The organism is Comamonas sp. JUb58 (genome assembly GCF_004364775.1).
Taxonomy (GTDB): Bacteria; Pseudomonadota; Gammaproteobacteria; order Burkholderiales; family Burkholderiaceae_C; genus Comamonas.
On record NZ_SOAL01000014.1, the window covers coordinates 56358 to 163741 of the forward strand.

118 protein-coding genes and 1 pseudogene (2 of these 119 cut by a window edge) are annotated in these 107384 nt (G+C 63.7%); 78 read left to right on the forward strand and 41 right to left on the reverse strand.

Going from position 1 to position 107384, the window contains the following annotated elements; genetic code table 11:
* The 4 genes in view from EDF71_RS15945 to rbsD are tightly spaced (at most 8 nt apart) and all read left to right on the forward strand, a layout consistent with a single transcriptional unit that may run on beyond the window.
* Positions 1–233, forward strand: the 3' portion of a protein-coding gene (locus tag EDF71_RS15945; protein ID WP_243854335.1) for an ABC transporter permease. It extends 706 nt beyond the left edge of the window; 233 of the gene's 939 nt are visible here — the last part of the coding sequence; its start codon lies beyond the left edge, outside the window; its stop codon occupies positions 231–233.
* Positions 234–241: 8 nt separating this feature from the next.
* Entirely contained in the window at positions 242–1291 is a 1050-nt protein-coding gene (locus EDF71_RS15950) for a LacI family DNA-binding transcriptional regulator (RefSeq protein WP_133857563.1), read from the forward strand.
* Positions 1288–2259 (forward strand): ribokinase, encoded by a 972-nt coding sequence (rbsK, locus tag EDF71_RS15955; protein WP_279586294.1) that lies wholly within the window; start codon positions 1288–1290, stop codon positions 2257–2259. Before EDF71_RS15950 ends, rbsK begins: the two co-directional genes overlap by 4 nt.
* Positions 2256–2657, forward strand: coding sequence for a D-ribose pyranase (rbsD, locus tag EDF71_RS15960; RefSeq protein ID WP_133857564.1), 402 nt, complete (start codon positions 2256–2258; stop codon positions 2655–2657). The genes rbsK and rbsD overlap by 4 nt, the downstream gene beginning before the upstream one ends.
* A 200-nt stretch (positions 2658–2857) precedes the next feature.
* Here the strand turns inward: rbsD and EDF71_RS15965 are convergent, their stop codons facing one another.
* The 3 genes from EDF71_RS15965 to EDF71_RS15975 form a co-directional block, all read right to left on the reverse strand.
* Positions 2858–4129 carry a HAMP domain-containing sensor histidine kinase gene (locus EDF71_RS15965; protein ID WP_133857565.1) on the reverse strand — a complete coding sequence of 424 codons (1272 nt, stop codon included), beginning with the start codon at positions 4127–4129 and terminating at the stop codon, positions 2858–2860.
* 28 nt (positions 4130–4157) lie between these two features.
* Positions 4158–4886 carry a response regulator transcription factor gene (locus EDF71_RS15970; protein WP_133857566.1) on the reverse strand — a complete coding sequence of 243 codons (729 nt, stop codon included), beginning with the start codon at positions 4884–4886 and terminating at the stop codon, positions 4158–4160.
* A 129-nt stretch (positions 4887–5015) separates the two neighbouring features.
* Positions 5016–6359: an MFS transporter gene (locus tag EDF71_RS15975; RefSeq protein ID WP_133857567.1), complete on the reverse strand. Its 1344-nt coding sequence runs from the start codon at positions 6357–6359 to the stop codon at positions 5016–5018.
* A gap of 162 nt (positions 6360–6521) precedes the next feature.
* On the opposite strand from EDF71_RS15975, the gene EDF71_RS15980 reads away from it, so the two are divergent.
* From EDF71_RS15980 to cysC, 5 genes and pseudogenes are all read left to right on the forward strand, one after another.
* Positions 6522–7217 carry an AraC family transcriptional regulator gene (locus tag EDF71_RS15980; RefSeq protein ID WP_133857568.1) on the forward strand — a complete coding sequence of 232 codons (696 nt, stop codon included), beginning with the start codon at positions 6522–6524 and terminating at the stop codon, positions 7215–7217.
* 99 nt (positions 7218–7316) lie between these two features.
* A complete protein-coding gene (locus EDF71_RS15985; RefSeq protein WP_133857569.1) occupies positions 7317–8240 on the forward strand; it encodes a DMT family transporter in 924 nt (307 codons plus the stop codon).
* 88 nt (positions 8241–8328) lie between these two features.
* Positions 8329–8682, forward strand: coding sequence for a hypothetical protein (locus EDF71_RS15990; RefSeq protein ID WP_133857570.1), 354 nt, complete (start codon positions 8329–8331; stop codon positions 8680–8682).
* Positions 8672–9190 carry a GNAT family N-acetyltransferase gene (locus EDF71_RS15995; RefSeq protein WP_166656562.1) on the forward strand — a complete coding sequence of 173 codons (519 nt, stop codon included), beginning with the start codon at positions 8672–8674 and terminating at the stop codon, positions 9188–9190. Before EDF71_RS15990 ends, EDF71_RS15995 begins: the two co-directional genes overlap by 11 nt.
* 35 nt (positions 9191–9225) lie before the next feature.
* A pseudogene (cysC, locus tag EDF71_RS16000) lies at positions 9226–9813 on the forward strand (adenylyl-sulfate kinase); the annotation flags it as partial.
* Between the two features lie 27 nt (positions 9814–9840).
* On the opposite strand, the gene EDF71_RS16005 reads toward cysC, so the two are convergent.
* From EDF71_RS16005 to EDF71_RS16030, 5 genes are all read right to left on the reverse strand, one after another.
* Positions 9841–10401: a tail fiber protein gene (locus tag EDF71_RS16005; RefSeq protein ID WP_133857573.1), complete on the reverse strand. Its 561-nt coding sequence runs from the start codon at positions 10399–10401 to the stop codon at positions 9841–9843.
* Positions 10402–10421: 20 nt separating this feature from the next.
* Positions 10422–11561, reverse strand: coding sequence for a hypothetical protein (locus EDF71_RS16010; protein ID WP_133857574.1), 1140 nt, complete (start codon positions 11559–11561; stop codon positions 10422–10424).
* Complete coding sequence (locus EDF71_RS16015) at positions 11558–12583, reverse strand: sulfotransferase family protein (protein ID WP_133857575.1); 1026 nt, start codon at positions 12581–12583, stop codon at positions 11558–11560. Before EDF71_RS16015 ends, EDF71_RS16010 begins: the two co-directional genes overlap by 4 nt.
* On the reverse strand, positions 12571–13425 hold the full coding sequence (locus EDF71_RS16020) for an aspartyl/asparaginyl beta-hydroxylase domain-containing protein (RefSeq protein ID WP_166656563.1): 855 nt from the start codon (positions 13423–13425) through the stop codon (positions 12571–12573). Before EDF71_RS16020 ends, EDF71_RS16015 begins: the two co-directional genes overlap by 13 nt.
* 955 nt (positions 13426–14380) lie before the next feature.
* Positions 14381–15019 (reverse strand): hypothetical protein, encoded by a 639-nt coding sequence (locus EDF71_RS16030; RefSeq protein ID WP_133857578.1) that lies wholly within the window; start codon positions 15017–15019, stop codon positions 14381–14383.
* 239 nt (positions 15020–15258) lie between these two features.
* Between EDF71_RS16030 and EDF71_RS16035 the strand changes: the two genes are divergently transcribed.
* A complete protein-coding gene (locus tag EDF71_RS16035; protein ID WP_133857579.1) occupies positions 15259–16116 on the forward strand; it encodes a M48 family metallopeptidase in 858 nt (285 codons plus the stop codon).
* A 6-nt stretch (positions 16117–16122) separates the two neighbouring features.
* On the opposite strand, the gene EDF71_RS16040 is transcribed toward EDF71_RS16035, so the two are convergent.
* Complete coding sequence (locus EDF71_RS16040; protein ID WP_133857580.1) at positions 16123–16422, reverse strand: DUF2218 domain-containing protein; 300 nt, start codon at positions 16420–16422, stop codon at positions 16123–16125.
* Between the two features lie 5 nt (positions 16423–16427).
* Positions 16428–17429, reverse strand: coding sequence for an alpha/beta hydrolase-fold protein (locus tag EDF71_RS16045; RefSeq protein ID WP_133857581.1), 1002 nt, complete (start codon positions 17427–17429; stop codon positions 16428–16430).
* 162 nt (positions 17430–17591) lie between these two features.
* Between EDF71_RS16045 and EDF71_RS16050 the strand changes: the two genes are divergently transcribed.
* Both EDF71_RS16050 and EDF71_RS16055 read left to right on the forward strand, forming a co-directional pair.
* Entirely contained in the window at positions 17592–18521 is a 930-nt protein-coding gene (locus tag EDF71_RS16050) for a helix-turn-helix transcriptional regulator (protein WP_133857582.1), read from the forward strand.
* Positions 18522–18684: 163 nt separating this feature from the next.
* Positions 18685–20994: a TonB-dependent siderophore receptor gene (locus tag EDF71_RS16055; RefSeq protein WP_133857583.1), complete on the forward strand. Its 2310-nt coding sequence runs from the start codon at positions 18685–18687 to the stop codon at positions 20992–20994.
* Between the two features lie 67 nt (positions 20995–21061).
* Here the strand turns inward: EDF71_RS16055 and EDF71_RS16060 are convergent, their stop codons facing one another.
* Positions 21062–21700, reverse strand: a complete 639-nt coding sequence (locus EDF71_RS16060) for an MBL fold metallo-hydrolase (RefSeq protein WP_133857584.1) — start codon at positions 21698–21700, stop codon at positions 21062–21064.
* A 188-nt stretch (positions 21701–21888) separates the two neighbouring features.
* Here EDF71_RS16060 and EDF71_RS16065 point away from each other — a divergent pair, with 188 nt between their 5' ends.
* From EDF71_RS16065 to EDF71_RS16075, 3 genes are all read left to right on the forward strand, one after another.
* Entirely contained in the window at positions 21889–22725 is an 837-nt protein-coding gene (locus EDF71_RS16065) for an AraC family transcriptional regulator (protein WP_133857585.1), read from the forward strand.
* 80 nt (positions 22726–22805) lie between these two features.
* Positions 22806–23231, forward strand: coding sequence for a cupin domain-containing protein (locus EDF71_RS16070; protein WP_133857586.1), 426 nt, complete (start codon positions 22806–22808; stop codon positions 23229–23231).
* A gap of 136 nt (positions 23232–23367) precedes the next feature.
* The gene (locus EDF71_RS16075; RefSeq protein WP_133857587.1) at positions 23368–23712 is read left to right on the forward strand and encodes a hypothetical protein; all 345 of its coding nucleotides are present in this window, start codon (positions 23368–23370) and stop codon (positions 23710–23712) included.
* Positions 23713–23756: 44 nt separating this feature from the next.
* Here EDF71_RS16075 and EDF71_RS16080 read toward each other — a convergent pair whose 3' ends face one another.
* Positions 23757–24065 (reverse strand): hypothetical protein, encoded by a 309-nt coding sequence (locus EDF71_RS16080; RefSeq protein WP_133857588.1) that lies wholly within the window; start codon positions 24063–24065, stop codon positions 23757–23759.
* Between the two features lie 218 nt (positions 24066–24283).
* Here EDF71_RS16080 and EDF71_RS16085 point away from each other — a divergent pair, with 218 nt between their 5' ends.
* Positions 24284–25954 carry a Re/Si-specific NAD(P)(+) transhydrogenase subunit alpha gene (locus EDF71_RS16085; RefSeq protein WP_133857589.1) on the forward strand — a complete coding sequence of 557 codons (1671 nt, stop codon included), beginning with the start codon at positions 24284–24286 and terminating at the stop codon, positions 25952–25954.
* 18 nt (positions 25955–25972) lie between these two features.
* Positions 25973–27388: a Re/Si-specific NAD(P)(+) transhydrogenase subunit beta gene (pntB, locus tag EDF71_RS16090; RefSeq protein WP_133857590.1), complete on the forward strand. Its 1416-nt coding sequence runs from the start codon at positions 25973–25975 to the stop codon at positions 27386–27388.
* Positions 27389–27400: 12 nt separating this feature from the next.
* On the opposite strand, the gene EDF71_RS16095 is transcribed toward pntB, so the two are convergent.
* Positions 27401–27994, reverse strand: a complete 594-nt coding sequence (locus EDF71_RS16095) for a hypothetical protein (protein WP_133857591.1) — start codon at positions 27992–27994, stop codon at positions 27401–27403.
* Between the two features lie 70 nt (positions 27995–28064).
* Positions 28065–28868 carry an exodeoxyribonuclease III gene (locus tag EDF71_RS16100; RefSeq protein WP_133857658.1) on the reverse strand — a complete coding sequence of 268 codons (804 nt, stop codon included), beginning with the start codon at positions 28866–28868 and terminating at the stop codon, positions 28065–28067.
* A gap of 10 nt (positions 28869–28878) precedes the next feature.
* Between EDF71_RS16100 and pyrE the strand changes: the two genes are divergently transcribed.
* Genes pyrE through EDF71_RS16115 form a run of 3 tightly spaced genes read left to right on the forward strand, consistent with a single transcriptional unit; the run spans position 28879 to position 30895 of the window.
* A complete protein-coding gene (gene pyrE, locus EDF71_RS16105) occupies positions 28879–29577 on the forward strand; it encodes an orotate phosphoribosyltransferase (protein ID WP_133857592.1) in 699 nt (232 codons plus the stop codon).
* A 40-nt stretch (positions 29578–29617) separates the two neighbouring features.
* Complete coding sequence (locus tag EDF71_RS16110) at positions 29618–30262, forward strand: DUF4124 domain-containing protein (protein WP_133857593.1); 645 nt, start codon at positions 29618–29620, stop codon at positions 30260–30262.
* A 15-nt stretch (positions 30263–30277) separates the two neighbouring features.
* The gene (locus EDF71_RS16115) at positions 30278–30895 is read left to right on the forward strand and encodes a DNA-3-methyladenine glycosylase I (RefSeq protein WP_133857594.1); all 618 of its coding nucleotides are present in this window, start codon (positions 30278–30280) and stop codon (positions 30893–30895) included.
* 9 nt (positions 30896–30904) lie between these two features.
* On the opposite strand, the gene EDF71_RS16120 is transcribed toward EDF71_RS16115, so the two are convergent.
* The 5 genes from EDF71_RS16120 to EDF71_RS16140 form a co-directional block, all read right to left on the reverse strand.
* Positions 30905–31438: a GNAT family protein gene (locus EDF71_RS16120; protein ID WP_133857595.1), complete on the reverse strand. Its 534-nt coding sequence runs from the start codon at positions 31436–31438 to the stop codon at positions 30905–30907.
* A 61-nt stretch (positions 31439–31499) separates the two neighbouring features.
* The gene (locus EDF71_RS16125; RefSeq protein WP_021026822.1) at positions 31500–31730 is read right to left on the reverse strand and encodes a hypothetical protein; all 231 of its coding nucleotides are present in this window, start codon (positions 31728–31730) and stop codon (positions 31500–31502) included.
* An 80-nt stretch (positions 31731–31810) separates the two neighbouring features.
* Positions 31811–32173 carry a hypothetical protein gene (locus EDF71_RS16130; RefSeq protein ID WP_133857596.1) on the reverse strand — a complete coding sequence of 121 codons (363 nt, stop codon included), beginning with the start codon at positions 32171–32173 and terminating at the stop codon, positions 31811–31813.
* Positions 32174–32185: 12 nt separating this feature from the next.
* Positions 32186–32761, reverse strand: coding sequence for a hypothetical protein (locus EDF71_RS16135; RefSeq protein WP_133857597.1), 576 nt, complete (start codon positions 32759–32761; stop codon positions 32186–32188).
* 67 nt (positions 32762–32828) lie between these two features.
* Positions 32829–33959, reverse strand: a complete 1131-nt coding sequence (locus EDF71_RS16140) for an alkene reductase (RefSeq protein WP_133857598.1) — start codon at positions 33957–33959, stop codon at positions 32829–32831.
* Positions 33960–34272: 313 nt separating this feature from the next.
* Here EDF71_RS16140 and serA point away from each other — a divergent pair, with 313 nt between their 5' ends.
* The 6 genes from serA (at position 34273) to ugpC (ending at position 41075) form a co-directional block, all read left to right on the forward strand.
* Entirely contained in the window at positions 34273–35502 is a 1230-nt protein-coding gene (gene serA / locus EDF71_RS16145; RefSeq protein WP_133857599.1) for a phosphoglycerate dehydrogenase, read from the forward strand.
* A 193-nt stretch (positions 35503–35695) separates the two neighbouring features.
* Positions 35696–36652: a TauD/TfdA family dioxygenase gene (locus EDF71_RS16150; RefSeq protein WP_133857600.1), complete on the forward strand. Its 957-nt coding sequence runs from the start codon at positions 35696–35698 to the stop codon at positions 36650–36652.
* A gap of 97 nt (positions 36653–36749) precedes the next feature.
* Positions 36750–38114, forward strand: a complete 1365-nt coding sequence (locus tag EDF71_RS16155) for an extracellular solute-binding protein (RefSeq protein ID WP_243854332.1) — start codon at positions 36750–36752, stop codon at positions 38112–38114.
* A 19-nt stretch (positions 38115–38133) separates the two neighbouring features.
* On the forward strand, positions 38134–39126 hold the full coding sequence (locus EDF71_RS16160) for a sugar ABC transporter permease (protein WP_133857601.1): 993 nt from the start codon (positions 38134–38136) through the stop codon (positions 39124–39126).
* The gene (locus EDF71_RS16165) at positions 39116–39982 is read left to right on the forward strand and encodes a carbohydrate ABC transporter permease (RefSeq protein ID WP_133857602.1); all 867 of its coding nucleotides are present in this window, start codon (positions 39116–39118) and stop codon (positions 39980–39982) included. Before EDF71_RS16160 ends, EDF71_RS16165 begins: the two co-directional genes overlap by 11 nt.
* A 1-nt stretch (position 39983) precedes the next feature.
* A complete protein-coding gene (gene ugpC / locus EDF71_RS16170; protein WP_133857603.1) occupies positions 39984–41075 on the forward strand; it encodes a sn-glycerol-3-phosphate ABC transporter ATP-binding protein UgpC in 1092 nt (363 codons plus the stop codon).
* Positions 41076–41136: 61 nt separating this feature from the next.
* Here ugpC and EDF71_RS16175 read toward each other — a convergent pair whose 3' ends face one another.
* The gene (locus EDF71_RS16175; protein ID WP_133857604.1) at positions 41137–41688 is read right to left on the reverse strand and encodes a nitroreductase family protein; all 552 of its coding nucleotides are present in this window, start codon (positions 41686–41688) and stop codon (positions 41137–41139) included.
* Positions 41689–41746: 58 nt separating this feature from the next.
* A complete protein-coding gene (locus EDF71_RS16180; RefSeq protein WP_133857605.1) occupies positions 41747–42205 on the reverse strand; it encodes a PaaI family thioesterase in 459 nt (152 codons plus the stop codon).
* Between the two features lie 159 nt (positions 42206–42364).
* On the opposite strand from EDF71_RS16180, the gene EDF71_RS16185 reads away from it, so the two are divergent.
* The 6 genes from EDF71_RS16185 (at position 42365) to EDF71_RS16205 (ending at position 46935) form a co-directional block, all read left to right on the forward strand.
* On the forward strand, positions 42365–43750 hold the full coding sequence (locus EDF71_RS16185) for a hypothetical protein (protein ID WP_133857606.1): 1386 nt from the start codon (positions 42365–42367) through the stop codon (positions 43748–43750).
* Positions 43747–44931 (forward strand): hypothetical protein, encoded by a 1185-nt coding sequence (locus EDF71_RS16190; RefSeq protein WP_133857607.1) that lies wholly within the window; start codon positions 43747–43749, stop codon positions 44929–44931. Before EDF71_RS16185 ends, EDF71_RS16190 begins: the two co-directional genes overlap by 4 nt.
* A gap of 260 nt (positions 44932–45191) precedes the next feature.
* The gene (locus EDF71_RS16195; protein ID WP_133857608.1) at positions 45192–45320 is read left to right on the forward strand and encodes a transcription initiation factor TFIID subunit D10; all 129 of its coding nucleotides are present in this window, start codon (positions 45192–45194) and stop codon (positions 45318–45320) included.
* 41 nt (positions 45321–45361) lie between these two features.
* Positions 45362–45520, forward strand: coding sequence for a hypothetical protein (locus EDF71_RS25075; RefSeq protein WP_165841215.1), 159 nt, complete (start codon positions 45362–45364; stop codon positions 45518–45520).
* 108 nt (positions 45521–45628) lie between these two features.
* Positions 45629–46417: a hypothetical protein gene (locus EDF71_RS16200; protein WP_133857609.1), complete on the forward strand. Its 789-nt coding sequence runs from the start codon at positions 45629–45631 to the stop codon at positions 46415–46417.
* Positions 46418–46782: 365 nt separating this feature from the next.
* Positions 46783–46935, forward strand: a complete 153-nt coding sequence (locus tag EDF71_RS16205) for a transcription initiation factor TFIID subunit D10 (RefSeq protein ID WP_133857610.1) — start codon at positions 46783–46785, stop codon at positions 46933–46935.
* Positions 46936–47060: 125 nt separating this feature from the next.
* Here the strand turns inward: EDF71_RS16205 and EDF71_RS16210 are convergent, their stop codons facing one another.
* The 4 genes from EDF71_RS16210 to gatC form a co-directional block, all read right to left on the reverse strand.
* Entirely contained in the window at positions 47061–48308 is a 1248-nt protein-coding gene (locus tag EDF71_RS16210) for a hypothetical protein (protein ID WP_133857611.1), read from the reverse strand.
* A gap of 260 nt (positions 48309–48568) precedes the next feature.
* Positions 48569–50023, reverse strand: a complete 1455-nt coding sequence (gatB, locus tag EDF71_RS16215; RefSeq protein ID WP_133857612.1) for an Asp-tRNA(Asn)/Glu-tRNA(Gln) amidotransferase subunit GatB — start codon at positions 50021–50023, stop codon at positions 48569–48571.
* A gap of 20 nt (positions 50024–50043) precedes the next feature.
* Positions 50044–51525: an Asp-tRNA(Asn)/Glu-tRNA(Gln) amidotransferase subunit GatA gene (gene gatA / locus EDF71_RS16220; protein ID WP_133857613.1), complete on the reverse strand. Its 1482-nt coding sequence runs from the start codon at positions 51523–51525 to the stop codon at positions 50044–50046.
* A 146-nt stretch (positions 51526–51671) separates the two neighbouring features.
* Positions 51672–51977 carry an Asp-tRNA(Asn)/Glu-tRNA(Gln) amidotransferase subunit GatC gene (gene gatC / locus EDF71_RS16225; RefSeq protein WP_133857614.1) on the reverse strand — a complete coding sequence of 102 codons (306 nt, stop codon included), beginning with the start codon at positions 51975–51977 and terminating at the stop codon, positions 51672–51674.
* Positions 51978–52189: 212 nt separating this feature from the next.
* Between gatC and EDF71_RS16230 the strand changes: the two genes are divergently transcribed.
* From EDF71_RS16230 to mrdA, 4 genes are all read left to right on the forward strand, one after another.
* On the forward strand, positions 52190–53236 hold the full coding sequence (locus EDF71_RS16230; protein WP_021026802.1) for a rod shape-determining protein: 1047 nt from the start codon (positions 52190–52192) through the stop codon (positions 53234–53236).
* Between the two features lie 275 nt (positions 53237–53511).
* Complete coding sequence (mreC, locus tag EDF71_RS16235) at positions 53512–54453, forward strand: rod shape-determining protein MreC (protein WP_133857615.1); 942 nt, start codon at positions 53512–53514, stop codon at positions 54451–54453.
* 37 nt (positions 54454–54490) lie between these two features.
* On the forward strand, positions 54491–55009 hold the full coding sequence (mreD, locus tag EDF71_RS16240) for a rod shape-determining protein MreD (RefSeq protein ID WP_133857616.1): 519 nt from the start codon (positions 54491–54493) through the stop codon (positions 55007–55009).
* Positions 55010–55030: 21 nt separating this feature from the next.
* Complete coding sequence (gene mrdA / locus EDF71_RS16245) at positions 55031–56983, forward strand: penicillin-binding protein 2 (RefSeq protein ID WP_133857617.1); 1953 nt, start codon at positions 55031–55033, stop codon at positions 56981–56983.
* Positions 56984–57094: 111 nt separating this feature from the next.
* Here the strand turns inward: mrdA and EDF71_RS16250 are convergent, their stop codons facing one another.
* Both EDF71_RS16250 and EDF71_RS16255 read right to left on the reverse strand, forming a co-directional pair.
* Positions 57095–57853, reverse strand: coding sequence for a TSUP family transporter (locus tag EDF71_RS16250; protein WP_133857618.1), 759 nt, complete (start codon positions 57851–57853; stop codon positions 57095–57097).
* Positions 57854–58379: 526 nt separating this feature from the next.
* Positions 58380–60062: a GMC family oxidoreductase N-terminal domain-containing protein gene (locus tag EDF71_RS16255; RefSeq protein ID WP_133857619.1), complete on the reverse strand. Its 1683-nt coding sequence runs from the start codon at positions 60060–60062 to the stop codon at positions 58380–58382.
* 293 nt (positions 60063–60355) lie between these two features.
* On the opposite strand from EDF71_RS16255, the gene EDF71_RS16260 reads away from it, so the two are divergent.
* The 5 genes from EDF71_RS16260 to EDF71_RS16280 are packed head-to-tail and all read left to right on the forward strand — an operon-like array spanning position 60356 to position 64610.
* On the forward strand, positions 60356–61480 hold the full coding sequence (locus EDF71_RS16260; RefSeq protein WP_133857620.1) for an ABC transporter permease: 1125 nt from the start codon (positions 60356–60358) through the stop codon (positions 61478–61480).
* A 2-nt stretch (positions 61481–61482) separates the two neighbouring features.
* Positions 61483–62310, forward strand: coding sequence for an ATP-binding cassette domain-containing protein (locus tag EDF71_RS16265; protein ID WP_133857621.1), 828 nt, complete (start codon positions 61483–61485; stop codon positions 62308–62310).
* A gap of 2 nt (positions 62311–62312) precedes the next feature.
* On the forward strand, positions 62313–63278 hold the full coding sequence (locus EDF71_RS16270; protein ID WP_133857622.1) for an MlaD family protein: 966 nt from the start codon (positions 62313–62315) through the stop codon (positions 63276–63278).
* Positions 63279–63288: 10 nt separating this feature from the next.
* A complete protein-coding gene (locus EDF71_RS16275) occupies positions 63289–63972 on the forward strand; it encodes an ABC-type transport auxiliary lipoprotein family protein (RefSeq protein WP_166656564.1) in 684 nt (227 codons plus the stop codon).
* Complete coding sequence (locus tag EDF71_RS16280; RefSeq protein ID WP_133857624.1) at positions 63972–64610, forward strand: hypothetical protein; 639 nt, start codon at positions 63972–63974, stop codon at positions 64608–64610. Before EDF71_RS16275 ends, EDF71_RS16280 begins: the two co-directional genes overlap by 1 nt.
* Positions 64611–64681: 71 nt before the next feature.
* Here the strand turns inward: EDF71_RS16280 and EDF71_RS16285 are convergent, their stop codons facing one another.
* The 6 genes from EDF71_RS16285 to EDF71_RS16310 all read right to left on the reverse strand — a co-directional run bounded on the left by EDF71_RS16285 (position 64682) and on the right by EDF71_RS16310 (position 70304).
* Entirely contained in the window at positions 64682–64879 is a 198-nt protein-coding gene (locus EDF71_RS16285) for a hypothetical protein (RefSeq protein WP_133857625.1), read from the reverse strand.
* Positions 64876–66291, reverse strand: a complete 1416-nt coding sequence (gene creD, locus EDF71_RS16290; protein WP_133857626.1) for a cell envelope integrity protein CreD — start codon at positions 66289–66291, stop codon at positions 64876–64878. Before creD ends, EDF71_RS16285 begins: the two co-directional genes overlap by 4 nt.
* A gap of 109 nt (positions 66292–66400) precedes the next feature.
* Positions 66401–67867, reverse strand: coding sequence for a two-component system sensor histidine kinase CreC (creC, locus tag EDF71_RS16295; RefSeq protein ID WP_133857627.1), 1467 nt, complete (start codon positions 67865–67867; stop codon positions 66401–66403).
* Between the two features lie 9 nt (positions 67868–67876).
* A complete protein-coding gene (gene creB, locus EDF71_RS16300; protein ID WP_133857628.1) occupies positions 67877–68593 on the reverse strand; it encodes a two-component system response regulator CreB in 717 nt (238 codons plus the stop codon).
* A gap of 24 nt (positions 68594–68617) precedes the next feature.
* The gene (locus tag EDF71_RS16305; RefSeq protein WP_133857629.1) at positions 68618–69364 is read right to left on the reverse strand and encodes an SDR family oxidoreductase; all 747 of its coding nucleotides are present in this window, start codon (positions 69362–69364) and stop codon (positions 68618–68620) included.
* 64 nt (positions 69365–69428) lie between these two features.
* On the reverse strand, positions 69429–70304 hold the full coding sequence (locus tag EDF71_RS16310; RefSeq protein WP_133857630.1) for a helix-turn-helix transcriptional regulator: 876 nt from the start codon (positions 70302–70304) through the stop codon (positions 69429–69431).
* A gap of 135 nt (positions 70305–70439) precedes the next feature.
* On the opposite strand from EDF71_RS16310, the gene EDF71_RS16315 reads away from it, so the two are divergent.
* The 3 genes from EDF71_RS16315 (at position 70440) to EDF71_RS16325 (ending at position 74603) form a co-directional block, all read left to right on the forward strand.
* A complete protein-coding gene (locus EDF71_RS16315) occupies positions 70440–71657 on the forward strand; it encodes an MFS transporter (protein WP_133857631.1) in 1218 nt (405 codons plus the stop codon).
* A gap of 56 nt (positions 71658–71713) precedes the next feature.
* Positions 71714–72406 carry a dienelactone hydrolase family protein gene (locus EDF71_RS16320; RefSeq protein ID WP_133857632.1) on the forward strand — a complete coding sequence of 231 codons (693 nt, stop codon included), beginning with the start codon at positions 71714–71716 and terminating at the stop codon, positions 72404–72406.
* 145 nt (positions 72407–72551) lie between these two features.
* Positions 72552–74603, forward strand: a complete 2052-nt coding sequence (locus EDF71_RS16325; RefSeq protein ID WP_133857633.1) for a bifunctional 2',3'-cyclic-nucleotide 2'-phosphodiesterase/3'-nucleotidase — start codon at positions 72552–72554, stop codon at positions 74601–74603.
* 48 nt (positions 74604–74651) lie between these two features.
* Here the strand turns inward: EDF71_RS16325 and EDF71_RS16330 are convergent, their stop codons facing one another.
* The gene (locus EDF71_RS16330; RefSeq protein WP_243854333.1) at positions 74652–75893 is read right to left on the reverse strand and encodes a magnesium transporter CorA family protein; all 1242 of its coding nucleotides are present in this window, start codon (positions 75891–75893) and stop codon (positions 74652–74654) included.
* A gap of 77 nt (positions 75894–75970) precedes the next feature.
* Positions 75971–76984, reverse strand: a complete 1014-nt coding sequence (gene hemB / locus EDF71_RS16335; protein ID WP_133857634.1) for a porphobilinogen synthase — start codon at positions 76982–76984, stop codon at positions 75971–75973.
* Positions 76985–77182: 198 nt separating this feature from the next.
* Between hemB and EDF71_RS16340 the strand changes: the two genes are divergently transcribed.
* From EDF71_RS16340 to EDF71_RS16440, 21 genes are all read left to right on the forward strand, one after another.
* Entirely contained in the window at positions 77183–77602 is a 420-nt protein-coding gene (locus EDF71_RS16340; RefSeq protein ID WP_133857635.1) for a CopD family protein, read from the forward strand.
* A 59-nt stretch (positions 77603–77661) separates the two neighbouring features.
* Positions 77662–78876: a VanZ family protein gene (locus EDF71_RS16345; RefSeq protein ID WP_133857636.1), complete on the forward strand. Its 1215-nt coding sequence runs from the start codon at positions 77662–77664 to the stop codon at positions 78874–78876.
* A 91-nt stretch (positions 78877–78967) separates the two neighbouring features.
* Positions 78968–79321, forward strand: a complete 354-nt coding sequence (locus tag EDF71_RS16350; RefSeq protein WP_021026531.1) for an NAD(P)H-dependent oxidoreductase subunit E — start codon at positions 78968–78970, stop codon at positions 79319–79321.
* 97 nt (positions 79322–79418) lie between these two features.
* A complete protein-coding gene (locus tag EDF71_RS16355) occupies positions 79419–80060 on the forward strand; it encodes an alpha/beta fold hydrolase (RefSeq protein WP_133857637.1) in 642 nt (213 codons plus the stop codon).
* Positions 80061–80160: 100 nt separating this feature from the next.
* A complete protein-coding gene (locus EDF71_RS16360) occupies positions 80161–81318 on the forward strand; it encodes a D-alanyl-D-alanine carboxypeptidase family protein (protein ID WP_243854337.1) in 1158 nt (385 codons plus the stop codon).
* A gap of 330 nt (positions 81319–81648) precedes the next feature.
* Positions 81649–82026, forward strand: a complete 378-nt coding sequence (rpsL, locus tag EDF71_RS16365) for a 30S ribosomal protein S12 (protein WP_012202325.1) — start codon at positions 81649–81651, stop codon at positions 82024–82026.
* A 169-nt stretch (positions 82027–82195) separates the two neighbouring features.
* A complete protein-coding gene (gene rpsG, locus EDF71_RS16370) occupies positions 82196–82669 on the forward strand; it encodes a 30S ribosomal protein S7 (RefSeq protein ID WP_021026534.1) in 474 nt (157 codons plus the stop codon).
* A gap of 158 nt (positions 82670–82827) precedes the next feature.
* Positions 82828–84939 carry an elongation factor G gene (gene fusA, locus EDF71_RS16375; protein WP_133857639.1) on the forward strand — a complete coding sequence of 704 codons (2112 nt, stop codon included), beginning with the start codon at positions 82828–82830 and terminating at the stop codon, positions 84937–84939.
* A gap of 146 nt (positions 84940–85085) precedes the next feature.
* Complete coding sequence (gene tuf / locus EDF71_RS16380; RefSeq protein WP_116926819.1) at positions 85086–86276, forward strand: elongation factor Tu; 1191 nt, start codon at positions 85086–85088, stop codon at positions 86274–86276.
* Between the two features lie 25 nt (positions 86277–86301).
* Positions 86302–86613, forward strand: coding sequence for a 30S ribosomal protein S10 (gene rpsJ, locus EDF71_RS16385; protein WP_021025591.1), 312 nt, complete (start codon positions 86302–86304; stop codon positions 86611–86613).
* A gap of 233 nt (positions 86614–86846) precedes the next feature.
* Entirely contained in the window at positions 86847–87518 is a 672-nt protein-coding gene (gene rplC / locus EDF71_RS16390) for a 50S ribosomal protein L3 (protein WP_021025592.1), read from the forward strand.
* Positions 87518–88138, forward strand: a complete 621-nt coding sequence (gene rplD, locus EDF71_RS16395; RefSeq protein ID WP_021025593.1) for a 50S ribosomal protein L4 — start codon at positions 87518–87520, stop codon at positions 88136–88138. The genes rplC and rplD overlap by 1 nt, the downstream gene beginning before the upstream one ends.
* The gene (gene rplW, locus EDF71_RS16400) at positions 88135–88470 is read left to right on the forward strand and encodes a 50S ribosomal protein L23 (protein WP_021025594.1); all 336 of its coding nucleotides are present in this window, start codon (positions 88135–88137) and stop codon (positions 88468–88470) included. Before rplD ends, rplW begins: the two co-directional genes overlap by 4 nt.
* Before the next feature lie 2 nt (positions 88471–88472).
* A complete protein-coding gene (rplB, locus tag EDF71_RS16405) occupies positions 88473–89297 on the forward strand; it encodes a 50S ribosomal protein L2 (RefSeq protein ID WP_021025595.1) in 825 nt (274 codons plus the stop codon).
* 10 nt (positions 89298–89307) lie between these two features.
* Positions 89308–89583: a 30S ribosomal protein S19 gene (gene rpsS / locus EDF71_RS16410; RefSeq protein ID WP_027010580.1), complete on the forward strand. Its 276-nt coding sequence runs from the start codon at positions 89308–89310 to the stop codon at positions 89581–89583.
* 10 nt (positions 89584–89593) lie between these two features.
* A complete protein-coding gene (rplV, locus tag EDF71_RS16415; protein WP_021025597.1) occupies positions 89594–89926 on the forward strand; it encodes a 50S ribosomal protein L22 in 333 nt (110 codons plus the stop codon).
* Between the two features lie 16 nt (positions 89927–89942).
* Positions 89943–90806: a 30S ribosomal protein S3 gene (rpsC, locus tag EDF71_RS16420; RefSeq protein WP_021025598.1), complete on the forward strand. Its 864-nt coding sequence runs from the start codon at positions 89943–89945 to the stop codon at positions 90804–90806.
* A gap of 2 nt (positions 90807–90808) precedes the next feature.
* Entirely contained in the window at positions 90809–91225 is a 417-nt protein-coding gene (rplP, locus tag EDF71_RS16425; protein ID WP_021025599.1) for a 50S ribosomal protein L16, read from the forward strand.
* A gap of 17 nt (positions 91226–91242) precedes the next feature.
* The gene (gene rpmC / locus EDF71_RS16430) at positions 91243–91440 is read left to right on the forward strand and encodes a 50S ribosomal protein L29 (RefSeq protein WP_021025600.1); all 198 of its coding nucleotides are present in this window, start codon (positions 91243–91245) and stop codon (positions 91438–91440) included.
* A gap of 11 nt (positions 91441–91451) precedes the next feature.
* Complete coding sequence (gene rpsQ / locus EDF71_RS16435) at positions 91452–91721, forward strand: 30S ribosomal protein S17 (RefSeq protein ID WP_021025601.1); 270 nt, start codon at positions 91452–91454, stop codon at positions 91719–91721.
* A 128-nt stretch (positions 91722–91849) separates the two neighbouring features.
* Positions 91850–92359, forward strand: coding sequence for a peroxiredoxin (locus EDF71_RS16440; protein WP_133857640.1), 510 nt, complete (start codon positions 91850–91852; stop codon positions 92357–92359).
* Between the two features lie 121 nt (positions 92360–92480).
* On the opposite strand, the gene EDF71_RS16445 is transcribed toward EDF71_RS16440, so the two are convergent.
* Together EDF71_RS16445 and EDF71_RS16450 are read right to left on the reverse strand one after the other, a co-directional pair.
* Positions 92481–92975 (reverse strand): GNAT family N-acetyltransferase, encoded by a 495-nt coding sequence (locus tag EDF71_RS16445; protein ID WP_133857661.1) that lies wholly within the window; start codon positions 92973–92975, stop codon positions 92481–92483.
* 109 nt (positions 92976–93084) lie between these two features.
* Complete coding sequence (locus EDF71_RS16450) at positions 93085–93597, reverse strand: TlpA disulfide reductase family protein (protein WP_133857641.1); 513 nt, start codon at positions 93595–93597, stop codon at positions 93085–93087.
* Positions 93598–93733: 136 nt separating this feature from the next.
* Between EDF71_RS16450 and EDF71_RS16455 the strand changes: the two genes are divergently transcribed.
* The 4 genes from EDF71_RS16455 (at position 93734) to ptsP (ending at position 97082) form a co-directional block, all read left to right on the forward strand.
* Complete coding sequence (locus EDF71_RS16455; RefSeq protein WP_133857642.1) at positions 93734–94279, forward strand: hypothetical protein; 546 nt, start codon at positions 93734–93736, stop codon at positions 94277–94279.
* 146 nt (positions 94280–94425) lie between these two features.
* Positions 94426–94875 carry a PTS fructose transporter subunit IIA gene (locus EDF71_RS16460; protein ID WP_133857662.1) on the forward strand — a complete coding sequence of 150 codons (450 nt, stop codon included), beginning with the start codon at positions 94426–94428 and terminating at the stop codon, positions 94873–94875.
* Positions 94844–95113, forward strand: a complete 270-nt coding sequence (locus EDF71_RS16465) for an HPr family phosphocarrier protein (protein WP_027010583.1) — start codon at positions 94844–94846, stop codon at positions 95111–95113. Before EDF71_RS16460 ends, EDF71_RS16465 begins: the two co-directional genes overlap by 32 nt.
* Before the next feature lie 208 nt (positions 95114–95321).
* Entirely contained in the window at positions 95322–97082 is a 1761-nt protein-coding gene (gene ptsP, locus EDF71_RS16470; protein ID WP_133857643.1) for a phosphoenolpyruvate--protein phosphotransferase, read from the forward strand.
* Positions 97083–97088: 6 nt separating this feature from the next.
* Here ptsP and EDF71_RS16475 read toward each other — a convergent pair whose 3' ends face one another.
* Positions 97089–98081, reverse strand: coding sequence for a helix-turn-helix domain-containing protein (locus tag EDF71_RS16475; protein ID WP_133857644.1), 993 nt, complete (start codon positions 98079–98081; stop codon positions 97089–97091).
* 134 nt (positions 98082–98215) lie between these two features.
* On the opposite strand from EDF71_RS16475, the gene EDF71_RS16480 reads away from it, so the two are divergent.
* Positions 98216–98806 (forward strand): cysteine hydrolase family protein, encoded by a 591-nt coding sequence (locus tag EDF71_RS16480; protein ID WP_133857645.1) that lies wholly within the window; start codon positions 98216–98218, stop codon positions 98804–98806.
* Between the two features lie 78 nt (positions 98807–98884).
* Here the strand turns inward: EDF71_RS16480 and lipA are convergent, their stop codons facing one another.
* The 3 genes from lipA to EDF71_RS16495 all read right to left on the reverse strand — a co-directional run bounded on the left by lipA (position 98885) and on the right by EDF71_RS16495 (position 101080).
* Complete coding sequence (lipA, locus tag EDF71_RS16485) at positions 98885–99865, reverse strand: lipoyl synthase (RefSeq protein ID WP_133857646.1); 981 nt, start codon at positions 99863–99865, stop codon at positions 98885–98887.
* Positions 99866–100006: 141 nt separating this feature from the next.
* Complete coding sequence (gene lipB, locus EDF71_RS16490; protein WP_133857647.1) at positions 100007–100711, reverse strand: lipoyl(octanoyl) transferase LipB; 705 nt, start codon at positions 100709–100711, stop codon at positions 100007–100009.
* 57 nt (positions 100712–100768) lie between these two features.
* Positions 100769–101080: a DUF493 family protein gene (locus tag EDF71_RS16495; protein WP_133857648.1), complete on the reverse strand. Its 312-nt coding sequence runs from the start codon at positions 101078–101080 to the stop codon at positions 100769–100771.
* 219 nt (positions 101081–101299) lie between these two features.
* On the opposite strand from EDF71_RS16495, the gene EDF71_RS16500 reads away from it, so the two are divergent.
* The 8 genes in view from EDF71_RS16500 to atpD are tightly spaced (at most 52 nt apart) and all read left to right on the forward strand, a layout consistent with a single transcriptional unit that may run on beyond the window.
* Positions 101300–101773 (forward strand): ATP synthase subunit I, encoded by a 474-nt coding sequence (locus tag EDF71_RS16500; protein WP_133857649.1) that lies wholly within the window; start codon positions 101300–101302, stop codon positions 101771–101773.
* Positions 101774–101793: 20 nt separating this feature from the next.
* Entirely contained in the window at positions 101794–102657 is an 864-nt protein-coding gene (atpB, locus tag EDF71_RS16505) for a F0F1 ATP synthase subunit A (protein WP_133857650.1), read from the forward strand.
* Positions 102658–102709: 52 nt separating this feature from the next.
* Positions 102710–102958: a F0F1 ATP synthase subunit C gene (atpE, locus tag EDF71_RS16510; RefSeq protein ID WP_021025615.1), complete on the forward strand. Its 249-nt coding sequence runs from the start codon at positions 102710–102712 to the stop codon at positions 102956–102958.
* 35 nt (positions 102959–102993) lie between these two features.
* Positions 102994–103464 (forward strand): F0F1 ATP synthase subunit B, encoded by a 471-nt coding sequence (locus EDF71_RS16515; protein ID WP_021025616.1) that lies wholly within the window; start codon positions 102994–102996, stop codon positions 103462–103464.
* Positions 103465–103476: 12 nt separating this feature from the next.
* Positions 103477–104025 (forward strand): F0F1 ATP synthase subunit delta, encoded by a 549-nt coding sequence (locus tag EDF71_RS16520; protein WP_133857651.1) that lies wholly within the window; start codon positions 103477–103479, stop codon positions 104023–104025.
* 42 nt (positions 104026–104067) lie between these two features.
* A complete protein-coding gene (gene atpA / locus EDF71_RS16525) occupies positions 104068–105627 on the forward strand; it encodes a F0F1 ATP synthase subunit alpha (protein WP_021025618.1) in 1560 nt (519 codons plus the stop codon).
* An 18-nt stretch (positions 105628–105645) separates the two neighbouring features.
* Positions 105646–106518, forward strand: coding sequence for a F0F1 ATP synthase subunit gamma (gene atpG, locus EDF71_RS16530; RefSeq protein ID WP_021025619.1), 873 nt, complete (start codon positions 105646–105648; stop codon positions 106516–106518).
* Between the two features lie 34 nt (positions 106519–106552).
* Positions 106553–107384 carry the 5' portion of a F0F1 ATP synthase subunit beta gene (gene atpD, locus EDF71_RS16535; RefSeq protein ID WP_021025620.1) on the forward strand. It continues 572 nt past the right edge of the window, so 832 of the gene's 1404 nt are visible here — the first part of the coding sequence; it begins with the start codon at positions 106553–106555; the stop codon falls past the right edge of the window.

Consider the following 107384-nt stretch of genomic DNA (forward strand, 5'->3'; position numbering starts at 1 on the left):
GCATGGAATTGCAGGTGATTGCTGCCGTCGTGATTGGCGGCACCAGCCTGATGGGCGGACGCGGCTCGGTGATCGCCACCTTCTTTGGCGTGCTGATCATCGCCGTGCTGGAAGCGGGCTTGGCCCAGATCGGCGCCAGCGAGCCTGCCAAGCGCATCATCACCGGCGCCGTGATCGTGGTGGCTGTGATCATCGACACGTTGCGCCAGCGCCGTGCCGCACGCCGGGCCTGACGGTGGTGATGAGCAGCATCAAGGACGTGGCGCGCCTGGCGGGCGTGTCCGTCACCACGGTCTCGCATGTGCTGAACAAGACACGTTCGGTGCTGCCGGCCACGCAAGAGCGTGTGCAGGAGGCCGTGCAGACCCTGGGCTATGTGCCCAGCGCGGTGGCGCGCAGCCTCAAGACCCAGGCCACGCACACCCTCGGCATGCTGGTGCCGGACAACTCCAACCCCTACTTTGCCGAGTTGGTGCGCGCGGTTGAAGACGCCTGCTTTGCCGCCGGCTATGCGCTGCTGCTCTGCAATACCGACAACGATGCCGGACGCCAGCAGGTCTACCTGGATGTGCTGTCGCAAAAGCGGGTCGATGGCCTGATCGTGGCCTCCACCAGCGATGATGCGCTGATGTCCCAACACCTGGCGCAAACCGCGCTGCCGATGGTGCTGATCGACCGGGCCATTGCCGGCCTGGAGCGCCCCTGCGTGCAGACCGACCATGTGCAAGGCGGCATGCTGGCCACCCAGCACCTGATGGCCATGGGCCGCAAGCGCATTGCCTGTGTCGGCGGCCCGCAGGATCTGCAATCCAGCGAGCAGCGCGTACAGGGCTGGCGCCAGGCGCTGCAGCTGGTGGGCCAGCCCTCTGATCTGCTGGTGCATGGCGATTTCACCGTCAACGGTGGCTATGTGGCCATGCAGCGCCTGCTGCGCGACCCCAGCGCCGACCGGCCCACGGCCGTGTTTGCCTGCAACGACCTGATGGCCATGGGCGCGCTGCGCGCCGTGCACGAGGCGGGCCTGCAGGTGCCACGCGATGTGGCCGTGGTGGGTTATGACGATATCGAGCTGGCCAGCTATACGCAGCCAGCGCTGACCACGGTGGCCCAGCCGACCCGGGCCATGGCCCAGCAGGCGCTGGCCTGGTTGCTGGAGCGCATCCAGGCCGGCCGCAGCGCCGAGCCGGCTGCCGCCAGCACCCAGATGCTGGTGCCGGCCCTGGTCACCCGGGAGAGCAGCCGGGCCCTGGCCCGCGCTGCCGTGCCGATTGTGAGTGGAGAAACAGTGTGAATGTGCCTATCTTGAGCCAGGCCCCGCGTATCGTGGTGCTGGGTAGTTTGAACATGGACCTGGTGCTGCGCGTGCCGCACATGCCGCGCGCGGGCGAGACCATGCTGGGCCAGTCGCTCAGCCAGGTGCCGGGCGGCAAGGGCGGCAACCAGGCCGTCAGCTGCGCGCGCCAGGGGGCCGCCGTCAGCCTGCTGTCCTGCGTGGGCGAGGACGCCTATGCCGACCAGCTGCTGGCCGGCCTGGTGGCCGACCATATCGATGTGCAGCATGTGCAGCGCAGCGCGCGCGATGCCACTGGCGTCGCCGTCATCAGCGTTGATGACAGTGCCCAGAACCAGATCGTCGTGGTGCCCGGCGCCAACCTGCGCTTGCAGGTGACCGAGCAGGTGCTGCGCCCGCTGCTGCAGGATGCCGCCTATGTGGTGCTGCAGTTCGAAACCCCTCTGGAAGAGGTTGACCAGGCCTTGCGCAGCGCGCGCGCCGAGCGCTGCAAGACCGTGCTCAACCCCTCGCCGGTGCAGCCACTGCCCGATGCCTGGTGGCCCCGCATTGATGTGCTGGTGGTGAACGAAACCGAAGCCGCGCAGCTGAGCGGCAGCCCGGTGGACAGCCCTGAGAGCGCAGCCCGTGCCGCCCGCTGGCTGCAGGCCAAGGGCGTGGGCCAGGTGGTGGTGACCTTGGGCAGCCAGGGTGCCGTCTGCTGCGACCAAGCCGCCGATGGCGCTGAAGCCGCCGCCCACTGGCACCGTGCCCCCCAGGTGCAGGCGGTGGACACCACGGCCGCCGGCGATACCTTCCTGGGTGCGCTGACCGTGCAGCTGGCCGCCGGCGCCAAGCTGGACGAGGCCACGCAGTGGGCCATCCGTGCGGCAGCCATCTGCGTGACCCGTGCTGGCGCACAGCCTTCCATTCCTTTCCATGCCGAGGTGGCCACCCGCACCGAAGCCAGCCCCTGGAGCCCCGTATGAAGCGTGCCGCGCTGTTGAATATCGAGTTGTCGCAAATCATCGCCGCGATGGGCCATGGCGATATGTTGGTGATTGGCGATGCCGGCCTGCCGGTGCCTCCTGGCGTGCGCCGGGTGGACCTGGCCGTGGCGCGCGGCGTGCCCAGCCTGGACCAGGTGCTGCAGGCCATCCTGAGTGAGCTGCAGGTGGAAGCGGCCATCGTCGCCAACGAATGCCTGGACGGACAGCAACTGCCGGCCTGGTACCAGCAGCGCCAGGCCGATGGCCTGCCAAGCGCGCCGCAATGCGTGTCGCATGAGGAGTTCAAGGCTATGAGCCGCCAGGCCGTGGCCGTGGTGCGCACCGGTGAATGCACTCCTTATGCCAATATTGCGCTGCGCTCCGGCGTCGCCTTTTAAGAGCCACTAACACGACCCTTGATACGTCGTTGCCAAGCCTTGTCGTACGTCTGTACTGCCTGCGGCTCGGCGCCTAGTCTCAACCGCAAACCTTCGGTTTGCTGGGCCGTGTTAGCGGCTCTACGCACTGACATCCAGCCTGCAATGAGCAAGGGCCTCTGCTGCAAAGCAAGAGGCCCTTTGTACAAGCGTTCGCGGCTTTAGGCGCTAGCCGGAGGCAGGGTTTGCGCAGGCGCGCTGCGTGCCAGCGGTGCCAGAGGCAGGCGCAGCACAAAGACTGCGCCGCCGCCTTCACGTTCCTCGCAGTGGACGCTGCCCTCATGGCGCTCGGCAATCGAGCGCACCAGGGCCAGGCCCAGGCCCACACCGCCGTGGCGCTCGCTGGCGCCGGGCATGCGGTAGAAGGATTCAAAAATGCGTTCCTGCTGGTCCGGTGGCACACCGGGGCCCCGGTCGGCCACGCGGATTTCGGCATAGGCGCCTTGCTTGTCCAGGAACAAGGTGATCGGGCCCTGGGAGTAGCGGCGGGCGTTTTCCAGCAGGTTGCGCACCGCGCGGCGCAGCAGCTTGGCAATGCCACGCACCTCGATGGCATCGCCATGCATGTCGGCCACTTCCAGGTCGGCCTCGACCCGCGCGCACTCTTCGGCGCAGAGACCGATGATGTCGATCATCTCGGAGGTGCCCACATCGGCCTCGCGCGCGCCCAGGCGGCTGGCCAGCAGGATCTCGTCGACCAGCTGGTCGAGCTCGGCGATGTTGCGCTGGATTTCCTGCTTGAAGGTGGGCGAGGGCTTTTCGCCCATCAGCTCCACACCCATGCGGATGCGGGTCAGCGGGCTGCGCAGCTCATGCGAGGAGTTGGCCAGCAGCGACTTGTGCGCTTGCACCAGTGCCTCGATGCGGGCGGCTGCAGCATTGAACTGCTCGGCCAGGTCGCTGACCTCGTCATTGCCGCGCACATCGACGCGCACCGACAGGTCGCCATCGCCAAACTGCTTGACGCCTTTGCGCAGCGCTTCGAGCCGGCCCATCAGGCGCCGGATGATGGGGAACACGCCCACAACGACGACGACGCCGATGAGGCCCAGCATCCAGAAAAAGCCAAACGGCGGCTTGACCCAGAACCACCAGGGCCCCAGATTGGGCGGCGGTGGGCGGTGGGTTTCGCCCCGGCCGCTGCGGCGCTGCAGCTCCATCTCATAGGTGCGGCCCTGGTCGTCTTCGATCAGGTAGAGCACCAATTCGCTCGGGTCGCCGGGCTGGCGCACCGCTTCGCCATGCAGCATCACCGAGCCATCGGCACCGCGGATCAGCAGCTCGCGCGCAGGCGGCTGCAGCGGCGTGGCGTTCTTCTCCGCCGCCGCCTGCCAGGCCCATCCAATCACCAGGATCAGCACGGCCACGCCGCCCACCACGGTGAGCCAGATACGCAGATAAAGCCGTTCGGCGAAGTATTTGTAGAGATGCATGCGTGCAAAGGAGCGCTAGCGCCGGGCCTCAGTCCTGCTGTTTGGCAAACACATAGCCCACGCCACGCACGGTCAGAATGCGGCGTGGGTTCTTGGCATCGGCCTCAATGGCGGCGCGGATGCGGCCCATGTGCACGTCGATGGAGCGGTCAAAGGCTTCGAGCTCGCGGCCGCGCACGGCTTCCATGATCTGGTCGCGGCTGAGCACGCGGCCGGCGCGCTCGGCCAGGGTGACCAGCAGGTCAAACTGGTAGCTGGTCAGGTCGGCGGGCTTGCCGCTGATGGTGACGGCACGGGCGTCGCGGTCGATCTCCAGGCTGCCAAAGCGCAGCACCTGGCTGGCGGGAGCTGCGGCGCTGCCACCATCCACCCGGCGGCGAAGAATGGCGCGGATGCGGGCGAGCAGCTCGCGCGGCTCAAAGGGCTTGGGCAGGTAGTCATCGGCGCCCACTTCGAGGCCGATGACGCGGTCCATCGGGTCGCCCTTGGCGGTGAGCATCAGGATAGGCACCTGGGCGGCCGGGCCGTTCAGGGTGCGGATGCGGCGGCAGACCTCCAGGCCGTCCAGATCGGGCAGCATCAGATCGAGGATGACCAGGTCGGGCGACTGGCCGCTGGCCGGATCCTGCAGGGCCGACAGGCCGCTGGCGCCATCGGCCATGTGGCTGACCTGCAGCCCCGACTGGGCCAGATACTCGCTCACCATATTGGCCAGACGCTCGTCATCTTCGATCATCAACAGTTGGTGGGTATGCATGGCAGTCATGGTTATGGGCGGGAGAACCCGCAGATTTTGCTATAGGTGGCCATCGTGGCACGCTGGGGTGGCGCCGGATTGTCCCTGCCGTAAAGTTTGGTAAACCGCACCTAGCTCCTGTCAACGTTCTCAGAACTCGCCGGTGACAGGCCTGATGCGCGACGCCAGCCAGACCAGCACCAGCACCGGCAGCCCCAAAAGCGCCGTCGATACAAAGAACTGCGCATAGCCAAAATGGTCCACGTACACGCCCGAGAAGCCGGCAATCCACTTGGGCAGCAGCATCATCATCGAGCTGAACAGCGCGTACTGGGTGGCCGAGTAGTTCACATTGGTGAGGCTCGACAGGTAGGCGATAAAGGCGGCAGAGGCAATGCCGCCGGCCAGGTTGTCGGCGGAGACCACCGCAATTAGGCCCACCAGGTCATGGCCACGGGTGGCCAGCCAAGCAAACAGCAGGTTGCTGCCGGCCGACAGCACGGCGCCCAGCATCAGCACCCGCATCACGCCGATGCGCATCGAGATCACGCCGCCAATGAAGGCGCCGACCAGGGTCATGATGACGCCGAAGATCTTGCTGACCGAAGCGACCTCGGCCTCGGTGTAGCCCATGTCGACATAAAAAGGGTTGGCCATGATGCCCATCACCACATCGGAGATGCGGTAGATCGCGATCAGCGCCAAGATCAGCACCGCATGCCAGCCGTAGCGGCCGATGAAGTCGGCAAAGGGGGCGACCAGTGCCTCCTGCAGCCATTGGGCGGCATTGCGGGCGGGGGTCATGGGCTTGGCTGCCGGCTCGGGCGACAGCAGCACGGTGACCACGCCCACCAGCATCGAGGCGGCCATCACCATATAGGCAAAGCCCCAGGCCTGGCGCTGGTAGTCGCCCGCACCTTCTTGCAGGCCCAGGGCCACCAGCCACAGCACGCCGGCGCCAGCCCAGATCATCGCGATGCGGTAACCCGTCTGGTAAGTGGCTGCCAGCGCCGCCTGGCGATCGGCATCGGCCGATTCGATGCGGTAGGCATCCAGCGCAATATCCTGCGTGGCCGAGCCAAAGGCCACCGCCAGCGCGCACCAGACCACGTGCTTGAGGTGCAGTTGCGGATCAACCCAGGCCATGCCCAGCAGGCCGGCAATCACCAGGCCCTGGGCCAGCAGCAGCCAGCTGCGCCGGCGCCCCAGCAGGCGCGTGAGGCCCGGCAGCGGCAGCCGGTCAACCAAGGGCGACCAGACCCATTTGAAGGCATAGGCCAGGCCCACCCAGCTGAGGTAGCCGATGGTGCTGCGGTCAATCCCCGCCTTGCGCAGCCAGAACGACAAGGTGCCCAGCACCAGCAGCAGCGGCAGGCCGGCAGAAAAGCCCAGCGCCAGCATGCGCAGGCTGGCCGGCTCGGTGTAGACGCGGAACGTGTCCGCCCAGGAGCGGCGGGCGGGGGAAGCAGTCACGGAGGATGAGGTGTCGGCCATGCAGACGGGCGGTGCAGTAAAACGAGGGAGGCCCAGGCCAGGCCCGGACAATGCGCCAATATACGCTGATCCGCACTGCCGGGCGGGGCAAGCGGCGCAACAGGGAGCAACGGCCAGCGCATCGCTACACTGTGCGCTATGCACTGATGCACCGCTGCTGCCATGGCCGACCACTCCCACCACCGCTTGCTGGCTCCTGACTACTCTGTTCGCCACTACGAAGGCGAGCAGCAGGCGCACAGCCATGACCATGTGCAGCTGCTGTATGCGCTGGCCGGCCGCATGGAGCTGGAGGTCGATGGCAAGGCCGCCTATGTCGACACCGCCAGCGGCGTGGTGATACCGGCCGGCTCCACCCACGCCTACCTGGCCCAGAAGGGCAGTGCGCTGGCCGTGGTGGATGTGCCCGACGGGGCCGACTGGGCGCAGATGCGCCGCTTTGCCGCGCCACCGCGCGACTGGCTGGCCACCCATGCCTCGGCCTTGACGGTGGCCCAGGCCCATGTGGCCTGGGTGCAGCAGTCGCCGGCGCTGCTGCTGCGCCGCGCGCTGGATGTGCAGGCCATCACCGCTGCAGTGCGAGCCGATTTGGCTGGCGACTGGCGCACCCCCCAACTGGCGGCCCTGGCGCACCTGAGCCCGCAGCGCTTTCATGTTCGCTGGCAAGAGCTGACCGGCAGCACCCCCCAGCAATGGCTGCGCGACCTGCGCCTGACCGAGGCCAGCCAGGCACTGGCCGCCGGCCAGCCGCTGGAGACCACGGCGCTGCGCTGCGGCTACAGCACGGCCAGCGCGCTGGCCTATGCCCTGCGGCGCGATCGTGGCGTGGGCAGCCGCAGCCTGCGCAAGGGCGCTTGATGCCCTGGGCACGTTGGCCAGCACAGGCACAAGCGTTTCTCGACATTTGCCCAGGCCCCGTCGCGGCACCATAGCGGCATGACACAGACTTCCAGCGGCATGGCTTCCTCTGCCCCTTCTTCGTTTTTCAGCGCCTCGGCGCAGGGCATTGCGCTGGTCGCCATTGCCGGCGTGCTTTGGGGCACCAGCGGCACGGCCCAGTACCTGGGGGCGGCGGGGCTGTCGCCGTTTTGGGTAGGCGCAGCGCAACTGGCGGTGGCGGCGGCCTTTCTGGGCCTGAGCCTGCTCTGGGCCCGGCGTGGCAACACCGGCAGCCTGGTGCTGCAGCCCAGCCAGGCGGGGCTGCGGCTGTCGTCGTTCTTCTGGGCATCGCTGGGCATTGGCGGCTACAGCGTGTTCTTTTATGCCGGCCTGCAGATGGCGGGTGTGGGCGTGGGCACGGCCGTCGCCATTGGCAGCAGCCCCATCTGGGCGGGCCTGCTGCAGGCAGTCGTGCTGCGCGCGCCGCTGTCGCCGCTGTGGTGGCTAGGCACCTTGGTCAGCGTGGCCGGTGGTGTGGCCATGGTGATGGGCGAGGGCGGCAGCAGCCAGGTCTCCTGGCCTGGGCTGGCGCTGTGCCTGCTCGCGGGGCTGTCCTATGCCGGCTATGCGCTGGTCAACAAGCGCCTGGTCAGCCATATGTCACCCAAGGTGGTGAACTTCTATGTGTTCAGCGGCGCGGCATTGCTGGCCCTGCCCGTCGCCGCGCTGTATGCGGGCATGCCGCAGTGGAGCCTGTCTGCCGTGCTGGTCGTCGTCTACCTGGGCTCCGTCGTCTCGGGCATTGCGCACTTGCTGTTCTCGATGGGCCTGCGCCATATCTCCGGGCCCACCGGCGTGGCGCTCAGCCTCATCGAGCCCGTGGCGGCCTTTGTGCTGGCGGTGTGGATTGTCGGCGAGCACCAGCCCTGGGTGGCTTGGGTGGGCTTGGCGGCGGTGCTGCTGGGACTGTGGGTGGTCGTGAAAGCCGAGATGCGCAGTTGACTGGCGGGTCGCGTATGGCCGGCGAGTTCTGCAGGCCCGGCGATAGAATAGCGCTCTTGCCACCACGGACTGCGTTTGCTGCCCCTGTATGACCTTGCCCGAAGCCACTTACCAACTGGATGACGCCGTATGGTCGCGGGTGCTGACGCAAGACATGGCGAGCCAGCTCCCGGGCCAGTCGCTGGTCTTTCTGGCGGGGGACACGGCAGGGCAGACGCACCAGATTCCACTGCTGGTCACGGCTTTTGAAGCGCAAAGCCGAACGGCTCCAGGCATGGCCGCTTTCCGTCTCAATTTTCAGGGCCCGCCGGCCCCGATGCTGCCCAGCCAGACCTACCGCGCACGCCATGCGGACTGGGGTGACTTTGCCATCATGGTGTCCGCCACTGGTGCCGATGCGCAGGGCGTCTATTACGAAGCCCAATTCAGCCATGCCCTCTGAGCTGCCTGCAGCCCTGCAGCTGGGCAGCTTGCAGCTGCGCCAGTCCTTGGCGTCGGATGCGGATTTTTTGCGTGCTCTTTACCGCGATGTGCGCAGCGACGAGCTGGCGGTGACCGGCTGGCCGCCTGAGGCCATCGATGCCTTCTGCCAGTCGCAGTTTGAGTTTCAGCGTCAGCACTACCGCAGCTACTACCCCGAGGCGCTGCATTACCTGGTCGAGCGGGATGGCCAATCGATTGGACGGCTGATCGTCGATGGCAGCGCTGATGCACTGCGGGTCGTCGATATCTCGCTGCTGGCTGCACAGCGCGGCCAAGGCCTGGGCAGTGTTCTGCTGCGGTGGTTGTGCGAATGTGCCGATGCCCAGCAGCAGCCCATGGCGCTGAGCGTGGAACCCCAAAACCGGGCGCGACATTTATATGTACGGCTAGGCTTTGTGCAACTGCCAGGCGATGGTCTGTATTTGACTATGCGTCGTGAGCCGAACAAGACGGAGCCTACCGAATGACCGGCCGCCCCAAGCCCGCTGCTTCCATCTTTCCACACGGCCAGGCGCTGCAAGCTGCGCAGCGCGCTGCGCTGATGGGCCATGCGCCCTGCTGCATCTGGTTTACCGGCTTGTCAGCCTCCGGCAAGACCAGCCTGGCCCATGCGTTAGAGCGGGCCTTGCACCAGCGCGGCTGCCATACCTGTGCGCTCGATGGTGACAACCTGCGCCAGGGGCTCAATGCCGATCTGGGTTTCAGCGCCGAGGCGCGGGCAGAAAATATCCGCCGCATGGCCCATGTGGCACGGCTGATGGCCGATGCCGGCCTGGTGGTCATTGTGGCTGCCATCTCGCCGTTTGCGGCAGACCGGGTACAGGCACGGGCCTTGTTTGCGCCCGGCGCCTTTGTCGAGGTGTTTGTCGATACGCCGCTGGCTGTGTGCGAGGCGCGCGATCCCAAGGGCTTGTATGCGCGCGCCCGGCGCGGCGAGCTGCGCGACTTTACCGGTATTGACAGCCCTTATGAGCGGCCGCTGCAGCCGGAGCTGCATTTGCGGGGCGAAGACCTGGCGCCTGAAGCTGCGCTGAGAGCTGTACTGGCGTATCTGGATGCGCTGGGCTTGGAACAGAAGCGGCCCGGCTGAGCGGGCCGCTTCTGCAATGCTCAATGCTCAGTTGCGCGATGGGTAGATGCCTTCCAGGGCGATGATGAAGTTCAGGCCCAGATAGGGTTGCGTGATGGAGAAAGGCTGCGATCCGCCCGCAATGCCCACGGTGACATTGGCTTGACTACCACCCAACAGAACCGTTGTACCAGCGTTTGCCGATTCAATGTACTGCGCATCACGCTGGTTAGATTGCGCGAGCAGAGAACCTGCCGTTGGCGCCTGCAAGGTTCCCGCAGAGGTGCTAGCTATGGTGCTGTTGCTCACTGTCGCAGCGTGGTTGTGCGCAGGCATATTCGTGATGAGCAAGGTATTGGTTAAGGTTCCGGCCATTTCCCCTTGGGTGACAGGAGGCAGTCCCGGCCCTTGACCCGTACCCGTAGGCACACGACCACGCAAGTCAGGAAGCGCAAAGGTTGTCTGGCCATTACCACCATAGGTGGTTCCCAATATGGAAAAAAGAGCGGTATTTTGGGCGATCGAGAGTATCTGTCCTTGGCAGAACGCCCAGCCTCTGGGGGCAAAATTGCCGCCGAACATAGTGATCAAGCCAATAAACGGTTCCATGGTCGGTTCCTTTGATGTTGTTAAGTTTGCAGATAGCCATTGAGCCATCCACTGATAAGCGGGATGGTGGGCAGCGTAGAGAATCTGGAGACAGCTGTGGGCATGTAGGGGTGGCTGCTGCGAGGACCTTGCAGAACGGCCGTTTGCCAGACTTGCTGCAAGGCAGACGCGGAGGGCAACTGAATGCTTTTCTCGATGGTATTCGCCATGCTGTACCCAGCCTCGGCGCCAAGCAAAGCAGCAGCCGTCCAAGGCAACCCGGCTTGCTCAAAGCGCTGTAGCCAGCCAGGCTCAGCTTGAGTAGTGCTAGGCCATGCACCGGCAATAAGGGGCTTACTGCTCGTAGGTACTTCAGCAAGCCAGGGAAAGCCAGCTAGCTCCACCGTGCTTTGCGACTGCGTTTCCCACCAGCGGGCAAAGCGAGCTAGCTGCGGGCCGGAATAAAAGGCCACCACCGCATCGGGCCGGTGGCTAATAAGGGTAGCGCGCAGGCCATCGAACTCTTCACTTTGCGGTACCTGCTGGCCCACATGGCGGGCCAGAACCCGTCCGCCTAGCGCCCGGTAGGCATGCTCAAACGTGTAGACAAAGTCGTAGCCGCTTTCCACATGGCCTACGGCCAGCACAGTGCTAGAGCCTAGCTGTTGGTAGACAGCCTGCGCCAGCTGCGCGGCGCTGCCGCACAGATCCAGGCTATGGCGCACGACAGCCTGGGCCTGACCCGGCTTGCCAGCGGCAGGCAGATCGGCACCGGTATCGCTGGCCCACAGCGGCAGGCCTCGCGGCTGCGCATGGGCGGCGACTTTGGCTTCGACGGCAGGTGGCATCCAGCCGATAACGCCGTGCAGTTGGGGCAACTTGTCCATCGCAGCGGTAATGCTGCGGGCGGCGCGGTTGGGAGTCGGCTGGGCTTCCACCCAGTGCAGCTGTACAGCGACCTCGGGCCGCTGGGCCAGGCCCAGTTCCAGGCCCCGGCGGTAGTCGCTGCCCAGATCAGCCACTTTGTGCGACTGGGGTGCCACGGCCAGCAGTTGCCAGGCCTTGGTGGTGTGCGGGGCGGTCGCTTCAGGCGCAAGCGCCTGCGCAGCGCCCCAGCCGCCGGTCGTACTGACGGCCACGCTGGTGGAGGCGAGAAAATGGCGTCTTGGGATCATGGTCATAGTGCGGCCTCGGTGAGAGTCTCTGCGCGGTCATGGGCCTCGCAGCGGGCCAGTAACTGCTGGTAATGGGGGGCCATCCATTGCTCGGCCAGTGCGCGCATCTCGGCGCTGGCCTTGGCATGTTTGTCGTCGCTGTCTTGGGCAAAGGGCTCATGCGGCCGTTTGCCGTGGCGTGACAGGCGCGCGCGCAGCGCGCACATCGCAGGAGCATCGGGTTGCCAGGACAGCCTTGGCAGCACCAAATGCTCGATGGCCTCGGGCAGCTGGCTGTGGTCCAGCACCAGCGCCTGGGCCGGATCGGCCACCCGGGCCATGTCCGCATAAATGCGGCCCAGCATGCGGGCGCAGTACTGTTCGGGCGGCATCGTGGCCTGCTCCAGCAAGCTCAGGCCCGGCAGGCCGAACGAGGGGCCAAAGGCACCAGGCACCAGGTAAAAAGCGCGCTCCTGCATCTGCGAAACCAGCACCGCCAGCGGCTCGCGGGTCAGGAACACCGGCAAGGCCTCGGGCCAGGCCTGCATCAATAGCGGGGCCTGGTCGGTGTTCCAGGCGTCAATCTTGAGGCTGGCCGATTGCAGTGCCGGGCTGGCCGCATCGCTGCGCTGGGCCCAGGCGCTCATCCAGGCGCGCAGCGCGGCAATGGCTTGTGCGGGGCTGAGCCAGCCGTTGACCAGGGCCTCGCGCAGCAAGAAATCGACCGGAGGCGGCTCGGACATCGCCAGGTGCTGGGCGCTTTCCGCCAGTGCCTGGGGAAACAAGGTGGAGCCGCAGCGCGAGACATGGAAGACCAGCAGGCAAGGTGCAATACCCGGCGACTGCGCATGCCAGGCCAGCAGTACTTCCAGCGGCGTCTGGCGGCGAAACGCCTGGTTGAAGGGCGTACCGAGCAGCGGCTTGAGGCTCTCTTGGTAAAAGGGGGCGCGCAGCGGTGCATCGCCCAGGCGTGCCCAGTCCACCATGGTCTGGCTGCCATCCTGGTACAGCCGCACGGGCCGCCAGCCCTGGAGTGTCAAAGCATCCATTGGGCATTCCAGGCGCGGCGCCCGGCCTGCATCGCCGATTCGACATCGGAAGCATCAAACACCAGGCCCTGGGCCTGACCCATCTCGATGCTGCGAGCGCTGAGGCTGGCCAGGTCCGGGCAGCCGGCCAGCGCATCGGCCAGCGCAGGCTCTGCAAACACCTGCTGGCGAAATTGTTCAAAGGCCAGCCAGGGATCGCCGTCCTTGGGCGCTGGCTCACCTTGGTCACCGGCGGCAAAGGCCTGGGCCAGGCGTTCGTCCACCAGCGCATCTGCCACCAGGTGGATGCGCGCCTTGCCACTGCGGTTGCGCACGCGGTGGGGCAGGGAGACATCGGTGTACCAGCACTCGCCCACACGCATGTGCACGCGCCGTCCACCCAGGTGGAAGAACACCTGCTCTTCGGTCTGCAAAGGAATGTGCAAGCGGGCATCGCCCTCGGCGGCGCACAGGCCTGCGTCCCTGTGTTCCATGATCTCGCTGTCCGGCTGCAGGCGCATCATCCGCACCGATTTCCACTGCAGGTCAAGACCCTTCAAGAGCTCGGCAATCGCCGGGCAGGCTTGCAGCGCTTCGCAGTCTGCATAGGCCTCCACCTCGGCATCCATGGGCATGATGTCCGACGGGGCCTGCGCTGCAGCGCGCAGCGCCAAGGCCTGCCAGCCGCCGTCATGCCGGCCCTTGTTGAAATGCATGCGCCACAGTGATTCGGGCAACTGCTGGGCTTGTTGCAAGGCGGCCGCTACCTCCAGGCGCCAGGGCAGGCGCATGGTGGTGATGCCCTGCAGGCACAGACCCTGGTGGGGCTGGGCTGGGGGGCTGGAAGCGGCTGCCAGGGTCATGGGACGGCGGGCGCGGCCGGGGCGCAAAGCGCAGTGGCCTTGCAAGACACGGAGTTGTCGCCACTGAACGAGTTGAGCACCCGCACTGACCAGCCTTGTGCGCCATTGCATGCAGCGGGGGTACCCGGAGCGCTCATAGACACGCGGACATCGTAGGCTGCATTGCCTAGGCGGGTGTTGAAGGCTTCATGGCCACCACCGACCACTTGTTCACCCTGTGCGCAGCAAGCTACTGCCTGGCACAGCTCACCAGTGCTGGCAACCTCTACCGCGTGGATGGCGGCAATCGAGCCAGTTGCGCCTGTAGGTCCGGCTGGGCCAATCGTGCCTTGAGGGCCCTGTGCGCCAGTGGCACCTGTGCCCCCGACAGGACCTTGAGGGCCCGTAGCGCCTGTAGCACCGTTGGGGCCTATGGGGCCTACTGCGCCTGTAGCACCGGTGGCACCCGTAGGTCCAGCGGGGCCTGCAGGTCCGGTAGTACCAATCGGACCGATCGCGCCCGTTGGGCCAATTGCGCCAGCGGGGCCAGTGGGGCCTGCTGGGCCAGTGGTACCGATGGGGCCCGTCGCACCTGCAGGGCCGGTAGCGCCTGTCGGGCCTGCAGGGCCGATGGGACCGGTTTCTCCGATCGGACCAACAACACCTTGGGGGCCGATGGGACCGATCGGGCCAGCGGGGCCCGTGCCAATACCAGGCTCACAGCGCAACAAACGGCCCGTAGCAGGGTCCATACACAGCTGCTCGGTGCCCGTGGCCGGCGCGCTGGGCAGTGGTGGGGCAAAAGTTTCGCCGGTTCCCTGCACGCGGAACAGGTCCTGGTTGGCCTGGCCCTTGATGACAAAGCCGGAACCAACGGCTGGTTTGAAGCTGGTGTCCGCAGACCAGGCGGCGCTGGCCGCCAGGGCCATGATGCCGCCGGCCAGCCAACGGCTGTGGAAGAAGGAGGTGACGAGGTTCATGGCTGGGTTCTCAGAAAAGAGCGGATGCGGGTAGAGCGCAAGGCGCCCCAAGACAGAATCGAAAGCAGCAGGCTGAGGCTGGCTGTCCAGCCCAGGCCGGAGACGGGCACCGGCACGGCGGCAGTGCTAGGCGGCGGGCCGACGTAGACATTGACGAGGTTGACGTTTTGCTGGGTCACCTGCGCGCCAGGCCCCAGCGTGAAGGTCGCTGGCTGGCCACCCGCAGTGACGATGCGCACCGGCTGACCTGGCAGTCCTTGTAGAACCAAACTGCCGGTGACCACGATGTTGGCGCCATTGGGCAGCACAAAGCTTTGGCCGCTGGTAGAGCTGATGGTGAGGTTGGCGACCGTCGTGACGCCGGAGACGCTGATGCTGGCACCGGCTGCGGCGCAGGAACCGTCAAACACCATGGCGCTGGCCGCCGCGTTCAATGTGCCTTGGTTGCGAAAGTCCGAGCCCAGTTGGATGCTGCCCTGTGCATCGAGCAAGCCACCGGATTCGATCAAAAAGGCGCCAGCGTTTTGTAGCGAGCCGCCATCCAGCGCGTAACTGCCTGCAATCGTGACGGCCTCGCAGCCCAGGTCCTGGCTGCCTCCGCCAAGGCTGCCTTCGGAGCCAGCAGGGATTTCCATCTGTGCGTGTGCAGCAGTGGCTAGGCCGACCGCGAGTGTCGCGGCAGCAAGAAAACGGAGCTTAGGCATGGGCGGGCCTGTTTTGCTTTGAAGCAAAATGTAATTGGGTGGCGATTTTTACCAGAGCGCACCATCGTTTGCAATTTATTTATTAAATATATTCATTCGTGTGGTAAGCGTAATGATATTTGGCGCTAAAAATGCTGTGCAATCATCGCGTTTTCATGATTGGAACTGGAATGCCTGACCTGCCCCACTCGTCCCTTTTGTTCGGTTGCGCCTGCCATGGGCGCCGCGCCTGGCTGCAAACCCTGGTGGCAGGGGCTGCCGTGGTGGGGGCCGGTAGCGCAGGCAGTGCCTGGGCGCAGGTGGATGTGGGCAAGTCATCGGCCTTGCGCAACCTGGTGCCGGCCGAGACCCTGGAGCAGGCGGCCCAGCAGCAGTACGCGCAGCTGCTGGCGCAGGCCAAGCAGCAAGGGGCGCTGGCGGGGCCAGGCAATGCGCAGTTGCAGCGGCTGCAAACCATTGCCCAGCGCCTGATTGCCCAGACCCAGGCCTGGAACCCGCGTGCCAAGGACTGGCGCTGGGAGGTCAATCTGATTGGCAGCAAGCAGATCAACGCCTTTTGCATGCCCGGCGGCAAGATCGTGTTCTATACCGGGCTGATCGACCAGCTCCAGCTCAGCGACGACGAGATTGCGATGGTGATGGGCCATGAGATGGCGCATGCGCTGCGCGAGCACTCCCGCGAGCAATTGGCCAAGACCCAGGCCACCGGGCTGGGCATCCGCCTGGGCGCGGCCATTTTTGGGCTGGGCGATATGGGCACCGCTGCCGCCAACCTGGGAGGGCAGTTGCTCACGCTCAAGTTCAGCCGCTCCGATGAATCCGATGCCGATCTGGTGGGCCTGGAGATCGCTGCGCGCGCAGGCTATGCGCCGCAGGCCGCTGTCAGCCTGTGGGAGAAGATGGGCGCTGCCACCGGCAAAGGCGGCATCGGCTTTCTGTCCACCCACCCGACGGGGCCCAACCGCATCGCCAGCCTGCAGGCGAATGTGCCCAAGGTACAAGGCCTCTACGAGCAGGCCAAACGCTAAAAGGTCTTAGACCCAGGCCACTACCATCGGGTTCTTGCGCGAGAACAGCGCCACATGCGCATCGATTGCATGGCGCACCCTGGCCAGTGCCTCGGCATTGTCAGCACTGCAGACAAAAGTCAGCGTATCGTCGTCGGCCCGCAAACTGCAGTGGCCCCAGGGGAACTGCGCTTCGCCTTGCTGGCTGTCGTACTGCACGCTGATCTTGCGGCTGAAGTGGTAGCACAGGCGCTGCAGATAGCGGCTGGCCTCAGGCGTGGTGACCTGGCCTTGGGTGCTGAGGCTTGTCAGTGCGGGCTCGGACATGGCACTCAGTCCTGGATGGCCAAGGCCAGCGCCTGCTGGGCCGCTGGCAGCATGGCGCCGCCGTGGTCGGCACCGGGGAAGCTGGCATAGCGCAGCGCCAGGCCCGGTGCGCCGCGCAGCCCTTCCATCAAGGCCGGAATGCCGGGCGCGTTCTGGCGCTGGCGCCGTATCGCATCACGGGCCGGGTCGCTGGAAGGCGCTGCCGTCTGCTTGGCAGGCCGCGCCTCGCGCTCGCCTTGGGTCAGCAACAGCTGCAGCGCGGGCGCATCTGCCGGCTGGCTGGCGGCATGGGCCAAAAAGCCGGGCAAGGCTTGCAGCACAAAGCCATCACGCCACCAGATGGAGGGGCTGGCAGCGACATAGCGCTGAAAACTGCCGGGGCGGGTCAGCAGCGCATGCAGCACGCAGAGGCCGCCATACGAGTGGCCAAAAAAGGTCTGGCGTGTCTTGTCGATCGGCCAACTCTCTTCCACCAGCGGGCGCACCTGCTGGTCGATGAAATCCAGGAAATGGTCGGCGCCGCCTTCGGCACGCTCGCGCTCATCGGTGGCCGGGCCGGGCGCAGGCGGCGTGTAGTCATAGCTGCGGGCGCTCAGGTCCAGCACCGCGCTGTCGGCATAGCCCAGGCCGACGACTACGGCGCCTTGCGTGGGAACCGAGGGGCCGCGCGCAAAGCGGTTGCGCATCAGCTGCGCGGTGGGCGTGAACAGCAGGTTGCCGTCCAGCAGATAGAGCACCGGGTAGCCCTGGGGCGGTGGCGGTACGGGCGGCATGGCCACCATGATGCGGTGCACGCGCTCCGGCGCGCCCGGGCCGGGCATGCCGGGGGCGCGCAGGTCCAGCTGCCGGGTGCCGGGCAGGGTCACGGGCGGGGCGTCCTGCAGGCTGCTTTGCCAGGCGCAGCCGGGCAGTGCAAGCGCGGCGCCCAGGCCCAGCAAACGGCGCCGGGTCATATCGGCCAGCTGGGCCAAGGGCAGGGTGGGAAAGGTGGGCAGGGCGATGTGCATAGGGGCTGGGCTTGCGGCAAATCAACCATGGGCTTGAGAATGATTTGCATTAAGAAATTATCATGGCAAGCATGGCACAAACCCGCTTGGCCCATGTTTGCTGCAGCAAGAAAAATGTTTGCGCATGCTGGGCATCCCTTCCACGCTCTACCGGCCCGGCCTATGCACAGCGCTGATCCTGCATCCAGCCCGGACCCGGATCAGGCGGATCTGCGCGCGCATGTATCGCGGCTGCGCGAGCTGCGCCCGGGTCTGCACCTGCACAGCGAAGACGGCTGCGACCTGCGTGACCAGACCGCGCGGGCCGAGATCGATGCCGGGCTGCGCCTGGTGGTGCTGTTGGAGGGACGGATTGATGTGTCCTACGGTTTGACCCGGGTGGCGCTGAGCCATGCGGGCGCAGGCGCCAGCGCGGCGCTGGTGTCGGTGGCCGAGCGCGAGCGCTTTGAGCGGCGGGCGCGCTCGGGCGTCTACTCGCGCCGGGTCAGCCTGGGGCTCACCCCCGCCTGGCTGGCGCAGGCCGGTGGCGGCGATGGCGCCGCCACCGGCCTGCAGCGCTTCATGCACGAGCACCTCGCTACGCGCCACTGGCAGCTGTCGCCCCGCGCCGCGGTGATTGCCGAGCAGATCGTGCACCCGCCCGGCTTGACGCCCCTGCTGCAGCACATGTACCTGGAAAGCCATGCGTTGGAGCTGTTGGGCGAGGCCCTGGCCACCGTGGGCGATGGCGAGGCCGCCGCCCCAGGCGCCAGTGCAGCAGGCCTGCTGCCGCGTGAGCACCAGCGGCTGCGCGAGCTGCATGCCTTTCTGGCCTCGGGCCAGGCCGATGCGCTGTCGATGGATGCGATTGCGCGCCAGGCGGGCGTCAATGCCAGCACCTTGCAGCGCCAGTTCCGCAGCGTCTACGGCACCACCGTGTTTGAGTTTTTGCGCGAATGCCGGCTGCAGCGCGCCCGCCAGGCGCTGGAGCGCGATGGCATCACCGTGGGCCAGGCCGCACTGCTGGCCGGCTACACCAGCGCCGCCAACTTTGCCACCGCCTACCGCAGGCGCTTTGGTCTGGCGCCCAAGCTGGCGCGGGTACGGGTCTAAAGCTTCCCCACTCCTCTCTGCATGCATTGCCTGGCCCTCAAGCGGGCGGGTCTGCCGCTGGCGCAAACATCTTTGTTGTCCGCGCAAACCACGGAGCCTCCCCCAGATGGAAGAATTCAGTACTTGGTAATGAAAATCATTCATCTTTCAAAAAAGGGGCGGTATGTCGATCCAGGCAGGGGAACAGGGGTGGCGCTTGCGCGCCGTGGCAGCAGCGGTGCTGGTAGTGGGTGTGCAGGCGGCAGCGCAGGCACAAACCCCGGCAGCAGCAACGACTCCGTCGGAGCAGGATCCGACCTTGGAGACGGTGCAGGTGCTGGGCACGGCAGAAAGCGCCTGGAAGCAGGCACCGGGCGTCTCGACCGTCACGCGCGAGGACCTGGACAGCCAGCCCAGCAATGACCTGGCCGATGTGCTGCGCCAGCAGCCCGGCGTGAACCTGACCAGCAACTCCAGCAGCGGCCAGCGCGGCAACAACCGCCAGATCGACCTGCGCGGCATGGGCCCGGAAAACACCTTGATCCTCGTCGATGGCAAGCCCGTCAACAGTCGGGGATCGGTGCGCTACGGCTGGCGCGGGGAGCGCGACACCCGGGGCGATATGAACTGGGTGCCGCAGGAGGCCGTCGAGCAGATCGAAGTGCTGCGCGGCCCCGCTGCCGCCCGCTACGGCAATGGGGCGGCTGGCGGCGTGGTCAACATCATCACCAAAGGCATCCCTGACAAGCTGAGCGGCAGCGCGACGGTGTACTACAACCAGCCAGAAGATTCGCGGGACGGCAGCAGCAGCCGCACCAGCTTCTCGCTGGCCGGGCCGATCTCGGAGCAACTGGGCTTTCGCCTGAGCGGCAATGTGGACAAGACCGATGCGGACGCCTGGGACATCAACAAAGGCCATGCCTCGACCCGCACCGGCATCTATGCCGGCACCTACCCGGCCGGCCGCGAAGGCGTGCGCGATCGCAACCTCTCGGGGCGCCTGAGCCTCAAGCCCGCAGCGGGCCACCGTATCGACTTCGATGCCAGCTTTGCCCGCCAAGGCAACATCTACGCAGGCGATACGCAGAACACCAACAACTACACGGTCGATGCGAATGGCAACCTGGTCGCCACCTCGCAGCGCGTGCTCGATGCGCTGGGCACCGAGACCAACCGCATGTACCGCTCCACCTATGCCGTCACGCACAAGGGCGAGTACGACTTTGGCAGCTCCACCGCCTACCTGCAGTACGAAACCACGCGCAACATCCGCATGAATGAAGGCCTGGCCGGCGGCACCGAAGGCCTGTTCTCGAGCGATGCCTATGGCACTTCCAAGCTCGACATCCTGACCGCCCATGGCGAGATCAGCGCCCGGGGCAAATGGGGCAGCCTGCCCCATGTGATGACGGTGGGCGCCGAGTGGGTGGAGCAAAAACTCGAAGACAGCAACTCGGTATCGCAGACCACGACCGAGGCCGGCAGCGTGCCGGGGGTGGACAACACCGGCCGCAGCGGCAAGATATCCTCGCGCATTGCCTCGGTCTTTGTCGAAGACAACATCGAGCTCAATGCCCGCACCTTGCTGACCCCCGGCCTGCGCCTGGACCAGCACAGCGAGGTGGGCACCAACTGGAGCCCGTCGCTGAACCTGTCGCACTACCTGACGGACAAGGTGACCTTGAAGGCCGGCGTGGCACGGGCCTACAAGGCCCCCAACCTCTACCAGATGAACCCCAACTACCTGCTGTACAGCCGCGGCATTGGCTGCTGGGGCGCGGGCGGTGCCTGCTATCTGATGGGCAATGCCGACCTCAAGCCCGAGACCAGCATCAACAAGGAGCTGGGCATCGAGTACGCCGACGAGGGCTTGCTGGCCGGTGTGACCCTGTTCCACAACGACTACCGCAACAAGATCGACGCGGGTATGACCCCCATCGGCACCGCGACCGGCGGTACGGGCGCCTATGCCAATGCCGATGTGTTCACCTGGACCAATATCCCCAAGGCGGTGGTGTCTGGCGTGGAGGGCACGTTCAACATCAAGCTGAGCCCTGCGGTGCGCCTGAGTAACAACCTGACCTACATGGTGCAGAGCAAGAACAAGACCACCGGCGAGCAGCTGTCCATCATCCCCAAGTACACGCTCAACTCGCGCGTGGAATGGCAGACCACCAACGCCTTGCAACTGCTCGGCTCGGTGACCTGGTATGGCGGCCAAAAGCCCAACAAGCTCGACTACCAGGGCCTGCCCTTGACCGGCGAAGAAACCCGCCGCCTGGCCCCCTATGCGCTGGTGGGCGTGGGCGCACGCTACAGCTTCAGCAAGGATATAACCCTGACCGCCGGCATCAAGAACCTGTTTGACAAGCGCCTCTACCGCATGGGCAATGCCGTGGGAGTGAACAACCCGCGCACCATCTACGGTGCCGGTGCCGCCACCTACAACGAGCCGGGCCGCTCGTTCTATGCCTCGCTGACCGCCAAGTTCTGATCGGCGCCCAAGCAAAAAAGGCCAGCGGCGTGCCGCTGGCCTTTGGCCTTACAACCTTCGCTTGAGATCAGGTCCCACCCACATAGGGGTTGCTTTGGCGCTCGCGGCCAAAGCTGCTCTCGGGTCCATGGCCGGGGATGAACACCGTCGCATCGCCCATGGGCCAGAGCCGCTGGGTGATGGAGTCGATCAGCTGCTGGTGGTTGCCCTGGGGGAAATCGGTGCGGCCAATGCTGCCGGCAAACAGCACATCGCCGACAAAGCAGCGCGTGATTTGCGGCGCATGGAAGACCACATGGCCAGGGGTGTGGCCGGGGCAGTGGCGCACCTGCAGGGTTTCATGCCCGATGCTGACCGTATCGCCATCCTGCAGCCAGCGCGTGGGCGTAAAGCTTTGTGCGGGCGGAAAGCCAAACATCTGGCTTTGCTGGGGCAGGCCATCAATCCAGAACTGGTCGCCCGGGTGCGGGCCAATGATCGGCAGCCCGCGCTGCTCGGCCAGCTCGCCCGCGCCACCGGCATGGTCGATATGCGCATGGGTCAGCCAGATGGCCTTGAGCTGCAGACCCAGGCGTGCGATCTCTGCCTCGATGCGCTCCAGATCGCCGCCGGGATCGATGACGGCGGCCTCCATCTGCTGGTCGCACCAGACCAGGGAGCAGTTTTGCTGAAACGCGGTGACGGGAATCGTGTGGTAGTGGAGCATGGTTTGTTGGGGGCTGGCGGCAACGCGCAGGCTGGCGGATACGAAGCGCAATCTGGCTATTGTGCGGCAAGCTGTGGTGGGCTTGGGGCTGGCTGGGGTTCGGTGCCGCCAGTGGCGGGCGCCGCTTGGGGGATGGTTTGTAGAATCAGCACCTCGTTCCCTGCTTCCACCATCTGTCTGGATCCTTGATGCCCCGCCCCCCTGCCTTGCCACGTTCGGATTGGGTGCTGCGCAGCCCGCCTTCCGACAGCATGGAGCGCATCGAGGCCTGGTTCCAGGGCAATGCCTACGCGATGCACCGCCACGACACCTATGCGATAGGGCGCACCCTGGCGGGCGTGCAAAGCTTTCACTACCGGCGCGGCCGGCGCGACAGCCTGGCCGGCAGCACCCTGGTGCTGCATCCCGACGAGGCGCATGACGGGCAGGCCGGCACGGACGAGGGCTTTCGCTACCGCATGGTCTATGTGGAGCCCGCGCTGATCCAGGACATTCTGGGCGGCAGCGCTTTGCCCTTTCTGGAAGGCGGCATCACCAACTATCCGGCCATATCGGCCGCCGCCGAAGCCTTGCTGCAAGGTGTGCACGATGTCGTCGAGCCCTTGGAGCAAAGCGATGCGCTGGCGCAGCTGGCCCATGCGCTGGCCGCTGCCACCGGCGGGCCCGGCACGCGGCGCGCCAAAGCCAAGGGCGACTACCAGGCCGCGCGCCGTGCGCGTGACTATCTGCAGGCCCATGCCACCCGGGTGGTGGCGCTGGATGAGCTGGAAGCGGCCACCGGCCGCGACCGCTGGAGCCTGTCGCATGATTTCCGCATGTTCTACGGCACCAGCCCCTACCGTTATCTGACGATGCGCCGGCTCGATGCCCTGCGGCGCCTGCTGCTGGCGGGCCTGTCACTGGCCGACGCTGCCCAGGACGCCGGCTTTGCCGACCAAAGCCATATGACACGGCATTTTCTGAAAACCTTTGGCATCACCCCGGGGCGCTGGCTGCAGGTGATGCGCCATGCACCACCTCGCTGAACCTGGCACCACAAACGTTCAATACTTCCGGGCTGCGGGTTCTTAAGCTGGCTGCTGCTTTCAACACCTACAGCAACACCATGTCCGCACCTACCGAAACCTCTCCCGCACCCAGCCACCGTGGCCAAGGCCAGTCCATTGATCTGCTGGGCAAGATCGCACAGCTGCAAGGCCACTGGCAGCCGCGCGTGGTCGCAGAGATGAACGACTACCAGTTCAAGGTCGTCAAGATCGCCGGCGAATTTCTCTGGCACCAGCACAGCGACACCGATGAAACCTTCATCGTCCTCGATGGCCAGCTGCGCATCGACCTGCGCGATGCCAGCGGCAGCATCCGCGCCCTCCACCTGCAGGCCGGCCAGATGGCCGTCATCCCCCAAGGCCTGGAGCACAAGCCCTTTGCGCAGGACGAGGTCCAGCTGCTGCTGATCGAGCCGCGCGGGGTGGCGAATACGGGGGATGGCGAGGCGGGGGAGCGCACGGTAGCGAATGATCTCTGGATATAGAACCCCACCCATGCAAAGACGGAAGATGCGGGGCCTCGCGGCATCTTCGCTAGAATTTTTGCTTGGAGAATCGCCTGAATAATCGGCCATTCTCTAGCGCAATAAAGCACCAAAAGCAGCGAGGGAGATATTGACGATGAGCGCAGTATTGCGAGTTTCAGCTTTGAACGTGGACGTCTGTTTGGCGAATACCACGATCCAACCCTACCGGCTGGAAAACGGCACCGCCCATTTCCTGGTGAGCGACTGCGACTTCGATGATGTTTCCGGCCAACTGCAGGATGCGTTGGCATTTCTGAGCGACCATGCCGCCGATATCCGATGGATGATGCAGGCGCAGGAGGCGGCCGCGACGCTGGATTTTGCGCGGGAGGCCAGAGAGGAAGGGTTTCAGTACCTGGCTTTTCCCGCAGTGTTGGTGCGGCGCGCCGGGGCGCTGGGGATAGGGCTGGAAATTTCTTTGTACCCGACACAAAGCTAAGGCTGGCTGGCAGAACGCCCCACCTTGGTGGAGCTCTCGGTATCTCAGTAGGTGGGGATGAATAACAAAGCCAGAAAACAAAGCGCCATTTCGGTCATCGGCTGGATGGTCCCAACCCAACGGCGCTGCCAGATTGAGCAGCCTATTCGAGCCAAGGCGAACAGAAAGGCCAAGAAGAAGAGTTGAGGCCCCACATCCATCACCATTACATCAATCAGCTCGCGAATGGATTCCCCCGGTAATGCAGGCCTGGGTCCGTCCAGTAAGGTGGAAGACCATGGCAACAACAGCAAGCCTGCGCAGAGCAACGCAGTGCTGATGCGAAATTGAAAATGTGATTTCACAAATGCCATGGAAGTACTAGCGGGCCCAGTTGCCTCGGTGATGGAGCCGCATTGTAGGTATATGCACTGCGCAGTCACGCGCTATGGCAGGGATCGCCGGACACTAGGCAAAAATGCGCGTAGCCCAAACCGCTGGCCCGTGATACAAGGTGTTCAGCGCTGCAGGCGCGGCCGGGCACACCGGCGCTCTGCAAGCGAGTTGATCCCTGAACCAGGAGCGCGCATCCATGTCCAGCACCTTGTCACCGACGTCCGCAGCAACGGCGCCGCAGCCGCCGCCAGCCAACCCGCAATGCATTGGGGTGCCGCGCGAGATATTCGCCGGTGAAAAGCGGGTGGCCACCGTGCCTGCGGTGGTGGAGAAGCTGGTCAAGCTGGGCTTTCGCGTCAGCGTGGCGGCGGGCGCTGGCGAGGCTGCCAGTTTTGGCGATGAGGCCTACCGCGCAGCGGGTGCGCAGGTGCTGCCCAGCTCGGCGATCTGGGCGGGGGCTGACATTCTCTTCAAGGTACGGCCCCCCACCGCTGAAGAAATTGAATGGATGCATGCCGGCCAGATCCTGGTCGGCTTTGTCTGGCCTGCGCAAAACCCGGAGCTGATGGCGCAACTGGCCGCTAAGGGGCTGACGGTGCTGGCCATGGATGCGCTGCCGCGCACCTTGAGCCGCGCGCAGAAGATGGATGCGCTGACCTCGATGGCGGGGGTCAGCGGCTACCGGGCGGTGGTTGAGGCGGCCCATGCCTTTGGGCGCTTTTTCAGCGGGCAGATCACGGCGGCGGGCAAGGTGCCGCCTGCGCAGGTGTTTATTGCGGGAGCGGGTGTGGCCGGCCTGTCGGCGATTGGCACGGCCGTCAGCCTGGGCGCGGTGGTGCGCGCCAACGATACGCGGGCCGAGGCGGCGGACCAGGTGGTGTCGCTGGGTGGCGAATTTGTGCCGGTGGACTATGCCGAAGAGGGCGCTGGTGGTGGCGGCTACGCCAAGGTGATGAGCGAGGGCTTTCAGGCGGCGCAGCGCCAGATGTATGCGCAGCAGGCCGCATGGGCCGACATCATCATCACCACGGCCCTGATCCCCGGCAAGCCCGCGCCGCGCTTGATCACCGCCGAGATGGTGCAGGCGATGAAGCCCGGCAGCGTGATTGTGGACATGGCCGCCGAGCAGGGCGGCAACTGCGAGCTGACGGTGCCCGGCGAGGCCGTGCTGCGCCACGGCGTGACGATTGTGGGCTACACCGACCTGGCCTCGCGCCTGGCGGCGCAGTCCTCTACCTTGTATGCCAACAACCTGCTGCGCCTGGCCGAGGAGCTGTGCAAGGCCAAGGATGGGCATGCGGTGGTGAACATGGAGGACGATGCGATCCGTGGCCTGACGGTGGTGTACCAGGGCAGCATCAGCTGGCCCGCGCCTGCGCTGGCGGCCGCGCCCGTGGCCAAGCCGGCAGCGGCTACTGCTACGGCTGCTGCGGGCACTGCGACAGCCAGCCCAGCAGCGGCCAAAAGACGGGGCCACGGCCATGGTGCCGGCAGCCCTTTGCCTGCGCGTACCTTGGCCATCATCTTTGCGGTGCTGGCGCTGCTTTTCTGGCTCATCGGCGCCCATGCGCCGGCGGCCTTTCTGGGCCACCTCACGGTGTTTGTGCTGGCCTGCTTTATCGGTTACATGGTCGTCTGGAACGTGACGCCCGCACTGCACACGCCGCTGATGAGCGTGACCAATGCGATATCCAGCATCATCGCGATTGGCGCGCTGGTGCAGATAGCGCCGCCGGGCGTGGTGGGCACGGACCGGCCGGGGCTGCTGATTGGCGCACTGGCCTTTGTGGCACTGGTGCTCACGGCGATCAATATGTTTGGTGGTTTTGCGGTGACGCGCCGCATGCTGGCCATGTTCCGCAAATAGGCCAGGGGGTAGAACCGCATGACCGAAAGCCTCGCAACCGTTGCCTACCTGGGCGCTGCCATTTTGTTCATCCTCAGCCTGGGCGGGCTGTCACACCCCGAGACCGCGCGGCGCGGCAATCTGCTGGGCATGCTGGGCATGGGCCTGGCGGTGCTGGTGACCGTGTTTGGCCCGCGCGTGTCGCAATCTGGCGTGGTGGCGATTGTCATCGCGCTGGTGCTGGGCGGCGGCATCGGGCTGTATGCCGCCAAGCGGGTCAAGATGACCCAGATGCCCGAGCTGGTGGCGCTGATGCACAGCCTGGTCGGCCTGGCCGCCTGCCTGGTGGGTTTTGCCAGCTATGTCGATAACTCCCATCCGCTGCAAGGCGCTGAGAGAGCCATCCACGCAGCCGAGATCTATATCGGCATTCTCATTGGCGCAGTCACCTTCTCGGGCTCGCTGGTGGCCTTTGGCAAGCTCAATGGCCGCATTGGTGGCAAGCCGCTGCTGCTGCCGGGGCGGCATCTGCTCAACCTGCTGGGGCTGGTGGTGGTGGTCGCGCTGTGCTGCTGGTTTGTGCAGACCGCATCGATCGGCTTGGGCATGCTGGCTCTGCTGGTGATGACCGCCATCGCGCTGCTGTTTGGCGTGCACATGGTGATGGCCATTGGCGGCGCCGACATGCCGGTGGTGGTGTCCATGCTCAACAGCTACTCGGGCTGGGCCGCAGCCGCTACCGGCTTCATGCTGGGCAATGACCTGCTGATCGTTACCGGCGCGCTGGTGGGCTCGTCCGGCGCGATCCTGAGCTACATCATGTGCCAGGCGATGAACCGCAGCTTTATCAGCGTGATCGCCGGCGGCTTTGGCAGTGGCGCGCCCGCAGCGGCGGGCCAGGCAGGCGCAGCGCCCCAGGGCGAGGTGGTGGCCGTGACCGCTGCCGAAACCGCCGAGATGCTGCGCGAGGCCAAGCGCGTGGTCATCGTGCCCGGCTACGGCATGGCCGTGGCCCAGGCCCAGCACACCGTCAACGAAATCACCCGTACCCTGCGCGAGCGCGGGGTGGAGGTGCGCTTTGCGATCCACCCGGTGGCTGGCCGCATGCCCGGCCACATGAATGTGCTGCTGGCCGAGGCCAAGCTGCCCTATGACATCGTGCTGGAGATGGACGAGATCAACGACGACTTTCCCGATACCGATGTGGCCATGGTCATCGGCGCCAACGACATCGTGAACCCCGCCGCCCAGGACGACCCTGCGAGCCCCATTGCCGGCATGCCGGTGCTGGAGGTCTGGAAGGCGCGCCAGTCCATCGTGATGAAGCGCTCGATGGCGACCGGCTATGCCGGCGTGGACAATCCGCTGTTCTACAAGGACAACAACCGCATGCTGTTTGGCGATGCCAAGCAGATGCTCGATGAGGTGCTGGCGACGCTCAAGAGCGGGGCTTAGCGCTACTAGCGCCTACCACTCGAAAGCGGAATCGCTTGTGGGAAAGCGCGGCGTCGGGCATTCACCGCTGCGCACAAACTGGTTGGCATAGTTGAAGCGGTAAGCCATCTCGCTGCCATCGCGGCAGGGCAGGCCGCCGTAGAGGCGCGCATAGGTGGCACGTGCGCCGCCGCTGCTGCGGTAGGTGTCCTCGCCCTTGAAGACCAGCTTGCCATCCTTGTGCTGGATGCGCAGGGTGCCGAACGAGGCATTGTTGGGCGTCTCGTAATCGACCATCACATCGGGCCCCTGCTGACCCAGTTGCGAGATGATCAAGAAATTGGAGCGCTGCTCTGCTACCAGCTGCTCTTTGCTCAGCACCCGCATCGTGGGCGTGGATTGCAGCTGCGGCGCCAGGCTCAGGCCCTTGCCTTCCAGCAGCACGATGGCTGCGGTATTGCGCGGGCTGTCGCGCGTGGGGCCGGCCAGCAGTACCTTGGAGAAGCGCTGGGTCAGCGCCTCCACCAGCTCCTGGGCACTGTAGTCGGCGGCATCCTTGGCGCAAACGGCGGTGCTGGCCAGCAGGCCGGCCAGAGCCAGAAGAAAAGGGGCTGCAGTCATGCGCATGGCGGGCTCCCGGTAAGTGGACTGGGCTCCCGGCCGCTGGGACGCGCGCCCGGATGGCCAGGTAGTGGGATCAGAGCTGGAAGTCGTAATCGATGGTGATCGGGGCGTGGTCCGAGAACTTCACATCCTTGTAGATATGTTCCTTGCGGGCCAGTGCCGCAATCGCTGGTGTGGCCAGGTGGTAGTCCAGGCGCCATCCCACATTGTTGGCATAGGCCTGGCCCCGGTTGCTCCACCAGGTATAGCAGGCGTCGGTGGTATCGGGCTGCAGCACGCGGTAGACATCGACCAGGCCGCCGGTCTCGGTTTCCTTCTCCAGCAGCTGGGTCATCCAGCCGCGCTCTTCGGGCAGGAAGCCGCTGTTTTTCTGGTTGCTGCGCCAGTTTTTGATGTCGGCATTGGTATGGGCAATGTTCACATCGCCGCAGAGAATGAAGTCGCGCTCGGCGCGCAGGCGCATCAGGTGCGGGTGCAACTCGGCCAGAAAGCGGTACTTGGCGGCCTGGCGGATCTCGCCCGAGCTGCCGCTGGGGAAGTAGCAGCTGATGATGGAGAACTTGCGCGTGGGTGTGTCAAAGCGCAGCTCCACATAGCGGCCTTCGGCATCGAACTCATTGGGCGAAAAGCCGATCACCACATCGCTGGGCACATGGCGGCTGTAGATGCCCACGCCCGAGTAGCCTTTTTTCTCGGCGAACTGGAAATACCCGTTCATCTCGTCGATGACTTCGAACTTGTCCAGCATATCCGCTTGCTGTGCCTTGATTTCCTGCACACAAATACAATCGGGCCGGGTTGTCTCAATCCAGGGGATCACGCCCTTGGTGGCAGCGGAGCGGATACCGTTGAGGTTGAGGCTGGTTAATTTGAACAAGGATTGGGTCATGGTCGTTAGTCTCCCACAGTCAGGCGCGGATGCGCAGCTGGCGCAGGATTTTGTAGAGTTTGCCGTAGACGCTGGCGTGCTGCGCTTTGGGCAGTTCACCACCAAGGCCGGCCGCGTCAGCCCGTATTTCTTCAATGCGGGCCTGTTCGATGATGGCGCCAAGATGGCGCGCCTGTCGGAATTCTATGCAAAAGCGATTCTGGCCAGCGGTGTGGAGTTCGACATGGTGTTCGGCCCGGCCTACAAGGGCATTCCGCTGGCCGCGACCGTGGCTGTGGAATTGGCGCGCCAGGGCAAGAACGTGCCCTTTGCCTACAACCGCAAAGAGGCCAAGGACCATGGTGAAGGCGGCAGCCTGGTGGGCGCACCTCTCAAGGGCCGGGTGCTGATCATTGACGATGTGATGTCGGCCGGCACCGCCGCGCGCGAATCGATTGCGCTGATCAAGGGCGCGGGCGCAATCCCCTACGGCATGGCTATTGCATTGGACAGACAGGAAAAAGCCACTGAGAATGGCAAGGACGTTGCGCATAGCGCAGTGCAATATGTGCGCGACCAGCTGGGTATGCAGGTCTGCACCATTGCCAAGTTGGAGGACCTGCTGGCCTTTCTGGCGCAGGGCGCGGCGGCGGAATCGATGCGTGAACACCACAGTCAGGTGTTGGCGTACCGAGAACGCTATGGCGTAGGTAATTGATAATTAGAATTCGATAGTCTTGAATTATAAGGATCTGATAATGCGCAAGGACAGGTGTGTCGCTGCTTTGGCCATGGTGATGCTGGCATCTGCCGGCGCCAGCCATGCCCAGAAGTCCCCGTCCACCACCATGGTCTACAGCTGCGTGGATGCGGGTGGCCGCCGCCTGACGGCGGACCGGCCCATCCCCGCCTGTGCGGACCGGGAGCAGCAGGTCACGATGCCCGGCGGTGCAGTGCGCACGGTCGGGCCTACCTATTCCGAGCGCGAGCGTGCCGAGCAGGCCGCCCAGCAGCGCCGTGAGGCAGAAGAGCGCTACCGCGCCAATGATGGCAAGCGCCGTGAGCGAGCGCTTGCTACGCGCTTCCCCACCAAGGCCGCGCATGATGCCGAGCGCGCCGAAGCCGTTGATGTGCTGCGCGCCCAGATCCGCATCGTGCAGGAGCGCCGCACCTTCTTGCTGGAAGACCGCCAGAAGATCGACCAGGACATGGAGTTCTACAAAAAGGACCCGAGCAAGGCGCCCGCTCCGCTGCAGGCGCGCCTGGAAGGCAACCGCCGTGACTTCAAGGAAGTGGACGAGCAGATCGCCACGATCAACGAAGAAATCAAGGCCACCAACCTGCGCTTTGACGAAGAGGCCCAAAACCTCAAACCCTACTGGACCCCGGCTGCTTCCAAGTAGCCGCGCGCCGCCCCCATGCCCCTCGACACCCTTGCCCCAGGCCTGGCCCTGGCCGATGACCAGCGCGCGCGTTGCAGCTGGTGCATGGCCTCGCCCCTCTACCAGCACTACCACGACCATGAATGGGGCTTTCCCGTGCATGACGACCGCCGTCTGTTCGAGAAGATCTGCCTGGAAGGTTTTCAGGCCGGTTTGAGCTGGCTGACGATTCTGAACAAGCGCGAGTCCTTTAGAGCCGCGTTTGCGCAGTTCGATGCCGCGCAGGTGGCGCAGTTTGGTGCCGATGATGTGCAGCGCCTGCTGGCCGATGCCGGCATCGTGCGCCACCGGGGCAAGATTGAGGCGGTGATCAACAATGCCCAGCGCCTGGCCGAGCTGCAGCGCGAGTTTGGCAGTTTTGACGCCTATCTCTGGCGCTTTGCGCCGGCGCCCGGCAGCCGGCCCGAGCGCATCACCCTGGATGCCGTGCGCCAGATGGGCGTGCCGCCCGAGGCGGTGGCCCTGTCCAAGGATCTGAAGAAGCGCGGCTGGAAATTTGTTGGCCCAACCACGGTCTACGCCTTTATGCAGGCCATGGGCATGGTCAATGACCACCTGCAGGGCTGCCATGTGCGGGATGGCCGGCCGGCTTGAGCCTTGCTGCTACAGCGCCGATAGCTCGCTGACCAGCAGCGAGTAGCGCTGCAGCGATACGTAGTGCCCATCGCGCTTGCTGCAGTCGCGCAGCAGGCCTTCATGGCAAAAGCCCAGGCGCTCCAACAGCCGGGTCGATGCCGCGTTCTCAGGTTCCACATAGGCCACCACGCTGTGCAAGCCCAGCTGCGCAAAGGCGCTGGGCAGCCACTGGCGCAGCGCCTGGTCCATCCAGCCCTGGCCCCAGTGGTCGGGCAGCAGCCAGTAGCCCAGATCGGCGCTGTCGGCCTCGTCGTCATGGTCGTAAATGCCGACGGCTGCGATGACGGCGCCGTCCAGCAGCACCGCCTGCCACCAGCCGCTGCCCTCGCTGGCCACCGATGCATACCAATCGAGCTGTTCCTGCGCGATCGCGCGGGCATCGCTGTGTGCTGTTTCGAGCCCATAAAACGCGGTCAGCCGCGCATCCCCCATCGCATGGGCGACGACGAACAGGTCAGCGGGGGAGAAATCGCGGAAGTGGAGGCGGGCGGGCTGCAGCATGGTGCAAGCCTAGCACCGCCGGGCGGCGGTGCTGTGCGAGGTGGATCAGAGGGTGATGGGCTTAGGCCGCGACATGCCAGCGCGCGGGCTGGTGGCTGCCGACGGTCTGGATGCCCAGCAGCGCTGCATTGCGCTGCAAGACGGCTTCAAACTGCGCGCCACTGGCACCGATCTGCTCGGCAGCGCCATCCCAGTAGTCGTCGGCAATCTGGGCGGCGGTGAAGTCACGGTGCGTGAACTTTTGCACAATGTTGCGCAGTTTGTCGAGGTTGATGCTGTCGATATCGGTCATGGCAGTCCTCCGGTTCAAACAGGCCCCAGTTTGGCGCAAATGGGGCGGCTGTCAATCGGCAATCGCCAGCAACCGCGCAGCTAGCCGCGCATGGCTGCCGTGCTGCGCAGCAGGCGCTGCACCAGGAGCGCGCCCACCCAGGCGACACCGCCTATCCACAGCGGCACCAGCACATAGCTGCTGGCGCGCGCCCACTGGCCCAACTCGTCCAGCTCCCTCAGCGGCCACAGTGCCAGGCCCAGGCCAAAGGCCCACCAGGCCAGCGCAAACAGCGCAAAGGCCCAGGGCAGCCAGGCGGGGCGGCCAGAGGCTGCGCGCTGCGGAGCAGGGCGGTTTTGCAGAAACATCCACAGCACCGCGGCCAACACCAGCAGCAAGGACAGGCCTGCCGCCACCGGCCACCACAGGGCCAGCGGCAAAAAGGCCAAGGTCAGCGAATCCATGGGGTCCGGCCTTTATTCCTTGTTGCAGAGCATGGAGTCAGCCAGGCTGCCCACGGTCACCCGCATGTTCTTGCCCTTGTGGGCCTGCACCGCCCAGGTGTCGCTCAAGTCCTCGGGCACCAGGTCCTTGTCTTTCATCAGCTCGGGCTTTTTGTGCTCGGAGCGGTCCTGCTTGACCACCTCGGGCACGATCATCGTGATGGTGCTGCCTTGAATGCGCCAATGGCCCGTGCCTTGTAGCACAAAGCGGTACTGCTGCTCGCTGCTGGGCATGTCATAGGCCAGAAAGGCCTGCGAGCGCAGGGTGTGGTCGGCGTTGAACTGGTTGGTATAGGTAAAGCTGGCGCTGTCCTTGCCCATGCTGATCTGGAACTGGCATTCCCAGACGCCCGCCAGGTCGGCCTCGCTGATGCTGGCTGCCGCAGGCGCTGGTGCCTGCGGCGCCGGTTTGTCGCTGGGCGCCGACTGCTGGGGCGCGCGTGGTGCGGGCTCAGCCTCTTTTTTGGAAGGCCAGAGGCTGGAGCAGGCCGCCAGGCCGGGGATCAGCAGCAGGCAGCAGGTGGTGCGGAAGAGGGGAGTCAATGGCATCTGCGCACTCTACCAAAATACGGTGAAGCAGCGGCCCAGGCCTTTGTAGGCCCAGGCCGCTCACTGTTTAGCCTGCCAAGGTCGGGTAGTCGGTATACCCCTTCTCGCCACCGCCGTAGTAGGTGCTGTTATCGCCCTCGTTCAGCGCTGCGCCACTGCGCAGGCGCTCCACCAGATCCGGGTTGGCGATGTAGGGGCGGCCAAAGGCGACGATGTCGGCCTGGCCGCTGGCCACCGATTTTTCGGCCAGTTCGCGGTCATAGCCGTTGTTCACCATCCAGGCCGCCTTGCCGCCAGCACGGCGGTATTCCGCCTTGAAGGCTTCGTAGTCGAAGGGCCGGCCTTCCACTTCACGCGGGCCACCGGTGGCGCCCTCGATCACATGGATATAGGCGAGGCCCAGCGGTGCCAGCTGGTGGGCCAGGTAGGTGAACAGGCTTTGCGGATCCACGTCGTCAATGCCGTTGGCGGGGGTGACTGGCGAGAGCCGGATACCGACGCGGCCACGGCCCACCGCATCGATCACCGCGCGGGTGACTTCCAGGGTCAGGCGGGCGCGGTTTTCGATCGAGCCGCCGTAGTCGTCGCGGCGCGCATTGGCGCCGGTCTTCAGGAACTGGTCCAGCAGGTAGCCATTGGCACCATGGATCTCGACGCCATCAAAGCCGGCGGTCTTGACCGCATTGCGGGCAGCGGCGGCAAAGCTGTGCACGATGCCTGGGATCTCCTCGGCATCCAGCGCACGGGGCTCGGAGGTCGGCTCAAAGCGGCCTGCGCCGGTAGCGGGGTCGATCAGGAAGGTCTTGGTCTTGGCGGTGATGGCCGAGGGCGCCACCGGGGCCTGCTGGTCCGGCTGCAGCAGGCGGTGCGAGACACGGCCCACATGCCACAGCTGGCAGACGATCTTGCCGCCCTTGGCATGCACCGCCTTGGTCACCTGGCTCCAGCCGTCCAACTGGTCCTGCTCGTAGAGGCCCGGCACATCGGCGTAGCCCTGGCCTTGGTGGCTGATGGCGGTGGCCTCGGTGATCAGCAGCCCGGCGCTGGCGCGCTGGGCATAGTAGGTGGCGGTCATCGGCTTGGGCACGGCATTGGGCGAGCGGTTGCGGGTCAGCGGGGCCATCGCGATGCGGTTGGTCAGGGCCAGATCACCGACCTGAACCGGGTCGAACAGGCTGTGGGTGGGGGCAGTTGTCATGCAAAACTCCTTGCGGTTGTGTCACAGAATCACCCGCTTTTTGTACCACGCAGCACAGCCCTTTGCAGGCCAGGGTTGAAGCCCGGCCGCTGTCGGCGAAGCACCTGGCTGCTGGAAACCCAAGCAAATCAAGGGTTTCAATGCTGCAAAGCAGCATTTACAGCTAGATGGCCTTGGCCGCCCGGGTACTAGGGTCAACCCGACAACACGTAATGGCAAAGGTTCTGCGCCATGATCGACCCCGGTCTGCTAGCTGCCGATCGCAGCCGTGTGGGCAGACCGCTGTCGTTTGTGAAAGAGAAAGCGCGCATTCATGACCAAAACATCGCTGGATAAATCGAAGATCAAGTTCTTGCTGCTCGAGGGCATCCACCCTTCCGCACTCAAGGTGTTGCAGGCGGCGGGCTATACCCAGGTCGAGGCGCTGACCGGCGCCCTGGAGGGGGAAGAGCTCAAGCGCAAGATCGCCGACGTGCACTTTGTCGGCATCCGCTCCCGCACGCAGCTGACGGCCGATGTGTTTGCCGCGGCCAACAAGCTGGTGGCCGTGGGCTGTTTTTGCATCGGCACCAACCAGGTCGATCTGAATGCGGCGCGTGAGCGCGGTATTGCGGTCTTCAATGCGCCCTTCTCCAACACCCGCTCCGTCGCTGAGCTGGTGCTGGCCGAAGCCATCCTGCTGCTGCGCGGCATCCCCGAGAAGAACGCGGTATCGCACCGTGGCGGCTGGAAGAAAAGCGCCGACAACTCCTTCGAGATCCGTGGCAAGACCCTGGGCATCGTCGGCTACGGCTCCATCGGCACCCAGCTGTCGGTGCTGGCCGAAGGCCTGGGCATGAAGGTCGTGTTCCATGACGTGGTCACCAAGCTGCCGCTGGGCAATGCCCACCAGGCCGCCAACCTGACGGCCCTGCTGGAGCAGTCCGACATCGTGACCCTGCACGTGCCTGAGCTGGCCTCGACCCACAACATGATCGGCGCTGCCCAGATTGCAGCGATGAAGGCTGGCAGCATCCTGATCAATGCCTCGCGCGGCACCGTGGTGGATCTGGACGCGCTGGCCCAGGCGCTGAAGGACAAGAAGCTGCTGGGCGCGGCCATCGACGTGTTCCCGGTCGAGCCCAAGAGCAACAAGGACGAGTTCCAGTCGCCGCTGCGTGGCATGGACAACGTGATCCTGACCCCGCACATCGGCGGCTCGACCATGGAAGCCCAGGCCAATATCGGCCTGGAAGTGGCAGAAAAGCTGGTCAAGTACAGCGACAACGGCACCACCACCTCGGCGGTCAACTTCCCCGAAGTGGCCCTCCCCGAGCACCCGGGCAAGAACCGTATCCTGCACGTGCATGAGAACCGCCCCGGCATCCTGTCCGCCATCAACCAGGTGCTGGCCGACAACGGCATCAACATCGCCGGCCAGTACCTGCGCACCGATGAAAAGGTGGGCTATGTGGTGATCGATATCGACCAGGAATCGTCTGCGCTGGCGCTGGAGAAGCTGGCCCAGATTGCCGGCACCATCCGCTGCCGCGTGCTGTTCTGATGCGGCATCCACCGCACAGCGGCCCAGCGGCGCCGGTGCGGTGGATGGCTTTAGACACCCAAGAAAGAGGCTTATGCCTCTTTTTTCTTAGCCGCTGTTGGCATATCGATGCATGAAATGCGTCGTTGTGGCGGCGCGGGCCCCTGCCTAGCATGAAGGCTTCCACCTGATTGCCAGCCCACGAGGAGCGCCCATGAATGCCATCACCAATGTTCGCCACCTGAGCCCAGCGGCCGATGCCGCTGCCGCTACTACCCTGCACATCGAGCCCCTGGCGGGCCGCATTGGTGCCGTGGTGCATGGCGTGTCGCTGTCGGGGGCGCTGGAGCCCGCGCTGTTTGCCCATATCAAGGCCGCGCTGCTGCAGCACCGGGTGATTTTCTTCCGGGGCCAGCAGCACCTGGATGACGCCAGCCACCAGGCCTTTGGCCGCTTGTTTGGCGAGATCGAAGCGCACCCCACCGTGCCCGCACCCGATGGCACGGCCTTCCTGGAACTCAACTCCCAGCATGGTGGCCGGGCCGATTCCTGGCACACCGATGTGACCTTCAAGGCGGCCTTCCCCAAGGTCTGCGTGCTGCGCGCGGTGACCTTGCCCGGCCATGGTGGCGACACCGTCTGGGCCAATACCGTCGCCGCCTATGAAGGCCTGCCCGCGCCGCTGCAGCAACTGGCCGAGCAGCTCTGGGCCGTGCATGGCAATGACTACGACTATGCGGAGAACTTCCGCCAGAACACAGCCGCCAGCCAGAACGAGACGCAGGGCCGCGCCAGCTACCGCAAGGTGTTCACCAGCAAGACCATCGAGTCCGAACAACCGCTGGTGCATGTGCATGCTGAAACGGGCGAGAAGGCACTGCTGCTGGGCCACTTTGCCAAGCGCATCAAGGGCCTGCGCAGCAATGAGTCTGCGGCCTTGCTGCAGCTCTTCCATGAGCGCATCGTGCGCCTGGAAAACACCGTGCGCTGGCACTGGCAGCCGGGCGATGTCGCCATCTGGGACAACCGCGCCACGCAGCACTACGCCGTCAATGACTATGCCGATGCCCACCGCGTGATGCGCCGGGTGACCGTCAGCGGCGATGTCGCGACCTCGGTCGATGGCCGTACCAGCGTTGACCTGACCGTGCGCGAGCCCGCCGCTGCCTGAACCCGGACCGGGCTGACGGCCTGGTCCACCCCCCGACTAGCCAACACCCGCAGCGCAGGCGGCAATGAATGCCTGCGCCCGCAAAAGAAGACTCTCCATGACCCGAACCACCTACCATTACGAAGGCGGCCTGCTGGTGCCGCGCCGCAAGCTGCTGGTCTCTGCACTGGCGGCCGGTGCCGGCAGCGTGCTGGGCTTTCCGGCACTGGCGCTGGACAGCAAGCCGCTCAAGGGCGTGACGCTCAATACCTCGCTGTACAGCTCGCCGTATTCCAAGCTGCTGCGGCCCTGGATTCCCGAGTTCGAGGAGGCGACCGGCGCCAAGGTGAACTTCGACACGCCCGGCTTTCCGGTTTACAACCAGCGTGCCGACCTGGAGTTGTCCACCAAGGGTGCGGCTTTTGATGCGGTCAATGTCACCTTCATCTATTCGAGCCGCTGGATCAACTCGGGCTGGCTGACGCCACTGGATGGCTATATCAACGACCCGAACAAGACGCCGGCGGGCTTTGACATCCGCGACTTTCTGGAAGGCGCACTGGCGCCCGAGCGGGGCCGCGATGGCCAGCTCTATGGCATCCCCTGGCAGGCCGAGGTCACGATTGCAGCCGCATCGCGCTTTGATGTGCTCAAGCAGTCGGGTCTCGCCTTTCCTGATACGACAGACGCCTGGCTGGACGCCGCCAAGCTGCTCAACCGCAAGGAGCGTGCGGCCGGCTTTGTCACCGACAACCACTATGGCTGGACCTTTATCCCCTTCCTGCAGGCCTTTGGCGGCGATGTGTTTCGCAAGGCGCCCGATGACCTGTTCCCGACCCTGGACAGCCCTGAAGCGATTGCGGCGGCCGACTACTTTGCCCGCCTGCTGCGCGAGTACGGGCCCGACGGTGTGGTCTCCTACACCTCGGACCAGGCCGTGCAGTCGCTCAAGGCCGGGCGCAGCCATTTGAGCGTGCAAGGCCAGATCAACCTCTCGCAGCTGGCCGACAAATCCAGCAGCAAGGTGGCGGCATCGGCCGCCTGGGGTCAGGTGCCCAAGGGCGTCGCTGGTCGCTTTCCGGGCACCGCCATCCATGGCTGGGGCATCCCGGTGGGCAGCAAAAACAAGGATGCCGCCTGGCAGTTCATCCGCTGGGCGACGTCCAAGGAAACCTTGCAGCGTGCCGTGGCTGCCGGCTATGGCTCGCCCACACGCCGCTCGGACATCGACTCGCCCGCCTACCGCGATCGCCAACGGGTCAACGGCTATGACATCGCCTCGCTGGTGACCGCGTCGGTGGACCTCTCGGCCAAGCAAGGCCATATGAAGTACCGCACCGTCGCTGCCTACCCGCAGGTGGACCAGCAGATCAACAAGGCCATCGAGTTGATCGTGACCGGCCAGCGCACGCCCGAGCAGGCGATGAAGCAAGCGCAGACCGCATCGATTGCCGAGCTGCGCCGCGCTGGCGTCTCGGTCTGATCCACAAGGGAACGCAAGCATGCCGCCCACTGCATCCCTCGACGCCGGGCCCGCAGGCGCCTTGCCGCTGGCCAGCCCGGCCCAGGGCAAGCCGGCGCCCGCTGCACGCAACCGGCCGCACCACTGGCAGCGCGAATCGGCAAGGGCCTATGGCCTGGGCCTGGCACCGGCGCTGGTGGTGCTGGCCGCCATCACCCTGCTGCCACTGATCACCTTGGTGGTGGTGAGCCTCACCCCGCTGAGCCTGACCGACCCGGCAGCCACCTTCCATTTTGATCAGCCCGCTGGCAACTATGCGCAGCTGCTGCAGGACCAGCGCTTTCTGGATTCGCTTTGGGTGCAGGCCAAGCTCTCATCGGTGGGGGTGCTGCTGCAGCTGCTCGTTGGCCTCGGCCTGGCCTTGCTGCTGCATGGCGAAAGCCGGCTGCTGGCGGGCTTGCGCACGTTCTTCCTGATCCCCATGGTGCTGCCGCCGATTGTGGTGGCCCTGGTCTGGAAGATCATCTACACGCCCGACATCAGCCCCCTGCATGCGCTGCTGGAGCAGTGGGGCTGGCCTGTGCGCTCGCTGATCGCCAACCCCGACACCGCGCTGTGGGCCATTGTGGCGGCCGATGTCTGGCAGTGGTTTCCGTTCACGATGCTGATGGTGCTGGCGCAGCTGCAGATGGTGCCGCGCGACCCGGTTGATGCCGCGCGCATCGATGGCGCCAACCGCTGGCAGGTGTTTGTCTACATCGTGCTGCCCTATCTGCAGCGCACCCTGGTGGTCTGCGCGCTGTTCCGCTTGATCGACAGCTTCAAGGCCTTTCCGCTGCTGTATGTGCTGACCAATGGCGGGCCGGGCACTGTGACCGAGGTGACCAATTTCTACGGCTTTATCCAGGCCTTCAACTTCTCGTACTGGGGCTATGGCAGCGCCATTGCGGTGGTGATGCTGGCCATCATCTTTGTGCTGAGCGCGCTGATCAGCCGCCTGGGCAAGGCCAAGGGAGAGCGCCATGCACGCTGAGACCTGGCACAACGAGGCTCCCTCGCTGCCCCTGTGGCAGCGCGCCGTGCAGGGCGCCCAGCGCCATCTGCGCAGCAGCGCTGCCGTAGTGGTGCTGGTCCTGGTGCTGCTGCCTTTTTTGTGGATGCTGCAGATGGCCTTTCGTCCGGCGGGCGATGCGCTGTCGCTGGATCTGGTCTTCAGCCCCACGTTGGAGGCCTTTGCCGGCCTCTGGCAGGACAACTTTGCCCGCTCCTTTGGCAACAGCCTGCTGGTGAGTGTGCTGTCCACCGGGCTGTCGCTGCTCCTGGGGGTGCCCGCTGCCTATGCGCTGTCGCGCTGGCGCTTCAAGCAACGACGCCAGGTGGCGCTGTGGGTGTTGTGCACGCGCATGGCGCCGCCCATTGCGTTCACGATCCCGTTCTTTCTGGCCTTTCGCTGGCTGGGGCTGCTTGATTCCGTCTGGGGTTTGGTGCTGGTCTACCTGACCTTCAACCTGGCCATCGTGATCTGGATGATGCAAGGCTTTTTTGAGGCTATTCCCACGGCGCTGGAAGAGGCGGCCTGGATGGATGGCTGCAGCATCTGGTCGGCCTTCTGGCATGTGACCTTGCCGCTGACCCGGCCGGGCCTGGTGGCCACCGCCGTGCTGTGCTTCATCTTCTCGTGGAGCGACTTTTTCTTCGCACTGATCCTGACCCGCACCCAGGCGGTGACGGCACCCGTCGCCATCGTCAATTTTCTGCAGTACGACGGCTGGGAGTGGACCAAGATTGCAGCGGCCGGCACCATGGTGATGCTGCCGGTGCTGCTCTTCACGGTGCTGGTGCGCAAATACCTCGTTCACGGCCTCACCGCCGGTGGCGTAAAGGACTGAGATGGCTTCGATTGCATTGAGACAGCTGCGCAAGCATTTCCAGGGGCACGATGTGCTCAAGGGCATATCGCTCGATATCGCCGAGGGCGAGTTTGTCGCGCTGGTCGGGCCCTCGGGCTGCGGAAAATCCACCCTGCTGCGCATGCTCGCCGGGCTGGAGGAGGTCAGCAGCGGCCAGATTGTGCTGGGCGGCCAGGTCATCAACGATGTGCCGCCGCGCGAGCGCAATATCGCGATGGTGTTCCAGAACTATGCGCTCTACCCGCATATGACGGTGGCCGAGAACCTGGGCTTTGCGCTGAAGTTGCAGCGCCAGGCGCCGGCGGCCATCGCGCAGCGCGTGCAGCAGGTGGCCGAAATCTTGGGCCTGGAGCCGCTGCTGGGCCGCCTGCCTGCCCAGCTCTCGGGCGGCCAGCGCCAGCGTATGGCCATGGGCCGTGCCATTGTGCGCGAGCCGCTGGCCTTTTTGTTTGACGAGCCGCTGTCCAACCTCGATGCCAAGCTGCGCGTGCAGATGCGCACCGAGATCAAGGCCTTGCACCAGCGCCTGCGCACCACCACGGTCTATGTGACCCACGACCAGATCGAAGCCATGACCATGGCCGACCGCATCGTGGTGATGCGCGATGGTGTGATCGAGCAAGTCGGCACGCCGCTGGAGCTGTACGACCGGCCGCGCAATGCCTTTGTCGCGCAGTTCATCGGCTCGCCTTCAATGAACCTGATTGCCGCCCGCAGCCAGCAAGCGCAGGACGGCTGGCAGCTGGTGACTGAGGATGGCCAGCGCCTGCCGCTGCTGCCCGGCCTGCAGGCCCAGGGCGAGCGTGAGCTGTGGCTGGGCGTGCGGCCCGAGCATGTGCAGCTGGCAGTGGCGCCGCTGAGCGGTGTGGCCACCAGCGCTGCGACCGTCGAGGTGGTGGAGCCCACTGGTGCCGAAACCCAGGTGGTCAGCCACTTTGGCCAACAGCCGCTGATTTCGACCGTCAAGGAGCGCCTGGCGCTGGCCCCGGGCCAGGCACTGCATTGGCACACGGCGCCGCAGCATTGGCATGTGTTTGACCGGCAAAGCGGCGAGCGCCTGAACGTCGCTTAATGCAAAACATAAAGCACAAAGGCTCCCAGTTGGGAGCCTTTGTATTGGTAGGTGCAGCCGTTTAAGCCAGCGGGCCTGCGCTCAGGATTTCCGACAGCGCCTTACGGGGCGATGGCGTTTCGCGCTCGGCCAGATCGGCCGGCAGGCTGGACTTGTCGCCGCGCTCGCCGATGGCGACCAGGCATTCGACCTGCCATTGTTCGCCCAGTTGCAGCACCTCGCGTGCGGCAGCCAGCTCGATGCCCGCCATCGCATGCGTGGCCAGGCCCATCGCATGGGCTTGCAGGGCCAGGTAGCCCCAGGCGCAGCCGGTGTCAAAGCTGTGCATGGCCGATTCGGCCTTGTTCGACAGCACCACCAGCAGTGCGCCGGCGTTCAGGCACCAGCGGCGGTTGAACTCGTTGGGGATGGTGGAGAACGCTTGCCAGTTGGCATCGCCATTGATTGCATAGGCAAAGTGCCAGGGCTGCTTGTTGCTGGCCGAAGGGGCCCAGCGTGCGCCTTCAACAATGGTCTCGATGTCCTTGGCCGTCAGCGCCTTGCCGGAGAAGGCGCGGGGCGAGGAACGGTCCAGAAACTGGGGATGGATGGCATGGGTGGATTGGCGCGTCATGGTCAGAAGATGAGCAATAGGACCGCCAGCATGCCATATCTACCGGTTTTTTGCAGGCTCAGATTTTCTGCTTGTCGACCAGCTTGAAGGTGCCGGTGGCCAGGCCCAGCAGGTTGCCGGCATCGTCATGCAGCTCGCCCCGCACAAAGGACAGGCTCTTGCCGCGTTTTTCGCAGACGGCGGTGCAGACCACATCGCCGCTGCCCGGTGCAATGTAGTGGATGGTCAGGTCCACGGTGATGACGCCATAGCGCGACGGGTCATGTGCGCGTGCGGCGCAGGACAGGCCCACATCCAGCAAGGTGGCGATGGCGCCGCCATGCATGTCGCCCCGGCTGTTGGTGTACTGCTTCTGGTAGGGCATGCGCACCCGGGCGCGCTCATTGCCAATCGCCTCGCCCTTGAGCAGAAAGGCCTCAGCCATGGCCATGCTGAGGCCGAAGATCTGGTTGGCCGGCTCATCCACAGTGTAGGCGGGGATGTCGTTGGCAACAGCGGAGGATGCAGTGGTGGTCATGGAGCAGGGCGCAGCAGGTGCAAAAGCCAGCATGTTAGCGGCTAGCGTGCCCGCGCGGGCGAGGTGGCTGACACCTGGGAGTCGCCCAGCGAGCGCGCCCAGCTTCGTTTGCAAAGCGGGGGCTTCGCTTCTGGGGGCAGCGTTTATCATCGCTGGCGTATGCCCGCCTGGTCCTCCGCATCCTCTCTGTCGTCGCCGTATTGCCCGCGCTGCGGCGCTGCCCACTGCCGCAGCGCTGGTGCGCCCCATGCCTTTGCCTGCCTGGAATGTGGCGCGCAGTTCCGGCTGGAGCAGCTGCAGGGACAGGTATTCACGGGCATGCCCGCATCGGCAGGCGCCGCCAGCGGGGCGCGGCTGCGCCGGCATCTGCCCTGGCTGGTAGTGCTGCTGGCCATGCTGGTGTCCATTCCCTGGTGGCTGCCCCGGCTGCAGCCCGGGCTCCAGCTGACGCTTCCGGCTGCCTGGCAAGACAAGGCAGCGCCGCTGGCGCTGGGCCGCAGCGAGGCGACTACCCTCATTGAGCGCGACGGCCAGCGCCTGCTGGTGCAGCTGTATGAAAGCCGCGAGCAGGACGATGTGGTCTACCGCGTGGTGCTGCGCGATGCGGCCACGGGTGCCAGCCTGGGCGAGCCGCAGCGCATGGCCATGCCCTGGGCCAGCACCTCCGGCCGGGCCGAGCTGCAGTTTTTCTCGGACGGCCAGCTCTACCTGTTCTTGCGGGAGCGCGGCTTTTGGCGGCTGGACCTGGCAAGCCTGCGCTTTGTCGATCTGCAGCCCCAGCTGAGCGCGCGCTTTGCCACGCAGCTGGGCGAGGGCATCGTGGGCGTGGCACCCAAGGGCCGCGACCGGCCCGACAGCCTGGAAGTGACCAGCCGCAGTGGCAGCAAGTACCTGGTGTACTGGCTGCTGGGCCAGATCGGGCCGGCGGCCGACAGCAGCAGCTTGTATGAAAAGGCGCAGGCCGGCTACGGCCAGGAGATCGCCTTCTACCGCTATGAATCGCTGCCCCGCCCGACCGGCGAGGAGAACCGCGCTGTGCTGGTGCAGTCCTGGTGGCGCCATGAGCCCGGGCAGCCCAGCTACTTTGGCTACTACGACCTGCAACCCAGCGACAGCCGCGAGGTGCAGAGCTCGCCGCGCAGCTATGTGCCCATTGGCGATGGCTTCTCCACCCGCCCTTACGCCATCCAGGACCGGGGTCTGCTGCGCATCAAGGTGGTGCAGCCGGCGGTGCCGCGCTTCCATGCCGATGTGATGGCCGAAAGCGCGCGCCGTCTGCTGCTGGCCTACAACCCCACGCCGCTGCGGCAGGAGGGGCGCGTGATCCAGCTGCTGGACAAAGCCAGCCAGCAGCTGGTGTGGAGCCGCACCATCGACCAGTTGCCCCAGCTAGGCAAGCGCGAAGGCGGCATGTATGTGACGGGCCAGGCCGTCAGCGCCGGCTTCTTGCTGCTCAACGACATGCGCCAGCCGGCACTGCTGATCGGCGAGGACGGCGCAGTGCTGCAGGACTTTACGGCTGCAGCCGATGGGGCCACACGATGAATATCCCCCGGCGCGCCATCGGCCCCCTGGGCATCGCCTTTGTGGTGTTTTTTGTGCTGCCGCTGCTGGTGCCCGCCACCATCCGCCTGCTGCGCCCGGCAGACAAGGCCGAGGAGCTCGGCGAGGTAGAGGCATCGGCCGTCTACCAAGGGGAAGATGGCAGCCTGCGCATGCTGCGGGTGATGAAGCACAGCACCGCGCAGGACGATGTGTTTGTGCTGCTGAGCAACGACCTGCAGGCCAAGCAGCTGCTGGGTGAGCCCCAGCGCATTGTGCTGCCCCGCGCCCAGCTGCGCCAGGCCGCCCGCCTGCGCAGCGAGGCCGATGGCCAGCTATCGCTGCTGCTCAATGACCGGCAATGGTGGCTGCGCCCAGCGAATCAAGCCACGTTTGCACCGATGGATGCCGCGCTGCGCCAGCGCTTTGCGGCCGAGCTGGGCACGGGTGTGTCCAAGTACGCATTTGGCGAGGTGCGCGAACCGGGTTTGTTGGATGTGACCAGCAACACCGGCGACCGCTATGCGCTGTACTGGGCCAGCGGCGAGCTCTACCCCTGGGCCGATCGGCTGCCCCGCTGGCAGCAGCGCCCTTGGGCGCAGTACCAGCAGACGGTATCGCGCATCGACTATGCCGACTTTGACACCGATGTGGCCCAGTATGGCTTGCCCACCATGCTGCTGCAGTTTGCGCAAAAAGTGCGGCCCGGCGAGTTTGAGCGCTGGCCACGGCTGAGCGTGCATTCCAGCTCGGACAAGCAGGTGCGCGCTGCCCCCAAGCTTTACCAGCCGCTGAGCGATGGTTTTGTGGTCAGCCGCCAGGCCGTGCGCGATGCGGGCATTACCAAGATTGCGCCGGTGACCAGTGTGCCGGTGCAGTTCAGCGGCGAAGTGCTGGCCCGCAATGCCGACCGGGTGCTGATGCGCTATGACGAGACTCCCACCACCGCCGCCGAGGTGGTGCTGCAGATCGTGGATACGCACAGCCTGCAGGTGGTGTGGCGCAAGTCCACACGCGAGATACCGCAGTTGCTGTCAGATGGCAGCGTGGTGGCCCAGGCCTGGCCCGGTGGTTTTTACCTGAGCACCGCGATGAACCTGCCGGCGCTGGTGATCGACAACGACGGCCAGACCCTGTACGACTTTCAGCCCCAAAAACGCCAGGAACAGCCCAGCGATGACTGAGGCTGCGGGCATGCGCCAGCGGCCCGACCAGCCAGTTGCAAGGGTGGATAGCCGACGATAAAAGTGTGGGCCAATGCGATAGTTGTTGAGTGGCCTAGAGCACTGTTTTGTAAAGAAATTTTGCAAATCCAGCGACCCGTTTACGTAAAGCCCGGCGAATCTCCAAAACTCCTACAGCCAGCGCGATCGCGCAGCGGCACCATGGCTTAACGGCAGGCGTTTGCTCCTGCCGCCAACCTGACACTGAAGGAGTAAGCGCCATGAGCCAGCAGAACCACCAACAGTCCGGACAGCAGCCTGCCCAGAAAAAGGAGCAGCAACAGCAACAGCAATCCCCGAAGCAGCAGCAACCGGGCCAGCAGGACCGCAAGCAGCAATCACAGAAGTAATCTGCGACTGCGCGGACCACGAAGACCACACGGAGCGCCCCATGCAACAACTGCCTTTGCCGATGACCAAGCAACAGCCTTGGCCCCTGCAACAGGGCCAGCCGTTGCGCGAGGCCAAGTACTCGCAGCAGCAGTGCAAGTGCAACCGCCGCCAACTGGGCACCGAGCCCAAGACGCCGGACAACGCACAGATGTGCTGATCTTCTGAACTCCGCGCCAAGGCCCGCTTTCAGCGGGCTTTTTCGTGGGCGTCGCATCACATGCAGCGGCGATACTGGCGTTCTCGTCCACCTCGCCAGCAGACCGCCATGAACACTGGATTCTTCGCGCAGCCCAATCCGCCTTACCGCCGCGCCAACTACAGCTTTGCCTACCAATGGATCGAAGAAGTAGGCAGCCTGGCCGCCTTGCTGGCGCATGTAGAAGCGCTGCGCGCCGGGGATCCGGCGCACCGTTATCTGTGCACCTTGGACGATATCCAGCAAGGCAGCTACACCAGCGGCCATGCCAGCCAGGATGACCGCCTCTACCTGGCCAGCCCGCTGGACATGGACTGGGACGACCCAGCGCAGGAGGCGGCCTGGGATCTGCAGGCGCTGCAGCACCGCGCACGGCAACTGCGGGAGGCCCAGGGCCCACAACGCTGGGCCGAGGTCTGCGGCAGCCTGGCGCTGAGCGGCAGCGATATCGACGCGCTGCTGGCCGCCAACCGCAGTCCCGATGTGCTGCTGGACGATGTCGTCTACATCCAGCGCCTGCCGCTGGCCAGTGACGACCCGCTGATCGCCGGCCAGCCCAATGGCTATTTCAGCGCCGACTGGGACAGCTTTCAGAACCATGCCATCCACCAGCGTTTGGCGCAGCAGCATGGCTATCAGCTGTACGCGATGGGCGCCGCCTGGATGGCGCTGGCCCGCCCACAGCCGCCCGATGGTGCGCAGGCACAGGCGCTGGTGGAGGATTTGCGGGCGCTGTATGCCTCAGGCGATGAGGCGTTGCTGGTCCATCCGGGCTGGCAAGCCTTGCCAGCGGTGCTGCAAACCCAGCGCATCCTGGTCATGGGCTATACCGACGACATGGCCGACCGCTGGGAATAGACCATACGAATGCTCTACAAAACTCCCTGCCGTGGTCGGAACGCGGACTCGGGCGATCCGCTGCGTTGTCTTTCTTGTCAATCTGCAAAAGACGCCTTGCGGCTCATGATTCGCGCCTACCCCGCTTGGCGAGGGTTTTGCAGAGCATCCCTCGCTTGTACTTCTGTGAAAGATGGAAAAGGGATGTGTGCGCTGCTCCGCCGTGGCGGGGGGCCAGGCGCTGCGGAGGCTTTGCAAAATGTGCGCCGAGAAACGTCTCGATGCAGGCGGCGCGTCAATTCCTACACCGGCCCTTTTGCGGCAGCGCGACTATAGAACCATGGCAGGGCATGTCGCCCCGCCATCATCTTGAAGGAGCTAACGCTATGAATCAGCCAAACAGCCAACGCAATCCCAACCAGGTGAACCAGCAGCAACCGGGCCAGAAATCCGGCTCGCAAAAAGAGCAGCAACACCAGCAGCAGTCGCCACAGCAAAAACAGCCGGGTCAGCAAGACCGGTCGCAGCAGCAGCGCTGAGTAGTAAAGCGGACGGCCAAGCCTGAATAAAAGACGTGACTTGGCTCTGGACCTCTTTGAAAATGGCCCGCGGATGCGGGCCATTTGCCATGGTCAACTGGAAGGGCTGGAGCCCTCGACGGCGATCAGCGTTGTTGATAACGCCGAGCCAGCCCAAACAGGCACAGACCCAAGCTCAGAGATACCCACAGCCCGCCCAGCGGTACAGCCGTGGGTGTTGCTACCGGCGGCGTGACGGCTCTGTTGCACGCCAAACTAGCGGTCGCATCGATCCCGGCAGTGGCTGCACCCGAGCTAAAGCTGAAGTCGCTGCCATCGACGATGGTGTTGGTTACGCTGGACAACGAGCACAGATCAGATGCCGGCCAGGTAGTGTTCAAAACGACCTGGCATCCCGCTGCGGGTACGGTGCCCCCAGACAACTCCAGCGCATTGCCCGTCACCATCGCAGTGCCTGCACAGCTATTGCTGGCAATACCATCCAAAGTCAGCGGTGCAGGCACGCTGTCTCGCAGATTCAGGCCCAGCGTATCGCCCACGTTATTGCCTTGTACGTCGATGCTGATCTGTGTGTTCTGGCCTGGTTGCACTGTGTCGGTCGTAAAGGTCTTGCTCACCTGCAGTGGCACCGGTGCCGTGGCACTGGTAGTCACGACAAAGTTGTCAATCGCCACATATTCGTTCAATGCCAGACCGGTAAACAGCACCACCAATTTGTCGCCGGTAGCAAAGCCACTGGTGTCGACCGAGAAAGTGTGGGTGTTCCAATCAAGGGCGTAGTCGTTGCCCGTACTGTTGGTGGTGGTGACCTGCTCAGTTTGGATGGGGGTGAGCACAGTACTGGTGGGCAGGCCACGCACGATGGCTGGCTGGCCCAGGGCTGTCGGCGATGACAGCGAGAAATCGGTGCTGGCGGGCTCGCCCCCGCCTGCAACCGCGCGCAAGCGGTAATATGCCATGGTGATGCTTACCGGGCTGCCTATGGTGGGCGAGGTCGGGGTAGCGGTGTAGTTCGCTAGCTTGACATGGGCCAGGGCCAAGGAGCCATTGACAAAGGGCTGGCCATCGGGATCAAACGCCATACCGACGGCCTCGGTGTTGGCCGTATCGATGGATCCGTAGAAGCCAATGGTGTAGCTGCCTGCCGTGCCGCTGGGATCGGAGTAATTTTGTTTGCCGGCGATGGGGGGTGTGATGCACAGCACATCGGCCGAATTGAGCTGGCGGAAGTTGTTGCCAAAATCGTCCTGCAAACGCGTGGCGCCCGTACGCGCCGTGCCATCGAGCTGCCCACAGGCGAGTGCAGGTGCCTCAAAATTCTGTTGGTAGATGACGGTTTGTGCTTGCGCCTGGCTCCAAACGCAGGCCAGCATGGCGAGTGTGGTGGCGGCGCGGAGGGAAGAGCAAGGACTGAGCATAAGAAGACCTACTATTTTGATAGATAGATCATATATTGATGCGTTTCAATATGCCCTGATGGCTTCTCGATTACGTCCGTAAACGTTGTTTTTAAAGCAATTCCTCGCTGGCGACGTGCATGGCTATGGGGCAGGCGCGCTGGGGCGCGTGGTGACCTTGGCAATGAGAAAGCCTCCGGGCGGAGGCTTTCATACCGGAGCGGCGCGTAGATGTTTTAAGCCAGCTTGGCCTTCAGCAGCTCATTGACCTGGCCCGGGTTGGCCTTGCCCTTCGAAGCCTTCATCACCTGGCCGACCAGGGCGTTGAAGGCCTTGTCCTTGCCGGCGCGGTACTGCTCCACATTGCCGGGGTTGGCGGCGATCACCTCGTCGATGATGGCTTCGAGCGCGCCGGTGTCGTTGGATTGCTTCAGGTCCTTGGCGTCGATGACGGCGTCGACATCCGCGCCTTCACCGCTCCACAGCGCCTCGAACACCTGCTTGGCGCTGTTGTTGCTGATGACATTGCCGTGGATGCGGGCGATCAGGGTGCCCAGTTGGGCGGCGCTGACCTTGACCTGGTCCATGCCGATCTCTTCCAGGTTCAGGCGGCGCGAGATCTCGCCCATCACCCAGTTGCTGGCCAGCTTGGGCTGGCCGCTGGCCTTGGCGGCAGCTTCAAAGTAGTCGGCCATGGCCTGGCTTTGGGTCAGGGTGGTGGCGTCGTACTCGGGCAGGCCGTAGTCGGCCACAAAGCGGTCGGCGCGCTGGCGCGGCAGCTCGGGCATCTCGGCCTTCACAGCCTGCACCCAGCTGTCGGCAACCACCAGCGGTGGCAGGTCGGGATCGGGGAAGTAGCGGTAATCGGCCGCGTCTTCCTTGGTGCGCATCGCACGGGTCTCGCCGGTGTCGGGGTTGAACAGCACGGTGGCCTGCTGGATCGCGCGGCCATCCTCGATCTCGTCGATCTGCCAGCGGATTTCGTAGTCGATGGCGATCTGCATGTTGCGGAACGAGTTCAGGTTCTTGATCTCGCGGCGGGTGCCCAGCGGCTGGCCGGGCTTGCGCACGGACACGTTGGCATCGCAGCGGAACGAGCCTTCCTGCATGTTGCCGTCGCAGATGCCGATCCAGGTGACGATCTTGTGCAGTTCCTTGGCATAGGCCACGGCCTCGGCGGTGCTGCTCATGTCGGGCTCGGTGACGATCTCCAGCAGCGGCGTGCCGGCGCGGTTCAGGTCAATGCCCGATTGGCCGATGAACTCGTCGTGCACGGATTTGCCGGCGTCTTCTTCCAGGTGGGCACGCACCAGGCGCACGGTTTTTTTCTGGTCACCGACAAAGAAGCTCACCTCACCGCCTTGCACCACCGGGATCTCGAACTGCGAAATCTGGTAGCCCTTGGGCAGGTCGGGGTAGAAGTAGTTCTTGCGCGCAAAGATGCTGACGGGCGCAATGGTGCTGCCCAGCGCCAGGCCGAGCTTGATGGCGCACTCGACGGCCTTCTTGTTCATCACCGGCAGGGTGCCGGGCAGGGCCAGGTCCACGGCGCAGGCCTGGGTGTTGGGCTCGGCGCCAAAGGCGGTGCTGGCGCGGCTGAAGATCTTGCTGTTGGCCGACAGCTGGGTGTGGGTTTCAAAGCCAATCACCACTTCGTAGCCGTTGATGAGCTTGACGGTTGTTTCGGTCATGTTCTGTGTTCCTCCCTGCGTTACTTCGCGATGCCGGTGGGCTGGCGCAGGTGGTGGTCGGTGGCTTGCTGCAGCTGGTGGGCTGCGTTCAGGAGCTTGGCTTCGCCAAAGTAGTTGCCGATCAGCTGCAGGCCCACGGGCATGCCGCCTTCGCCAAAACCGGCGGGCACGCTCAGGCCGGGCAGGCCGGCCAGCGATGCGGGCAGGGTGTAGATGTCGGCCAGGTAGTTGGCGAGCGGGTCGCTCTTGCCACCCAGCGCCCAGGCCACGGTGGGCGCAGCGGGGCCGGCGATCAGGTCGCAGTCCTTGAAGGCGGTCTGGAAGTCGTCGGCAATCATGCGGCGGATCTTTTGCGCCTGCAGGTAGTAGGCGTCGTAGTAGCCGTGCGAGAGCACATAGGCGCCGGTCATGATGCGGCGCTTGACCTCGTCGCCAAAGCCTTCGGCGCGGGTCTTCTTGTACATGTCCACCAGGTCGTCGTAGTCCTTGGCGCGGTGGCCGAACTTCACGCCGTCGAAGCGCGAAAGGTTGGACGAAGCTTCGGCCGGGGCGATGATGTAGTAGACGGGGATGGACAGCTCGGTGCGTGGCAGGCTGATCGGCACCAGCTTGGCGCCCAGCTTTTCGTACTCCTTCAGCGCAGCATCGACGGCGGCACGCACATCGCTGCTCAGGCCATCGCCAAAGAACTCGGCAGGCACGCCAATGCGCAGGCCGGCCAGCGAGTCGTTCAGGTTCAGTGTGAAGTCTTCGGCCGGGTGGTCCAGGCTGGTGGAGTCGCGGTCCAGGTCGGGGCCGCACATCTCGCTGAGCAGCAGCGCGCAGTCTTCGGCGGTGCGCGCCATCGGGCCGGCCTGGTCCAGGCTGGAGGCGAAGGCGATCATGCCGTAGCGGCTGGCGCGGCCATAGGTGGGCTTGATGCCGGTGATGCCGCAGAACGACGCGGGCTGGCGGATCGAGCCTCCCGTATCGCTGCCGGTGGCTGCGGGCGCCAGGCGCGCGGCCACGGCGGCTGCCGAGCCGCCGGACGAACCGCCGGGCACGCGGCTGGCGTCCCAGGGGTTGCGCACTGGGCTGATGGCGCTGTTCTCGTTGGCCGAGCCCATCGCGAACTCGTCCATGTTCAGCTTGCCCAGGGTCACGGCACCGGCGCCGGCCAGCTTGCTCACCATGGTGGCGTCAAACGGCGACTGGTAGCCAGCCAGCATCTTGCTGCCTGCGGTGGTGGGGAAGTCCTGGGTGACGAAGAGGTCCTTGTGGCCAATCGGCACACCAGCCAGCTTGCCGGCCGTGCCCGCAGCAATGGCAGCATCGGCGGCACGGGCCTGGGCCAGGGTCACTTCTTCATTGATGTGGACATAGGCGCCCAGATCCTGGTGGGCCTGGGCCTGGGCGCGGGTCAGGAAATGTTGCGCAGCCTCGACGGAGGACACTTCGCGGCTTTTGAGCTTGGCGGCCAACTGGGCCACGCTCAAGTCATGCAATTCGGTAGGGATGCTCATGCAAATCTCGCGATCTTGGCGATCTCGGTGAATGGGAAAGGGCGCTGCGCGCCGGTCTCAGGGGCGTGGTGCTGCGTGCTGCCGCCACCACGGCCGGGGGCCGGTTGTTGCCAGGGCCCACCAGGCCTGAAGATGCTGTGAATTACTCAATCAGTCTCAATCACTTTGGGGACCAGGAAATAGCCGTTTTCCACGGCAGGGGCACTGCGCTGGTTGGCCTCCCGGTTATCCGGTTCGCTGACGATGTCATCACGAAGACGGAGGGTGATTTCCTGGATCGCTGCCACGGGGTGTGACAGGGGCATGACACCGGAGGTATCCACAGCCTGCATCTTCTCCACAATGCCGAAAAAGTTATTCATCTGCGAGAGCATGCGCTCACTCTCGGAGTCGGATAATTCGAGCCGCGCCAGGTTGGCGATGCGGGCAATGTCATCTTTTGTCAGGGCCATAGATAGTCGTATGTAAACCAGTCGTAAAAAAACGGGGCCGGAAAGCGTTGCCCTGTAAGTTATTCACAGGGGATGGGGTATTATCCCGTCTTTGACGCAATAAGGCGGCAACGTCGGTCATTGCGCATCAAAAACCCTTCTGTCATCTCACCACACACCAATGAAGGGCGATGGAGCGCCGAAGTGCGACCCATGCCCTAGAGGAAACTTGCATGTTCGGAGCGTTCCGTCGCTACTTTTCCACCGACCTGGCCATCGACCTGGGCACGGCCAACACCTTGATTTTTGCACGTGATAAAGGGATTGTGCTCGATGAGCCTTCCGTCGTTGCGATTCGCCATGAAGGTGGCACCCATGGCCGCAAGGTCATCCAGGCCGTAGGCCGCGAAGCCAAGGCCATGCTGGGCAAGGTGCCCGGCAATATCGAAGCCATCCGCCCGATGAAGGACGGCGTGATCGCCGACTTCCTGATCACCGAGCAGATGATCAAGCAGTTCATCAAGATGGTGCACCCCCGCACCTTGCTCTCGCCCAGCCCCCGCATCATCATCTGCGTGCCTTGCGGCTCGACCCAGGTCGAGCGCCGCGCGATCAAGGATGCCGCGCTCAAGGCCGGCGCCACCCAGGTGGAGCTGATCGAAGAGCCAATGGCCGCCGGTATCGGTGCAGGTCTGCCCGTGTCCGAGGCCTCCGGCTCGATGGTGGTCGACATCGGTGGCGGTACCACCGAAGTGGGCGTGATCTCGCTGGGCGGCATGGTCTACAAGGGCAGTGTCCGCGTGGGCGGCGACAAGTTTGACGAATCCATCATCAACTACATCCGCCGCAACTACGGCATGATGATCGGCGAGCCCACCGCCGAATTGATCAAGAAGAGCATCGGCTCCGCGTTCCCAGGCTCCGAAGTCAAGGAAATCGAAGTCAAGGGCCGCAACCTCTCCGAAGGTGTGCCACGCAGCTTCACTATCAGCTCCAACGAAGTGCTGGAAGCACTGACCGAGCCGCTGAACCAGATCGTGTCCGCCGTGAAGAACGCGCTGGAGCAAACCCCGCCCGAGCTGGGTGCCGACATTGCCGACCGCGGCATGATGCTGACCGGTGGTGGCGCCTTGCTGCGCGACCTGGACCGCCTGCTGGCCGAGGAAACCGGCCTGCCTGTGCTGGTTGCCGAGGAGCCACTGACCTGCGTGGTGCGCGGCTGCGGTATCGCCCTCGATACCCTGGACCGCAAGGGCGTGACCATCTTCACCAGCGAATAACACAGGCGCTCTGCGCAGCGATACGCAATAATGGCGAGCGGCAGCGGCTATGCACCCCATGGCGCGCTGCAGGCCCGCCATGCTTGTTTGCACAGCCTGGCCGCTTGCGATGCGCTGAATGCCTAGCTGCTGTGATGCGCCTGTTTCTGCTTTTTCGCTTTTCTCCGATGTCCCTGCCCATGCCCCTTGTCCACCGTGCTGACCGCCTACTGGCGCAGCGGCACGCGCCCGGATCAGGCGCCGAGCACCGGGCCAGGTTCTGCTGAGGCCACTGCATGGCACGCAACGTCTTCTCCGGCGGTATACCGACCTTCCGACCACAGGGGCCCAGCGCCAATGTGCGTCTGGCGCTGTGCGTAGCGCTGGCGGTGTTCCTGATGGTGGCGGACGTGCGCTTCAAGCTCACCGAACCGCTGCGCAAGGCCGTCGCCACCGTGCTCTTCCCCATGCAATGGGTGATGCTGCAGCCGGTGTTGCTGATCCAGGGTGGAGCCAGTTATTTTGAAGATTTGAACAAGGCGCAGGCGGCGGCCGTCGCCGCCGAGAAAAGCGCGATTGCGCTGACCCACCGTGCCAACCTGGTCGAGACGCTGGACCATGAGAACCAGCGCCTGCGCCAGTTGCTCAACCTGGTTCCCCGCCTCAAGACCGAAGGGCGCGCCGCCCAGGTGGTGTACGAGACGGCCGACGCCTTCAACCGCCGTGTCGTGATCGACAAGGGCGAGGTGGCCGGCATTGCACGCGGCTCTCCGGTGATGGACGAGATGGGCGTGCTGGGCCAGGTGACCCGGGTGTTTCCGATGTCGGCCGAAGTGACCTTGCTGACCGACCGTGAGCAGGCCATCCCCGTGCTCAACCCGCGCACCGGTGCCCGGGCCGTTGCCTATGGCGAGCCCACCAATGCCTATGGCGGTGGCATGGAGCTGCGCTTCATGCCCAGCAATGCCGATATCCAGGAAGGCGATCTGCTGACCACCAGCGGTGTGGACGGCGTCTATGCGCCCGGCCTGCCGGTGGCGCGCATCGTCAAGATCGAGCGCCGTGCGGATTCGCCGTTCTCGCGTGTCTACTGCGAGCCGCTGGCGCAGATGTTTGGCACGCAGTTTGTGATGGTGATCAACCCGTTGCCTGAAGACGCCCTGCCGCCGCGCCCGCCGGTGGAGACCAAGACCCAGGAAGGCCCGGCCTCCACCCCCCGCAAGGGCAAGCGCGGATGATGCCGGCCTCTACGAACCCAACCCCAGGAATGCAGCCATGATCATGCCGCGTGGGCAGCCCTTGCTGCTGCCTGTCCCTCCGGGCTTTATTGCGCTGACCCTGGTGTTGGCGCTGATGATCAACATGCTGCCGCTGGGCCGCGCGCTGTGGCTGCCCGATGTGCTGCTGCTGGTGCTCGTCTACTGGGGCGTGCACGAGCCCGGCAAGATCGGCATGGGCTGGGCCTTTGTGCTCGGCCTGTGCATGGATGTGCACCAGTCCTCCCTGCTGGGCCTGCATGCGCTGGTGTACTCGGCCGTGCTGTATGGCGTGGCGCTGCTGCGCCAGCGCATCACCTGGCTGAGCGTGATGGCCCAGGCGGTGCAGGTGATGCCGCTGTTCCTTGCGTCTGACGTGGTGCTGATGCTGCTGCGCATGTTGCTGCGTGGCAGTTTTCCGGGCTGGGGCTTTTTGACGCCCGGCCTGTGGTGCGTAGTGCTGTGGCCGCTGGTGAGCGGGCTGCTACAGCTGCCCCAGCGCCAGCCGCCCGACGATGACGAAAACCGCCCCTTGTAAGCTGGGGCGTTTGCGCAGACCATGACCGAGATCCAGAATTCAGACCGCGCGTTCAGCCGCTTTCGGCTGCGGGTGATCGTCATCGGTCTGGTGGTGGTGCTGTGCTTTGGCATTCTGCTGTCACGCCTGTATGTGCTGCAGATCGACCGCCATGACGACCTGCTGGCGCAGGCCGAAAGCAACCGCACGGCCGTGGTGCCCATCGTGCCCAACCGGGGCCAGATCTATGACCGCAATGGTGTGCTGCTGGCCACCAACTACTCGGCCTACACCCTGGAGATCACGCCCTACAAGGTGGGCGATGTGGAAGAGACTATCGATGCGCTGTCCGAGCTGATCGAGATCACGCCGCGCGACCGCCGCCGCTTCAAGCGCCTGCGTGAGGATTCGCGCAACTTCGACTCGCTGCCGATCCGCTCGCGCCTGACCGACCAGGAAGTGGCCAAGTTCGCCGCCCAGCGCTACCGCTTTCCGGGTGTGGATGTGAAGGCGCGGCTGTTTCGCTCCTACCCGCTGGGCGAGACCGGTGCCCACCTGATCGGCTATATCGGCCGCATCAACCAGCGCGAGAAGGAGCGCATCGACGACTCCGACGAAGCGGCCAACTACCGGGGCACCGAGTACATCGGCAAGACCGGCGTGGAAGCCAGCTACGAAAAAGAGCTGCATGGCCACACCGGCGTGGAGCGCATGGAGACCTCGGCCGGCGGCCATGCGGTGCGCAAGCTCGACAGCTCCCCCGCCACACCGGGAGAGAGCGTGGTGCTGTCGGTGGACATCAAGCTGCAGAAGATGGTCGAAGACCTGTATGGCGAGCGCCGGGGCGTGGCCGTGGCGATCGATCCGCGCAGCGGCGAGCTGCTGGCCATGGTCAGCAAGCCCACCTACGACCCCAATATCTTTGTCGAAGGCATTGACCAGGAAAGCTGGAAGGCGCTGAACGAATCCATCGACCGGCCCCTGCTCAACCGGGCGATGCGCGGCACCTACCCGACCGGCTCCACCTACAAGCCCTTCATGGGCCTGGCCGGGCTGGAGACGGGCAAGCGCACGCCCTCGACCATCATCCAGGACGGCGGCAGCTGGACCTTTGGCGGCCACACCTTCCGCTCCGGCCATGCGCTGGGCCCCGTTGATCTGAACCGCGCGATCCAGCATTCCAGCAATGTCTACTTCTACACCCTGGCCAATGAAATGGGCGTGGATGCGATTCACGACTTCATGAAGCCGCTGGGCTTCGGTCAGATCACCGGCATCGACCTGCCCGGTGAAGTGCGCGGCGTGCTGCCCAGCACGGCCTGGAAGCGCGACACCTACAAGCGCCCCGAGCAAAAGCGCTGGTATGCCGGTGAGACCATCTCGCTGGGCATTGGCCAGGGCTACAACAACTTCACTATCTTGCAGCTGACCCATGCGCTGGCCACGCTTTTGGACAATGGCAACAGCCGCGTGCCGCATGTGGGCCGTTCGCTGATCGACCCGGTAACCGGCGAGCGCCGCCCCATCGAGCAGCCGCCGCCCGTGAACCTGGGCTACAAGCAAAGCAATATCGAGGCGGTCAAGCGCGGCATGGTGTCGGTCGTGACCGGCGGTACCGGGCGCGGCTCCTTTGGCACGGCCCGCTACACCGCTGGTGGCAAGACCGGTACGGCCCAGGCCATCAGCATCGGCCAAAAGGAAAAATACAATGCCGCGCGCTTGGCCGAGCGCCAGCGCGACCATGCGCTGTACATTGCCTTTGCCCCGGCCGAAGACCCCAAGATTGCCGTCGGCGTGATTGTGGAAAACGCCGGCTTCGGTGCCGGCTCGGCCGCGCCCATTGCGCGCCGCATCATCGACTACTGGTTGATGGGCGAATACCCCAGCGAGGCCGATATCGCCGCCATGCAGCGCGGCGATGGCCGTGCGCCGATGGGCACGCCAAGGCGGGTTGAAGATATCCAGCTCAAGCCGCAGTCGGAGCCACCGCAGTAAGCCAGGGGGCAGTTGTTGCCGCAGGGCATTGGGCAACAAAAAACCGCCTTAGACCAAGGCGGTGAGGGAGCGAGCACGGGCCCAGGCGCGGGCCACCACCCAGGCTAAAGATCAGCGCAAAAAGGCGTCGTAACCGGTCTTGAGGATCAGCGCGGCCACCACGACGATGAACATGCCGCGCACAAAACCAGAGCCCTTTTTCAAGGCCATCCAGGTGCCCAGCATGCTGCCGAGGATGTTGGCGACGGCCAGCGGAATCGCAAAGTGCCACCAGACATGGCCCTTGGCGGTGAACAGGATCAGCGCCGCCACATTGGTGGCGATGTTCAGGATCTTGGCACTGGCCGAAGCGTTCAGGAAGTCATAGCCCAGCCAGCGCACCATCAGGAAGACGAAGAAGCTGCCGGTCCCCGGGCCAAAGAAACCATCGTAGAAGCCAATGGTGGCGCCAATCGCGCAGGCCACCCAGGCTTCGGTGCGGCCGCTGTAGCGCGGTGCATGGGTCTGGCCCAGCTGCTTTTTGTACAAGGTGTAGGCCAGCACGGCGATCAGGATCAGCGGCAAGGCCTTGCGCAGCATGCTCGGGTCGACCACGGTGACCGCCCAGGCCCCCAGCAGCGAGGCGACAAAGCCCGCACCTGCCGCGGGTGCAATGGCGGCCCAGCGCATATCGACACGCTTGGCGTATTGGCGCGCAGAAATCAGCGTGCCCCAGACGCCAGCGCTTTTGTTGGTGCCCAGCAAGGTGGCCGGCGGTGCAGAGGGGAAAGCGCCAAACAGCGCGGGCACCAAAATGAGGCCGCCACCACCGACGACCGCATCGACAAAGCCCGCGAACATCGACGCGAGCGTTACAAAGATCCATTCCATGGGGCGAGATTGTCGCACCACCGCGAGGGGGCACGCACCGTACCAGGGCGGCTAAATACAAAACTGCCAGCGGAACAGACGCGGTGTGGGAAGGCTTGGGCGAGGGCCCGGATGCGCTGAACGGCTGGGGCAGAAGAGAGGCGCATCGGACGCCAGAAAAACAAAAGCGCCCAAAAGGGCGCTTTGAAGGAGCATCTCGTTTTTTATTGATGCTTTTTTAAATATTCGAGTTGTTGAGATGTCTCCTCGGTCCTCTCGTAGAGCACTGTTTCAGTGCCTCGAGTGCCTCTACTATAGGTCATCGCACCGAGGTGGTGCATTGGGATTTACCCCAAAGGTAACTGATTTGGTGCAGATTGCAGGATGCGATCACTTTCTGCCCCATTCCTGCGCCGAGCCGCCCCATAACGGCAAAAAATGAGACAAAACTGCCGTTTCAGCGGCCGCAGGCCGGTGAATTGCCCCTGAGGCGCCCATGGTCAGCCAAGCGGCGGTCGTAACCGTGCTGAAACTCTGTAGCGCACCATCATGGCCCATGGCTGGCGCGGATCCACTCCGAGGCCCGCTCGGCCAGCATCAGGGTGGGTGAGTTGGTGTTGCCGCTGGTGATGGTCGGCATGGCACCGGCATCGACCACGCGCAAACCCCGTACGCCGCGCACACGCAGCTCGCTGTCCAGCACGGCCATCGGATCGTTTTCGGCGCCCATCTTGGTGGTGCCCACCGGGTGGAAGATGGTGGTGGCGATATCGCCGGCCAGGCGCGCCAGCTCCTCATCGCTTTGGTACTGCGCGCCGGGCTTCCATTCCACCGGCTGGTACTTGGCCAGTGCGGGCTGCGCGGCAATGTTGCGGGTCACGCGCAGGCTGTCGGCCGCCACCTGGCGGTCCTCGGCGGTCGAGAGGTAGTTGGGCGCAATCGCAGGGGCGCTGCGGAAATCCGCGTTCTTGATCTGCACGGTGCCACGGCTGGTGGGATTGAGGTTGCAGACGCTGGCGGTGAAGGCCGGGAAGCTGTGCAGCGGCTGGCCAAAGGCATCGAGCGACAGCGGCTGCACGTGGTACTGGATGTTGGGATGGGGTTGGCTCGCGCTGCTGCGGGTAAAGGCTCCCAGTTGCGAGGGCGCCATGCTCATCGGGCCGCTGCGCTTGAGCAGGTATTCCAGCCCGATCTGGGCCTTGCCCCAGAGGTTGCTGGCCAGCACGTTCAAGGTGGGCGCGCCATCGATCTTGAAGACCGAGCGGATCTGCAGATGGTCCTGCAGATTGGCGCCGACGCCGGGCAGGTCATGTTGCACGGTGATGCCATGCTGCTGCAGCAAGTCACCGGGCCCGATACCCGAGAGCTGCAGAATCTGCGGCGAGTTGATGGCGCCTGCGCTCAGCACCACTTCCTTGTCGGCCTTGACGATGGTCATCTCGGTGCCGGTCCAGACCTCCACCCCGGTGCAGGCGAGCTGGCCATCGGCCTGGCGCTCCAGCACCAGGCGGCTGACCTGGGCATTGGTCCACATCTCGAAGTTGGAGCGCCCATAGCAGGTGGGGCGCAAAAAGGCCTTGGCGGTGTTCCAGCGCCAGCCGTTCTTCTGGTTCACCTCGAAGTAGCCCACTCCCTCGTTGCTGCCCCGGTTGAAGTCATCGGTGGCGGGGATGCCGGCTTGCTGGGCGGCCTGTGCAAAGGCGTCCAGGATGTCCCAGCGCAGGCGCTGTTTCTCGACACGCCATTCGCCAGTGCTGCCAGTGCGGCGGTTGCCATGCCACTGCGCAAAGCTGGGGCTGGTCTCGCCTTCCTGGTCCAGGCGCCAGTGGTCTTCATGGCGCTTGAAGTAGTTGACGGTGTCGTTCCAGCGCCAGCGGGCGTCGCCGGTCAGCTCGGCCCACTGGTCGTAGTCGCGGGACTGGCCGCGCATATAGATCATGCCGTTGATGCTGGAGCAGCCGCCCAAGGTCTTGCCGCGCGGGTAGAGCAGGCTGCGGCCGTTGAGGCCGGCATCGGGCTCGGTCTTGTAGAGCCAGTCGGTGCGGGGGTTGCCGATGCAGTACAGATAGCCCACGGGGATGTGGATCCAGTGGTAGTCGTCGCGCCGGCCCGCCTCGATCAGCAGCACCCGGTTATGGGTTTTGGCGCTGAGGCGGTTGCACAGCAGTGCGCCCGCCGTGCCTCCACCGATGACGATGTAGTCGAAACTTGTGTTGTCTCCAGATTGCATGTGCGGTCTTTTCTCATAGGGAGTATGAAGCTCCCTCGGTCCATCGAATCGGCAAGTTTGTGAACAGTATGCCGGGCTTGCCAAGCGGGAAAACCAATGCCCTGTCGCGCATCGCGCCTACTGCCTGACCAGGCTTGCCAAGCGTGGTGTAGATGCCGCAGTTGCGCTCATCAGCGACCGCTTCCTACAGAGGGAAGCGCCGCGTTCGCTGGCTGGTAAGCGTCCGCTGCGCGACAGACCAGCTATAGTGCGTAGGCGCTCGCGATAGCGAGATACGCTTTATTTTTGGATCCATGGACGATACAGCCCCTCATCTACAGCAACACCAGGACGGCACGCAGCGCAGGGCGCAACTGCGTGGGCGCTGGGGTGCGGCTGAGCTGGGCCAGCGCCCGCTGTGGCGCGAGCTGCGCCGCCAGCTCGATGGCGCGGCACCCAGCGCAGAACAGGGCTGGGACCTGAGCGAAGTGCAGTGGCTCGACCACGTGGGCGCACAGCTCTTGTGGGACCACTGGGGCCAGCAGTGGCCCGCGCAATTGCGCACCACCGATCTGCAGCGCCAGATGCTCGAACGCGTTGCCTCGCTGACGATGGGCTGCCCACCGGAGACCAAGGTCAACTGGTGGGGCTGGCTGATCCAGCTGGGCCTGGTGCTGCTGGGCTTCATGGCCCATGTGCGCAGCATGGTCGAGATGGTGGGGCAGCTGTTGCTCGATGTGCTGCGCCTCCTCAAGAACCCGCTGCGCGGCCCTTGGCGCGATGTATCGGGCCACTTGTATGCGATGGGTGCCACGGCGCTGCCCATCACCGCCCTGGTGGGCTTTTTGATCGGCGTGGTGCTGGCTTATCTGATGTCGCTGCAGCTGCGCCAGTTCGGTGCCGATGCCTTCATCGTCAATATTCTGGGCATCTCGCTGGTGCGGGAGCTGGGGCCCTTGCTCGGCGCCATTCTGGTCGCCGGCCGTACCGGCTCGGCCATCACCGCGCAAATTGGCGTGATGCGGGTCAATGAAGAACTCGATGCCATGCAAGTCATGGGCATTGCGCAAGGCTACCGCCTGGTGATGCCACGCGCGCTGGCGCTGGCGTTGGCGATGCCGCTGGTGTCGATGTGGACCACGGTCTGCGCGCTGGTGGGCGGCATGATGGCCGCTGACGCCGCCATGGGCGTATCGCCCGCCTATTTCATCCAGGCCATGCCCGGTGCGGTGGACATTGCCAACCTCTACCTGGCGCTGGCCAAGTCGGTCACCTTTGGCGTGGCGATTGCGCTGATTGCCTGCCACTGGGGGCTGGAAGTGGAGCCCAACACCCAGAGCCTGGGCCGGGGCACCACCTCGTCGGTGGTGATCTCGATCACTGCGGTGATCGTGCTCGATGCGATCTTTGCGATTGCATTCCGCAAGGTGGGGTTCTAGCGATGAGCCAAGCCATCTCCCAACCCCCAAGCGTGCCGGCCAGCGATGAAAAAGTGGTCGAGATCCGCAAGCTCTGGACCGTTTTCGGCCAGGGTGACCGGGCCTTTGCGATCCACCAGGACCTGGACATGTCCGTTTACCGGGGCGAGATTCTGACCCTGGTGGGCGGCTCGGGCACCGGCAAATCGGTGCTGCTGCGCCAGATGCTGGGGCTGCTGCACCCGGCCAAGGGCGAGGTGCTGGTGATGGGCCAGCCTGTGAAGGACCTGAGCCTGCGCGGCGCGGCCTCGCGCATCGGCATGCTGTTCCAGCAAGGCGCGCTGTTCTCGGCCTTCAATGTGCTGGAGAACATTGCGTTTCCGCTCAGCGAGCAGGGCACCCTGCCCAAGGCGGTGGTGCATGACGCGGCCATGGTCAAGCTGCAGATGGTGGGCCTCAAGCCCGAGCATGCGACCCGCATGCCCTCGGACCTGTCGGGCGGCATGATCAAGCGCGTGGCGCTGGCCCGCTCACTGATCATGGATCCGCCCTTGCTGCTGCTCGACGAGCCCACCGCCGGGCTGGACCCGAACAGTTCGGACGAGTTCTGCGATCTGCTCAAGGACCTGCATGCCGAGCTGGGGCTGACCGTGGTCATGGTCACCCATGACCTGGATACCTTGTTTGCACTGTCCACCCGCGTGGCGGTGCTGGCTGAAAAGAAGGTCATCGTCTCGGGCACTCCGGCCGAAGTGGTGCAGTTCAAGCACCCGTTTATTGAACATTTCTTCCTGGGTGAGCGTGGACGCCGTGCAATGGCTCCGGTGGCGCTTGGTGGGGTGAAGGAATAGCTATGGAAAACAAATCACACGCACTGGCGGCTGGATTGTTTGTGGTCTTGCTCACGGCGCTGGTCATCTTCCTGAGCCTGTGGATGGGCCGGGACAATACGAACTACACGCGCTATGAACTGTCCACCCGCGAGACCGTCAGCGGTCTGCAGCCCCAGGCGGCAGTGCGCTACAAGGGCGTGGCCGTGGGCCGCGTGACCAAGATCGAGTTCGACCCGGCCAAGGACGGCACGGTGCTGATCATCATCGCGGTCAACTCCGAGGCGCCCATCACCAAAACCACCTACGCCATGCTGGGCTACCAGGGTGTCACCGGCCTGGCCCATATCCAGCTCGATGACGACAACAGCGAGACGACTCCGCTGCCTCCCGGCCCGGATGGCATTCCGCGCCTGCGCGTCAAGCCCTCGCCCTTTGGGCAGATTGCCGAGCAAGGCCCCATCATCTTGCAGCAGGTGGAAGACGCGACCCGCAAGGTCAACGACCTGCTCAGCGAAGACAACCAGCAGGTGCTGGTGGACAGCATGAAGAGCCTGGGCCAGGCCGCCCAGAGCCTGGACCAGCTGAGCAAGCGCCTGATCGTCACCGTCGACACCAAGCTCGACCCGGCACTCGCCAGCCTTCCTGCCATCGCGCAGGATACGCGCAAGACGCTGGCCGGTATCCAGAAGACCTCCAATGACGTGAGCACGGCAGTGGGCAGCCTGGCGGCCAAGGGCGGCGTGGTAGACCAGATGGGCCAGGCGGTCGAGAAGGTGACCGACGCGGCCGAGAACTTCAACCGCAGCACCCTGCCGGCCATGGGCCGCACCATGCATGACGTGGGCTCGGCGGCGCGCCGCATGGGCGATACCGCCGATGCGTTCAAGAACAACCCGCAGTCCCTGATTTATGGCAGCTCCAATGCGCTGCCGGGCCCTGGCGAGCCAGGTTTTGTAGCCCCTCCCGCCGTGGGCAGCGGCCGATAGGATGGATGCCATGATTTCTACTTCCCTGCGTGCGCCCTGGGGCCGCCGCCTGCAAGGCGCTGGCCGTGTGGCCCTGGTGGCTGCGTCCGTCGTGGTGCTGGCCGCTTGCTCGGCCCTGCCGCAAAAGCCGCATCCTGTGGCCCGTTATGACTTTGGCCCGGCACAGGCGCCGGTATCGCCCAGCGCGGCCACCGCTGGCGCCGAGCCGCTGGTGCTGGCCAATGTGCGCGCCGCCGGCGTGCCCGATGCCAGCGCCGCCATCTACTACCGCCTGGCCTATGCCGATGTGCGCGAGCTGCGGCCCTACACCCAGGCTAGCTGGGTGCTGCCGGCGATGCAGCTGATCCAGCAACGCATGCGCGATGTGCTCAGCGGCCAGCGCGCCGTGGTGCTGGACGACGATGGCGCCACCCAGCTGCTGCGCAAGACCGGCTACCCGGCGATGCTGCGCCTCGAAGTGGTGGATTTCAGCCAGGTCTTTGATTCGGCCCAGTCCAGCCAGGGCGTGCTGCGCGTCCGCGCTACCTTGAGCGAGATCACACCTAAGGGTGAACGCTGGCTGTCCCAGCAGGTGTTCCAGGCCCAGCAGCCCGCCGCCAGCCCCGATGCGGCGGGCGCTGCCGCTGCGCTGGCCGCTGCCACCGACCAGGTGGCCCAGCAGCTTGATACCTGGCTGCGCCAACAGAAGCGCTGATGCTCGGAGGATGGAGGCGCCCGCTGTGGCGCGCGTCGGCCGCCTGGGTGCTGGGCGCCTTGGCCGTGGTGCCGCTGTTGGCCGCCGAGATGGATGACGATGCCTACCGAGATGCCGTTGCCCAGCTGGATGCACGCGCTGAAAAAGCCCTGGCCGATTGCAAGCGCCTGGCCGCCGGATCCGGCGCGCAGCGCCGCTGCACGGTCGAGGTCGACACCCAGCACGCCGTAGATGCCGCCGAGCTGCAGGCGCGGCGCCACCCCAGCGGCAACAACCGCTTCAAGGCCATGGCCGCCCAGGTGGACCGCCACTATGCGCTGGCCGTTGAAGCCTGCAAGAGCGACCATGCCGGCAGCGACAAGGACAGCAAGGCCGCGCAGCAGGACTGTCTGCGCCAGGCCAAGCAGCTGCGCGCCGGCGGCATCCAGCGTGCCCACCAGCAAGCGGCCAGCGAGGCCTCGATCGCTACGCCACCCAAGAGCGAGGCCGAGCGCCAGCGCGAAGCCGATCTGGACACCGCCATCCGCAAATGCGACAGCCTGCTGGGCGATGCCAATGTGCAGTGCGTGCGCGGCCTGTCACCCGAGGCGCGCCTGCGTGCGATCAGCCGGGGCAGTGGCGCGCCGCCCGCCAAATAGGCGCCCATCTTTGAAAAGCAACAAGGCAGCCCGAGGGCTGCCTTGTTGCTTTTGGGGGAGGTCGCAGGCGCTCAGAACCGCTGCTGTGCCAGCAGCAGCGAGCAGCGCAGCCGCAGCCACATCAGGCGCCGGGCATTGGCCTGCAGCGGCAGCTGGCTGCCACGCTCCAGCCACTGGTCACGCAGCGTGCGCAACTGGCTGCGGGTCATCTGGTGCTGGGCCTGGCGCCATTGCTGGCGCTGCTGTTCCATCTGGTTGTCGGTGTTCATGCGTTCTCCTGGGGGCGTGGGCCAAAGGTCTTGGGGGCGGGGGTAGGCTCGGGGCTATCGCTTTTGCCAAACGCATACCAGTCGACCTTGCGGGTGGCCACCATCACGATTGCCAGCACGGCAAACAGTGCGAGCGAGCCGACGGCCAGCGCGGTCTGCTCCAGCTGCAGCAGCACAAACAAGAGGCCATACATCACCGCAATCAGCGCTGCAAACGGCAGGCCGCGCCGCAGGCTGCCCAGGATGTGGCTGGCGTAGTAGCCCAGCAGCAGCACGCAGGCGCTGGCGCCAATGGCATAGGCCTGGCTGAAGCCCAGATGCTCGGACAGGCTGATCAAGAGCAGGAAGAAAATGCACAGCGCCGAGCCCACCAGCAGGTACTGCACCGGGTGCACGCGCAACTTCTTGAGCACCTCGAACATGGCGACGGCAACAAAGGTCAGCACCACAAAGAGCAGGCCGTACTTGGTGGCGCGGTCGCTCAGGCTATAGGGGTTGACCGGGTCGATGAAGCTGGTGCCGAACTGCTCCAGGCACTGGCTTTCATTGGATGCGTAGGGGTCGGTGGTGTCGGCGATGCCCAGACTGCACAGTGCGCGCTCTTGCACAAAGGCCTGGCGCGCGGACGAGGCCAGCGCCGGAATGCTCCAGCTGGCGTTGAAGCCCTGGTCGTTGATCTCACGGCTCAGCGGCAGGAAGTTGCCACCAAACGAGGGGTGCGGCCAGTCGGCCTGCATGCTGACCTGGTTGGTGCCGCCCAGCGGTACAAAGGCTAGGCGCTCGGTACCCATCAGCTGCAGCAGCACGACCACTTCCATGGCATTGCTGTCGTTGCCACTGGCGGCGGCCATGGGCTTGGTCTGCAGGCCCCGGGTGTAGACGCCGTGGCCGGTGCCCGGCTCCAGCGGCAGCGTCTTGCCATCGACCTGCAGGGTCGCACTGCGGATGCCGCGCGGATCGCTGAGCGGCAGGATCAGGCGCGGCGCATCGCAGTGGCGCACGGCGCTGCCCTCGGGCTTGGCTTGCAGCTGGTTGCCGGGCGCAAAGCGGGCGACCAGTTTGTCGTGCATGAGAAAGGTGTTGACCTGGTAGAGGCCGCGCGCGCGGGGCTGCATTTCGGCCCGGGTCTGGTGGCTGATCTCATCGGGCAGCGCATAGCGCTGAAAGCTGACCAGCCGGGTTTCCACCCGCCCTTCGCTGTCCTTGCCACTGACCTCGCGGGTGCAGCGCTGGGCCAGCACCGGGCCAAACAAGGTCTGTGATCCGGCGGTGCTGTTGACCACGCTTTGTACTGCGCGGTCGCGGTTGTAGATGCGGTCGCGCACCACGTCGCTGATCATCATCAGCGCTACCAGCAAAAGCGCCATGGTGATGGCCAGGCTCAGGGCCTTTTGCACCAGTCTGTTTTTCATGCATTCCTCGTTGCTCTGTGTATCGGTGCGGCGAGTGTCAGCGGCCCCGGTGAGCCGAGCATGAAGTCTGTGAAGGCAGCGTGAAGTGCTGGTGTGGTTGGTGAAGCGCTCAGTCCGGTGCCGAAAAATCAAGGCTGGCGCGCAGGCCGGGCTGGGTGTTGGCAAACTGCAGCCTGCCGCCGTGCAGCAGCATGATGCGCTGCACGATGGACAGGCCCAGGCCGGTGCCGCTGCGCTCGCCATTGGGGCGCGGCGTGGTGAAGAAGCGCTCGCCCAGGCGGTGCAGCAGGCTGTCGGGCACGCCCGGGCCGCTGTCCTGCACGCTCAGGCGCTGGGGTGCCAGGCTCAGCACGATCTGGCTGTGCGCGGGCGAGAAATCCAGCGCATTGGCCAGCAGGTTGCTGATGGCCAAGGTGACCAGGGCTGCATCCCAGGCGCCCTGACTGTCCTCGCCTTGCAGCCGCAGCTGGATGCCCTTTTGCGCGGCGGTGGCCTGCAACTGCGCCATGGCCTGCTCGGCGCAGGCGCGCAGGCTGGTGTGGGCGCCGGCCGGGGCCAGCTCGCTGCGCTGCTCCAGCTGGCTCAGCTGCATCAGCTGGTCGATCAGGTTTTGCAGGCGCAGGCTCTGGTCCACCACCTGCTGGGCAAACATCGCGCGGTCGGCGGCGGGCAGGTCGTCCTGCAGCAGCTCGCCCGCGCCCCGGATGGCGGCGACCGGGCTCTTGAGCTCATGCGTGAGGGCGCGCACATAGCCTTCGATGTAGTCGCGCCCCTCCAGGCGGCGGCGCATCGAATCCATGGCCTGGGCTAGGTCGCCCAGCTCGCCGGGCACATCGGGCACCTCGGGCGTCTTGGGCGGCAACAAATGGCCTTGCGCCTCCTGCAAGGTGGGGCCCTGCACATGCTGGGCATAGCTGCGCAGCTTGCGCACCTGCACCACCAGCCACCAGGTGATGGCAAAGCCGACGGCGGCCGACAGCAGCAGGAACAGCACACCGCCGCGCAGCATCTTGCTTTCGCTGCTGTCGATGATGCTCTGCACCGCATTGGCTGGCTTGGAGACGGTGAGCACGCCGAGGATGGCGCCATCCCGCACGATGGGCGCCGAGACGTACATGACGCTGGTGGCCTCGTCGGTGGCCACTTCGCGCGAGGTGCGGGCGCCGTATTCGCCGCGCAGGGTGAGCGCCACATTGCGCCAGCGTGCGTAGTCGGCCCCCACATCCTGGCCAGCGGAATCGAACAGCACACGGCCCTGGGCATTCGTGACCGTCACGCGCAAGTCCAGCGCGGCCTTGCGCGTGTCCCAGATCCACACCCGCAGCGGTTGCTGGAAGGCGGCCTGCACATGCTGGGCAAAGCGGCTGTTGCTGCTGCCGCTACCGCTGCCCAGTTTTCCCTCGGCCAGGTCATCGCTGGCCTGGGCGGCCAACAGGTAGGCGGTCTCCACCAGCGTGTCTTCGGTCACCTTGCGCACGCTGGGCTTGATCTCGGCCATGAACACGCGCAGCACAAAGAAGGCCGCCAGCCCGTTGATCAGGAAGAAGGCAAACAGCAGGCGGATTCCCAGACGCATGGCCGGTCCTCAGTCGCTGTCGCGCAGGCTGTAGCCCATGCCGCGGTGCGTGGTGATGAAGTCGCGGTCGGCCACCACGGTGCGCAGCTTGGCGCGCAGGGTCTTGATGTGGGTGTCTACCGTGCGGTCGGTGCTGTCGCTGTGCAGGCCCCAGACGGCATCGAGCAAATGGTTGCGGCTGAGGATGCGGCCCTGCGCGGCCAGCAGGCTGCTGAGCAGCTGGAACTCGCGCCGCGTCAGGTCCAGCAGCACGCCTTGCAGGCGCACGCACTGGCCGGCCTCGTCGACCTGGAAGGCGGTGCTGGCGGCGGTAGCCGGGGCACTGTGGGCATGGCTGGTTGCCGGCGCAAATTGCTGGGCGCGGCGCAGCAGCGCGCGGGTGCGGGCCACTAGCTCGCGTGGGCTGAAGGGCTTGCTCAGGTAGTCATCGGCGCCCAGCTCCAGGCCCAGCACCCGGTCCACCTCTTCGCCCCGGGCGCTGAGCACCAGGATGGGCGCGGGTGAGCCGTTGGCGCGCAGCTGGCGGCACCAGTCCAGGCCATTGCCATCGGGCAGGCCCACATCGAGCAGCAGCGCGTCAAAGCGGCCGCTGGCCCATTGCGCGCGGGCATCGGCCATCAAAAGGCTGTGGGTACAGCGGATGCCATCGCGCTCCAGCGCATAGCAGACGGTGCGGGCAATGGCTGGGTCGTCTTCCAGCAGCAAAACATGGGGGGTATAGAGCATGTGGGCTTGGGTCTGAACGGTGGCCTAGCGCCCGCCGCCGGCATCGATGAAGGAGCCGGTGCAGTAGCTGCTGAGGTCGGACATCAGCCAATAGATGGCCTGGGCGATTTCGTCGGCAGTGCCACCGCGCCCCAGCGGCACACCGGCCGACAGGCGCTGCACGCGGTCGGGCTGGCCACCGCTGGCGTGGATATCGGTCTCGATCAGCCCCGGGCGCACGCCGTTGACGCGGATGCCTTGCGCGGCCACCTCATGGGCCAGGCCCAGGGTCATGGTGTCGATGGCGGCCTTGGAGGCCGCATAGTCCACATACTGGTTGGCCGAGCCCAGGCAGGCGGCCCGGCTGGAGACATTGACGATGCTGCCGCCGGCGCCACCTTCGGCGGTGCTCATGCGGCGCACCGCTTCGCGGGCGCAGAGAAAGCTGCCCAGGACATTGGTGTCGAACATGCGGCGCCAGCGCGCCATGTCCATGTCCTGCAGGCGCTGGGCGCGGTCCACCACACCGGCGTTGTTGACCAGGGCGCCCAGGCGGCCCAGCTCGTTGTCGATGCGCGCAAACATCGCCAGCACCTGGGCCTCGTCGGCCACATCGGCCTGTACGGAAATGGCGCGGCGGCCCAGGGCCTGCACGGCCTGCACCACGGTCTGGGCTGCTGCTTCATTGCTGCTGTAGTTCACGGCTACATCCCAGCCATGGCGGGCGGCGAGCAGGGCGGTGGCGGCACCGATGCCACGGCTGGCACCGGTGATGAGGACGATAGAGGTCATGGCAGGTGGGCTCACAAAAGATGCCCTATCTTAGGCGAGCTTGCGCCGCCTGCCCATGCCGCCTTCAAGGCGCAGGCAGCGCGGCCAGCCGGTCGAGTGCCTCGGCGTCCTGGTCGCTGACGGGCAGGTAGACCACCATGCGCAGGCCGCTGCGCGGTGCTGACCACCAGTAGGTCTGGCGCAGATGGAGGATGCCGACAACGGGGTGGTCAAAGGTCTTTTCGTTGTTCTCCGGGCTGCGCACCTGGTAGCGCTCCCAGGCATTGCGGAAGACGGGCGACTGCGCCAGAAAATAGTCCAGCCGCTGGGCAATGGCCGGGTCGTTGCTTTGCTGGGTGTAGGCGGCGCGGAACATGGCCACCATGCGTTCGATGGCCTGCGGCTCGTGGCGCATCACGCGCTGCCACTGCGGGTTGAACAGGTTCATGTGCAGGCAGTTGCGCTCCAGCGCGGGCAGCTGCTGCAGCGATACGCCCATCAGCCGCTCATAGGCGGCATTGGCGTCGAGCAGGTCAAAAGCGGCGCTTTGCATCTGGGCGGGGTAGGGCAGCATCTTGTCCAGCAACTGCCGGTGCAGGCAGCCCGGTGCGTCCAGCAAGCTCGGGGCGGGCTGGTCCAGCTTGATGCCCGCCAGCACCAGCAGGTGGCGCAGCTCGTCGTCATTGCATTGCAGCGCGCGGGCGATGGCCTCCACCGCCTGGCGCGAGGGCTGGACCTCGCGGCCTTGTTCGAGCTTGGTGTACCAGGTCACGCCAATGCCGGCGAGCTGGGCGACCTCTTCGCGCCGCAGGCCGGGGGTGCGCACGCGGCCATGGCGCGCCAGGCCCATGGCGGCGGCCGACAGGCTCTCGCGCCGGGCGCGCAGAAAGTGGCCCAGCTCCTGCGAGGGGGCAGAGGCCGCAATGGCAGGCGGGGCATGGGCGGGGGTGGCTGCAAGCATGGTCTTGGGCGGTTAGGGTAGCGGCAATGGTGCAGTGCAGTATAGGCCTTCCAAGCCTAGGCTACGTAAGATCTTGTACCAGTCTAAAAAACATAACACACTGGCGCCCTGTTTCATTTTCAGGCGCAGACTCCCATGCGAAGAATCACTGCTGACAACGCCACCTTTGGCGTTTTTCTGGCCTTTTTGCTGATCCCCCTGTCGGGCATCGGCACCGATATCTACCTGCCTTCGATGCCCGCCATGGCCCAGAGCCTGGGTGGCACCGCCTCCCAGATCCAGCTGACCTTGACCTTGTTCATCGCCGGCTATGGCCTGGGCCAGTTGGTGGTGGGCGTGTTGCTGGACCGCTTTGGCCGCTGGCGCCCCACGATGGTGGCGCTGGCCTTGTTTGCGCTGTCGAGCGCGGCCATTGCCGTCAGCGATGACATCGTGGTCATCTGCGCGCTGCGCCTGCTGCAAGGCCTGCTGGGCGCGGTCGCCGTGGTGGGCAAGCGCACCTTTTTTGTCGATGTGTTCCGGGGCCCGGCGCTGCAGCGCTACCTGACCTGGATGACCGTGGTCTGGTCGCTGGGGCCCATCTGCGCGCCTTTTATCGGCGGCTTTGTGCAGACCCACTGGGGCTGGCGCGCCAACTTTGTGGTGCTGGCCGTGTTCTCGGTGGTTGCGCTGGTGCTGGAGATGCTGGGCGGCGGCGAAACCCTGGCCCAGCCCCAGCCCATCCGGCCGCGTGAAGTGGCCAGCCGGGCCTGGGAGATCATGCGCAACCGCGCCTTTGCGCGGGGCGTGCTTTGCGTCAGCGCTGCCTATGCGATGGTGATGGGCTGGAGCATGGCCTCGCCCTTCATCGTGGAAGCCGTCTACCACCGCCCGCCCACCACGACGGGATCGCTGGCGCTGCTGATGGGCCTGGCTTGGATGGGCGGCGGCCTGATCGCCCGTGCGGCGATGGCGCGCTCCTTGGCGGCCAAGCACCGAGGAGCCTTGCTGGCCATGGCCTGCTTTATCAGCCTGCTGGCGCTGACGACCTGGCTGCCCGCATCCTGGCCATCGCTGGCAGTGATGGCGGCCGTCGCCTTTTGCATCCATGTGGCGGCGGGCCTGGTGTTCAATATCCACTTCGCCCATGTGCTGTCGATGTTCCCCAAGCACGCTGCTTTGTCGGGCGGCATTGCCGGCGGTCTGGCCTTTTTGCTGACCTCGCTGCTCGCGTCCTTGGGCATCCACCTGGTGAACCCGCAGACCGGCTTGGGCTTGGCGGCGGTGTATGGCGGGCTGGCCTTGCTGCTGGTGGGCGCCTGGCTGACGATGCTGGCACGTCCGGCACCGGCAGCTGCTTGCGCAACGCCATAATCGACAAGCCCCCGCATCTCGAATCTGTCGAATCTGTTTAGCAAGGAGTGATCGCTATGGGAAATTTTGTAGATCTGAAGTCGGCCGACGGCCAGGTGTTTCCGGCCTACATCGCCGAGCCTGAAGGCCAGGCGCGCGGCGCCATCGTGGTGGTGCAGGAGATCTTTGGCGTCAACTCGCACATCCGCTCGGTGGCGGACCGCATTGCCCAAAGCGGCTATGTGGCGATTGCGCCGGCCACCTTCAGCCGCGTCAAGCCCGGTGTGGACCTGGGCTACAACGAGGCCGACATGCAGGCCGGCGTGGCCCTGAAGGCCGCTGCCGAAGCGCCCGCCGTGGCCCCTGGCGTGATGCTGGACCTGCAGGCCGCGATTGACGAAGGCGCCCGCCGCAGCGGCGGCAAGGTCGGCATCACCGGCTTTTGCTGGGGTGGTCTGCTGGCCTGGCGCGCAGCCTGTGAGCTCAAGGGCCTGTCGGCATCGGTGCCTTACTACGGCGGCGGCATGACCACCGGCGACGAAATCGCGCGCCAGCCGCATTGCCCGGTGATGGCCCATTTTGGCGACAAGGACCACTGGATCTCGCTGGCGTCGGTGGATGCCTTCCGCACTGCTCACCCGGAGGCCGAGGTCTATGTCTACGCGGCCGACCACGGCTTTAATTGTGACCAACGTGGCTCCTACGATGCAGCGGCTTCTGCCGCAGCGCGGGCCCGTAGCATGGCTTTCTTTGCCAAGCATGTAGGCTGAGCGGGCGCTCACACCTATCCCTATCCAAAGCCTTGCAGGCCCGCAGCCTGCAAGGCTTTGTTGCATTTTCGGGGGGCGTTCGTAACACCGTCGTCATAAGGGCTGCAGATGATGCGCGCATCGCTCACTTTCAACGATAAACACCATGCGCACCCCCTTTTTCCGTGCCGCCGACCTGCGGATGGCACCGCTTCCCTTGGCCGCGCTGGCCGCTGCGGCCATGCTGACGGCCTGCGGCGGTGGTGGCTCCAGCAGTTCCAAATCGGCGACCGCCACCCTGGCGGTGCTGGAGACCACCGACCTGCACTTCAACATCCGCAGCTACGACTATTTCAAGCTGGCCGATGACCCCTCGTATGGCTTCGAGCGCACGGCCACCCTGATCCGCCAGGCGCGCAGCGACTTCGCCAACACCTTGCTGGTGGACAACGGCGACACCATCCAGGGCACGGCGCTGGCCGACTACGAGGCGCAGGTGGCGCCGATCGCCTGCGACCAGCAGCTGTCCATGTACAAGGCCATGGGCGTGTTCAAGTTCGATGCCGGCACCCTGGGCAACCATGAGTTCAACTACGGCCTGCCCTTCCTCAACCAGGTGCTGGGTGGCGGCCTCCAAGTCGATGGCGTCGATGCCAGCAAGAAGTGCGCAGGCCCGGGCTACCCGATGGCACTGGCCAATGTGCTCAGCAGCCAGACCAAGGCGCCGCTGGTGTCGCCCTATGTGGTGCTGGAGCGTGAGATCAGCGGCACCGACAGCGACGGCAAGACCGTCAAGCTGCCGATCAAGATCGGTGTGATCGGCTTTACCACGCCCGGCATCATGGGCTGGGACAAGCGCCATCTGGAAGGCAAGGTGCAGGTGACCGGCGCCGTCGAGGCCGCGCAAAAGTACGTGCCTGAGCTGCGCAGCAAGGGTGCCGACGTCGTTGTGGCGCTGCTGCACGGCGGCCTGGATGCCTCGGAATACCGTGCCGACATGGAAAACCCCGGCCTGTACCTGAGCAAGGTGGCGGGCATCGATGCGATGGTGATGGGCCACCAGCACAGCGTGTTCCCCGACACCGCCGCGCAACCGGCCTTCAGCATGGCGGGTGTCGACAACAAGGCCGGCACCATCAACGGCGTGCCGGCGGTGATGGCCAGCAGCTGGGGCAAGGCGCTGGGTGTGGTGGCGCTGTCGCTGAAGTGGGATGGCAAGGCCTGGAGCGTGGACAAGACCCAGAGCAAGTCGGAGCTGCGCAGTACGACCACCGGCAAGGATGCCGCAGGCAAGACCACCTATGTGGCCGTCGACAGCAGCATTGCACCGGCAGTGGAGAGCCAGCACCAGGCGGCCATCAGCTATGTGAAGACGCCGGTGGGCCAGACCGACTTCCGCATGAGCACGCAGTTTGCCGATGTGGGCGATCCCGGCGCGATCCAGCTGGTCAACCAGGCGCAGCAGGACTATGTGCAGCGCTATGTGCAGGCCAACCTGCCGCAGTACGCGCAGCTGCCGGTGCTGTCGGTGAGCGCGCCTTTCAAGTCGGGCTTCCAGGGCGGTGCGGACTACACCGATGTGGCCGCCGGCCCGCTGGCGATCTACAACGCGGCCGACCTCTACCTTTACCCCAACACCGTCTACGCGGTGAAGGTAAACGGCGCACAGATCAAGAGCTGGCTGGAGGCCGCTGCCCAGCGCTTCAACCGCATCGACCCGGCTGCCACCGCAGACCAGTGGCTGATCAGCAGCTTCCCCGGCTACAACTTCGACATGTTCACCACCGCCGACATGCAGTACCAGATCGATGTGACCCAGCCCGTGGGCAGCCGCATCGTGGATCTGCAGTACAAGGGCGCACCGATCGACCCGGCGCAGGACTTTGTGATCGCCACCAACAACTACCGCGCCACCAGCGGCAAGAGCTTCCTGCCTGAACTCGATGGCCGCGCCACCATCTACGCCTCGCCCGATGCGAACCGTGATGTGGTGATCTCGTACATCAAGGACCACCCGCAGGTGACCCGCGCAGCCAACGGCGCTGCCCACAGCTGGCGCTTTGCCAAGACGCCAACGGCCGGCAAGGTGTTGTTCACCTCGGCGGCTGACGCGCTGTCGGTGGCGCAGGCAGCGGGCCTGGCCAATGTGTCGCTGGACAAGGCGGATGACGGCACGGGCACGCAGCGCGCGGTCTACCGCGTCGATCTGGGCCAGTAAGTAGTCCAGCAGCGGCGTGCAATGCGCCGCTGATGGGCCGTGTAAGCGCTATCTGCCCGTGCGGGTCAGGTAGCGCTTGTACGAGAAAAAGCCGATCAGCGCGACGGTGATGAACGCCATGACACCCATGGCCCACCAGAAGCCGTCTTCCTTGTGGATGAGGGGGATGAACTCGAAGTTCATGCCAAAGATCGCGGCAATCAGGTTGAGCGGCAGAAAGATGGCAGTGATGGTGGTGAGCGTGCGCATGATGTCGTTGGCGCGGTTGCTCTGCACCGAAAAGTGCATTTGCACGGCGGTCTCGGTGCTTTGCTCCAGCCGGCGCACATGGTGTACCACGCGCTCGATATGTTCGAGCACATCGCGGCTGCGCACCTTGAGCGCTTCCAGCTCGCGCTGGGCACTGGGCGCCTCGGGCTGGGGCCAGGTCTCCAGCGCATCGACCCAGTCCTGCACGGCGGCGCGCTGGTCTTCGCAGATCTCGTCGAGCTGGTGCAGGGACAACCGGGCTTCCAGCAGCGCCTGCCAGTTGGCAATGCGCTTGCGTGGCGACAGCAGCGCGCTTTGCCACTGGTCCAGGTGGCGCGACAGCTCGCGGCGCAGGTCCAGGTAGTTGTCCACAATGATGTTGACCACGCGCATCATCAGATCGGCCGGGGACAGTGGCAGGCGAATGGGCTGCAGGCCGCCCGGCGTGGGGCTGTTGCCCCGGTTGCGGAAGGCCTTGTCCTCGCGCGCCAGGCGCTCTTGCGTGGCATCCGATATCTGGCCCAGGTCGGGGGCGCTAGCGTCCTGCGGTGGGGGCGCGCCGGTCTTGGCAAACTGCAGCAGACGCCGGGCATAGGCATCGCGCACGGTGCAGTCCTCGGGGTGTACCGACAGCAGCACCCGCTCCCAGGCGGCAAAGCCGACCGGCGTGGTGCTGATGCGCGGCGCCTCATTGAGGGGTTTGGCGGCGGCGTTGCGCCGCGCTGCTGCCAGTGCGGCGCTGCCGGCCTGCGATGGCGTGCTGGCCAGGCGGCGTATCACCAGCAGGTCGTACTGCGAGGTGTAGTCGTAGTGGGAGGGGAGCTGGGCATTGAGCAGGTCGGAGACATGCAGCTCCACCAGGGGTGCGCCGCTGAGCTTTTGCAGTGCCAGCTGCAGGCTGCCCAGCTGCTCGCTGAAATAGCCGCGGGTGCAGGCCAGCCACAGAAAGCCTTTGTCGGGGAGCGTGTAGGGCACGGCGGCCAGCTCGGTGGCCTCGTTGCCGATGATGTGAAAGATGCGGATGCTGCTGGGTGTACTCACCGGAATTCCTCGATCGGTTCAGGCGCAGCATGGCAAAAAAAACGGGCCTGTGCAAGCCCGTCCTGGTATTTTTGCTATCAGTTTTTCTCTTTGAGCCAGCGTGCGGCGTCCAGCGAGAAATAGGTCAGGATGCCATCGGCGCCAGCCCGCTTGAAGGCCAGCAGCGATTCCATCATCACCTGGTCATGGTCCAGCCAGCCGTTTTGCGCGGCGGCCTTGAGCATCGCGTATTCGCCGCTGACCTGGTAGGCAAAGGTAGGCACCTTGAACTCGTCCTTGACGCGGCGCACCACATCCAGGTAGGGCATGCCGGGCTTGACCATCACCATGTCGGCGCCTTCGGCCAGGTCCTGCGCCACTTCGCGCAGTGCCTCGTCGGTGTTGGCTGGGTCCATCTGGTAGACATTCTTGTCGGCCTTGCCCAGCGCGCCGCGTGTGCCCACCGCATCGCGGAAGGGGCCGTAGAAGGCGCTGGCGTACTTGGCGCTGTAGGCCATGATGCGGGTGTAGATGTGGCCCTGGGATTCAAAGGCCTCGCGGATGGCGCCAATGCGGCCGTCCATCATGTCGCTGGGGGCGACGATGTCGACACCGGCCTCGGCATGGTTGAGCGCCTGGCCCACGAGGATCTCGACGGTCTCGTCATTGAGGATGTAGCCAGTCTCGTCGAGCAGGCCGTCCTGGCCGTGGCTGGTGTAGGGGTCGAGCGCCACGTCGGTCATCACGCCCAGCTGGGGGAATTCCTTTTTCAGCGCGCGCACCACGCGGGGGATCAGGCCATCGGGGTTGAGCGCTTCCTTGCCGTCAGGCGTCTTCAGCGCCGTGTCGATCTGCGGGAACAGCGCCATCACCGGAATGCCCAGTGCCACGCACTGCTCGGCCACCGGCAGCAACAGATCCAGGCTCAGGCGGTCCACGCCGGGCATGGACAGCACCGGCTCGCGCTTGCCTTGTCCTTCATGCACAAAGACCGGGTAGATGAAGTCGTGCGGGGTGAGCACGTTCTCGCGGACCAGGTTGCGGGTGAAGGCGTCGCGGCGCAGACGGCGCGGACGGTTGTGGGGAAAGGGGGTGGGGCTGGACAGATGCATGCAGCGATTGTGCGCCAGATCAAGGGCAGGCTGCAGAGGGCGGCCCCGAGAGACTGCGTTGGGCATGGAGGTTTGGTGGCCGGGCGGGCGCTTGCTTGCGCCAGATCAAGGCGGAGCGCGAGAGCAGGCCCAGGCCGGTTTTAAGCCGGGGTCCAGCGCTGGGCCATCGTGCCAGCCACTACACTGTGGCGCATGCTTATGCTGTGGATCAAAGCCTTTCATATCGTGTTTGTGGCCAGCTGGTTTGCGGGCCTGTTTTACCTGCCCCGGATCTTTGTGAACCTGGCCATGGTGCCGGCCGACTCGCAGGCCGAGCGCGAGCGCCTGCTGCTGATGGCGCGCAAGCTCTTGCGCTTCATGACGATGATTGCGGTGCTGGCGCTGGGCCTGGGCCTGTGGCTGTGGCTGGGCTGGTGGCGCGGGGCAGGGGGCTGGCTGCATGCCAAGCTGTTCTTTGTGCTGCTGGTCATTGGCTACCACCATGCCTGCGCGGTGCTGCTGCGCAAGATGGCCAATGGCACGGACCGGCATTCGCATGTCTGGTACCGCTGGTTCAATGAGGTGCCAGTGGTGGCCATGGTCATCATCGTGGTGCTGGTGGTGGTCAAACCCTTTTAAACCGCGCACACTTCGGTACTCTCAACGCACAACGATCTGCGCACCAGGGCCCATGCACCATGCCTGACAGCAGCCCCGCACTCCACACCCTGCAAGAGCCTGCCCCGGCCGGCGAGCACCGCACCATTGCCTGGCCGCTGGTGCCGGTGTATGTGGCGCTGATCGTCTTTGCCAGCCTCTTTCCCTTCACGGGCTGGCGCACCCAGGGCATTTCGCCGGCCGAGTTTTTGCTGGCGCGCATTCCGCCGCCGTACTGGACCTGGTTCGATGTCTGGATCAATGTGGCGGGCTATGCGCCGCTGGGCTTGCTGCTGAGCCTGGGTTGGTGGCGCCATGGCTGGGTCAGGACGGGCTGGTTCTGGGCCTTGTGCGTGGGCAGTCTGCTGTCGCTGTCGATGGAGTTCCTGCAGATCTTTCTGCCGCTGCGCGTCTCCAGCAATATGGACTGGCTGCTCAACAGCATCGGCACCTTGCTGGGCGCGCTGGCCGTGCCTTTGCTGGCCTGGCTGGGCATTTTGCGGCGCTGGCGCGATGTGCGGGGGCGCTGGTTCGATGCCGATGCGCGTGGTGCCATCGTGCTGCTGATGCTGTGGCCACTGGCGCTGCTCTTCCCGGCTGCCCAGCCCTTTGGCCTGGGCCAGGTGTTTGACCGGCTGGAGATGTGGCTGGTGGACATCCTGGAGAACTCGGCCTTCGAGCACTGGATGCCCAACTTCATGCAGGCCACCGAGCCGCTGTCACCCATCGGGCAGCTGACGGCTGTGCTGCTGGGTCTGCTGATTCCCTGCTGGCTGGCCTTCAGCGTGATGGGCAGCGTGACGCGGCGCATGGGCATGGTGGCGCTGGTGGTGCTGAGCGGTATTGCAGTCTCGGCGCTGTCGTCCTCGCTGAGCTACGGGCCGGCCTATGCCTGGGATTGGCTGGACCAGCCCACGCGCCTGGGCATTGCGCTGGCGGTGTCGCTGGCGCTGCTGCAGGTAGGCCTGCCACGCCGCTACTGCGTGCTGCTGCTGCTGATGGGGCTGATGATCGACGTCAACCTGCTCAACCAGTCGCCGCCCAACCCTTATTACGCCGATGCCCTGCAGTCCTGGGAGCAGGGCCGCTTCATCCGCTTTTTTGGCCTGGGCCAGTGGCTCAGCTGGCTGTGGCCGTTTGCGGTGATTGCCTATGTGCTGCTGCGCCTGGGCCGGCTGCCTGCCGTGGTGGTGGCGCGCCGCCGCCAACGGCTGAGCCAGCGCGCGGCCGCCAACCCGCCGCCGGAACAGGCCTAAACGCAGTAGGCTGGGGCGGTATTGCGGCCCCAGGGCCCCAGGCGGGCGCCAAGCTGCCACAATGGGGGATCGCATTCGAAGAGAGCTTGGCATGAGCGAGCAAAAACCTGGCAACGACGGCCAGTACTACCAGCACCACGTGTTCTTCTGCCTGAATGACCGCGTCAACGGCGAAGACAGCTGTGCCCACCATGGCGCCAAGGACATGTTTGACCACTGCAAGGCCCGCGTCAAAGCCGAGGGCTTGAGCGGACCGGGCAAAGTGCGGGTCAACAAGGCCGGCTGCCTGGACCGCTGCGCAGGCGGCCCCATCATGGCGGTCTACCCCGAAGGCGTCTGGTACACCTATATCGACAATGACGACATCGACGAGATCGTCGAGTCGCATCTGAAGAACGGCAAGGTGGTCGAGCGCCTGCTGACCCCGCCCGACGTGGGCCGCTGAGCGCGCTCCCTTCTCCCACCACTGATTTTTCCGCATAGACACAGGGCGCCACGGCCGCTGCAGGCGGTGGCTGGCCCGCCATGGAGCAGACCGCAGCATGAACGCGCAAACCGAACGTTTCACCATCAACGGGCCCACCGGCATTCTGGAAGTGGCCCGCGATCTGGCGGCCAGCCCCGATGGCGCACAGCGCGGCATCGCCATCATTGCCCATCCCCATCCGCTGTTTGCCGGCACCATGGACAACAAGGTCGTGCAGACCCTGGCGCGCGCCTTTGTGGCCAGCGGCTGGACGGCGCTGCGCTTCAACTTTCGCGGTGTCGGCCAATCGGCAGGCAGCTATGACGAAGGCCGGGGCGAGCGCGATGATTTTCTGGCGGTCGTCGAGCAGCTGGCGCCCGAAGGGAATCTGGCCCTGGCGGGCTTCTCTTTCGGCTCCTTTGTGATGAGCCATGCCTTGGCGGAACTTTGGCCCAAGCGCCAGATCGACAAGGCGGTGTTCGTGGGCACGGCGGCATCGCGCTTTACCGTAGCGACCCTGCCGCCCGAAGCCCATGAGCGCACCCTGGTGGTGCATGGCGAAGCCGATGACACGGTGCCGCTGTCGGCGGTGATGGACTGGGCACGGCCTCAGATACTACCGGTTACGGTTGTGCCAGGAGGCGGGCATTTTTTCCACGGACAATTACCGCTTCTCAAAGGCTTGGTCACGCGCCACCTGCTTGCCCCCGCCTTGTGATGGCGGTGTAGTATTGCTATTGTTTTTGATATCCTGCGGCCAGCAATCATGCGCTGCAGGCACTTGTTTCTAAGAGTTGGACGACATGAAATCGAGCTTGATGCCCACCCTGCGTAACTGGGCTGCAGCAGCGCTGCTGGTGCCCACCCTGGTCTTTGCACAATTGGCCGCGCCCCAGCCGCCCGAGATCGCGGCGCGCAACTACCTGCTGTTTGACGTGACCACGGGCCAGATCCTGGCCGCCAAGGATGTGGATGCGCCGGTCGAGCAGGCATCGCTGACCAAGCTGATGACGGGTTATGTGGTGTTCGATGCGCTGCGCAACAAGAAGATCAGCCTGGAGCAGACCATGCCGGTGAGCGAGCGCGCCTGGAAGATGCCCGGCTCGCGCATGTTCATCGACCCGAAGATGCAGGTGAAGGTGGATGACCTGCTGCACGGCATGATCGTGCAGTCCGGCAACGACGCGACGATGGCGCTGGCCGAAGCCGTGGGTGGCACCGCCGAGAACTTTGTGCGCCTGATGAACGAGCAGGCCAAGGCGCTGGGCATGACCAACACGGCCTACAAGAACCCCGAGGGCCTGACCGAACCCGGCCACACGACGACGGCCAAGGACCTGAGCATTCTGGCCAACCGCCTGATCAAGGACTTCCCCGAGTACATGCACTATTACTCGACCAAGCAGTGGTTCTACCCCGGCACGCCCAAGTCGAACGGCACCAATCGTAATACTTTGTTGTTCCGCGACCCGACGGTCGATGGCCTGAAGACCGGCCACACCAATGCCGCAGGCTACTGCCTGGTGTCCACCGCCAAGCGTCAGGTGCCCAATGCCGGCGAGCGCCGCCTGATCTCCATCCTGCTGGGTGCTGCCAGCGACAAGGACCGCGCCAACGAAAGCCAGAAGCTTTTGAACTGGGGCTATACCGCTTTCGATACCGTCAAGCTGTTTGACGGCGGCCAGGCCGTGGCCACCCCCAAGGCCTGGAAGGGCGCGCAGGACACCGTCAAGATCGGTAGCGTCACCCCCATCGTCGTGAATGTGCCAGCGGGCACCGGCGGCAAGCTCGAAACCCAGGTGGTGAGCCAGGAGCCGCTGATTGCGCCTTTCACCAAGGGCCAGAAGCTGGGCACGCTGAAGGTGATGGCAGGCGGCCAGGCCGTGGCCGAGGTGCCACTGGTGGCGCTGGATGATGTGGCAGAAGCCGGCATCTTCGGCCGCGCCTGGGATGCCATCCGTCTGTGGATCAAGTAAAGCGGTGCTGATGCAGGGCCGTTAAGGCCCGGCGGACGCCCCGTTCCTCCCCCTGCAAAGCGTGCCCCTGGCACGCTTTGTGGTTTCTAGGCTCGCAAAAATGAGAGCGACCCGGCTAGATGGCTCGGGCTTCTCCATGGAAAAGCACCCGGGCGCAGAACGCGACGCGGCGGGCATGCGTGCAAACCATTTGCTCAATTTGGAGTCAGGTGGTACATTAGAGGGCTTTTCGGAATTTCCGAAGGGGCTGCCGTCTTTGTCTTTCAGGCAAGGGGCTGGCAGCAAATCACGGTAAGTTCACGGTAATTTCACGTTTAGGGACGTTTATTAATGCCAACCATTAACCAACTCGTGCGTCAGGGCCGCACGGTAGAAGTTGTTAAATCCAAGAGCCCTGCTATGGAAAACTGCCCCCAGCGCCGCGGCGTGTGCACCCGTGTGTACACCACGACGCCTAAGAAGCCTAACTCGGCTTTGCGTAAGGTGGCCAAGGTTCGTCTGACCAACGGTTTCGAAGTCATTTCGTACATCGGCGGTGAAGGCCACAACCTGCAAGAGCACAGCGTTGTGCTGGTGCGCGGTGGTCGTGTGAAGGACTTGCCAGGTGTGCGTTACCACATCGTGCGCGGTTCGCTTGACCTGCAAGGCGTCAAGGACCGTAAGCAGTCCCGTTCGAAGTACGGTGCCAAGAAGCCTAAGGCTAAGTAAGCCCTGGTTTTTTGAACGAATACAAAGGTGCTGTGTCCCGCGTGGCGCGAGATTCAGCGTAGTGACCCCAAGCGCAAGTGTTTTGTGTGGGTCGAGTAAGTGGGAGTCCTTGATTGGCTCTCGCGGTGTCTGAAAAGATGCCAACTGAAGCAAAGATAGAGGTAAAGAAATGCCACGTCGTCGCGAAGTCCCCAAACGTGAAATTCTGCCGGATCCAAAGTTCGGCAATGTAGAGCTGTCCAAATTCATGAACGTGATCATGGAAGGCGGCAAGAAGGCAGTTGCTGAGCGCATCATTTACGGCGCTCTGGAACTGATCGAGAAGAAGCACCCTGATAAAGACCCGCTGGAAGCTTTCGTTGTTGCCATCAACAACGTCAAGCCTATGGTCGAAGTGAAGTCCCGCCGTGTTGGCGGTGCCAACTACCAGGTGCCAGTTGAAGTGCGTCCTGTCCGTCGTCTGGCTCTGTCCATGCGTTGGATCAAGGAAGCTGCTCGCAAGCGCGGTGAAAAGTCCATGGCTCAACGCCTGGCCAACGAACTGCTGGAAGCTACGGAAGGCCGTGGCGGCGCGATGAAGCGTCGTGACGAAGTGCACCGTATGGCCGAAGCCAACAAGGCATTCAGCCACTTCCGCTTCTAAGCTGCGCGAGATCTGTCTCGATATTGCAAAGGCCGCATGCAACAATTTTTGCCTGCGGCCTTGCTCGGATTGAGACTGCCCTCACATCGTAGGCTGATGCCTGCGCAATCCGCCAGTCCGCATCGCCTCCACACTTACTGATCAACAAAGGATCAACCATGGCTCGCAAGACCCCCATCGAGCGCTACCGCAATATCGGTATTTCTGCGCACATCGACGCAGGTAAAACCACCACGACCGAACGTATCCTGTTTTACACCGGCGTGACCCACAAGCTGGGTGAAGTGCACGACGGCGCTGCTACCACCGACTGGATGGAGCAAGAGCAAGAGCGTGGCATTACCATCACTTCCGCTGCAGTGACCTGCTTCTGGAAGGGTATGGACATGTCCTACCCAGAACACCGCTTCAACATCATCGACACCCCCGGCCACGTGGACTTCACGATTGAAGTGGAACGTTCCATGCGCGTGCTCGACGGTGCTTGCATGGTGTACTGCGCTGTGGGTGGCGTGCAGCCCCAGTCCGAAACCGTGTGGCGTCAAGCCAACAAGTACAAGGTGCCACGTCTGGCCTTTGTGAACAAGATGGACCGTACCGGTGCCAACTTCTACAAGGTCTACGACCAGATGAAGCTGCGCCTGAAGGCCAACCCTGTGCCCGTGGTGATCCCAATCGGCGCTGAAGACAACTTCAAGGGCGTGGTTGATCTGGTCAAGATGAAGGCCATCATCTGGGACGAAGCGTCCCAGGGCATGAAGTTCGAATACGAAGACATCCCTGCTGAACTGCTGGAAACCGCCAACAAGTGGCGCGAAAACCTGGTGGAATCGGCAGCCGAAGCTTCGGAAGACCTGATGAACAAGTACCTGGAAGAAGGTACCTTGTCTGAAGAAGACGTGAAGGCCGGTATCCGCGCCCGCACGCTGTCGACCGAAATCCAGCCAATGCTGTGCGGCACCGCGTTCAAGAACAAGGGTGTGCAGCGCATGCTGGACGCCGTGATCGACTACCTGCCTTCGCCAGTGGACATCCCTGACGTTGCTGGTACCGATCCAGAAGACGAAGAAAAGAAGCTGACCCGCAAGGCGGACGACGGCGAAAAGTTCTCCGCTCTGGCATTCAAGCTGATGACCGACCCGTTCGTGGGCCAGTTGACCTTCGTGCGTGTGTACTCCGGCGTTCTGTCCAAGGGCGACACCGTGTACAACTCGGTCAAGGGCAAGAAAGAGCGTATCGGCCGTATCGTGCAGATGATGGCGAACGACCGTATCGAAGTGGACGAAATCCGCGCCGGTGACATCGCTGCTTGCGTGGGCCTGAAGGACGTGACCACCGGTGAAACCCTGTGCGACGTGGCTTCGCCTATCGTGCTGGAACGCATGGTGTTCCCAGAGCCCGTGATTGCACAGGCTGTGGAACCCAAGTCGAAGGCCGACCAGGAAAAGATGGGTATCGCTCTGTCGCGTCTGGCTGCAGAAGATCCATCGTTCCGCGTGCGCTCCGACGAAGAATCGGGTCAGACCATCATCGCCGGTATGGGCGAGCTACACCTGGAAATTATCGTTGACCGCATGAAGCGTGAATTCAACGTGGAAGCCAACGTGGGCAAGCCCCAAGTGGCCTACCGCGAAACGATTCGCCAAAAGGTTGTGGACGTGGACGGCAAGTTCGTTCGTCAGTCCGGCGGTAAGGGCCAGTACGGTCACGTGGTGTTCACGGTTGAGCCGCAAGAGCCAGGCAAGGGCTTCGAGTTCGTCGACGCTATCAAGGGCGGTGTGGTTCCTCGCGAATACATCCCTGCGGTGGAAAAGGGCGTGATCGAAGCGCTGACCTCCGGCGTGCTGGCTGGCTACCCTGTGGTGGACGTCAAAGTGACGCTGACCTTCGGTTCGTACCACGACGTGGACTCGAACGAAATGGCGTTCAAGATGGCCGCTATCTTCGGTTTCAAGGAAGCTGCTCGCAAGGCCAGCCCCGTGATCCTCGAGCCAATGATGGCCGTGGAAGTGGAAACGCCTGAAGACTACGCCGGTACCGTGATGGGTGACTTGTCTTCCCGCCGCGGTATGGTGCAGGGCATGGACGACATGGTTGGTGGCGGCAAGGCCATCAAGGCAGAAGTGCCACTGTCCGAAATGTTCGGCTACGCAACGTCGCTGCGTTCGCAAACGCAAGGCCGCGCTACGTACACGATGGAGTTCAAGCACTACGCTGAAGCTCCACGCAACGTGGCCGAGGCTATTGTCGCTTCCCGCGCAAAGGCCTAAAATATGCGCCCGCACCTGGCTTGCCAGGTGCGGATCGCTTTTTGTCTACGACCGGGTGCCGCTTTGTTTCCTGTGCGAAGCGACCCAGCAATTCGGTGTAGACGTTAAACCCAACACAGGTTTTGCTCTTTATTTGGAGAATTCTCATGGCAAAAGGAAAATTCGAGCGCACCAAGCCGCACGTGAACGTGGGCACCATTGGTCACGTGGACCACGGCAAGACCACGCTGACGGCTGCTATCGCAACCGTGCTGTCTGCCAAGTTCGGCGGCGAAGCCAAGAAGTACGACGAAATCGACGCTGCTCCTGAAGAAAAGGCTCGCGGCATTACCATCAATACCGCACACGTTGAGTACGAAACGGCTAACCGCCACTACGCTCACGTGGACTGCCCTGGCCACGCCGACTATGTGAAGAACATGATCACCGGCGCTGCTCAGATGGACGGCGCTATTCTGGTTTGCTCGGCTGCTGACGGCCCCATGCCCCAGACCCGTGAACACATCCTGCTGGCTCGCCAGGTGGGCGTGCCTTACATCATCGTGTTCCTGAACAAGTGCGACATGGTTGATGACGAAGAGCTGCTGGAGCTGGTGGAAATGGAAGTCCGCGAACTGCTGGATAAGTACGATTTCCCAGGTGACGACACCCCCATCATCCGCGGCTCGGCTAAGCTGGCTCTGGAAGGCGACCAATCCGACAAGGGTGAGCCCGCAATCCTGCGTCTGGCTGAAGCTCTGGACACCTACATCCCAACGCCAGAGCGCGCTGTGGACGGTGCTTTCCTGATGCCCGTGGAAGACGTGTTCTCCATCTCCGGTCGTGGTACCGTGGTGACCGGCCGTATCGAGCGCGGTATCATCAAGGTCGGCGAAGAAATCGAAATCGTCGGTATCAAGGACACCGTCAAGACCACCGTTACCGGCGTGGAAATGTTCCGCAAGCTGCTGGACCAAGGTCAAGCTGGTGACAACGTTGGCCTGCTGCTGCGCGGCACCAAGCGTGAAGACGTGGAGCGTGGCCAAGTGCTGTGCAAGCCTAACTCGATCAAGCCACACACCCACTTCACCGCTGAAGTGTATGTGCTGAGCAAGGACGAAGGCGGCCGCCACACCCCATTCTTCAACAACTACCGTCCTCAGTTCTACTTCCGTACCACGGACGTGACCGGCGCCATCGAGCTGCCAGCTGACAAGGAAATGGTTATGCCTGGCGACAACGTGTCGATCACCGTCAAGCTGATCAACCCCATCGCTATGGAAGAAGGTCTGCGTTTCGCTATTCGCGAAGGCGGCCGTACCGTGGGCGCTGGCGTGGTTGCCAAGATCATTGCTTAATTCTTAGAACAACTGGGAATTAACCATGTCCAAGCAAAAAATCCGCATCCGCCTGAAGGCTTTCGATTACAAGTTGATCGACCAGTCCGCTGCTGAAATCGTTGAAACCGCCAAGCGCACCGGCGCGATTGTCAAGGGTCCAGTGCCCCTGCCAACCCGCATGAAGCGTTTCGACATTCTGCGTTCGCCCCACGTGAACAAGACTTCGCGTGACCAGTTGGAAATCCGCACCCACCAACGCCTGATGGACATTGTCGATCCTACCGACAAGACCGTTGACGCGCTGATGAAGCTGGACCTGGCTGCCGGCGTGGACGTCGAAATCAAACTGCAATAAGGCCTTAAAGCCACACCTCCGGGTGTGGCTGCTTGTCCTTTCTGACGCGAACTTGCCTATTTGGGAAGTTCGCGTTAGAATTTATGGCTTCGTGATCTATACATCCAATTTGCCTCGCATTTTGGTGGTAAGAGACGAAGTTTTTATTAACCTTCTTTCGTGCCGATGGCGTCAAACCCAAGGGCAACACCGAGCCAATTGCAGTTTCGGTGGCGGAAGTTTTGGAGCAACAAATGAGTCAAAGCAACTCCCTCGGGTTGCTGGGCCGTAAGGTAGGCATGATGCGCCTGTTCACGGATGACGGCGATGCAGTGCCTGTCACCGTGGTGGATGTGTCTAACAACCGCGTGACCCAGGTTAAAACCCAAGAGAACGACGGCTACGTGGCCCTGCAGGTCACCTTTGGTCAACGCCGCGCTTCGCGCGTGACCAAGCCAGCCGCTGGCCACCTGGCCAAGGCAGGCGTGGAAGCTGGTGAAATCACCCAGGAATTCCGCGTTGAAGCTGACACCGCCGGCAAGTACGCCGCAGGTGCATCCTTGCCAGTGACCGAGATCTTCGCAGTGGGCCAAAAGGTCGACGTGCAAGGTACCTCGATCGGTAAGGGCTACGCCGGTACCATCAAGCGTCACAACTTCAAGTCGCAACGTGCTTCTCACGGTAACAGCCGTTCGCACAATGTTCCCGGCTCGATCGGTATGGCACAAGACCCAGGTCGCGTGTTCCCCGGTAAGCGCATGACCGGTCACATGGGCGATGAGACCGTGACTACCCAGAATCTCGACGTGGTTCGCATCGACGAAGCCCGTCAACTGCTGCTGATCAAGGGCGCAATCCCCGGTTCGAAGAATGGCTTCGTGACCGTGCGTCCTGCTGTCAAGGCAGCTGCTAAAGGAGCGAACTAATGAAGCTCGAACTCCTGAACGAACAAGGTAAGGCAGCCTCCCAAGTGGACGCTCCTGAGACCGTGTTTGGTCGCGATTTCAATGAAGACCTGATTCACCAGATCATCGTTGCTTACCGCGCCAACGGCCGTCAAGGCACACGCGCTCAAAAGGACCGCGAACAAGTCCGTCACACCACCGCCAAGCCTTTCAAACAAAAGGGTACTGGCCGTGCACGTGCTGGTATGTCGTCTTCGCCTCTGTGGCGTGGCGGCGGTCGCATCTTCCCGAATCTGCCTGATGAAAACTTCACGCAGAAGATCAACAAGAAGATGTACCGTGCCGGTATGGCATCCATCTTCTCGCAGCTGGCCCGTGAAGGCCGCCTGGCTGTGGTTGATTCGCTGACGGTTGATTCGCCCAAGACCAAGGTACTGGCTGACAAGTTCAAGTCCATGAACCTGGACTCGGTGATGGTGATCGCCGACGAAGTGGACGAAAACCTGTACCTCGCTTCGCGCAATCTGAAGAATGTGTTCGTGGTTGAGCCACGTTACGCTGATCCAGTGTCGCTGGTGCAATTCAAGAAAGTGCTCGTTACCAAGGGCGCTCTCGACAAACTCAAGGAGATGTTCGCATGAGCCGTGTGAACCCTACTCCCGCCGAACGCAAGTTCGACGAAGGTCGTCTGATGCAAGTGCTGGTTGCTCCTATCGTGTCCGAAAAGGCCACGCTGGTTGCTGAAAAGTCCAACGCTGTGACATTCAAGGTGCTGCAGAACGCCACCAAGCCCGAGATCAAGGCCGCTGTTGAGCTGCTGTTCAAGGTCGAAGTGAAGGGCGTGTCTGTGGTGAACACCAAGGGCAAGACCAAGCGCTTTGGCAAGACCATTGGCCGCCGCGATAACGTTCGCAAGGCTTATGTGCTGCTCAAGCCAGGTCAAGAGCTGAACCTCTCTGGGGAGGCTGCGTAATCATGGCTGTTATTAAGCTCAAACCAACTTCGCCCGGCCAACGCCATGTGGTGAAGGTGACCCGTGGCCATCTGCACAAGGGCGAAGGTTTCGCTCCTCTGCTGGAACCTCAGTTCCAAAAGGCAGGCCGCAACAACAACGGTCACATCACTACCCGTCACAAGGGCGGTGGTCACAAGCACCACTACCGTGTGGTGGACTTCAAGCGCACCAAGGACGGTATCCCCGCCAAGGTTGAGCGTATTGAATACGATCCAAACCGTACCGCTCACATCGCTCTGGTGTGCTACGCAGACGGTGAGCGTCGTTATGTGATCGCTCCGCGTAACCTGGAAGTGGGCGCAACCATCATCAGTGGCTCTGAAGCACCGATCCGCGTGGGTAACACCCTGCCGATCCGCAACATCCCTGTGGGTTCGACCATTCACTGCATCGAGCTGAAGATCGGCGCTGGCGCACAAATCGCCCGTTCCGCTGGTACCTCGGCTACCCTGCTGGCTCGCGAAGGCGTCTACGCCCAAGTGCGTATGCGTTCGGGCGAAGTTCGCAAGATCCATATCGAATGCCGTGCAACCATCGGTGAAGTCGCCAACGAAGAACACAGCCTGCGCCAACTGGGCAAGGCTGGTGTCAAGCGTTGGATGGGTATTCGTCCTACCGTTCGCGGTGTGGTGATGAACCCTGTCGATCACCCACACGGTGGTGGTGAAGGCAAGACCGGTGAAGGCCGTCACGCAGTTGACCCATGGGGCAATCTGACGAAGGGCTACCGTACCCGTAACAACAAGCGCACACAGACCATGATCGTGTCGCGCCGTAAGAAGTAAGGGGTAGCAAATGACTCGTTCTCTTAAAAAGGGTCCGTTTGTTGACCATCACTTGCTGGCAAAGGTCGAAAAGGCCATCGCCACCAAGGACAAGAAGCCAGTGAAGACCTGGTCGCGTCGCTCCATGGTTCTGCCCGATTTCATCGGTCTGACCATCGCCGTGCACAACGGCAAGCAACACGTACCGGTATATGTAACCGACCAGATGGTGGGCCACAAGCTGGGCGAATTCGCCCTGACGCGCACCTTCAAGGGTCACCCCGCTGATAAAAAAGCGAAACGATAAGGAGTAGACCATGTCTGAAACACGTGCAGTCCTCCGCGGCGTTCGCCTGTCGGTTGACAAAGGCCGTCTGGTTGCGGATCTGATTCGCGGCAAGAAGGTTGACCAAGCTCTGAACATTCTCGAATTCACGCAGAAAAAAGCTGCTGTGATCGTCAAGAAGGTTCTGGAGTCCGCTATCGCCAACGCTGAGCACAATGACGGCGCTGACATCGACGAATTGAAGGTCAAGACCATCTTCGTCGAGCAAGGCACCACGCTCAAGCGTTTTACCGCTCGCGCCAAGGGCCGCGGCAACCGCATCAGCAAGCCTACCTGCCACATTTATGTGACCGTGGGTAACTGAGGCCTAAAGGAAGAACATGGGACAAAAAATCCATCCTACCGGCTTCCGTCTGGCGGTCAGCCGTAACTGGTCTAGCCGCTGGTACGCAAGCAACCGTGATTTCGCCGGCATGCTGGCCGAAGACATCAAGGTTCGTGAGTACCTGAAAGAGAAGCTGAAGAACGCTGCCGTGGCACGCGTTCTGATCGAGCGTCCTGCCAAGAACGCCCGTATCACCATTTACTCGGCTCGTCCTGGTGTGGTGATCGGCAAGAAGGGTGAAGACATCGAGGCCTTGAAGAAGGAACTCGCTGCTCGCCTGGGCGTGCCAGTCGCTGTGAACATCGAAGAAGTGCGCAAGCCTGAAATCGATGCCCAGCTGATTGCTGACTCGATCACCCAGCAGCTCGAAAAGCGTATCCAGTTCCGTCGCGCCATGAAGCGTGCGATGCAGAACGCGATGCGTCTGGGCGCTCAAGGTATCAAGATCATGTCGTCGGGCCGTCTGAACGGTATCGAAATCGCACGTACCGAGTGGTACCGCGAAGGTCGTGTGCCACTGCACACCCTGCGCGCCGACATCGATTACGGCACCTCCGAAGCCAAGACCACCTACGGTGTGATCGGCGTGAAGGTGTGGGTCTACAAGGGTGACACTCTGGGTCGTAACGATCTGCCAGCCGCAGAAACGCCACGTCCTGAAGAAGAGCGTCGTCCACGTGGTCCTCGTCGTGACAACCGCAATGGCGATCGTCCATCGCGTGGCCCTCGTCGCCCCGCTGGTGGTAACACGGCTCCTGCAGACGGTAGCGACAAGCCCGCCGGCGCTGGTGCTGATTCCGTTAAGCGCGTTCGCAAGACTGACGCGCCCGCTACAGCAGCGGACGGTAAAGGAGAATAACTATGCTGCAACCTGCTCGCCGCAAATACCGCAAGGAGCAAAAGGGTCGCAACACTGGTATCGCTACCCGTGGCAACACGGTAGCGTTCGGTGATTTCGGCCTGAAATGCACGGACCGTGGCCGCCTGACGGCCCGCCAGATCGAGGCTGCACGTCGTGCAATCTCCCGTCACGTGAAGCGTGGCGGCCGCATCTGGATCCGCGTGTTCCCTGACAAGCCAATCTCGACCAAGCCAGCCGAAGTCCGTATGGGTAACGGTAAGGGCAACCCAGAGTACTACGTGGCTGAAATTCAGCCCGGTAAGATGGTGTTCGAAATCGTTGGCGTGCCCGAAGAACTGGCCCGCGAAGCGTTCCGCCTGGCTGCTGCCAAGCTGCCGCTGCGCACCACGTTCGTTACCCGTCAGCTTGGCGCTTAAATTCAGGAGAAATCGATATGACGAAAGCTGCTGAACTGCGCCAAAAAGACGTTGCTGGCCTGGAAGCCGAGATCAAGTCCTTGCAAAAGGCTCACTTTGGTCTGCGCATGCAAAAGGCAACGCAACAACTGGGCAACACCGCTACCATCAAGGCTACCCGCCGTGATGTGGCACGTGCCAAGACCATTCTTGCTGAAAAGCAAGCCGCCAAGTAATAGGAGCCGACATGACGGAAGCTAAAAAATCCCTCAAGCGCACCTTGATTGGCAAGGTGGTCAGCGATAAGCGTGAAAAGACCGTGACCGTTCTGGTAGAACGTCGCGTGAAGCACCCCATCTACGACAAGATCATGATCAAGTCCAGCAAGTACCACGCCCACGACGAAAAGGGCGAGTACAACACGGGCGATACCATCGAGATCACCGAGAGCCGTCCGCTCTCCAAGACCAAGAACTGGGTTGCTACCCGCTTGGTGCAAAAGGCTGCTCTGGTTTAAGTCTTTTGCGACTTGCACCAACGTAACTTCAAAAACGACCCACAATCTGTGGGTCGTTTTTTTATGCCCGTTTTGGCCTATCGGCCAGCGGAATCACTGCCTGATAGGCAATTTACAAGGAGTACTCCATGATCAAAGTTGGCGATTCGCTTCCCTCTGCAACCCTGAGCGAGTTTGTGGCGGTCGAAGGCAATGGCTGCAGCCTGGGCCCCAACGCCTTTGATGTGAGCAAGGAAGCTGCTGGCAAGACCATTGCTTTGTTTGCCGTGCCCGGCGCATTCACGCCCACCTGCTCGGCCAAGCACCTGCCTGGCTACGTGGAAAAGGCAGAAGCCTTCAAGGCCGCTGGCGTGGACGAAATCTGGTGCCTGGCGGTCAATGACGCCTTTGTGATGGGTGCCTGGGGCAAGGACCAGCACACCGAAGGCAAGGTGCGCATGATTGGTGACGGCGATGCCGCCTTTGCCAAGGCCACCGGCCTGACCCTGGATCTGAACGGCAAGGGCCTGGGCCTGCGCAGCAACCGCTACTCCATGCTGGTCAAGGATGGCAAGGTGGTGCAGCTGAATGTGGAAGCGCCTGGCCAGTTCACGGTCAGCGATGCCGACACCATTCTGGCCCAAGCCAAGCAGGCCTAAGGCCACACTAGGCTGCTGCGGCGCTGCAAGGCGTTGCCGCGCCTGGCTGGAATGCACAAAGCACGCCTAGGCGTGCTTTTTTGTGGCCGGGCGGCATGCCTTGCGGTGCGCAGCACCGCCGTCAGGGGTGGACGTCTGCCTTGAGGTAATGCGTGCCGGCAACGGGGTTGTGGTAGTAGGGCGGAATCTCTTCAAAGCCGAAATCGGCATACAGCGCGCGGGCCGATTCCATGCTGTCCAGGGTGTCGAGCAGGATGCAGTCATAGCCCAGGCGGATGGCGCTGGCCATCGTGTAGTCCACCAGCTGGCGGCCCAGGCCAAAGCCCCGGAAGGCCTTGCGCACATAAAGGCGCTTCATCTCGCAGGCATTGCTGTAGTCCACATCGTCCATGGGCCGCAGCGCGCAGCAGCCGGCGACGGAGCCTTCCACCAGCGCCAGCACCAGGTCGCCGCGCGGATCGCCATATTCGCCGGGCAAGTCGGCCAGCTCTTCCTCAAAACCCTGGAAGCCCAGATCAATATCCAGTGACTGGGCATATTCCCGAAAGATCTCGCGGGTCACCGCAAGCTCTTCCGGTGTGGTGGGGTGCAGGAACGTTATCTCAGGTCTGTCCACAGCGGCGGCGCTTAGTAAAGGAATGCGCAGTGTAGCGCCCGCGTCCTGGCAGGCGCCATCGAAAAACCGCCCATCGAGGGCGGTTTTCTTGGTGGGGTGTTGCAAAGACTCAGGTCTCGGCCAGCAGTTTGTCGATCAGCTTGTGCAGCTCATCAAAATTGGGAGCGCCCACATAGCGTTTGACCACCTGGCCCTGCTTGTTCACGACAAAGGTGGTCGGGGTCAGCTGGATATCGCCCCAGTCCTTGGCAATCTGGCCGGTGTTGTCGATCGCAACCTTGAAGGGCAGCTTGCGCGATTCGGCAAAGTTGACGACATAGCTGGGTGGGTCGTAATGCATGGCCACGGCCATGGTGTCGTAGCCCCGGTCCTTGTACTTGTCGTAGGTCTTGATGATCTCGGGCATTTCCGCCACGCAGGTGGTGCAGCTGGTGGCCCAGAAGTTCACCAGGGTGACCTTGCCCTTCATGTCTGCCGTTGTCTGGGTGCTGCCGTTGAGCAGCACAAAGCGGCTTTCCGGTGCGGCCGCCTGCCCCGTGCCCTGGTAGACAAAGGCACCGATGCCCAGCGCCGCAGCGATGGCCAGCGTGGACAGGACGGTGGTGGTGGTTTTTCTGGACATGGTGCTCGGAGTCAAAGCCGTGCCGAAAGTTCGGCGCTGTGGCCATTATGCGACCACGTTCAGGGAGAGGTACAGCGCAGTGGCCATACCTGCGCGCCTTGCTTGACCATCGCCATGCCGTGCCCATAATGGCCGGATGCCCCTGGCCCGCTGCCTGATCCTCACCACCGCCTTGCTGTTGGCCGCCTGTAGCCCAGCGCTGAACTGGCGCGTGGTGGCCCTGGCCGATGCGCCGCTGGACCTGATGCTGCCCTGCAAGCCTGACCGTGCTGTGCGCGATCTGGCCTGGGGCAGGCAGACCCTGGCCGTGTCGATGGTGGGCTGCCAGGCCGAAGGGGCGACCTATGCACTGGCCCATGTGGCCCTGGCGCAGCCGCAGGACGCAGCCACGGTGATGACCGACTGGCAAAAGGCCTTGCACCAGCAGCTGCAGATGGCCGATGCTTGGCAGCCGCTGCCCGGGCAGGCCTTTGTCTTGCCCGGTACCCTGGAGCTGCCGCAGGCGCGCCAGCTGCAGTGGCAGGGCCACAATGGCACGGGCCAGCCGGTGTATGCCAATGCGCGCTGGTTTGCGCGCACGGAAGGTCAGCAGGTGCGGGTCTACCAGGCCATGGTGCTGTCCCCTGCGCCGTTGGCCGATGGGGTGCTGCAGAGCTTTGTCAAAGGACTGCAGCTGCGTTAGGCTGTGAGGGGCAAACCCGCCCCCTTGGCTAAGCAACACTACCAATGTTGCAGTGCCGCAAAATCGCTACACTGGCAAAGGGTGCAGCTGGGCCGGCATGGCCGCCAGTGGGGCGCCCCTTCACAGAACTTCTTGTATTTTATTTGATGAGCAACCGGATATTGTTGATCGCCCATGCACCGCTAGCCCAGGCGCTAGCGCAATGCGCCGCGCATGTGTTCCCCGACAGCGGAGAGCACCTGATGGCGCTGGATGTGCCTGCCAGCGCCGATCCGGTGGCCTGCCTGCAGGAGGCGCAGGCCATGCTCGACAACAGCCACAGCGGCCCGGTTTTGGTGTTGAGCGATGTGTTTGGTGCGACCCCGCATAATATTGCCCAGGAGTTGGCCAAGCGCCGTGCATCCACCCGGCTGGTGGCCGGTGTCAACCTGCCGATGCTGCTGCGCGCGCTGTGCTATCGCCAAGAAGAGCTGGACAGCCTCGTGGCTCGGGCCATTGCCGGGGGCAGCCAGGGCATCATGCAGGTGACGCAGACCACGCCACAGAACCAAAATATCCGAGCACATGATCAAGACCGCAGTCACCATCAGCAATAAATTGGGCCTGCATGCCCGCGCGTCTGCCAAACTCACCAAGCTGGCTGGCAGCTTTGCCTGCGAGGTCTGGATCACACGGGGCGAACGCCGCGTCAATGCCAAGAGCATCATGGGCGTGATGATGCTGGCCGCCGGCATTGGCACCGAGGTGAGCATCGAGACCGATGGCGCCGATGAGCAGCAAGCGATGGACGCCTTGCTGGCCCTCATCAACGACAAGTTCGGCGAAGGCGAATAAGGCGCTGCCTGGCGTCTGCAGCGGTGCAGCCAGGGCCTGCTTGCCCCGCGCCTGGCAACATGCTGCCTGCCACTGCTGGCATGCGCTGCGCTTGGTCTGAACACCCCGCTTTCCCCGCGCTTTACCAGCCCCGTGCTTGTACAGTCTTCTGAGACAGGCGTATAAATCAGCTTGGCGCAGCAGCGCGCCAGCGAAGAGGAAGTTCCGCATGACATTTGCCATCCATGGAATCGCAGTGGCCCGGGGGATTGCCATTGGTCGGGCAGTCATGGCAGCGTCCAGCCACCTGGAAGTCACCCATTACCTGATCGAGCCCGACCAGGTGGCGCGCGAGATCGAGCGCGTGCGCAAAGGGCGGTTGGCGGTGATCGAAGAGCTGCAGCGCCTGCGCGGTGACCTGGGGGTGGATGCCCCTCAGGAGCTGGAGCCGCTCTTGGATGTGCACCTGATGCTGGTGCAGGATGACATGCTGTCTTCCGGTGTGCGCCAACTGATCAGCGAGCGCCTCTACAACGCCGAATGGGCGCTGACCGCACAGCTGGAGCTGCTCTGCCGCCAGTTCGACGAGATGGACGACGAGTACCTGCGCGAGCGCAAGGGCGACCTGGAGCAGGTGGTGGAGCGGGTGCTGCGCCATATGCGAGGTGTCTCCAGCCCCGTCGCGGCGCCGGTCAGCGCGCCGCTGGGCGTGCAAGAAGGGCAGCACGACTGGGTGGCCGATGAGCGCGATGCGCCGATGGTGCTGATCGCCAATGACCTGTCACCCGCTGACATGCTGCAGTTCAAGCAAAGCGTGTTTGCCGGCTTTGTCACGGCGGTGGGCGGCAAGACCAGCCACACCGCCATCGTCGCGCGCAGCATGGATATTCCGGCCGTGGTGGGCGCACGCACGGCCAGCCAGCTCATCCGCGCCGATGACTGGGTCATCATCGATGGCGATGCCGGCGAGGTGATCGTCGACCCCTCGCCGATCCTGCTGGAGGAGTACCGCTTCAAGCAGCGCCAGATGCGGCTGGAGCGCGAGCGCCTCTCGCGCCTGCGCGATACGCCGTCCATCACCATCGATGGCGAGCGCATCGAGCTGCTGGCCAATATCGAGCAACCTGGCGATGGCCCGGGAGCGGTGAAGGCAGGCGCCGTGGGTGTGGGGCTGTTCCGTACCGAGTTTCTCTTCATGGGGCGGGGCGGCAAGGTGCCCGATGAGGAAGAGCAGTACCGCGCATACCGCGAGGCGCTGGAAGGCATGCAGGGCATGCCGGTTACCATCCGCACCCTGGACGTGGGCGCCGACAAGCCGCTGGACAAGGCCCAGCCCAAGGACTATTACCTCAACCCCGCGCTGGGTTTGCGCGCCATCCGCTTCAGCCTGGCCGACCCGGACATGTTCCGCACCCAGCTGCGCGCCATCTTGCGTGCGGCGGCCCATGGCCCGGTGCAATTGCTGTTCCCGATGCTGGCCCATGTCAGCGAGATCAAGCAGACCCTGGCGCTGGTGGACCAGGCCTCGCAGGAACTGCGCGAGCGCAATGTGCCCCAGGGCCTGGTCAAGCTGGGCGCGATGATCGAGATCCCGGCTGCCGCGCTGATGGTGCGCACCTTCTTGAAGTACTTCGATTTCCTCTCGATCGGCACCAACGACCTGATCCAGTACACCCTGGCCATCGACCGGGCGGACGAGGCGGTGTCGCAGCTCTACGACCCCTTCCACCCTGCGGTGTTGCGCCTGGTGGCTGAGGTCATCCAGGCGGCCAATGCCGCTGGCAAGGATGTCTGCGTCTGCGGCGAAATGGCCGGCGATACCGCCATGACCCGCTTGTTGCTGGGCCTGGGCCTGCGCAGTTTTTCGATGCAGCCCGCGCAGATTCTCGCCATCAAACAAGAGGTGCTGCGTGCCGATACGCGTCGCCTGGTGGGCTGGGCCCAGCAGGTCATCGATTCGGAAGATCCGGCGAGCGTGCTGGAGCGCTGAGCGCCGCTATTCCGCAGGCGTGCGAAAGCGGCTGCGGTACTGGCCCGGCGTGGTGCCGAGCTGGCGGCGAAAAGCGCGGTGCAGGGTGTCGGTGGTGTTGAAGCCGCAGGTTTCGGCCACCCGCTGCAAGGAGGCATCGGTGGCCTCCAGCTGCTGGCGGGCCGCCTCTACCCGCGCGGCTTCCAGATAGGCCGCCGGCGTCATGCCCAGCTCGGTCTTGAAGATGCGGGCCAACTGCCGGTCACTCACATGCATTTGCTCTGCCAGGTCGGGCATGGACAGCGGCTGGCCCAGGTTCTGCGCAATGTACTGGCGCAGGTTCTCCATGCGGCGCGTGCTCGACAGCGGCTCCAGCATCACGCTGAACTGGCTTTGGCCGCCGGTGCGTTTCAGGAACATCACCAGCTGGCGGGCCACGCGCATCGCCAAGGTATTGCCAAAATCCTCGGCCACCAGGGCCAGCGCCAGGTCCAGGCAGGTGGTCAGGCCGGCACCGGTCCAGATGCGGCCCTGCTGGATGTAGATGCGGTCGGCATCGACACGGATGTCGGGGTGGTCCTGGGCCAGTTGCGCAGCGGTGGACCAGTGTGTCGTTGCCTCCTTGCCTTCCAGCAGGCCCGCGGCCGCCAGGATATGCGCACCCACACAGACCGAGGCCACGCGCCGGGACTGCTCGGACAAGGTCTGCACCCACTGCACCACGGCCGGATCGGCCAGCGCCTGCACGCGGCCCTTGGCATCCATCTCGACGGAGCCCGGCACGATCAAGGTATCGATCGCCTGGTGCTGCAGGCTGTCCAGGCGAATGTCGGGCAGCACGCGCACGCCAGCGGCCGTGGTCACTGGTTCCAGCGTCTCGGCCGCCAGCAGCACCTGGTAGCCACAGGGCTCGTCCATCTCACGCTGCAGCAGCGCAAACACCTCGGGCGGGCCGCTGATGTCGAGCAGGTCAACCCGGTCAAACAACACGATCACGATCAGGCGTTCTGGGTGCGGCATGCGGTCTTTCGTTCTAGGCGGGTGTCGGTTTCTGCGGCTAAGACGGCATTGTCCGCAGCGGGGGCTGTCCCTAAGATGCATGCATGTCGCCACCACTGCGGGTGGCTATCAACCATCCCTACAAGGCAACGACCATGCATACCAGCACTTTACGCGAACTCAACCAACTGGACGCCAAGCCCGCCGTCCTGGCCCAGTCCACGCTGATTCTGGTCGACTACCAGAACACCTACACCCAGGGCGTGATGGCGCTGGAAGGCTGGGAAGCCGCGCTGGACGCCGCATCCCGCCTGCTGGCCCAGGCCCGCGCGGCCGGCGCCAAGGTGATCCATGTGATGCACGACGGCGGCGAGGGCTCGCCTTATGACATCCGCGCCGAGATCGGCCAGATCCATGCCAGCGTGGCACCGCTGGCGAGTGAGCCCGTCGTCGTCAAGACGGCTCCCAACTCCTTCCACAACACCGACCTGGCCCAGCATGTGGAGGCGGCGGGCAACGAGCAGCTGGTGATCATCGGCTTCATGAGCCATATGTGCGTCACCTTCACCGCCGAAGGCGCCTTCCTGCGCGGCAAGCGCGCCACCGTGGTCGCCAATGCCTGTGCCACCCGTCCGCTGCAATCGGCTGCCGGTGCGGTCTCTGCCGCGCAGCTGCACCAAGGCGCGATGGCCACCATTGGTGACCTGTATGCGGTGGTGGTGGGCAGCAGCGCGGCGCTGGGTTAAGTCAGCGATTCTGACGTGAGCCCCCATGCAAAAAGGCTGCCTACGAGGCAGCCTTTTTGCTGTGGCGAACACCGGGGCTTAAACGCCCGCAGCGTGTGCCTGCTGGTCAGCGTGGTAGCTGGAGCGCACCATCGCACCCACGGCGGCGTGGGTGAAGCCCATCTTGTAGGCCTCTTCTTCAAACATCTTGAAGGTGTCGGGGTGCACATAGCGGCGCACGGGCAAGTGGCTGTTCGAGGGAGCCAGGTATTGGCCAATCGTCAGCATGTCGATGTTGTGGGCACGCATGTCGCGCATCACCTGCAGGATTTCCTCGTCCGTCTCGCCCAGGCCCACCATGATGCCGCTCTTGGTCGGCACGGTAGGGTGCAGATCCTTGAACTTCTTGAGCAGGTTCAGGCTGAACTGGTAGTCGGAGCCGGGGCGCGCTTCCTTGTACAGGCGCGGTGCGGTTTCCAGGTTGTGGTTCATCACATCAGGCGGAGCGGCCTTCAGGATTTCCAGCGCGCGGTCATCGCGGCCGCGGAAGTCGGGCACCAGGATTTCGATCTGGGTCGTGGGCGAGAGCTCGCGGATGTTCTTGATGCACTCGACAAAGTGGCCCGAACCACCGTCGCGCAGGTCATCGCGGTCCACGCTGGTGATCACCACATACTTGAGGCGCAGCGCGGCAATGGTGCGTGCCAGGTTCAGTGGCTCGTTCATGTCCAGTGGGTCGGGGCGGCCATGGCCCACGTCGCAGAACGGGCAGCGGCGCGTGCACTTGTCGCCCATGATCATGAAGGTAGCCGTGCCCTTGCCAAAGCATTCGCCGATGTTGGGGCAGCTGGCCTCTTCACACACCGTGTGCAGATTGTTCTGGCGCAGGATGTCCTTGATCTCGTAGAAGCGGGTCGTGGGGCTGCCGGCCTTGACGCGGATCCAATCGGGCTTTTTCAGCACCTCGGCTTGCTGGACCTTGACGGGAATGCGCGCCAATTTGGCGGCCGCCTTTTGCTTGGCCAGCGGGTTGTAGGTGGCAGCGGACTGTGCTTCGCGCACGACTTCATTGGTGCTCATGTTGCTCACTTTAGTTGTTTCACCGCGTTCTGTGCGACAGGCACGCACAAAACCGGAGGGGCCGTAGGCTCTGAGCAGGTACGGCCCGAGGCTGCTGCGCCGCCCCTTAGTGGGGAATAGGGCGTGCGCTGCGGCACCAGGTTATGCAGAACCGGCAGGCGCCAAGCGGGCGGAAAGCTCTTGCGCCAAGGTCTTGGCCACGTCCTCCCAGTCGGCGTTAACCCCAATTGTAGAAAGATCGACGGTTTGCAGTCCGGCATAACCGCAAGGGTTGATGCGGTGGTAGGGTTCCAGGTCCATCTTTACATTCAGGGCCACGCCATGGTAGCTGCAGTGCCGGCTGATCTTGATGCCCAAGGCCGCGATCTTGCCCAGGCCTTCAAATACCGGCTCGGGTGCGGGGCTGTTGGCATCGCGCTGCGTCGGGCGCTGGGCCAGCATCGCGTGGGAGAAGGGGTCCTCCAGGCGCACATAGATGCCCGGGGCACCAGCCACGCGGTGGCCGGTCACACCAAAGGCGGCCAGGGTGCGGATCACGGCTTCTTCGATACGGAACACATATTCTTTGACGAGGTAGCCCGCGCGCTGCAGATCGATCAAGGGGTAAGCGACCACTTGCCCCGGACCGTGGTAGGTCACTTGGCCGCCCCGGTTGGTCTGCACCACCGGAATGTCGCCTGTATGCAACAGATGGCTGGGCAGACCGGCAATGCCCTGGGTGAAAGTGGCCGCGTGCTCACAAATCCATAGCTCATCGGGCGTCTGCGCGGAGCGCTGGGCGGTGAATTGCTGCATGGCTTGCAGCGTGGGCGCGTAGTCGGCCTGGCCAAGAAAGCGGGTTTGCATGGCAAAAAGCGGCCACGAAGGGCCGTCAAGGTTCACAAAGGTGACAACAAGGCCCGCTTACAGTACGACCTTGACCATGGGGCTGGAGGTGAGCGCCCGGTAGAGGTTGTCCAGCTGTTCGCGGCTGGTAGCCGTCACGGTGATGGTGACGCCCAGGTACTTGTCGCCGCTGCTGGGGCGCAGCTCCACGGTGCTGGCATCGAAGAAGGGGTCGTGTTCCTTGGCGATGGCGGTGACCGCGTGGACAAAGCCTTCCTGGTTGAGCCCCATCACTTTAATCGGAAAGTCTGAGGGGTATTCGATCAGAGAATCTTTGCGAGGATCAGCGCCGGAATCGGTGGACTCAACAGGAGGTGTAGTGGTGCTCATTTTGCTATTAAAACAGAAGCTTGCAAGTGATGTGCCATCAGTCGATAAGCCATCTTCCTGGTGTGGAATTTGTCGGATGCAACTGACGTGAAAAGGGGCGAGATGGGAGCTTGTGTGCCGCAAAAAAACAGACGCGCAACAAAACGCTTCCCGTTTGCAACGGGTTTATCCTTATAATCGCAGGCTTTGGCTAGGTTGTTCTGCCCGGGAGCCAACACTATGACAACAAATGCTCCACAAGAAGAACATGTGGCCGAAGAGCCGGACTTCAAGCCCCTGACTGCGCAAGAAGCAGCAGAGTGGCGCCAGCGCCATCCACCGGTATCGGTGGTGCGTGTGGTGAAGTGGCAGCTGGTCGTCGGGGTGGTACTCACTGTGTTGGTGGGTCTGGTGACGCAGCGGGCCGGATGGATGTGGTCGGTGGCATACGGTGCGGCGGCGGTGGTGATTCCTGCTGCCTTTTTTGCACGTGGGTTGCGGCTGCATCTGGGGGCTGGGCAAGAGAATCTTGCGATGGTCCGGTTCTTTGGTTTGGAGATCGCAAAATTGGTTTTGACCGTGGTGCTGCTCTTGCTGGCGCCACTGGTTGTGCCGGGACTCAACTGGTTGGCGCTGGTATTGGGTCTGGTTGTAGTGATGAAGACGTACTGGTTGGCGCTTTGGCTGCTGACCAGATCTGCAAAAATTTTGTAATTGAGAAGAAGAGTTGTCCGATGGCCGCAGAAGCGAATGCACCCACTGCAAGTGAATACATCGTTCACCACTTGCAGCATCTTCAGAATATCAAGCAAAAGTCGATCATCGATTTCTCGGTGATCAACCTTGATTCGATCTCAGTGAGCGTGATCTTGGGCGTGCTGGGCATCTTCGTGATGTGGCTGGCAGCACGCACTGCTACTTCGGGCGTACCTGGTCGTTTCCAGGCTGCGGTCGAGATGCTGGTCGAGATGGTGGATAACCAGGCCAAGGCCAATATCCACAACGCCCAATCGCGCAAATTCATTGCTCCTCTGGCACTCACCGTCTTCGTCTGGATTTTCCTGATGAACGCGATGGACATGCTGCCGGTCGACCTGCTGCCACTGCTGTGGCAAGGCGCTACCGGTGACCACCACGCTTATCTGCGTGTCGTGCCTACCGCCGATCTGTCGACCACCCTGGGTCTGTCGACTGCCGTGCTGATCCTGTGCCTGTACTACAGCGTCAAGATCAAGGGTCTGGGCGGCTGGGCGCACGAACTGGTGTCCGCTCCCTTCGGTACCAGCAAGAATCCTGTCTTTGCCGTGATCCTCGGCATCGTCAATCTGCTGATGCAGATTATTGAATACGTTGCCAAGACGGTTTCGCACGGTATGCGACTGTTCGGCAACATGTACGCTGGTGAGTTGGTGTTCATGCTGATTGCCCTGATGGGTGGCGCAGCCGCTATGTCGCTCTCTGGTGTGTTGCTCCCCGTGGGGCACATCATTGCAGGCACGATCTGGGCGATCTTCCACATTCTGGTGATTACTCTGCAAGCCTTCATTTTCATGATGCTGACGCTGATTTATCTCGGCCAGGCACATGAAGCTCACTAACTGTTCCCTTTCCTTTTTCTCTTAACCTTTCTTTTTTTTCTCAGGAGTCATCATGGAAAACGTTCTCGGTCTCGTCGCTCTGGCTTGTGGTCTGATTGTTGGTCTGGGCGCTATCGGCGCTTCGATCGGTATTGCTCTGATGGGCGGCAAGTTCCTGGAATCGTCGGCACGTCAGCCTGAGCTGATCAACGAACTGCAAACCAAGATGTTCATCTTGGCTGGTCTGATCGACGCTGCATTCCTGATCGGTGTTGCTATCGCTCTGCTGTTCGCTTTCGCCAACCCATTCCAACTGGCCTAAGCTCCGATCAACGCCGTAGATAGAAAGGTGTTGCCGTGAGTATTAACGCGACCCTGTTCGTTCAGGCCATTGTCTTCTTGATTCTGGTGCTCTTCACGATGAAATTCGTGTGGCCACCTATTGCCAAGGCGTTGGATGAGCGAGCAAAGAAAATCGCCGATGGTCTTGCTGCTGCCGATAAGGCAAAGTCCGAGTTGACAGCTGTGAACAAGCGCGTTGAGGAAGAGCTTTCCGCAACCCGCAATGAGACAGCGTCGCGTATCGCGGACGCAGACCGTCGTGCCCAAGCAATCGTAGAAGAGGCCAAGGCCCGTGCTACCGAAGAAGGCAACAAGATCATTGCCGCCGCTCGTGCAGATGCCGAGCAGCAAGTGATCCAGGCGCGCGAATCGCTGCGCGAGCAAGTTGCAGCTTTGGCTGTCAAGGGTGCTGAGCAGATTCTCCGCAAGGAAGTCAATCCTGCGGTCCACAGTGATTTGCTCAATCGCCTGAAGACTGAGCTGTAAGGAAGCAACGAAATGGCAGAACTCGCCACCATTGCCCGTCCTTACGCTGAAGCCTTGTTCAAGGCCTGCACCGAAAAAGGTGTTGGCTTGAGCGACGCCCTGTCTTGGACGGACGAACTGGCGGCGATTGCCGCCGATCCGGAAATGCGCCAACTGGCCGACAATCCCAACGTCACCAACGAACAGGTGATCGATGTGATGGCTGGTGTGACGCTGGCACGCGGTTGGGCCTTGTCAGACCTGGCGCGCAACTTCCTGCGTACGGTGGTAGATAACCGCCGTCTGGATGCGCTGCCTGAAGTGGCCTCGCAATTTCGCGCACTGGTGAACCGCAACAACGGTTCGTCGGATGCGCTGGTGTACAGCGCCTTCCCCATGGATGACTCCGCATTGAATGCGCTGGGCACCGTGCTGGAAAAACGCTTTGGCCGCCCACTGAATCTGAGCACCACCGTGGACGAGTCGCTGATTGGCGGCGTTCGCGTTGTGGTGGGTGACGAGGTGCTCGACACCTCGGTCAAGGCCCGTCTCGAACAAATGAAAGCAACCCTCACTGCGTAATGCAGTTCGAGGATTCGGCTAAACCATGAAAAGGAGTGAGTAATGCAACTCAATCCCGCAGAAATTTCTGAACTGATCAAGAGCCGCATTGAGGGTCTGTCAGGCAATTCCGATATCCGTAACCAAGGTACGGTCGTGTCGGTGACCGACGGTATCGTGCGCGTGCACGGCCTGTCCGATGTGATGGCCGGCGAAATGCTGGAATTCCCAGCCACCGCCGACGGTCAACCTTCCTTCGGTCTGGCTCTGAACCTGGAGCGTGACTCTGTTGGCGCCGTGATCTTGGGTGAATACACCCACATCTCGGAAGGCGACATCGTCAAGTGCACCGGCCGTATTCTGGAAGTGCCCGTGGGCCCAGAACTGGTGGGTCGCGTGGTGAACGCTCTGGGCCAGCCTATCGACGGCAAGGGTCCTATCAACGCCAAGATGACCGACGTGATCGAAAAGGTTGCGCCTGGTGTTATCGCCCGTCAATCCGTGGACCAGCCCCTGCAATCGGGTATCAAGTCCATCGACGCGATGGTGCCCGTGGGCCGTGGCCAGCGCGAGCTGATCATTGGTGACCGCCAGACCGGTAAGACCGCTGTCGCTATCGACGCCATCATCAACCAAAAGGGCCAAGGCGTTACCTGCGTGTACGTGGCTATTGGTCAGAAGGCTTCGTCGGTCAAGAACGTGGTGCGTGCTCTGGAGCAAGCCGGCGCGATGGAATACACCATCGTCGTGGCCGCTACCGCTTCTGAATCCGCTGCGATGCAGTACGTGTCGGCCTACTCGGGTTGCACGATGGGTGAGTACTTCCGCGACCGTGGCCAAGACGCCCTGATCGTGTATGACGACCTGTCCAAGCAAGCTGTGGCTTACCGCCAAGTGTCGCTGCTGCTGCGCCGTCCACCAGGCCGCGAAGCGTTCCCTGGCGACGTGTTCTATCTCCACAGCCGCCTGCTCGAGCGCGCAGCCCGCGTGAACGCGGACTACGTGGAAGCCTTCACCAAGGGTGAAGTCAAGGGTAAGACGGGTTCGCTGACGGCTCTGCCAATCATCGAAACCCAAGCCGGTGACGTGTCGGCCTTCGTGCCTACCAACGTGATCTCGATCACCGACGGCCAGATCTTCCTGGAAACCAGCCTGTTCAACGCCGGTATCCGTCCCGCTATCAACGCCGGTATCTCGGTGTCCCGCGTGGGTGGTTCCGCTCAGACCAAGCTGATCAAGGGCCTGTCCGGCGGTATCCGTACCGACCTGGCACAGTACCGTGAACTGGCTGCTTTCGCACAGTTCGCTTCTGACCTGGACGATGCAACCCGCAAGCAACTGGACCGCGGTGCCCGCGTGACCGAGCTGCTCAAGCAAGCCCAGTACAGCCCTCTGCCCGTCGCTCTGATGGCTTCGTCGCTGTTTGCCGTGAACAAGGGTTTCATGGACGACATCGAAGTCAAGAAGGTTCTGTCCTTTGAATCGGGTCTGCACCAGTTCCTCAAGACCAGCTACGGCGCCTTGGTGGACCGTCTGAACGAGAAGAAGGCTTTCGACAAGGAAGGCAAGGACGAAGCTGAATTGACTGCAGCCATCACTGCATTCAAGAAGTCCTTCGCTTAATCCGGTCGAGGAGTCATCATGGCAGCAGGCAAGGAAATACGCGGCAAGATCAAATCGGTGGAAAACACCAAGAAGATCACCAAGGCCATGGAAATGGTTGCCGCATCCAAAATGCGCAAGGCGCAGGAGCGGATGCAGGCAGCCCGTCCATACAGCGAAAAGATTCGCGCAATTGCAGCTCACCTGAGCCAGGCAAACCCCGAATATGTCCACCCCTTCATGGTGTCGAATGACGTCAAGAAGGTGGGCGTGATCGTGGTGACGACTGACAAGGGCCTGTGCGGCGGCATGAACACCAATGTGCTGCGTGCCGTGACGAACAAGCTCAAGGAACTGCAATCCGCTGGTGTCAGCACGGAAGCCGTGGCCATTGGCAGCAAGGGTCTGGGCTTTCTGACGCGCGTGGGTGTCAAGGTGGTGGCCAACGCTACCGCCTTGGGCGATACGCCGCATCTGGATGCGCTGATCGGCCCGGCCAAGGTTTTGCTCGATCAGTACGCTGAGGGCAAGCTGAGCGCGGTCTATTTGTGCTACACCAAGTTCATCAATACGATGAAGCAGGACTCGGTTGTGGAGCAGTTGCTGCCCCTGTCGCAAGAAGCGATCCAGGGCTCGGCACCGGCTGCATCCCACGGCTGGGACTATATCTACGAGCCCGATGCGCAAAGTGTGATCGACGAGCTGCTCGTGCGTTATGCGGAATCGCTGATCTATTCGGCAGTTGCAGACAACATGGCTTCCGAGCAGTCTGCACGCATGGTGGCCATGAAGGCCGCTACCGACAACGCCGGCAACGTCATCAACGAGTTGAAGCTGATCTACAACAAGACGCGTCAGGCTGCGATTACGACCGAGTTGTCGGAAATCGTCGCAGGCGCCGCGGCTGTGTAATACAGCTCGACTGAAATCAATATTGGAGCAACAAATGGCTCAAGTACAAGGCAAGATTGTTCAATGTATCGGTGCGGTGGTGGACGTTGAGTTCCCCCACGGCAGCGTGCCTAACGTGTATGACGCACTGAAGCTCGAAGGCACTGCCCTGACGCTGGAAGTGCAGCAACAGCTGGGCGACGGCGTGGTGCGTACCATTGCGCTGGGCTCGTCGGACGGTATCAAGCGTGGCCTGATGGTCACCAACACCGGCAAGGCGATCACCGTGCCCGTGGGCAAGGCAACCCTTGGCCGCATCATGGACGTGCTGGGTAACCCCATCGACGAACGCGGTCCTGTGGACCAGTCGCTGACCGCTTCCATCCACCGCAAGGCCCCCGCTTATGACGAGCTGGCCCCTGCACAGGAACTGCTGGAAACCGGCATCAAGGTGATTGACCTGGTGTGCCCGTTCGCCAAGGGCGGTAAGGTCGGTCTGTTCGGTGGTGCCGGTGTGGGCAAGACCGTGAACATGATGGAGCTCATCAACAACATCGCCAAGGCGCACAGCGGTCTGTCCGTGTTCGCCGGGGTGGGTGAGCGTACCCGTGAAGGTAACGACTTCTACCATGAAATGTCGGACGCCGGTGTGGTGAACCAAGAGTCGCTGAACGACTCGAAGGTTGCCATGGTGTACGGCCAGATGAACGAGCCACCAGGAAACCGTCTGCGCGTGGCGCTGACCGGCCTGACCATGGCTGAAGCGTTCCGTGACGAAGGCAAGGACGTGCTGTTCTTCGTGGACAACATCTACCGCTACACGCTGGCCGGTACCGAAGTGTCCGCACTGCTGGGCCGTATGCCTTCGGCTGTGGGCTACCAGCCTA

What these genes read in the sequence shown, in the direction of transcription:
- EDF71_RS16135 (WP_133857597.1), bottom strand. Translation starts at nt 32,761, where the DNA reads ATGCCATTGACTCCCCTCTTCCGCACCACCTGCTGCCTGCTGCTGATC.
- EDF71_RS16115 (WP_133857594.1), top strand. Translation starts at nt 30,278, where the DNA reads ATGCCCCTCGACACCCTTGCCCCAGGCCTGGCCCTGGCCGATGACCAG.
- lipA (WP_133857646.1), bottom strand. Translation starts at nt 99,865, where the DNA reads ATGAGCACCAATGAAGTCGTGCGCGAAGCACAGTCCGCTGCCACCTAC.
- EDF71_RS16440 (WP_133857640.1), top strand. Translation starts at nt 91,850, where the DNA reads ATGATCAAAGTTGGCGATTCGCTTCCCTCTGCAACCCTGAGCGAGTTT.
- mreC (WP_133857615.1), top strand. Translation starts at nt 53,512, where the DNA reads ATGGCACGCAACGTCTTCTCCGGCGGTATACCGACCTTCCGACCACAG.
- EDF71_RS16230 (WP_021026802.1), top strand. Translation starts at nt 52,190, where the DNA reads ATGTTCGGAGCGTTCCGTCGCTACTTTTCCACCGACCTGGCCATCGAC.
- EDF71_RS16260 (WP_133857620.1), top strand. Translation starts at nt 60,356, where the DNA reads ATGGACGATACAGCCCCTCATCTACAGCAACACCAGGACGGCACGCAG.
- rplP (WP_021025599.1), top strand. Translation starts at nt 90,809, where the DNA reads ATGCTGCAACCTGCTCGCCGCAAATACCGCAAGGAGCAAAAGGGTCGC.
- EDF71_RS16270 (WP_133857622.1), top strand. Translation starts at nt 62,313, where the DNA reads ATGGAAAACAAATCACACGCACTGGCGGCTGGATTGTTTGTGGTCTTG.
- EDF71_RS16320 (WP_133857632.1), top strand. Translation starts at nt 71,714, where the DNA reads ATGGGAAATTTTGTAGATCTGAAGTCGGCCGACGGCCAGGTGTTTCCG.
- EDF71_RS16315 (WP_133857631.1), top strand. Translation starts at nt 70,440, where the DNA reads ATGCGAAGAATCACTGCTGACAACGCCACCTTTGGCGTTTTTCTGGCC.
- EDF71_RS16190 (WP_133857607.1), top strand. Translation starts at nt 43,747, where the DNA reads ATGAATATCCCCCGGCGCGCCATCGGCCCCCTGGGCATCGCCTTTGTG.
- EDF71_RS16180 (WP_133857605.1), bottom strand. Translation starts at nt 42,205, where the DNA reads ATGACCACCACTGCATCCTCCGCTGTTGCCAACGACATCCCCGCCTAC.
- EDF71_RS16325 (WP_133857633.1), top strand. Translation starts at nt 72,552, where the DNA reads ATGCGCACCCCCTTTTTCCGTGCCGCCGACCTGCGGATGGCACCGCTT.
- rpsG (WP_021026534.1), top strand. Translation starts at nt 82,196, where the DNA reads ATGCCACGTCGTCGCGAAGTCCCCAAACGTGAAATTCTGCCGGATCCA.
- ptsP (WP_133857643.1), top strand. Translation starts at nt 95,322, where the DNA reads ATGACATTTGCCATCCATGGAATCGCAGTGGCCCGGGGGATTGCCATT.
- EDF71_RS16250 (WP_133857618.1), bottom strand. Translation starts at nt 57,853, where the DNA reads ATGGAATGGATCTTTGTAACGCTCGCGTCGATGTTCGCGGGCTTTGTC.
- mreD (WP_133857616.1), top strand. Translation starts at nt 54,491, where the DNA reads ATGATCATGCCGCGTGGGCAGCCCTTGCTGCTGCCTGTCCCTCCGGGC.
- EDF71_RS16005 (WP_133857573.1), bottom strand. Translation starts at nt 10,401, where the DNA reads ATGGAACCGTTTATTGGCTTGATCACTATGTTCGGCGGCAATTTTGCC.
- EDF71_RS16065 (WP_133857585.1), top strand. Translation starts at nt 21,889, where the DNA reads ATGCCCCGCCCCCCTGCCTTGCCACGTTCGGATTGGGTGCTGCGCAGC.
- EDF71_RS16045 (WP_133857581.1), bottom strand. Translation starts at nt 17,429, where the DNA reads ATGCACATCGCCCTGCCCACCTTTCCCACCCTGCCCTTGGCCCAGCTG.
- creD (WP_133857626.1), bottom strand. Translation starts at nt 66,291, where the DNA reads ATGAAAAACAGACTGGTGCAAAAGGCCCTGAGCCTGGCCATCACCATG.
- rpsL (WP_012202325.1), top strand. Translation starts at nt 81,649, where the DNA reads ATGCCAACCATTAACCAACTCGTGCGTCAGGGCCGCACGGTAGAAGTT.
- EDF71_RS16305 (WP_133857629.1), bottom strand. Translation starts at nt 69,364, where the DNA reads ATGACCTCTATCGTCCTCATCACCGGTGCCAGCCGTGGCATCGGTGCC.
- EDF71_RS16285 (WP_133857625.1), bottom strand. Translation starts at nt 64,879, where the DNA reads ATGAACACCGACAACCAGATGGAACAGCAGCGCCAGCAATGGCGCCAG.
- creC (WP_133857627.1), bottom strand. Translation starts at nt 67,867, where the DNA reads ATGCGTCTGGGAATCCGCCTGCTGTTTGCCTTCTTCCTGATCAACGGG.
- EDF71_RS16075 (WP_133857587.1), top strand. Translation starts at nt 23,368, where the DNA reads ATGAGCGCAGTATTGCGAGTTTCAGCTTTGAACGTGGACGTCTGTTTG.
- gatC (WP_133857614.1), bottom strand. Translation starts at nt 51,977, where the DNA reads ATGGCCCTGACAAAAGATGACATTGCCCGCATCGCCAACCTGGCGCGG.
- EDF71_RS16280 (WP_133857624.1), top strand. Translation starts at nt 63,972, where the DNA reads ATGCTCGGAGGATGGAGGCGCCCGCTGTGGCGCGCGTCGGCCGCCTGG.
- EDF71_RS16040 (WP_133857580.1), bottom strand. Translation starts at nt 16,422, where the DNA reads ATGTCCGAGCCCGCACTGACAAGCCTCAGCACCCAAGGCCAGGTCACC.
- gatB (WP_133857612.1), bottom strand. Translation starts at nt 50,023, where the DNA reads ATGACCGAAACAACCGTCAAGCTCATCAACGGCTACGAAGTGGTGATT.
- EDF71_RS16055 (WP_133857583.1), top strand. Translation starts at nt 18,685, where the DNA reads ATGTCGATCCAGGCAGGGGAACAGGGGTGGCGCTTGCGCGCCGTGGCA.
- EDF71_RS15995 (WP_166656562.1), top strand. Translation starts at nt 8,672, where the DNA reads ATGCCCTCTGAGCTGCCTGCAGCCCTGCAGCTGGGCAGCTTGCAGCTG.
- rpsJ (WP_021025591.1), top strand. Translation starts at nt 86,302, where the DNA reads ATGTCCAAGCAAAAAATCCGCATCCGCCTGAAGGCTTTCGATTACAAG.
- EDF71_RS16085 (WP_133857589.1), top strand. Translation starts at nt 24,284, where the DNA reads ATGTCCAGCACCTTGTCACCGACGTCCGCAGCAACGGCGCCGCAGCCG.
- EDF71_RS16155 (WP_243854332.1), top strand. Translation starts at nt 36,750, where the DNA reads ATGACCCGAACCACCTACCATTACGAAGGCGGCCTGCTGGTGCCGCGC.
- EDF71_RS16460 (WP_133857662.1), top strand. Translation starts at nt 94,426, where the DNA reads ATGAGCAACCGGATATTGTTGATCGCCCATGCACCGCTAGCCCAGGCG.
- rbsD (WP_133857564.1), top strand. Translation starts at nt 2,256, where the DNA reads ATGAAGCGTGCCGCGCTGTTGAATATCGAGTTGTCGCAAATCATCGCC.
- pyrE (WP_133857592.1), top strand. Translation starts at nt 28,879, where the DNA reads ATGGTCGTTAGTCTCCCACAGTCAGGCGCGGATGCGCAGCTGGCGCAG.
- rpsC (WP_021025598.1), top strand. Translation starts at nt 89,943, where the DNA reads ATGGGACAAAAAATCCATCCTACCGGCTTCCGTCTGGCGGTCAGCCGT.
- EDF71_RS16110 (WP_133857593.1), top strand. Translation starts at nt 29,618, where the DNA reads ATGCGCAAGGACAGGTGTGTCGCTGCTTTGGCCATGGTGATGCTGGCA.
- EDF71_RS16175 (WP_133857604.1), bottom strand. Translation starts at nt 41,688, where the DNA reads ATGACGCGCCAATCCACCCATGCCATCCATCCCCAGTTTCTGGACCGT.
- rpmC (WP_021025600.1), top strand. Translation starts at nt 91,243, where the DNA reads ATGACGAAAGCTGCTGAACTGCGCCAAAAAGACGTTGCTGGCCTGGAA.
- EDF71_RS16150 (WP_133857600.1), top strand. Translation starts at nt 35,696, where the DNA reads ATGAATGCCATCACCAATGTTCGCCACCTGAGCCCAGCGGCCGATGCC.
- EDF71_RS16360 (WP_243854337.1), top strand. Translation starts at nt 80,161, where the DNA reads ATGCCCACCCTGCGTAACTGGGCTGCAGCAGCGCTGCTGGTGCCCACC.
- lipB (WP_133857647.1), bottom strand. Translation starts at nt 100,711, where the DNA reads ATGCAAACCCGCTTTCTTGGCCAGGCCGACTACGCGCCCACGCTGCAA.
- serA (WP_133857599.1), top strand. Translation starts at nt 34,273, where the DNA reads ATGACCAAAACATCGCTGGATAAATCGAAGATCAAGTTCTTGCTGCTC.
- EDF71_RS15985 (WP_133857569.1), top strand. Translation starts at nt 7,317, where the DNA reads ATGGCTTCCTCTGCCCCTTCTTCGTTTTTCAGCGCCTCGGCGCAGGGC.
- hemB (WP_133857634.1), bottom strand. Translation starts at nt 76,984, where the DNA reads ATGCATCTGTCCAGCCCCACCCCCTTTCCCCACAACCGTCCGCGCCGT.
- rplD (WP_021025593.1), top strand. Translation starts at nt 87,518, where the DNA reads ATGAAGCTCGAACTCCTGAACGAACAAGGTAAGGCAGCCTCCCAAGTG.
- EDF71_RS25075 (WP_165841215.1), top strand. Translation starts at nt 45,362, where the DNA reads ATGCAACAACTGCCTTTGCCGATGACCAAGCAACAGCCTTGGCCCCTG.
- ugpC (WP_133857603.1), top strand. Translation starts at nt 39,984, where the DNA reads ATGGCTTCGATTGCATTGAGACAGCTGCGCAAGCATTTCCAGGGGCAC.
- rplB (WP_021025595.1), top strand. Translation starts at nt 88,473, where the DNA reads ATGGCTGTTATTAAGCTCAAACCAACTTCGCCCGGCCAACGCCATGTG.
- EDF71_RS16210 (WP_133857611.1), bottom strand. Translation starts at nt 48,308, where the DNA reads ATGCTGGCCTGCGTTTGGAGCCAGGCGCAAGCACAAACCGTCATCTAC.
- EDF71_RS16345 (WP_133857636.1), top strand. Translation starts at nt 77,662, where the DNA reads ATGCCTGACAGCAGCCCCGCACTCCACACCCTGCAAGAGCCTGCCCCG.
- tuf (WP_116926819.1), top strand. Translation starts at nt 85,086, where the DNA reads ATGGCAAAAGGAAAATTCGAGCGCACCAAGCCGCACGTGAACGTGGGC.
- EDF71_RS16450 (WP_133857641.1), bottom strand. Translation starts at nt 93,597, where the DNA reads ATGTCCAGAAAAACCACCACCACCGTCCTGTCCACGCTGGCCATCGCT.
- mrdA (WP_133857617.1), top strand. Translation starts at nt 55,031, where the DNA reads ATGACCGAGATCCAGAATTCAGACCGCGCGTTCAGCCGCTTTCGGCTG.
- EDF71_RS16125 (WP_021026822.1), bottom strand. Translation starts at nt 31,730, where the DNA reads ATGACCGATATCGACAGCATCAACCTCGACAAACTGCGCAACATTGTG.
- EDF71_RS16160 (WP_133857601.1), top strand. Translation starts at nt 38,134, where the DNA reads ATGCCGCCCACTGCATCCCTCGACGCCGGGCCCGCAGGCGCCTTGCCG.
- EDF71_RS16355 (WP_133857637.1), top strand. Translation starts at nt 79,419, where the DNA reads ATGAACGCGCAAACCGAACGTTTCACCATCAACGGGCCCACCGGCATT.
- EDF71_RS15950 (WP_133857563.1), top strand. Translation starts at nt 242, where the DNA reads ATGAGCAGCATCAAGGACGTGGCGCGCCTGGCGGGCGTGTCCGTCACC.
- EDF71_RS16020 (WP_166656563.1), bottom strand. Translation starts at nt 13,425, where the DNA reads ATGACCCTGGCAGCCGCTTCCAGCCCCCCAGCCCAGCCCCACCAGGGT.
- EDF71_RS16130 (WP_133857596.1), bottom strand. Translation starts at nt 32,173, where the DNA reads ATGGATTCGCTGACCTTGGCCTTTTTGCCGCTGGCCCTGTGGTGGCCG.
- EDF71_RS16465 (WP_027010583.1), top strand. Translation starts at nt 94,844, where the DNA reads ATGATCAAGACCGCAGTCACCATCAGCAATAAATTGGGCCTGCATGCC.
- EDF71_RS15975 (WP_133857567.1), bottom strand. Translation starts at nt 6,359, where the DNA reads ATGGCCGACACCTCATCCTCCGTGACTGCTTCCCCCGCCCGCCGCTCC.
- EDF71_RS16195 (WP_133857608.1), top strand. Translation starts at nt 45,192, where the DNA reads ATGAGCCAGCAGAACCACCAACAGTCCGGACAGCAGCCTGCCCAGAAA.
- atpA (WP_021025618.1), top strand. Translation starts at nt 104,068, where the DNA reads ATGCAACTCAATCCCGCAGAAATTTCTGAACTGATCAAGAGCCGCATT.
- pntB (WP_133857590.1), top strand. Translation starts at nt 25,973, where the DNA reads ATGACCGAAAGCCTCGCAACCGTTGCCTACCTGGGCGCTGCCATTTTG.
- rplV (WP_021025597.1), top strand. Translation starts at nt 89,594, where the DNA reads ATGTCTGAAACACGTGCAGTCCTCCGCGGCGTTCGCCTGTCGGTTGAC.
- fusA (WP_133857639.1), top strand. Translation starts at nt 82,828, where the DNA reads ATGGCTCGCAAGACCCCCATCGAGCGCTACCGCAATATCGGTATTTCT.
- EDF71_RS15990 (WP_133857570.1), top strand. Translation starts at nt 8,329, where the DNA reads ATGACCTTGCCCGAAGCCACTTACCAACTGGATGACGCCGTATGGTCG.
- EDF71_RS15965 (WP_133857565.1), bottom strand. Translation starts at nt 4,129, where the DNA reads ATGCATCTCTACAAATACTTCGCCGAACGGCTTTATCTGCGTATCTGG.
- EDF71_RS16165 (WP_133857602.1), top strand. Translation starts at nt 39,116, where the DNA reads ATGCACGCTGAGACCTGGCACAACGAGGCTCCCTCGCTGCCCCTGTGG.
- EDF71_RS16340 (WP_133857635.1), top strand. Translation starts at nt 77,183, where the DNA reads ATGCTGTGGATCAAAGCCTTTCATATCGTGTTTGTGGCCAGCTGGTTT.
- EDF71_RS16500 (WP_133857649.1), top strand. Translation starts at nt 101,300, where the DNA reads ATGACAACAAATGCTCCACAAGAAGAACATGTGGCCGAAGAGCCGGAC.
- EDF71_RS16350 (WP_021026531.1), top strand. Translation starts at nt 78,968, where the DNA reads ATGAGCGAGCAAAAACCTGGCAACGACGGCCAGTACTACCAGCACCAC.
- EDF71_RS16185 (WP_133857606.1), top strand. Translation starts at nt 42,365, where the DNA reads ATGCCCGCCTGGTCCTCCGCATCCTCTCTGTCGTCGCCGTATTGCCCG.
- EDF71_RS16495 (WP_133857648.1), bottom strand. Translation starts at nt 101,080, where the DNA reads ATGAGCACCACTACACCTCCTGTTGAGTCCACCGATTCCGGCGCTGAT.
- EDF71_RS16030 (WP_133857578.1), bottom strand. Translation starts at nt 15,019, where the DNA reads ATGGAAATCCCTGCTGGCTCCGAAGGCAGCCTTGGCGGAGGCAGCCAG.
- EDF71_RS16120 (WP_133857595.1), bottom strand. Translation starts at nt 31,438, where the DNA reads ATGCTGCAGCCCGCCCGCCTCCACTTCCGCGATTTCTCCCCCGCTGAC.
- atpG (WP_021025619.1), top strand. Translation starts at nt 105,646, where the DNA reads ATGGCAGCAGGCAAGGAAATACGCGGCAAGATCAAATCGGTGGAAAAC.
- EDF71_RS16275 (WP_166656564.1), top strand. Translation starts at nt 63,289, where the DNA reads ATGATTTCTACTTCCCTGCGTGCGCCCTGGGGCCGCCGCCTGCAAGGC.
- EDF71_RS16310 (WP_133857630.1), bottom strand. Translation starts at nt 70,304, where the DNA reads ATGCTTGCAGCCACCCCCGCCCATGCCCCGCCTGCCATTGCGGCCTCT.
- EDF71_RS16050 (WP_133857582.1), top strand. Translation starts at nt 17,592, where the DNA reads ATGCACAGCGCTGATCCTGCATCCAGCCCGGACCCGGATCAGGCGGAT.
- atpB (WP_133857650.1), top strand. Translation starts at nt 101,794, where the DNA reads ATGGCCGCAGAAGCGAATGCACCCACTGCAAGTGAATACATCGTTCAC.
- rpsS (WP_027010580.1), top strand. Translation starts at nt 89,308, where the DNA reads ATGACTCGTTCTCTTAAAAAGGGTCCGTTTGTTGACCATCACTTGCTG.
- atpE (WP_021025615.1), top strand. Translation starts at nt 102,710, where the DNA reads ATGGAAAACGTTCTCGGTCTCGTCGCTCTGGCTTGTGGTCTGATTGTT.
- EDF71_RS16200 (WP_133857609.1), top strand. Translation starts at nt 45,629, where the DNA reads ATGAACACTGGATTCTTCGCGCAGCCCAATCCGCCTTACCGCCGCGCC.
- gatA (WP_133857613.1), bottom strand. Translation starts at nt 51,525, where the DNA reads ATGAGCATCCCTACCGAATTGCATGACTTGAGCGTGGCCCAGTTGGCC.
- EDF71_RS16140 (WP_133857598.1), bottom strand. Translation starts at nt 33,959, where the DNA reads ATGACAACTGCCCCCACCCACAGCCTGTTCGACCCGGTTCAGGTCGGT.
- EDF71_RS16035 (WP_133857579.1), top strand. Translation starts at nt 15,259, where the DNA reads ATGCCTGACCTGCCCCACTCGTCCCTTTTGTTCGGTTGCGCCTGCCAT.
- EDF71_RS16015 (WP_133857575.1), bottom strand. Translation starts at nt 12,583, where the DNA reads ATGGATGCTTTGACACTCCAGGGCTGGCGGCCCGTGCGGCTGTACCAG.
- rplW (WP_021025594.1), top strand. Translation starts at nt 88,135, where the DNA reads ATGAGCCGTGTGAACCCTACTCCCGCCGAACGCAAGTTCGACGAAGGT.
- EDF71_RS16520 (WP_133857651.1), top strand. Translation starts at nt 103,477, where the DNA reads ATGGCAGAACTCGCCACCATTGCCCGTCCTTACGCTGAAGCCTTGTTC.
- EDF71_RS16475 (WP_133857644.1), bottom strand. Translation starts at nt 98,081, where the DNA reads ATGCCGCACCCAGAACGCCTGATCGTGATCGTGTTGTTTGACCGGGTT.
- EDF71_RS16480 (WP_133857645.1), top strand. Translation starts at nt 98,216, where the DNA reads ATGCATACCAGCACTTTACGCGAACTCAACCAACTGGACGCCAAGCCC.
- rpsQ (WP_021025601.1), top strand. Translation starts at nt 91,452, where the DNA reads ATGACGGAAGCTAAAAAATCCCTCAAGCGCACCTTGATTGGCAAGGTG.
- EDF71_RS16455 (WP_133857642.1), top strand. Translation starts at nt 93,734, where the DNA reads ATGCCCCTGGCCCGCTGCCTGATCCTCACCACCGCCTTGCTGTTGGCC.
- EDF71_RS16060 (WP_133857584.1), bottom strand. Translation starts at nt 21,700, where the DNA reads ATGCTCCACTACCACACGATTCCCGTCACCGCGTTTCAGCAAAACTGC.
- EDF71_RS16255 (WP_133857619.1), bottom strand. Translation starts at nt 60,062, where the DNA reads ATGCAATCTGGAGACAACACAAGTTTCGACTACATCGTCATCGGTGGA.
- EDF71_RS15970 (WP_133857566.1), bottom strand. Translation starts at nt 4,886, where the DNA reads ATGCATACCCACCAACTGTTGATGATCGAAGATGACGAGCGTCTGGCC.
- rplC (WP_021025592.1), top strand. Translation starts at nt 86,847, where the DNA reads ATGAGTCAAAGCAACTCCCTCGGGTTGCTGGGCCGTAAGGTAGGCATG.
- EDF71_RS16010 (WP_133857574.1), bottom strand. Translation starts at nt 11,561, where the DNA reads ATGACCATGATCCCAAGACGCCATTTTCTCGCCTCCACCAGCGTGGCC.
- creB (WP_133857628.1), bottom strand. Translation starts at nt 68,593, where the DNA reads ATGCTCTATACCCCCCATGTTTTGCTGCTGGAAGACGACCCAGCCATT.
- EDF71_RS16205 (WP_133857610.1), top strand. Translation starts at nt 46,783, where the DNA reads ATGAATCAGCCAAACAGCCAACGCAATCCCAACCAGGTGAACCAGCAG.
- EDF71_RS16080 (WP_133857588.1), bottom strand. Translation starts at nt 24,065, where the DNA reads ATGGCATTTGTGAAATCACATTTTCAATTTCGCATCAGCACTGCGTTG.
- EDF71_RS16070 (WP_133857586.1), top strand. Translation starts at nt 22,806, where the DNA reads ATGTCCGCACCTACCGAAACCTCTCCCGCACCCAGCCACCGTGGCCAA.
- EDF71_RS16095 (WP_133857591.1), bottom strand. Translation starts at nt 27,994, where the DNA reads ATGCGCATGACTGCAGCCCCTTTTCTTCTGGCTCTGGCCGGCCTGCTG.
- EDF71_RS15980 (WP_133857568.1), top strand. Translation starts at nt 6,522, where the DNA reads ATGGCCGACCACTCCCACCACCGCTTGCTGGCTCCTGACTACTCTGTT.
- EDF71_RS16265 (WP_133857621.1), top strand. Translation starts at nt 61,483, where the DNA reads ATGAGCCAAGCCATCTCCCAACCCCCAAGCGTGCCGGCCAGCGATGAA.